This is a genomic window from Terrimesophilobacter mesophilus (genome assembly GCF_014200375.1).
Lineage (GTDB): Bacteria > Actinomycetota > Actinomycetes > Actinomycetales > Microbacteriaceae > Terrimesophilobacter > Terrimesophilobacter mesophilus.
On sequence record NZ_JACHBP010000001.1, the window covers coordinates 1,931,937 to 2,045,703 of the forward strand.

Sequence of the window (113,767 nt, forward strand, 5' to 3'; positions counted from 1 at the left end):
CGTCCGAGACAGGCGGCCTGAGATCGTTACTTGAGCAGCCGGGACAGCACCCGGTCGGCGAGCGGCCTGCCGCCGGTCTGGCAGGTCGGGCAGTACTGGAACGTCGAGTCGGTATAGATCACCTGGCGCACGGTGTCCCCGCACACCGGGCAGGGCTCGCCGGTGCGCCCATGCACGTGCAGGCCGGACTTCTTCTCGTGTTTGAGCTCGGATGCCGCGAGCCCGTCCGCGCGTTCGATCGCACCGCGCAGGGTCGCCTGCATCGCGTCGAACAGTCTGGCCGCGTCATCCGGGGACATGGCGGCCGGCTTGAACGGGGACATCTTCGCCGCGTGCAGGATCTCGTCGGAGTAGGCGTTGCCGATCCCGCCGATGACGCTCTGGTCGCGCAGGAGTCCCTTGATCTGCTTGCGTCCGCCGGCCTCGAGAATGCGCTGAAACTGATCGAGCGTGAAGCCTTGGTCGAGGGGATCCGGGCCGAGTCGCGCGATGCCGGGAATGTCGAGCGGGGAGTGCACGATGTGAATGGCGAGACTCTTCCTGGTCCCCGCCTCGGTGACGTCGAATCCTGAGCCCTTCGCCAGGGCCGTGCCGTCGTGGCCAGTGCCGTCGTCGAGCACGAGACGCGCGGCGAGTGGATTCCTGCCGGGGCGGCCGGAGCGCTGCGGGGCTGAGTCGCGCCAGCGGATCCACCCGGCCCTGGCGAGATGAAGGATGAGGTGAAGGTCACGCTCGTCCTCGCGCTCGAGTGTGAGATCGAGGAACTTGCCGCGCCTCGCCACGTCCCCGACCGTGCGGCCTGAGAGCGCCGAGACTGGAGGGTCGAACGTCTTGAGCGCCGCGAACGCGACGATCTCCAGACGATCGACGACCCGCCCGAGCAGGTGAGAGCGCAGATCCGTCACGAGGGCGTGCACCTCGGGCAGCTCCGGCATCCCACCAGTGTGCCCCGGTCACGGTCGTGCGTCCATCGCGCTGTGGACGCGCCCGCTCCGGTGGAAACCCGGCGTGGCCATCGCATCGCCGGAAAGCTGATAGTTTCTGGGGAATTCAATTGCATTCAGGGGGAAATCTTGACCACACGACGACTCGCGCCCGTTTTCGCCTTCGCAGCCTTCGCGCTTCTGCTCAGCGGATGCACATTCACCGCGAACCTCACCGTGCCGCCGGAGTCCGTGGCCACGGTGGCCGAGGATGCTCTCGAGGCCGAGGTCGGTTCCCGCCCGGCCATCGACTGCGGTGACGAGGATGTCGACCTCGTGAACGGAACCGAGGTCGCCTGCGTGCTGACCGATCCCGCAACATCGATCGAGTACGACGCCAAGGTCGTGATCGATGACGTGGAGGGGACCAAGTACCAGGTGAACGTCACCGTCGCCGACGAGCCGCGCGCCGGCTCCGTCCCGGCTCCCGACGTGGAAGAGCCGGCGGCCGAAGGAATCCGGCACTCGATCGCGGCCGCGTCCGTGAGCAAGCTCGCAGCGGATGCACTCTTCAAGGAGGCGCCGCCGTATTTCGAGGTCGACTGCGGTGACAGCGATCTCGACGTCTTCCTCGGCGCGGTGTTCGACTGCTCGGCGACTCACCCGGAGGGTGCGGTCTACGACGCCGCCATCACGGTGACCGATGTCACGGAGACGACGTACAAGATCGATGTGGTGCGCGCGGCGGCTCCTCGCAGTTAGAGCCGCTGATCCCCGGAGACGGCGAGAACCGGGCCGCCGAGGATCGCCCGCATGGGAAGCGCGACGTCGTCGTGTTCCTCACGAGCCAGACGATCTCCCTCTTGGGCGGCGCGCTGTACGCCATGGCATCCATCGTCTCGATCTTCTTCGTGGATGTCGTGACCGCCGCGATCGGGATCGTCCTGCTGGCGACGCTCGCCGTGCCCACCGTCAGGAGAGCCCGCGAGGAGCACCCCAGCTACTTCGTGGACCTCGTCGAGGGGGTGAAGTACGTCGCCCACCACGCCTTCGTGCGATGGCGGCGGCTGCCACTCCCGCACCGACCGCTCCCTGAGGAACTCGCGGATGCTGAGGGCCGGAAGGTCGCGGCACACCACGTCGAGCCCCTGGCGACCGTATGGTGGTGTCATGGCCCTGGAAGAGCACCCGAGGCATCCGACCGTCTCGAGTGTCGTCGTCCTGGTGCTCGTTGCGGTCGTCGGACTGCTGCTGGGTCTGTTCGGGTCGACCTTCGGGCCGCTGTACCCCGCGGGGGTCGGCTTCGTCGTGGCAGTGGTCGGAGCGATCGTTGCGGTGCGCGTTGCCCCGTGGGGCTGGGTGCTCGTCGCGCTCGGTGCTGCCGTCATGGTGGGCGCCGGGCTCTACGTCGCACTGGGGGTGCACGGCCCGCTCTAAACCGTTCAGTACGACGCTCGCCCACTGGACGCGCCACTACGGGGAGGATCCCACCGGCTGGAGCGAGGACACCCGGCTGTACCGGATCGAGCCGACCTGGCTCGTCGGCTACCGTGGCGACCAGGTGCGGCGCGCCTAGTTCTCGCTACGGCCGACTCGCCAATATCCCATGAAGGCGACGCTCGAGCGATCCAGCCCGGTGTCGCGCACCAGAAAGCGGCGCAACTCCTTGATGCACCCCGCCTCGCCGGCGAGCCAGGCGTAGAGCGTCTGGGCGGGCTCGGTCGTGGGAACCTCCCACAGCACCTCGCCATCGACATCCACTTCATCCAGTTGGGCGAGTAGTGATGCGCCGCCGCCCGGATTCAGCTCGCCCACCCACCGGCGTACGGCCGCATCGAGCAACTCCCCCTGGCGTGGCTGGGAGGCGGCATCCCGCGACAGCCACGTAACGGCGACCCCGGCCGGCCCGGGAACCGGCAGCACGTCGCCAGCAGTCGGAACCTCGATGAACGCCTGGCCGCGGGCCTCGGCGGGCAGCGACTCCAGGATGCTGCAGATCGCCGGTGCGGCCGTCTCGTCCCCTGCGAGCAGCACCAACGCGGCGGCGCCCGGATTCCATTCGACACCGCCGATCCGCGGATGGTCCGCCTCGACAAGTGTGCGGACGTCCGGGCCGATCACCAGCAGGTCGTCGCCGACCGCGGCCGAGGAGACCCAGCGGGTCGCCGGTCCGGTGTCGCCGTGCACGACGAAGTCGACATCGATCTCCCGCTGCTCGATGCGTGCCGCCCTCACGGTAAAGGTGCGAAGGATGCAGCGGTCCTCCTCCGGGCTCGCCCGCCACTGGTCGTACCAGCCGCTCGTGTCGCGGGGGAAGGTGCCGAGCCCCTTCCCGCCCGGGAAGACCAGCTTGATCCGCTGATCGAGCCCCGCGAACAGGAAGTTCTCGAGCTCATCGCCGCGGAACGTGACGCGGACGAACGACGGTCCGAGTCGGCGGATACCGGACACCGCCACCGCGAAGACTGCGTAGTCGACCATGGGCTAGCTCCGTTCGCCAAGACTGGACAGGAACCGGGAACGCCACAGCAGCCAGGCGAAGTACGGGGCGCCGACGATCGCCGTCACCAGGCCCGCCGGAAGCTGTCCCGGGGCGATCACGGTGCGCCCGATGGTGTCCGCCACGCTGACCAGGATGGCTCCGAGCAGCGCCGCCGCAGGGATCACGCGGGAATGCCTGCCGCCCACCAGAACGCGCGCCGCGTGCGGGGCGACCAGCCCGACGAAGGCGATGACGCCGACGGAGGACACTGCGGCGGCGGTCAGCGCCACGGCAATCGACAGCATGGCCAGTCGCGACCGGCCGAGGGGGACACCCAGCAGGCGCGGGGTGTCGTCGTCGAGCGCGAGCAGATCCAGGTTTCGTCGTCTCCAGACGAGGATGGGCAAAGCGATCGCCACCGCGACCAGCACCGGCAGCGCGGATTCGAACGACCGGCCGTAGGTGGAACCGGAGAGCCAGGTGAGCGCCTTCGTCTCGTTGTAGGGGTCGGTGAGCACGATCAGCAGGGTGATGACCGCGAGCGTTCCCGCGGCGACCCCGATGCCGATGAGCACCAGGCGGTTCTGCGAGAGGCCGCCCCGGGCCGCGAGCCCGAACACGAGCGTGGCGCTCAGAGCCGCCCCGGCGAGCGCCGCGCCGGTGACGAGCCACGCGCCGGCCAGTGGAACCGCCGTGATGACGGCGATCGCACCGAGTCCTGCGCCACCGACGACGCCCAGGATGCCTGGCTCGGCGAGCGCATTCCGCGACACCGCCTGCACGATCGCCCCGGCGAGCGCGAGTGCGGCGCCGGCGAGTAGGGCGACGAGCACCCGCGGCATCCGGGTATTGAGGATGAACGTCGTGGTGTCGCCAGCGCGCCCGGTGATCCAGTTCGCCACATCCCCGAGCAGCATCCGCGCGTCCCCGAGCAGCGTCGCCGCGATGACCGCGCCGATCGTCGCTGCGGCGATGATCCCGATCGTGAGGAGAAAGCGACGGCGGGTTCGCAGGCGGGCCAGGGCGATTCGCGTCGAGGTGATGCCGGAGTCCCCGACCCGGTACGCGAGCGCGATCAGGAACGCCGCCCCGAGCAGGGAGGTCACGACGCCCGTCGGCACCTCGACACCCGCCTGCGCGCCGAGGAGCCCGCGCAGCGCCACGTCGGCGCCGAGCACCACCACGATTCCCACCAGACCGGAGACCGGCACGAGCACGCGGTGCCGATACAGCCCCCGGATGCGTGGGGCCAGCAGTCGCACGATCGCCGGTGCGCACAACCCGACGAACCCGATCGGCCCGGCGATCGTCACGGTCGCGGCCGACAGCAGCACGGCGAGGGTCACCGCGATGATCCGCGTGCTGCGCGGGTCGACGCCGACGACGCGGGCGCTGTCATCGCCGAGGGAGAGGATGTCCAGACGGCGGGACAGCACGAGCAGGCCCGCAATGCCGATCAGGATCACCGGCGCCATCTGGGCGGCCGCCTGGATGCCGATCTGGCCGAGCGACCCGCTGCCCCACGCGAACAGGCCGATCGTCTCCTGGCTGAACAGCAGGAGAAGCACCGCGGTGATCGACGCCAGCCCCAGCGCGATGGCGGACCCGGCGAGGATCAGCCGCAGCGAGCCGCTGCCGCCGGAGGACAACGACAGCACGAGCGCCGCGGCCAGCAGCCCGCCGCCGAACGCGACCAGCCCGGCGGGCAGCACCGGAAGGGTCACCCCGAACGCGGCAACGGCGACGATCGCGAGGAACGCGCCGGCATTGACCGCCAGGGTGTCCGGCGAGGCGAGGATGTTGCGGGAGACCGATTGCATCGCCGCGCCGGCAGCGCCGAGCGCCAGCCCGACGAGGAGGCCGGCGACCAGTCGCGGCAGTCGTGACGCGATCACGACCGCGGCGGCATCATCGGTTCCCCTGCCGGTCACCAGGTCGAGCAGCTCGCCGGCACCGACCGCCGCCGTGCCCTGCGTGAGGTGCACGACGGCGAGCAGCAGGATGACCGCGCCGACGCCGCCGATGAGCGCGGGCAGCCCCCAGCCCACGCGGGCGATCGGCCGGGTCAAGGTCAGTCCGTGAGCGCTGCGACCAGCGCGTCGATGTACTGCTCCATCGACGACGGCCCGCCGAACATCCAGATCCCGTCAGGGAGCCGGTGCACGTTCCCAGCCGTCACGAACGGCAACGACTCCCAGATCGCGTTGCCGGCGAGACCCGTGGTGAACGGGTCGGTCTCTGCGGTGCCATTGGTGATGTAGACGAAGGTCACATCGCCCAGCGCCGTGAGCCCCTCGACATCGGTGCTGGCCAGCCCGTAGTCCGGGTCGCCCTCGAGGGTCCACGGCGTGGTGAGGCCGAGGGACTCGTTCACCGCCGCGATCAGCGAACCCGAGACGCAGGGGCGTATCGACACCTGGTTGGAGGCCACCCAGCCGTCGGCGAACGCGACCGGCTCGCCGGTGAGGCCTGCGGCGCTGAGAGCGGCAGCGCCTTCCGCAACATCCTTCTCGTACTCCGCGAGCAACGCCTTCGCTTCGGTCTCGGTTCCGGTAGCCCTGGCGATCAGGTTGACGTTGTCGTACATCTGCTCGATCGGGCGGCTCGCGTCGGCGGAGCGAACCACGAGGACGGGCACGAATTCCTCCAGTTGCGCGATCGCGGCCTCCGGCAGGTCGGTCGTCGCGACGACGAGGTCCGGCTTCAGCGAGGCAATGGTTTCGACACTGGGTTCGCCGCGCACGCCGATATCGGTGACGTCGTCCGAGAGCGACTCTGCGGAGACCCAGGCGGTGTAACCGTCGACATCGGCCGCGCCGACCGGCATCACGCCGAGGGAGACCAGGTGCTCGAGAACGTTCCACTCCGTCCCGACCACCCGGCTCGCCGGACCGTCGAGTTCGACGTCGACGCCGCGCGCATCCGTGATCGTGATGGTGTCGGCGGATGTCTGGGCACCGTCATCGGGTTCCTCGGTCACGCCGCAGCCGGAGAGGGCGAGTGCGGCGGCAATGGCCGTGGCGACCAGGGGGAGCAAGCGGGATCTCATGGTGCGGCGATCAGCCTTTCGGATCGTGAGTGATGGCGGCCGATCGCGCGGGTGCGCAATCCACCGGTGAAGGGGTCGGTGTCGACATCGATGCGGATGCCGTAGACAGCGGTCAGTCGGTCGGGGGTGAACACGTCGTCGGCGGGCCCACTGGCGACGACCCTGCCTTCCGAGAGCAGTACGACATCGTCGGCGACGGCTGCGGCCTGGTCGAGGTCGTGAAGCACGACGCCGATCGTGACGTCGTGATGGTCGGCGAGATCGCGGATGAGGTCGAGTGTCTCCACCTGATAACGCAGGTCGAGGAAGGTGGTCGGTTCATCCAGCAGCAGGATGCCGGTGTCCTGGGCGAGGCAGCTCGCGAGCCAGACCCGCTGGAGCTGGCCGCCGGACAGTTGCTCGACACTGCGATCGGCGAGATCGTCGACGCCGGTGACCGTCATCGCGCGAGCAACGGATGCCGCGCCGTCCGGGTCGTTGGACCTCCATCGCCCGCGATGGGGGTGACGCCCGAATTCGACGACGTCGCGCACGCTGATCCCGCTCGGCGCCGTTCTGCTCTGGGAGAGCAGGGTCAGTCGGCGGGCGAATTCGGAGCGGCGCAGCATGAGCGCATCGGCGCCGTCGTCGAGAATGATGGTGCCCGCCTGCGGTCGATGCAGGCCGGCGATGGCGCGCAGCAGAGTGGACTTGCCGCTGCCGTTCGGTCCGACGAGCGCCGTGACCTTGCGCGGTGTCAGCCGGAGATCGGCCGCATGAACGACCGCGGCCGACCCATAGGAGAGGGTAAGGCCGGCGGCGGTCAGGCCCTGCGGCGAACGGCTCTCCGGAAACGACATGAGGTAAGGCTAACCTAATCTCGCCGAGGGTGATGTCGCGCGACTCGTGGCACACCGCGTGCCGTACGCGAGCGACCTAGCTCCAGCCGAGTTCGGAGCCGATCGCCTTCACGTTCTCGAGCAGGTGTGCGTTGTAGGCGACACCCAGCTGGTTGGGGACTGTGACGAGCACGGTGTCGGCATCCTGCACCGCCGTGTCCTTCGCGAGCTCCTCGACGATCTGCTCCGGCTCGCCGACGTAGCTCTTGCCGAACCGGGCGAGGCCGCCGTCGAGGTGCCCCACCTGGTCGCTGCGCTCGCGGGAGCCCATGCCGCCGAAGTACTCGCGGTCGACGTCCGACACGATGGGCAGGATGCTGCGGCTCACGGACACGCGCGGCTCGCGCTTGTGGCCGGCCGCCTTCCAGGCCGCGCGATACTGGGCCAGCTGCTCCGCCTGCAGTTCATGGAACGGCACACCGGTGTCCTCGGTGAGAAGCGTCGAGCTCATGAGGTTCATGCCCTGCTCCGCGGTCCACACCGCGGTCGCCCGCGTTCCCGAACCCCACCAGATGCGGTCGGGCAGGCCCGGCGACTGCGGCTGGATCGCGAGCGAGCCCTCCGCTCCGGTCATCTTCGGGTCAGCATGCGCGGCCCCCGCACCGGCGATCGCCGCGCGGAACACCTCGGCGTGCGAGCGGGCCAGGTCGGCGTCCGTCTCCCCGTCCGCGGGCACATGCCCGAACGACTCGTAGCCGTGCAGTGCGGGCTCGGGTGAGCCACGACTGATCCCGAGCTGCAGCCGCCCGCCGCTGATGAGGTCGGCCGCGGCGGCATCCTCGGCCATGTACAAGGGGTTCTCGTAGCGCATGTCGATGACGGCCGTGCCGATCTCGATGCGCTTCGTGCGCGCACCGATCGCGGCCAGGAGCGGGAACGGTGAGGCGAGCTGCGGCGCGAAGTGGTGCACGCGAACGTACGCTCCGTCGATGCCGAGCTCCTCGGCCGCGACCGCGAGGTCGATCGACTGGAGCAGCGCCTCCTTCGCGGTTCTCGTCTTCGAGCCGGGGATGGGCTGCCAATGGCCGAAGGAGAGGAATCCGATGCGCTTCACTCCAGGAACAGCGCCCGGGGGCCGTGCGGTATTCCCGTTGGCAGGCGTTCGGGCCGCTCAGGTGAGGTGGTCGAAGTCTCCGCGAACCCAGCCGATGTAGCGGTCGGCAGAGCGCCGCACGGCCGCGCGAGCATCCGATGGCACGGTCTGCCCGAAGTTTCCATAGATACGGTCGTAGTCGAAATCGTTCACCGCGGCGACCACCCGCTCGACGACGGCGGCCGAGAGCGGAATGTCGTTCGGGTAGCTGCGGAGGAAGGTGACCCAACGTTCGCTCGGGCCGGGGAATATCGTGTCGCCGGAGAGCAGGACCCCCTTGCCATCTGCGCCCGTGAAGGAAAGGACGGCGCTTCCGGGGAAGTGGCCACCGACGGTACGGACAGTGACGCCGGGGAGTGGCTGGAGGTCTCCCGTCCAGCCCTGGATGACCGCGTCCTCCCGCCGGACCCACTCGCGATCCGCGTCGGCGACGAAGACGGGAGCATCGCCGAGGGCACGAGACCAGGACACCTGCGCGCCGAACATGTGCGGATGGCTTGCGACGATCGCCACGACTCCGCCGAGGCCGCGGATCCAGTCGGCGGCAGCGGCATCCACGAATCCCGGCGGATCCCACAGAATGTTGCCCGCACCCGTCTGCACGAAATGCCCGTGCTGGCCGATGCCCACCTTGGGCTCGGCCCACAGCGCGTCGAGTCCCGGTTCGGTGCTCGCGTGCACGATACGGGTTCCGTCGAGACCCAACTGCTCGAGCGACAACCACTCCTGGCCGGCGGGCGGAACATATTGTCGCTCGTCCTCGCAGATCGCGCAGCGCGCGGGTGGCGCATCCGACTCCGGGTGTTCGACGGCACACGCCTTACAGATCCACAGCGTCATCGACACACGATACCAAGCCGCTCAGACGGTCTGGCCCACGAGGAAATGCCATCCGAGCCACCACCAGAACAGCAGGATGCCGATCCGGGCCGAGCGCGTCGCCATGACGTGGTCGATCATCGACGTGAGGGAGGTGAGCCGCTCCGGATCGCGCCTGGCGATGACCTCGAGGACCCCGATCGCGACCAGGCACGCGAGGAATCCGGCAACGGTGATGAGTCGGATCGTCATCGCTGCTCCAGGTCCGAGCGGCGGCTGCGCCGCAGGAACCAGATCCCGGCGAGGAGCCACAGTCCGGTGAAGACGATGCGGCCCGCGAGCGTATCGACGTACGGGTCGAGGAGCAGGGAGATGCTCGGATGCTCGAACATGGCCTCCGGCGAGCGAAGCCCCAGGAGGTAGGAGGTCACCTCGATGAGGCATCCGATGACCCCCACCGCCGTGAACAGGATGATCGCGTTCCGCAACGGGCGGGTGTGCTCGCTCGGCCCGCCAGCGGCGTCCCACGACACCACGAGCACGAACACGCCGATCGCGCTCACGATGAGACCCTCGACGACGCCGTGGCGCGGCGCCAGAACAAGCAGGGTTCCCAGCACGACGGCGCATCCGGCAAGCGTGGCCAGGGAGGGCAGTCTCACGTCGGGAACGCGAAGGCGCACCCAGCCCATCCCATCGGCGAGGAGCAGGATGGCGATGATCAGGAAGAGCGCCCCATCGACGGGCGCGCCACGGAAGAAATGGAACAGTGCGGTCACGATCACGACGAGGGTCCACGGTTCGGCGATCCGCTGGAGCGTGCCGTGCCCCCGTGTCGACGATGCCGGATGCTCGGACATATCCTCAGGCTACGCCCGCCGCCGTGTCCCGGTGCAAGCCTCCGGGTCGATCGCGCATAATCGAAGGGTGACCAACGATCCGGATGCTGCGAGCGACCTTGAGGGCCTCGGGCGCGAGATCGAACTGCTCGCCGAGAGTTCGTCGAACCTGGCCGCGCGGGCACGCTCCGACACGTCGGCGGAGCTGTTCGACCGTGCCTCGGCGCTGCGCAACAACGCCATGGGCATCATCTATGACGGGGACGGGTCGAGCGACGAAGAGCGCATCGGCCGGCTTCTCGCGCTCGTGCCTGCGCTGCTCACTGTCGTCGACGAGGCGAGGGACACCATCGGGCGACTGCGCGAACTGGCAGGGGAGAGCGATCCGGAGAAGGCGCTTAGCCCGTATGACGCTGCCGGCCGGGGCGCACCGTCGCTCCCGGATTGGAACGCCTGATCCCTACGGCTGCGCAGCGTGCCGGCGCTTCGCGAGCTTCACCCAGGTGATGACGACGGCGGCGATGATCCCGCCGGCGATGAGCCAGGGAGCGAGGACCCCGAGCGCGACGAGCACCGCAGCCCAGAAGCCCACGAACGCGCCCCATCCTGCGACGAGGCCGGTCCAGAACGTGTCGGGCGTCGCAGCGGGCGTGTCCTTCTCCGAGATGAGGGACAACGCCACGGTCGAGAGCTGCACCTGGTCGTCGAGGTTCCGTTTCTGCGACTGAAGGCTCTCGAGGTCTGCCTGGCGCTGGGAGAGCGCGGACTCGATCGCGAGCAGGTTGTCGGTCGAGCTCGCCTTCTGCATGAGGGTGAGCAGGCGGTCGACGGATGTCTGCAGCGCCGTGATCCGCGCGTCGAGATCCTCGGACTGGGTCGTCACATCCGTCGAGTTGATCGAGGTGTTTCGTGCGATGCCGAGGGCCTTGAGGTCTTCCAGCGCCCGGGTGAGGCTCGCGGAGGGGATGCGAAGTGTGAGTCGTGCGCTTCCCGGTTCGCTCTGCGTGGGTGCCTGCTCGCTGCGGTCGGCGACCGTGCCGCCGAACCGGTCGGTGATGCGCGCAGCATCGTCCGCAGCGTCGACGGGTTTGTCGACGGTGACGGTGAGCTGCACGGTCGTGATGATCTGCGGGCCGTTTACCACGTCCTTCCCGCCCAGATCGGGCGCGCCGCCGCCGCTCGCATCCTCGCCGCTGAACTGCGGCTGGGCCACGGGGGCATCCGGTGCGCTCGAGGTCGAGCTGCCGGCCAGAGAACATCCGGAGAGCAGCACAGCGGAGAGTGCCAGGACCGTGGTGACCAGGATTCGCCTCATGGGGCCACCATATCCGCGAGGATCCGGCGGCCACCACCCAACGTTTCCGGCGACATGTTCGTCACCCCGGCCGCGCAGGAGATACTGGCGGTATGGGATTCCTCGACCGATTCCGTCGACGGCGCGCTCCGCTGCTGCACATCGCGGGCGATGAGGGGATCGGCTCTCCCGTCATCCTCGTGCACGGGATCGCGTCGTCGTCGGTGACGTTCGAACTGCTCGTCCCGCTGCTCGTCGCGCGTCACAGGGCGATCTCCATCGACCTGCTCGGGTTCGGAGAGTCCCCGGCGCCGGCGGATGCGAACTACACGATCGAGGAGCACGTCGCGGCCCTCGCGCGCACGATCGACTCGTTGCGGCTCAGGGAGAAGTTCGTCCTCGTCGGGCACTCGATGGGAAGCCTCATCTCAGCTCGGTACGCCGCAACCCACCCACGCGCACTGTCCAATCTCGTGCTCGTCAGCCCGCCGGTCTACGTGAATCCCGCCGCCATCGGCGATCCGCGCAGTCGTGCGGCGATGGACCTCTACCTGCGCGCGTACGAGTACCTGAGGTCGAACAAGAAGTTCACGATGCGCAACGCGGCGATGCTCGCCAGGCTCTCGCCCATCCGGAACGTCCTCGACGTCTCGGAGCGGAACTGGACGCCCTTCGTGCTCTCCCTGGAGAACCTCATCGAATCGCAGACGACCATCAGCGACCTCGCGGCCGTCAGGGTTCCCGTCGATGTCGTCTACGGGAGCCTCGACCCGTTCCTCACGCCGGGCGGGCTGCGCATCGTCGAGCAGCTGCGCAACGTCACGACGCACAGGGTCGAGGCCAACGACCACATCATCCGGCACCGGCTGGCGCGGGTCGTCGCCACGGCCATCGGATGAACGATCGACCTAGGCTTGGGGCATGGAAGAGAACGTGATGCCCCGTGCAGGGGTGGAGGTGTCCTCGATCGGACTGGGCACCTGGCAGCTCGGTGCCGACTGGGGCGAGGTCGGCGAAGACGAGGCCAGGGCGGTTCTGGATGCAGCGGTGCAGAGCGGCGTCACGTTCTTCGACACGGCCGACGTCTACGGCGACGGCCGCAGCGAATCCATCATCGGAGGCTACCTCGCCGACAACCCGGAGCTCGACGTGTTCGTGGCGACGAAGATGGGTCGGCGGATGGAGCAGGTCGCCTCGAACTACAGCATGGCGAACTTCCGGAGCTGGATCGACCGATCCCGTCGCAACCTCCGCGTGGACACGCTCGGACTCGTTCAACTGCACTGCCCTCCGACCGAGGTGTATTCGCTCGATCGGGTATTCGATGACCTCGACACTCTCGTCGAGGATGGCGCGATCGCCCGCTACGGCGTGAGCGTCGAGACCGTGGCGGAAGCGCTCGCGGCGATCGCGCGGCCCCGCGTTGCGAGTGTTCAGATCATCCTCAACGTCTTCCGCCTGAAGCCGCTCGACGAGGTGCTTCCCGCGGCGCTCGAGGCCGGAGTCGGCGTGATCGCGAGGGTGCCGCTCGCCTCGGGGCTCCTGAGCGGCAGGTATCGCGCGGATACGACGTTCGCCGCGAACGACCACCGCACGTTCAATCGGCACGGTGAGGCGTTCGATGTGGGGGAGACCTTCTCCGGTGTCGACTTCGAGAATGGTGTTGCTGCGGCTCAGGAGTTCACCTCGTTGGCTGCCGCGCACGGACTCGAGCCTGCCGCCGCAGCGCTCGCCTGGGTGGCGCAGCTCGACGGTGTCAGCACGGTGATCCCCGGCGCGAGGAACGCCGACCAGGCGAAGGCGAATGCTGCGGCGGGAGAGGTCGCGCCTCTGGGTGCCGACTTCAGTGCGCAGGTGGCGTCGCTCTACGACCGCTACTTCCGGGGGGCCGTTCACCCTCGGTGGTGAGCGGGGGTGCCGCGACGCGCCCGCCACAACTCGTGCTTGCATCCGCGTGAATCACGATATATCTTGATTCCTTGAACGCGATATAACGTGAATAGATCCTCGTGATGGGTGGCGCAGGTGGGGACCGGAACAACAAGGCACGGCGGGAAGGCCGACAGGCAGGCCGACTCTGGGCCGGCAGCCGCCGGGCGGGCGAAACTCGGACCCGCATTCGCGAACCTCTTCACCGCGAACATCGCCAGCAGCCTGGGGGACGGCATCGCTCGAACCGCCATCCCGCTCCTGGCGGTGCAGGTGACGCTCGATCCGCTCCTCATCTCCGGCATCTCCGCACTCGCAATGCTGCCGTGGTTGTTCTTCGCGATCCCCGCCGGCATCCTGATCGACCGCATCGACCGTCGCGCGGCGCTCGCTCTCGCGAACGGGGTGAGAACGATCCTCGCTGTCGCGCTCTTCGTCATCACCTCCACCGGGAACCTCACGATCTGGTGGCTCTACATCATCATCTTCATCTACGGGATGTTCGAAACGGTCTACGACGGAGCGATCAGGGCGGTCGCCCCCAGCATCCTCGCCAAGGCCCAACTGCCGCGCGCGAACTCGCTCATCGAGGCGGGGGAGCAGGTCATCCAGAACTTCGTGTCGGGACCGATCACCTCGCTGCTCTTCGCCGTCTCCGTGCTGATCCCGCTCGGCGCGAACGCGGCGGTGTATGCGCTCGCGGTGATTCTGGCCATCCTGCTCCCGAAGATCGCGTCGGGGCGTCAGTTCGCTGCAGCCCATGCCGCCAGGCACGGCGAGTCAGCGGTCTGGTACAAGCAGTTCGTCGACGGATACCGCTTCATCGTGTCGAACAAGCAGCTCAAGACGCTGTGGTTCCTCAGCACCTTCTCCGGCATGTGCACCTCGATCGCGACGGCGAGCCTGGTGCTCTACCTCGTGGATCGGCTTCAACTCCCCGAGGCGCTCTTCGGCGTGTACATGCTGACCGGCGCCGCTGGTGGCATCGGAGCGTCGATGATCGCCTCACGGATGAAGGCACGATGGGGGACCGGTCTCAGCGTCGCGATCGGAAATCTTGTCGCGTCGATCGGTATCGTCGCCGTCGGTGCCTTCCCGAACCTGTGGGCGGTCGGGATCGCCTGGGTGTTCATCTCCGCCGGGATCACGGTGTGGAACATCCTGATCATGTCGCTGCGGCAGAGCATCATCCCGGGACGACTGCTCGGACGCGTGCACGGAACCTGGCGCACCCTGCTGTGGGGAAGCATGCCGGTGGGATCGATCATCGGCGGACTCATCGGGCGCATCGATCTCGTCCTGCCGTTCATCATCGGCGGTGGGCTCTCTGCGCTCGCCGGCATCATCTGGTTCCAGTTCCTGATGACCCTGCCCAACCCCGAAGACGTCGACAACGGGGACGACGCGGCGATCGCGGGCGCAGCGGATGCCGGTGCGGCGGAGGCCGGCGTCACGGGGGCCGGCCCGACCGATCCCGTGGTCGAGAAGTGACCGGTGTCCCACTCGAGCAAGACCACAAGATGCCGCCGACCCCGCATCGCTGGGGTGGGGTTCGGTGGGGTGGGCGGGAGTGCGGACGGAAGCTACGGCCGCACGGTCTGGATGGGCTCCGTGTCGGGGATGGGGCTCGAATCGAGCCCGCGCAGGTCCGGATGCGCCCGGCGAAAGATCGTGGGAACGAGGAATCCGAGGAACGCGAGCAGAGCGGCGATCCAGAACGCACCGTGGGCGTCGAACGCGTCGATCATGAAGCCGGCTGCGGCAGACCCGAGCGCAGCGCCGATGAGCTGGCCGGTGCCCACCCATCCGTAGGCCTCCGCCGTCTCGCTGAACTTCACACTCGCCGAGACGATCGTGAACATCACGGCGAGCGCGGGCGCGATCCCGAGCCCTGCCAGTGCGAGCGTCGCCGACAGCCACCAGAAGTCGAGGAACGCGGCGGCGAGGGCGAGCCCGACGAACACACCGAACATCCGCACGGCGAGCGCCCACGGCCCGATCGGCCGATGCCCGAACGCGAGTCCTCCCACGAGGGATCCGAAGGCGAAGATTGCGAGCACGACCCCGGACTCGGGGCGCCCTTCGCCGAAGGTGGCGACGACTCCAGCCTCGACGGCCGCACACGCGCCGATCATGAGGAAGCCGGCGACCGTGGCCAGGAGCACCGGCGGCCGGGTCAGCACGGCACCGAGCTTGCGGCGTGAGCGCGGGATGCGCACGCGTCCGACCTCGGGCGATGAGATGAACCAGATGCCACCGACGACCATGAACAGAACCGCGACCATGATGGCGATGACGGGGGACACCTGGGTCGCCAGGAGTGTCGCGATGACCGGCCCGAGGATCCAGATGAGCTCCTGCGCAGAGGCGTCGAGCGAGTAGAGCGGGGTCAGTTGGCCCGAGTTGACGAGCTTCGGGTAGATCGTGCGCACGGCGGGCTGGATCGGCGGGTAGCTCAGCCCTGCGATCAGCCCGAGCGCCATGTACAGCGGCACGGGCAGCTTGGGCGCCAGGGCGATCGTGCCGACCGCCGTCGTGCACACGATGAGCGTGAGCACGAGTACGCGCCTCATCCCCCAGGTGCCCATCCACCGGCTCGTGAGCGGTCCGGCGATCGCCTGGCCTGCGCTCGTGGCGGCGAGCACGAGCCCCGCGGCGCCGTAGGAATGGTGGATCTGCTCGATGTGGATCAGAAATGCGAGGGAGAGCATCCCGCCCGGGAACCGCGCGACGAGTTGAGACCCCATCAACCGGGCGACGCCCCGGGTTTTCAGGAGGCTCAGATAACTGTTCACAAGGGCTCAAGTCTATCGGCGGGAGTGCCATCCGAAATGTCGGTGGCGGGGTGGAGAATCTCCTCACAGCCTGTGCAGAACTCGGCCAACTTATTCACAATTGTGGATGACACGCCCACTACATATTGGGTTAACCGAATGCTCGGTACCCGCTATATAGTGATGGGACTGCCGCGGGGCGTCAGTGGTCGGAATGCATCATTTCGACCGGATGACACCCTCGCGCAGGGTATTTTTCGGGCCCGCACGGGCCCTCACGGGGAGAGATCAGCGCCGATCGGAGCGTGGGTCTCTCGGGATTGGGAGAAACACATGAGCATCACCGTCGTCAAGCGCAACGGGCAGCGCGAGCCGTACGATGCGAACAAGATCAACCTCGCGATCGAGAAGGCCAGCGCCGGACTCGACGACAACATCACCTGGGTCACCCAGATCGCGAGCGAGCTCGAGTTGACGCTCTTCGACGGCATCACGACGCAGCAGCTCGACGAAGCGGTCATCCAGGTGGCGCTCCAGAACGTCAAGGACGACCCCGAGTTCGACACGGTGGCCGCCCGTCTCCTCCTCAAGACGATCTACAAGCGCGTGCTCGGCGATTACGAGTCGGATGAGGAACTTCGCGCGCTGCACGTCGAGCACTTCGCCATGAACATCCGTCGCGGTGTCGAAGAGGGCCTGCTCGACACGCGCCTCATCGAGATGTTCGACCTTGACCTGCTCGCGAGGACGCTCGAGCCCGCCCACGACGACCTGCTCAAGTACATCGGAGTCGTGACCCTCAACAACCGCTACGGCATCAAGGGTCGCAACGGCGACGCCCTCGAAGTACCGCAGTACTTCTGGATGCGCATCGCGATGGGCCTCTCCCTCAACGAGGCGGACCCCAACGGCCAGGCGATCAGGTTCTACGAGAAGATGTCGAAGCTCGAATACCTCGCGGCGGGATCCACCCTCGTGAACGCGGGAACGAGCTACCCGCAGCTCGCCAACTGCTTCGTCATGGAGATGCAGGATGACATCGAGCACATCGCGAAGACCACGCGCGACGTCATGTGGCTCACGAAGGGCACCGGCGGAATCGGGCTCTCGGTCACCAAGCTGCGCGCCCAGGGTTCGCCCATCCGGAGCAACAACACGACCTCGACGGGGCCGATCCCGTTCATGCACACGATCGACTCCGTGCTGCGGGCGGTCAGCCGTGGCGGCAAGAAGTTCGGCGCGCTGTGCTTCTACATGGAGAACTGGCACCTCGACTTCCCGGACTTCCTCGATCTGAGGCAGAACTCCGGCGACCCGTACCGCCGCACCCGCACGGCCAACACCGCGGTGTGGATCAGCGACGAGTTCATGAAGCGCGTGCAGAACGACGAGGACTGGTACCTCTTCGACCCGCTCGAGGTGGCCGACCTCAACGAGCTGTACGGCAAGGCGTTCTCCGAACGCTACGCGCACTACGCCGCGGAGGCTGAGGCCGGGAACCTGCGGATGTTCAAGAAGACGACCGCACGCGAGCAGTTCAAGGCGATCCTCATCTCCCTCTCCGCGTCGAGCCACCCGTGGCTCACCTGGAAGGACACGATCAACAACCGTGCCTTGAACAACAACACCGGCACGATCCACCTCTCGAACCTGTGCACCGAGATCTGCCTCCCGCAGGATGTCGACAACGTCTCGGTCTGCAACCTCGCCTCGATCAACCTGTCGCAGCACCTGCTGGCCAGTGGTGGGATGGACTTCGCGAAGATCGAGGAGTCGGCCCGCATCGCGGTGCGACAGCTCGACAACCTCATCGACATCACGAAGTCGAGCGTGCCGGAGGCCGACTTCTCCAACCAGCAGAACCGTGCGGTCGGCCTCGGCGTCATGGGCTTCACGGATGTCGTGGAGAAGCTGGGCTACAGCTACGAGAGCGAAGAGGCCTACGACCTCATCGACGAGATCATGGAGCACGTCTCCTACGCCGCGATCGATGAGTCGGCAGAGCTCGCGAAGGAGCGCGGCTCCTACCCGAACTTCGACGGCTCCGGCTGGTCGAAGGGCATGGTTCCGCTCGACAGCATCGCGAAGACCGAGGAGGACCGCGGGGTCCCGATCACGGTCAACCGCACGACTCGCCTCGACTGGGACACCATGCGCGTGAAGGTCAGGGGCGGGATGCGGAACGCGACGCTCATGGCGATCGCGCCCACGGCATCCATCGGCCTCGTCGCCGGCACGACGCCTGGCCTCGACCCGCAGTTCACGCAGATCTTCAGCCGGTCGACCTCCTCCGGCAAGTTCCTCGAGGTCAACCGCAACCTCGTGCGCGACCTGCAGGAGCTCGGGCTCTGGGGAAGCGTGCGCGAGTCGATCCTGCGCAGCCAGGGCGACATCCAGGTCATCGATGCGATTCCCGCGCACCTCAAGGAGGTGTACAAGACGAGCTTCCAGCTCTCGCCGTACGCGTTCCTCGAGGTCGCCGCGCGCGCCCAGAAGTGGATCGACCAGGCGATCAGCCGCAACATGTATCTCGAGACGCGCGATCTCGGCGAGATGATGGACATCTACTACGGGGCGTGGGAACGCGGCGTCAAGACGACGTACTACCTGCACATGAAGCCGCGCCACCAGGCCGAGCAGTCCACCGTCAAGGTCAACAAGGCGGAGGACATCGACGCGGGGGCCAAGCGCGGATTCGCCGCCGCGGGCGCTCCCGCCGAGCCGGCAGCGGCATCCGCACCCGCCCGCAAGGGCTTCGGTTTCGCCGGGCTCGCTCCGAAGGATGGTGAGTGATGAACGACGACGAATTCTACGTCCCCACCGACCCCATGGACGAGCTGCAGTGCGACAGCTGCCAGTAACAAGCAAGTAAGGAAGCGATTCATATGTCAGGGATTCTCGGTACGGGCGTGCAGGAAGGGCTGCTGCTCAAGCCGGTCAAGTACCAATGGGCCATGGACCTCTACGACCAGGCTGTCGCGAACACCTGGTTCCCGAACGAGATCCAGCTCGACCAGGACATCGCCGACTTCAAGAAGATGACGGATGAGGAACGCCACGCGATCACGTTCCTCATGAGTTATTTCAACCCGAACGAGCTGCTCGTCAACAAGGCGCTCGCCTTCGGCGTCTACCCCTACATCAACGCGGCGGAGTGTCACCTCTACCTCGCGAAGCAGATGTGGGAGGAGGCCAACCACTGCATGAGCTTCGAGTACGTGCTGGAGACCTTCCCGATCGACCGTGAGGCCGCGTACGGCTCCCACGTCGAGGTGCCGTCGATGGCGCGCAAGGAGGAGTTCCAGGTCAAGTTCATCCGGCGGATGACCGAGGAGACGCTCGACATCACGACGGTCGAGGGCAAGCAGGACTTCGTGCGCAACCTCGTGGCGTACAACATCATCCTCGAGGGGATCTGGTTCTACTCGGGCTTCATGGTCGCCTTGAGCTTCCGGCAGCGGAACCTCCTGCGCAACTTCGGCTCGCTCATGGACTGGGTCATCCGCGACGAGAGCCTTCACCTCAAGTTCGGCATCAACCTCATCCTCACGGTGCTCGAGGAGAACCCCGAGCTGCAGACGCCGGAGTTCGCCGCCGAGATCAAGCAGATGATCCTGGATGCCGTGGAGATGGAGGAGGCCTACAACCAGGACCTGCTCCCGAGCGGCATCCTCGGTCTGAACGCCACCTACATCAACCAGTACGTCAAGTACCTCGCCGACCGGCGCCTCGAGGAACTCGGCTTCGACCCCGAGTACAAGGTGTCGAACCCGGCCAAGTGGATGGCGACCGCGAACGACACCTACGAGCTCGTCAACTTCTTCGAGTCGACGAATACCTCCTACGAGGCGAACGCGAAGGCCGTGACCGGGGCGAAGAAGGAGTAGCCGCGCTCAGCTCAGCCCGGCCAGCACTTCATTGAGAGCCTCCGTGCTCGAGGGGTGCGTCCAGATCCCGTCACGCAGGGTGGTCGCGGTCACGCCCGCGCGCATCGCGAGGGCCAGCAGGTTGATGACCTCCTGTGCGTCGATCGAGAACACGGTCGCCCCGAGGATCAGGTCGGTGTCCGGGTCGACCAACACTTTGATCAGCCCGTGCGTCTCGCCGACGATCTTCGGCCGCGGCATCGCCGCGATGTCGGCGATGCGCTTCGAGGCGACCAGCACGGCCCGACCGCTCGCGCGAGCCTGCGTCTCGTTCATCCCGACCCTGGCCAGCGGCGGTGTGAGGAAGACGGTGCTCGGCACCGCGACGCGATCCGCCCTCGATCGCAGACCCTTTCCGACCAGCTGATCCAGCACGATTCGGTGGTCGTCGAGCGAGATGTAGGTGAATTGCGGCCCGCCGTTGATGTCGCCCACCGCGAAGACGCCGGGCACCGGGGTGCGCAGGTGATCGTCCACCACGATGTAGCCGCGGTCGTCGACCGCGATCCCGGCATTGTCCAGGTCGAGGCCGTCGGTGGTTGGCGTGCGCCCCGTCGCGACGAGCACGGCATCCGCGGTGAAATCGTTGATCGCTCCGCCGCTTGCCACGGTGACGGACAGCGCATCGGGCCTGTCCTCGATACGCTTCACGTCGGCGCCGAGCACGAACTCGACTCCGGACTCCTCGAGGAGCGCCCGCACGGCGTCCGCAACATCGCGGTCCTCGTGCGGCATCAGCTGCTCGCCGTGGTCGACGACCGTCACCCGCGACCCGAAGTGGGCGAACATGCCAGCGAATTCGAGCCCGACGTAGCCGCCGCCCACGATGAGGAGCCGCTCCGGCAGCGGCGAGACATGCTGGATGGTCGTCGAGTCGTACACGCGGGCGCTCTCGGATGCGCCCGCGATCGCCGGCACGGCGGGAACCGTTCCCGTGTTGATGACGATCGACTCGGCACGGATGCGCAGCAGCTCCGAGCCCGCCGAAACCTCCACCTCGTGCGGGCCGACGAACCGTGCGCGGCCGTCGATGAGGGTGACGGTGTCCACCTCGGCGAGCATGGCGTGGTTGCGGGCACGCAGCCTGGCGGTCAGGTCGTCCCGGCCGGCCACGGCATCCGTGAACCAGGTCTGTGGGTCGTCACCCGGCCGACGCTCGGCAGCGCTGTGCACGAGGTCCTTCGTCGGTACGCAGGCGATGTTGATGCAGCTTCCGCCGTACATCGCCTCCGACTGTTCGACCATGGCCACCGTTCGGCCATGACGGCCGAGTGCGCCGGCCAGAGTCTTGCCGCCCTTGCCCCAGCCGATGACCAGGACGTCGACCTCGATGTCTGCCACGAGCGCACCTCCGATGGTTCCAGCGTACGAGGTCGACGCGAGGAGGCGCGCGGCGGGAAGAGCGCCGGGCGCGCCGAAAATCGTCGAATCCCGACCTTTTCGACAGTCCGGAGGGAACAGTGCAACGAATTCTTGCCGAAAGTCAGGAGTAGGCTGCGAATGCCGACGTGACAATGGCGCGCGCGACACCCGTTCGCTTCGCCTCCTTGGCATCGGCCGCACCATTCACCAGGAGAAGAGTAAGGAAACATCATGCGTACGAAGTTCGCGCTGCCGGCCATTGTGGCCGTGGCGGCACTTATGCTCACCGGATGTGTGGACAACAGCACTCCGACTACGCCCGGCGGAAGCAGCGACAATCCGGCAGTCGGCGTCGACGCTGCGGCAGTCGCACTGCTCCCCGACAACATCAAGTCGGCAGGCAAGCTCATCATCGGCATCGACCCGACCTACCCGCCCAACGAGTCGAAGGATGACGCCGGCAACCCGGTCGGTTGGGACGTCGAACTCGCCGACGCGATGGCGGCCAAGCTCGGACTCAAGACCGATTACCAGATCTCCAGCTTCGACAAGATCATCCCGAGCATCAAGGGCGGCACCTACGACATCGGCGTCTCCTCGTTCACCGACAACGTCGAGCGTGAGGCCTCGGTCGACTTCGTGAATTACTTCGTCGCCGGTGTCCAGTGGGCGCAGCCGAAGGGCAGCAATGTCGACCCCGCCAACGCGTGCGGTCTGACAGTCTCCGTGCAGGCGACCACCTACGAAGAGACCGACGAACTGCCGGCCGCGTCGAAGAAGTGCACCGACGCGGGTAAGAAGCCCATCACCATCCTGAAGTTCGACAAGCAGGATGACGCCACCCTGGCCATCACCGATGGGCGCGCAGACGCGATGAGCGCCGACACCCCCATCACCCTGTACGCGATCTCGAAGCTGGCCGACAAGATCGAGCCGGCCGGCGCATCCTTCGAGGACGCCCCGTACGGAATCGCCGTCCAGAAGGGATCCCCGCTCGCGAAGGCCCTCCAGGCCGCGCTGCAGTCCATGGTCGATGACGGAAGCTACATGGCAATCCTCGACAAGTGGGGCGTCGGAGCCGGCGGCATCACCACCATCACGATCAACGCGGCCGCCAACGGCTGATCGTGAGTTCGTCACGAGACGACCGGCCGGTGACACGGGAGACCGTGTTGCCGGCCGGTGACGAGCCGGAGCCGATCAAGGCCATCCGGCTGAAGCATCCCGGCCGCATCGTCTTCGCCGTCATCCTCGTGGCGGCGCTGGCGATCTTCGTGATCGACGCCGCCCAGCGCCCAGCGTACGGCTGGGACAACTTCGCCAAGTTCGTCTTCGACAAGCGGATCTCGCAGGCCGCCGGATTCACCCTCCTGCTCACGATCTACTCGATGCTCATCGCGATCGTGCTCGGCATCACGCTCGCCGTCATGCGGCTCTCCGACAACCCCGTCGTGAAGAGCGTCGCGTGGCTGTACCTCTGGATCTTCCGCGGAACCCCGGTCTACGTGCAACTGGTGTTCTGGGGGCTCATCACCACCATCTACCAGACCATCGACATCGGCATCCCGTTCACACAGCCGTGGATCTCCATCGAGTCGAAGGGCTTCATCGACGTCTTCTGGCTCGCCGTCATCGGCCTCGCCCTCAACGAGGCGGCCTACATGGCCGAGATCGTGCGGGCCGGCATCCTCTCCGTCGATCAGGGACAGGAAGAGGCGTCGACCGCGCTCGGGATGTCGTGGATCCAGACCATGCGTCGCGTCATCATCCCGCAGGCCATGCGCATCATCATCCCGCCGACCGGCAACGAGGTCATCTCGATGCTCAAGACGACATCGCTCGTCACGGCCGTGCCGTTCAGCTTCGACCTGTACGGCCGCGCCCGGGACATCTCGGTGGAGATCTACGACCCGATCCCGCTCCTGCTCGTCGCCTCAGCCTGGTATCTCGCCTTCACCTCCGTACTCATGGTCGGCCAGTACTTCCTCGAGAAGCGCTTCTCGCGTGGGGTCGGCCAGGCCCGGCCGGAGAAGAAGGGCGGCACGCCGACCGAAACGGTGCCGATCGTCACAGCACCGGCGACCGTCGTCGACCGCGGCGAGGAGGAGAAACGGTGACTGCCGACACGACCGACACCCCCATGGTGCATGCCGACCGCGTCTCCAAGAGCTTCGGGTCCAACCGAGTGCTCAAGAGCATCTCGCTCACCGTCAAGCGGGGAGAAGTGCTGTGCCTCGTCGGGCCGAGCGGGTCGGGAAAATCCACGTTCCTGCGCTGCATCAACCATCTCGAACGGGTGGACGCCGGCAGGCTCACCGTCGACGGCGTCCTCGTCGGCTATGAGGAACGCGGCGACAAGCTCTACGAGCTGCACCCCAAGGAGGCTGCACGCCAGCGCCGCGACATCGGCATGGTGTTCCAGCGCTTCAACCTCTTCCCGCACATGACCGCGCTCGAGAACATCGTCGAGGCGCCCATCCGGGTCAAGGGAGTCAAGAAGGCGGATGCCGTGGCGCGGGCCAGGGAACTGCTCGCGCGCGTCGGGCTCGCCGAGAAGGCGGACGCCTATCCAGCTCACCTCTCCGGCGGCCAGCAGCAGCGGGTCGCGATCGCCAGGGCTCTCGCCATGGACCCCAAACTCATGCTCTTCGACGAGCCGACCTCGGCCCTCGACCCCGAACTCGTGGGCGAGGTGCTCGACGTCATGAAGACGCTCGCCGAGTCGGGCATGACGATGATCGTCGTCACCCACGAGATGGGGTTCGCACGGGAGGTCGCCGACTCGCTCGTGTTCATGGACGGCGGGGTCGTCGTCGAGTCCGGGGATCCGGTCGAGGTGCTGGGTAACCCGCAGCACAAGCGGACGCAGGCGTTTCTGTCGAAGGTGCTGTAGGGGCGGTCGCTCGGAGGTTGGCGAGCGGCGGGCTTCTGCGGGCCCTAGAGGTGCGCTCCGCAGCGGCGGGCTGCGAGGAGCGCGAGCGAGCGGGTTACCGAGATGAGCTCGTCGAGATTCATCTGCTCGCGCACGGCGTGCGCGAAGCGCACGTCGCCGGGGCCGAAGTGCAGGGTCGGGATGCCGCCGATCCCGGCGTACAGGCGCAGGTCGCTGCCGTATGGCGCTGCTGCGCGCTCGGGGGCGGTGCCGGTCAGGTCGGAGATGGATGCCGACACCTCATCGATGAACTCGTGCTGGGCGTCGATGCTTCCGCTCGCGAACTGGCCGCCCGGCCAGGTGACGATCGCCGGGTGGTCGGTCAGCCAGGGGTCGCGCGTGCTCGCGGCGGCGACGCGCTCCTCGAAGGCGGCCCTGGCCTCCGCCGGGTCCTCGCCGAGGATGACGCCCATCCTGCCCTCGGCGACGAGGCTCTCGGGAACGCTCGACGACCAGTTTCCGGCCTGCAGTTTGCCGATCGAGATGCCGAACGGCATCACGTAGTTGCGGAACAGTGGGTCCGGGTTGGCGTTGCGCTCGGCCTCGAACTGCTTGATGGCGGCGTCGATCCCGAGGAACACATCGAACGCGCTCACCCCGCTCAGACGGGTGCTTCCGTGCGCCGCTTTGCCGGCCACCTCGATGCGGAAGGTCAGCGCGCCGGCGCACGCGGTCACGATGCGGCCGGTGGTCGGCTCGGTGAGCACAGCTGCTTCCCCTCGGTGGCCGCGCAGCATCGTGGCGAAGGCGCCGAGCCCTCCGTCCTCCTCGCTCATGACGGAGTGCACCGCGAGCGGGCGCTCGAGGGTGACGCCCGCGTGGCGCAGCGCACGCACCACGGCGAGATTCGCGGCCACACCGGCCTTCATGTCGCAGGCCCCGCGTCCGTGCAGCACCCTGCCGACGATGTCGCCCGCGAAGGGGTCGCGGCCGTCCCACTTCTCGATCTCACCCTCCGGCACCACGTCGACGTGACCCTGCAGGACGAGGGCCGGATGGCCACCGCCCGGTGTCACGCCGACGACGCCGTAACCCTCCAGCCGATCGGTCTCCTCGCCGGGATAGAGCGGATGCGCGCGCAGCTCGTCGAGGTCGAACTTCCAGCTGTCGACCTCGAGACCCAGTTCGTCGAGCACGCGTGCCTGCGAGTTCTGCAGGTCGGATTCGGCGTCCGTCCCGGTCGTGCTCGGCACGCGGATGAGGTCGACCAGGTTGTCGATCAACGCTTCTTCGTCGATGGCGTCGAGCACGCGGCTCTCGACCGAGGTCAATTCTGTGGCAGGCATATGCCCACCTTATTGCTGCCAACCGCCCGCTCGTCAGAGCGAGGCGAGGAGCTTCGTGACGCGCTGGAGCGAGACCGGCTCGGCGGTTCCGAGGTGCTGCGCGAACAGTGAGAGGCGCAACTCCTCGAGGAGCCAGCGGGCGTGCGCGAGCGCCGGGGCGGCATCCGGATGCGGTGGCAGTTCGCCGCCCGCCGCGCGGTAGCGTTCGGTCGCCGACTGCACCTCCGACATCCAGACGCGGTCACGGCCAAGGTTCTCGGCGAGCTTGCCGACGCGGTGGGTGATGCCGGTGAGGTAGACCGGCAGACGTCGCAGTTGACCAAGTCCGGTGCGGGAGACGAAGCCCGGAAAGACGAGCGCGTCGAGCTGCTCGCGGGCGTCGGCGAGCGGTGCGATGAGTGCGAGGTTCGAGGCCGCAGCGATGGACTTCTCGGCGTCTCGAGCCGTAGCGAGCACTGAGCTCACAAGGCTCACGACGTCGAAGAGCGAATCGAGGACGGAGGCGGAGAACTCGTCGCGCACGGCCTCGAAGTCGGCGCGGGTTCGGATGTCCCGCTCGCCGAGCACGGCGTCGGCGCAGGCGAGCATGCAGTCCGCGACGAGCGCGCTCGTCGACGGGTACGGGCTGCGGGCGAGAGCGAGTTTCTCCGCGGAGGTGAGGTGCTCCTGCACGTAACCCGTCGGGGACGGGACGGCGAGTTGCAGCATCCGGAGAACGCCGAGGCGGTGTTCTCTGGCCTGGTCGGCCGGCGTGGCCATGAGCCGGATCGCGACGCTCGTCCCGGTGTCCGCGAGGGCAGGGTAGGCGCGGATCGTGTTGCCGGCCTGGCGGGTGTCGAGGATGCGAGGGAGTTCGTCGAAGTCCCAACTCGTGAGGCCGTCGCGCTCGATCGCGTTCGGCGTGCTCACGACGGCCTTGGCGACCGACTCCCGCGTGCGGGACTGGAGCTTGTGCTGCAGGGAGTCGAGGTCCTTGGAGGTTGCCACCCTTCGCCCGTGCTCGTCGATCACGGCGAAGGTGACCGCGAGGTGCGGCGGGATGCGGTCGAGGTCGAAATCGTCGGCGGTGACCGGGGTGTAGGTCGCGCGCTGGATCTGCGCGGCGAGGAACTCGCGCAGGCCCAGCTCGTCGGAGCCGTGTGCCGGTGCGTCCTTGAGCAGCCGGGTCGCCCAGTCGGCGGCCGGCACGACGTTGCGACGGATCGCCTTCGGCAGCGACTTGATGAGCGCCACCACGAGTTGCTCGCGAAGTCCCGGCACCTGCCAGTCGAAGCCGGCCGGCCGCAGCCGGGGCAGCAGGGCGATCGGGACGTGCACAGTCACACCGTCGTCCTCGGCGCCCGGCTCGAAGCGGTAACTGAGCTTGAGGCGCTGGTCGCTCTGGTGCCAGACATCCGGGTACCCGCCTTCGATCGCTTCGCTGCGATCTGCGCGGGCATGGTCGGGGCCCGCTTCGCTCCCGCTCGGTTCCGGGTCGCCGCCGAGCAGGTCTTCGCGGTGCATCGTCAGCAGGTCGGGGTTCTCGACGCGCATCTTCTTCCACCACGACTCGAAGGCGCGCTGGTCGGTGACCTCGGCCGGGATCACGCGATCGTAGAAGCCGAACACCGCCTCGTCGTCGAACAGGATGTCGCGCCGACGCGTGCGCTCTTCGACCTCGGCGAGTTCGCGGCGGAGGTGCCGATTGGCGCGGTCGAAGGCGGTCAGGCGCTTGTCGAGCCTGGAGCTGTCCCACTGCGACTCCACGAGCGCGCTGCGGATGAACAGCTCGCGCGCGAGCTCCGGATCGATCCGCCCGAGCTGCACGCGTCTCCGCGCCACGATCGGCACGCCGTAGAGGGTGACCCGTTCGTACACGACCGCGGATCCCTGGACCTTCTCCCAGTGCGGCTCACTGTAGTTGCGCTTGACGAGGTCGCCCGCGATCGGTTCGGCCCAGCTGAGGTCGATTGCGGCGTTGGTGCGTGCGAACAGCCGGCTCGTCTCGACGAGCTCTGCGCTCATGATCTCGGCGGGCTGCTTCCTCGCGAGCGCGGATCCTGGAAAGATCGCGAACCGCACCTGCCGGGCGCCGAGGTACTCCCCGCGCTGCTGCTTCTTCGCGTCGCCCTTCTGTTCGTCCCGGATGCCGACCTGGCTGAGCAGGCCGGCCAACAGTGCGCGGTGAATGCCCACGGCATCCGCCCCGGTCGGACCGTCGTCGGCCGGCCCGCCGCCGTGCTTGCCGACGGTCAGCCCGAGTTGCTTGGCGAGCCGCGTGAGCTGCCGGTAGACGTCGCCCCACTCACGAATTCGAAGGTAATTGAGGTACTCGGCCTTGCAGAGGCGCCGGAACGCGCTGCTGGAGAGCTCTTTCTCCTTCGTTTTCGTATAGTTCCAGAGGTTGAGGAGGGTGATGAAGTCGCTCGTCTTGTCGGTGAAGCGGGCGTGCGACTGGTCGGCCTGGGCGCGCTTCTCGAGGGGGCGCTCGCGCGGGTCCTGGATGCTGAGGGCCGCGACGATCGCCATGACCTCGCGCGTGACCCCGTACTTTCCGGACTCGATGACCATGCGTCCGAGGCGCGGGTCGATGGGGAGGCCGGCGAGCTGGCGGCCTACCTTCGTGATGGCGCCGGTGCTGTCAATGGCATTGAGCTCCCGCAACAGATCGAGCCCGTCCTTGATGCCGCGCGAGTCCGGTGGCTGCAGGAAGGGGAACTCGGCGATGTCCCCGAGACCGAGGGAGATCATCTGCAGGATGACGGCCGCGAGGTTCGTGCGCAGGATCTCCGGCTCGGTGAACTCCGGCCGGCCCTCGAAGTCCTCCTCGGAATAGAGGCGGATGGCGATGCCATCGCTCGTGCGCCCGCTGCGCCCTGAGCGCTGGTTCGCCGAAGCCTGAGAGATCGCCTCGATCGGCAGCCTCTGGATCTTCGACCGCACGCTGTAGCGGCTGATGCGCGCCGTGCCGGCGTCGATGACATACCGGATGCCGGGCACGGTCAGGCTCGTCTCGGCGACGTTCGTCGCGAGCACGATACGACGGCGGATGCCGGCCGGGCGCGACCCGAACACCCGGTGCTGGTCGGCCGCGCTGAGCCTGCCGTACAGGGGGAGTACCTCGGTTTGCGGGAGGTTGCGCCCCCTGATCGCCTCCTCGGCATCCCGAATCTCGTTCTCGCCGGAGAGGAAGACGAGCACGTCGCCGGGCGACTCGCGCGCGAGCTCGTCGAGCGCGGCGTTGATCCCGTCGAAGAGGTCCACCCCCTGTTCCTCAACCCCCGCTCTACTCCCGATGTGCAGGACATCCGCGGCCCCGCGCTTCGACCGTCCACGAGAGTCGCGCGACGACGGCCGGATGTCCTGCACAACAGGACCAGCAGGCGCGGCGGGGGAGGTGTCGGGGTCGTCGGCGGGGTCGTCGGAGACGGGATCGGGTGCGAGCGGCCGGTACCGGACCTCGACCGGGTAGCTGCGCCCGGAGACCTCGACGATGGGCGCGGGAGTGCCCGCCGCATCCGCGAAGTGCCTGGCGAAGCTCTCCGGGTCGATCGTGGCGCTCGTGATGATGACCTTGAGGTCCGGTCGTTGCGGCAGCAGCCGGCGCAGGTACCCGAGCAGGAAGTCGACCGTGAGACTGCGCTCGTGAGCCTCGTCGATGATGATCGTGTCGTATTTCTTGAGCATCCGGTCGCGGTGGATCTCGTTGAGCAGGATGCCGTCGGTCATGAGTTTGATGCGCGTGTTCTTCCCGACGCGGTCGGTGAAGCGCACCTGGTAGCCGACGAGGTCGCCCAGCGCGCTGCCGAGTTCCTCGGCGATCCGTTCGGCGATCGTGCGGGCGGCGATACGGCGGGGCTGGGTGTGCCCGATCGACTCGCGGCCGAGCTCGAGGCAGATCTTCGGCAACTGGGTGGTCTTGCCCGAGCCGGTCGCGCCCGCGACGATGACGACCTGGTTGTCCTGGATGGCGGCGGCGATGTCGTCGCGCCGCTGGCTGACCGGCAGGTCGGGAGGGTAGCTGATTGCGGGCATCATGAGCCCTCCAGCTTATGCCGCAGGGCGCAGGTTGAACGTGGTCGCGAATCGATCGAGCAGGTTCGCGTCTCCGGTCAGTACGGCCACCTCACGGCGCCGGAGGGCCTCTGCCGGTGTCAGGTCGCCCGAGATGAGCTTGTGGATCGACGGACCGGTCTCGAAGGCGAGACGCGGCCGGCCTGCCGGGCTCGATTCGGCATCCGAACCGTCCAGCCTGGTGACGTGCAGCGCCGCGCGGTCCACCTCGAGCCGCAGGCTGAAGTCCCGCAGGTGAGTGTCGTAGATCGTGGGGGGCAGCGTCTCGGCCGAGACCGGCCGGAACGCGGTGCGGAACGTCATGCTCATGGAGTCCGGCGTGATGACGTCGTCCTCGGCGGGTTCGCCCATGTCGTGGAAACCCCATCGGCCGAGCGCCAGGATGACATCCTCGAGCCCTTGCCCGAATTCGGTGAGCGTGTAGATGAGCCCGTGGGCGAACGGCACCCTGCGGACGATCCCTGCAGCCTGCAATTCTTTGAGACGTGCGCTCAGGATGTTGGTCGGGATGCGCGGCAGGCCCTCCTTGAGGTCGCTGTACCGGCGTGCACCGACGAGGAGATCCCGCACGATGAGGAGCGCCCAGCGTTCACCGACGAGGTCGACCGCGGTGGCCACCCCGCAGTACTGGCCGTAGCTGCGCGCTGACATCGGGTCAGGAGCCCTGGCCCCGCTGGGCCAGGAACGCCTCTGGCCCCATCTCGGCGGCGACCGGGTCCATCCAGAGCATGCCGAAGGTATTGCCGTCCGGGTCCTCGAAGTCGCGCGAGTACATGAAGCCGTAGTCCTGGGCTTCGCGCTGCTCGGCCCCGCCCACGGCGACGACCCTCTCGAGGAAGGCGTCGACGTCGTCGCGCGTGTCGGCGCTCAGGGAGATCTGCACCTGGGCGGATGTGCTCGGGTCGATGATCGTCTTGTCGGTGAAGGTGGCGAAGTAGTCGCGCGTGAGCACCATGAGGTAGATCGTGTCGGAGATGACGACGCAGATCGCATTCTCGTCACTGAAGTTGTCGTTGATGCTCCAGCCCACACCGGAGTAGAACGCGCGGGCGCGCTCCAGGTCGCTCGTGGGGATGTTGAGGAAGACGCTCGTTGCCATGATGGGTTCCTTGGTGACGCCGGTCGGTGGTCGCTTGCTGATTGCCCGTACTCGTTGATTGCCCGTACTCGCTGATTGCTCCGTGGCCACGATACTTGCAAAAAACAAGCACGCTTGTCAAGAGCAAGCAACCACAGCGCCAGAGTGTATACATATCTGTGGATATCCGACACATTCTGCGCTACAATCGCAACTTGACCGCAATTCTGTATACAGAATGAGGGGAGGGATGCCATGCGCGCGAGCGACACCGCCTATGCGGCGCTACGCGACGACATCCTGCAGTGGAGGTTTCCACCCGGCACGGCGTTCGCCGAAGTCGAACAGGCCAACCGTCTTTCCATCTCCCGCACACCCATCCGGGAGGCTTTCGCGCGGTTGACGGCGGAGGGACTCCTCGTCGCGCTCCCCGGTCGGGGCCTGGTCGTGAGCGAGCTCTCCCGCAGCACGATCGTCGAACTGTTCGAGTTGCGGATCGTCATCGAATCCGAAGCGGCGAGACTCGTCGCATTGCGACGCGACCGGGACGTGTTCGAGCAGTTGAGAGCCGAGTTCGCGGATGCCGCAGCCCTCCTCGACAACGGGGACGACCTGGGCGAATACTATGCGCTCGTCGCGCGGCTCGACGCTGCCATGGACGAGGCCACGAACAGCCGATTCCTGCTCGGGGCCATCCGGCAACTGCGCCCCCACCTCGTTCGCGCCCGGAGACTCGCCCGCGACAATCACGCGCGGCTCGTCGCCGCGGCCGGAGAGCACCTCACCATCGTCGAGGCGATCGTCGACGGCGACGACCAGCTCGCGGCCGATGCCACAGCCGTGCACCTCAGGAAAAGCCTCAAGAACATCCTCGACAGCGTCGACGGCGCCACCACCACAACCGCAATGAACAACAGTTAGGCAACTCATGGATCAGCACGAAGTACGCGTACACAAGAGCGAGGAGAACCTCGCCCGCAAAGACCAGCTCGCCTGGAAGATCGCCGAGGTCGCCACGGACTCCGTCGATGTCACGCCAGAGGTCACCGACATGGTCATCAACCGGATGATCGACAACGCGGCGGTCGCGACCGCCTCCCTCCTGCGGGCGCCCGTCATCGCAGCCCGCAGCCAGGCCTCGGCGCATCCGGTGTCGATCGGCGGATCGGGATCCACGATCTTCGGCAAGACCCTCGACCGGCGTTTCAGTCCGGAATGGGCCGCCTGGGCCAACGGCGTCGCCGTCAGGGAGCTCGACTACCACGACACGTTCCTCGCGGCCGACTACTCGCACCCCGGCGACAACATCCCGCCGATCCTCGCCGTTGCACAGCACGCGGGCCGCACCGGCGCCGACCTCGTGCGCGGCATCGCCACGGGGTACGAGATCCAGATCGACCTCGTGAAGGCGATCTGCCTGCACGCCCACAAGATCGACCACGTCGCACACCTCGGCCCGTCCGCAGCAGCCGGCATCGGCACCCTGCTCGGCCTCGACACCGCCACGATCTTCCAGGCCATCGGCCAGGCGCTGCACACCACGACGGCGACGAGGCAGTCGCGCAAGGGAGAGATCTCGAGCTGGAAGGCGTACGCGCCCGCGTTCGCGGGGAAGATGGCCGTCGAGGCCGTCGACCGCGCCATGCGCGGCGAGACGAGCCCCACCCCGATCTACGAGGGTGAGGACGGCGTCATCGCGTGGCTCCTGGACGGCCCGGATGCCCGCTACACGGTCCCGCTCCCCGCGCACGGGGAGGCCAAGACGGCCATTCTCGACAGTTACACGAAGGAGCACTCCGCCGAATACCAGGCGCAGGCGTGGATCGACCTCGCCCGCAAGCTGCACCACGAGCATCCGGAACTGAGCGATGCGAATGGCGTCGAGGCGATCGAGCGCATCGTCATCCACACGAGCCATCACACCCACTTCGTCATCGGCTCAGGTGCGAATGACCCCCAGAAGTACGACCCGAGCGCGAGCCGCGAAACCCTCGACCACTCGATCCCGTACATCTTCACCGTCGCGCTGCAGGACGGCGAGTGGCACCATGAGCGCTCATACTCTCCCGAGCGGGCGAACCGGCCGGACACCGTCGAGCTGTGGAAGAAGGTCACGACGGAGGAGGACGCCGAATGGACTCGTCGCTACCACTCCCTCGACCCCGCCGAGAAGGCATTCGGTGGTCGGGTCGAGATCACGATGAAGGACGGGAGCACGATCGTCGACGAGATCGCCGTCGCCGATGCGCATCCGCTCGGGGCACGGCCGTTCGCGAGGGAGCAGTACATCGCGAAGTTCCGGACCCTCGCAGAGCATGTGCTCGACGTGGAGGAGATCGAGAGATTCCTCGACCTCGTCCAGCGGCTGCCTGAACTCGACGCCGAGGAGCTCGTCGGGCTCACGGTCGTCGCGAAGCACGGCCTGCTCTCCTCTGTCGACAACCCGGAAGGACTGTTCTGATGTTGTATTCGACCGTCACCCCCGCCACCAAGCGGCAACTCCTGCGCGAGCGCCTCGCGAGTGGTGAGCTCCTCCGGTTCCCGGGTGCGTTCAACCCCTTGAGCGCGAAGCTCATCCAGGACAAGGGATTCGAGGGCGTCTACATCTCTGGGGCCGTGCTGTCCGCAGACCTCGGTCTTCCGGATATCGGGCTGACGACGCTCTCCGAGGTCGCCCACCGCGCCGGCCAGATCGCGCGGATGACCGACCTGCCGGCGATCGTCGATGCCGATACCGGATTCGGCGAACCGATGAACGTCGCCAGGACGGTGCAGGAGCTGGAGGATGCCGGCGTCGCAGGGCTCCACATCGAAGACCAGGTGAACCCGAAGCGCTGCGGTCACCTCGACGGCAAGGCCGTCGTGGACGCCGACACGGCTGTGAAGCGGATTCGTGCGGCCGCCACGGCCAGGCGCGACCCGAACCTGCTCATCATGGCGCGCACCGACATCCGGGCCGTTGACGGCCTGCAGGCAGCGGTCGACCGCGCGAAGGAACTGGTCGACGCCGGCGCGGATGCGATCTTCCCCGAGGCGATGAAGGACCTGACGGAGTTCGAGGTCATCCGCAAGGCTGTCGATGTTCCGGTGCTGGCGAACATGACCGAGTTCGGCAAGAGCGAACTCTTCACGACCGAGCAACTCGCCGGCGTCGGTATCAACATCGTCATCTATCCGGTGAGCCTGCTGCGCCTGGCGATGGGAGCGGCAGAGCGGGGTCTCGACACACTTCTGGCCGACGGTACGCTGAAACCAGTTGTCGGAGACATGCAGACGCGTGCGCGCCTGTACGAGCTGCTCGACTACGAGTCGTACAACACCTTCGACTCGGGTGTCTTCAACTTCACCCTCGAGACGAACAAGGATTGACATGACCGAGCCAGACATCCACAAGGGACTCGCCGGGGTCACCGTCGACACGACGGCCATCTCGAAGGTCAACCCGGATACCAACTCGCTGCTCTATCGCGGCTACCCCGTGCAGGAGCTCGCCGCGAACTGCCAATTCGAGGAGGTCGCGTACCTGCTGTGGAACGGCGAACTTCCGAACGCGCTGCAGCTCGACCAGTTCCAGAAGCTGGAGCGGTCGCTCCGCCCGCTCGAACCGCGCACCAAGCGCGTCATCGACGAGTTGCCGCTCTCGGCGCATCCGATGGATGTCGTGCGCACCGCGGTCAGCGTCGTAGGCGCGACAGACCTGACCCTGGCCGCGAAGGATGGTCTCACCGACCACAACCTCAACCTCGGCAGGGCCATCCACCTTCTCGCGCAGCTCCCGGCGATCGTCGCCTACGACCAGCGCCGCCGCCGCGGTCTCGAGCTCGTCGAACCGAGGGACGATCTCGCCTACTCGGCCAACTTCCTCCACATGACGTTCGGCGAGGTGCCGGACATCACCGTCGTGAACGCGTTCGACGTGTCGATGATCCTGTACGCGGAGCACTCGTTCAACGCCTCCACGTTCACCGCCCGCGTCATCACGAGCACTCTCTCCGACCTGTACTCGGCGGTGACGGGAGCGATCGGTGCGCTGAAGGGAGCCCTCCACGGCGGAGCCAACGAGGCGGTCATGCACATCTTCGACGAGATCGGCTCTGCCGACCGCGCGGAGGACTGGCTCGACCGCGCGCTCGCGGAGAAGCGCAAGATCATGGGATTCGGCCACCGCGTCTACAAGAACGGCGACTCCCGGGTCCCGACGATGAAGGCCGCGCTCGACACGCTCATCGCCGAATACCAGCGGCCGGATCTCGCGGCACTCTACGACACGCTCGAGAAGGCCATGAACGACCGGAAGGGGATCAAGCCCAACCTCGACTATCCGTCCGGTCCCGCATACCACCTCATCGGATTCGACACGGAGATGTTCACACCCCTCTTCGTCATGTCGCGGATCACCGGCTGGACGGCGCACATCATGGAGCAGCTGGCCTCGAACTCCCTCATCCGGCCGCTGTCGGCCTATGACGGCGTGGACGAACGGCACGTGCCCGCACAGTAATCTCGAAGGGTGCCAATGACCTCGGGCCGGATCACCCGACTTGCCTCCATCGGTCTCGTCGTCGGATTCTTCTCCGGACTGTTCGGGGTCGGCGGCGGCATCGTGCTCGTCCCGCTGCTCATCGTCGTGATCGGTTTCTCGCAGCGAAAGGCGAGCGGGACGTCCCTGGCCGCCGTGCTCCCCACGGCGATAGCAGGCATGATCGCCTACGCATCCCACGGATCGGTCGACTGGATCGCCGCTGCGCTCCTGGCCGCGGGGGCGGTCGTCGGCTCGCTCGTCGGGACCTGGCTTCTCCACCACACCCACCAAGGGGTGCTGCGGTGGATCTTCGTGGCCTTCCTGCTGGTCGTGGCAGGGCGGATGTTCTTCCTCGTGCCGGATCGCGCGATCACTCTCGAATTCACGCCGTGGGTCATCGCGGGGCTCGTCGTGCTGGGGCTCGTGACCGGCATCCTCTCGGGCCTGCTCGGGATAGGGGGAGGCGTGTTCATCGTGCCGGCGCTCATGCTCATCTTCGGCGTCGGCGACCTCATCGCGAAGGGAACATCCCTCCTCATGATGATCCCCACCGCGGTCACCGGCACGATCGCGAACGTGCGACGCGGCAACACCGACCTGGTTGCTGCGGCCGTCATCGGATGCCTCTCCGTTCCCGCGTCCATCGGCGGCGCTGCACTCGCCTGGGCGGTCCCGCCCCTGCTCGGCAGCATCCTCTTCGCCCTGCTGCTCGTGTACTGCGCGATTCAACTCGCGTGGAGTGCATTGCGTCGTCCGAGGCTCACCGACCCGACCTAGGCTGGGGTGATGGACCACATCACTCTCAACGACGGAACAACCATCCCCCAGCTCGGCTTCGGGGTCTTCAAAGTGGACCCGGCCGAGACAGAGCGCATCGTCACGGAGGCGCTCGAGGCCGGCTACCGCCACATCGACACGGCAGCGATCTACCGGAACGAGGAGGGAGTGGGACGCGCGATCGCCGCATCCGGCATCCCGCGCTCCGAGCTGTACGTCACGACGAAGCTGTGGAATGACCGCCACACGGACGCCCCGGCAGCACTCCACGAGAGCCTCGACAAGCTCGGCCTCGAGAAGGTCGACCTGTACCTCATCCACTGGCCATCGCCCGAGAACGACCACTACGTCGAAGCGTGGGAGTCCCTTGTCCGCCTGCGCGAGCAGGGTCTCACGACGAGCATCGGCGTCGCGAACTTCCTCGTCCCGCACCTCGAGCGTCTGATCGCATCGTCGGATGTCGTGCCGGCCATCGACCAGATCGAACTCCACCCCGCGCACCAGCAGCCGGAGACGACGGCGTTCGCGACGCGGCACGGCATCCACATCGAATCATGGGGACCGCTCGGCCAGGCCAAGTACCCGCTCCTGGAGAACCCGGCGGTCACCGGGGCCGCGACGGCGCACGGGAAGTCTCCGGCCCAGGCCGTCATCCGCTGGCACCTGCAGAACGGGTTCATCGTGTTCCCGAAGACGAACCATCGTGAGCGCATGGTGGAGAACTTCGACGTGTTCGACTTCGAGCTCACGGATGCCGAGGTTGCTGCCATCACAGCGCTCGAGGGCCATGGGGCAGGGCGGGTCGGTAGCCACCCGGACACCGTCAACTGAGCCTCATCGACACGCGCGTCCGCGGTGTGTATTGCGTCTACGGGTAGAGGCGCTCGTGGGTCCAGCCGGTTCCCGTGCGGTCGTAGCGCAGGCGGCGGTGCATGCGATCGGCGCCACCGTGCCAGAACTCGATCGTGTCCGGTCGCAGTCGGTACCCGTTCCAGTCGTCTGGGCGGGGTAGCGGCACTCCCGGCTCGGCCAGCCGGGCAGCCTGTGCGCGGTACTCCGCGTCATCCGGAAGCGGCTCGCTCTGAACGGATGCGGTGGCTGCGGCCTGCGACAGTATCGGACGGTCGACCCAGATCTCGTCGGATTCCGCCGACGTGAGAACCTCGACGGGGCCGGTCAGCCTGAGCTGCTGCCGGGTCTCCCGCCAGTAGATCACGGCACTCGCTCGCGGATGGGCGGCCAACTGGATGCCCTTGGCGCTGCTCGTGTTCGTGGCGAACGTCATGCCATCCCGATCGAACGCCTTCGCGAGGACGAAGCGGTTCGTGATGTCGCCTGCCCCGTCGCTCGTCGCGATCGCCACGTTGTACGGCTCGATCACGCCGAGCCGCTCAGCGGTCGCGACCCAGGCGAGCAGGAGTGGCAGGGGATCGGCGGGCGGAGCCTCGAACTCTGGGAGCTCGAGTTCGATCGAGCCCGTGACCGATGGCCGAGATCGCATGTCAGTCGGCCACGACGTCGATCGGCACCCGCGTCCCGCGAGGGAGGTCCAGAAGCAGTTCCGCGAGACCCGCGGCGGAGAACGCCTCCTCGAGCTGCGTCCTGCTCTCCGAAAAGTGCTCCCAATCCTCCGTGTGCACTCCGATGACGCACTGCGCCGTCATGGTGACGGCGGACTTGGCAGCGGCGCCGGAGCCGAAGGTGAGATCGGCGTCGATCTCCGCAACGCGAGCAGCGCCGGCGTTCACGATCATGACGGGCGCACCACCGAAGCGGTCGGCGACCTCGCGCGTGACCTCGAGGGACGCATTGTCGCCGCTCAGGTACACAGTCGGTTCACCCGGGGACTGCAGGACGAAGCCGATGACCGGCCCGAGCAGTTCGGCCACGGCATCCGGCCCGTGAAGGGATCGGGTAGCGGTGACCGTCACCGGGCCGACGGAGCTCGTGTCGCCCGGCGCCATCCCGACCGCCGTGCCGGCCAGGACCGAAGCGCCCTCGACGGTGGTCAGGGTCCTGGGCACCTGCGCGAGCACGGCGCGCCCGGAGACGTCGAGGTTGTCCTCGTGGTGGTGATGCGACAAGAGCACGAGGTCCAGCCGGCCGAGCTCTGCGGGCTGCAGCGCGGGGCCACGCGTCTTCACGAGTTCCTGGCCGCCATCCGGGTCGGGGTATCGCCGTGGTTCATCGAACGTCGGGTCGGTGAGGATGCGCAGGCCGGCATACTCGAGCAGGACGGTGGGTCCGCCGATGTAGGTGACGGCGATGTCGGACATGGTCACAGGTTATCGCCCTCCGCCTCACGCCGTCTGAGTGCGGCGTACGGTGGGATCATGCCGAACATGCTCGCCGAGGCGCTCAGCCCATACCTGCGACAGCACGCATCGAATCCGGTCGACTGGCAGCAGTGGGGTCGCGAACCGTTCGCCGAGGCGGCCCGGCGCGACGTCCCCGTCTTCGTCTCGATCGGATACGCGACCTGCCACTGGTGCCACGTGATGGCGCGGGAGAGTTTCAGCGACGCAGGCGTCGCCGCGCAGCTCAACGCGAACTTCGTGGCGATCAAGGTCGATCGGGAGGAGCATCCTGAGGTCGACGCCGGTTACCTCACCGCGGCGAGCGCGTTCACGCAGAACCTCGGCTGGCCGCTCAACGTGTTCGTCACCCCTCAGGGAAAGGCATTCTTCGCGGGAACGTACTGGCCGCCGGACGCCATGCCGGGGCACCCATCCTTCCGCCAGGTGCTCGACGGGGTCATGGATGCGTGGGCGAACCGGCGAAGAGAGGTCGAGTCGAACGCTGCGGATGTCGCGGCCGCCATCCGCGGCCACGGACAGCATCCGGCCGGGCCGCTTCCGGGCCGGGAGGACCTCGACGGCGTGGTGGAGCTTCTCACGCAGAATGAGGACACCCGGTACGGCGGATTCGGGACGGCGCCCAAATTCCCGGTGGCTCCCGTGCTCGACTTCCTGCTCGAGCACGCGTCGCCGGCGTCCATCGCGCTCGCGGACCGCACCCTCACGGCGATGGCGACCTCGGGCCTCCGCGACCAGGTCGAGGGCGGATTCTTCCGGTACGCCACCCGGCGGGACTGGACCGAACCGCACTACGAACGGATGCTGTACGACAACGCCCAACTTCTGCGGGCGTACGCGCTCCTGGCCGTGAGGGCGCCGGAGCACACGGACCTTGCTCGTGACATCGCGGATGGAATCGTCACGTTTCTCCTGCACACGTTGCGGATGCCGGACGGCTTCGCCTCCGCGCAGAACAGCGAGAGCATGGTCGATGGTCACCTCACGGAGGGCGACTACTACGCGTTGAGCGCGGCCGAACGCGCATCACAGCAGCCTCCAGCACTCGACGAGAAGGTGCTCGCCGGCTGGAACGGTCTCGCGATCGGCGCTCTCGCAACGGCCGGCCACCACTTCGGGCGCCGCGACTGGCTCGATGCCGCCCGTGCTGCAGCCGGAGACATCCTCGCGACCCACGTGCGGGAGTCCGGCGAGCTGGTGAGGGCGACGCTCGCTGGAGCGACATCGTCGGCGCGGGCGACACTCGAGGACTACGGTCTGCTCGCCAGGGGCCTCCTGAGCCTCGCCCAGGCGACCGGGGAGCTGCGGTGGGCACTCGAGGCCCGCCGCCTCGTGGATGCCTGCTCGACCGAAGACGGCTATGCGATCCCGGGTGGCGGAGACCCGGTGCTCGCCGAGTTCGACATCGACCCCGACGTCGATCCCACCGAGGGGGCGCTTCCGTCCGGGGCGAGCGCGCTCGCCGAGGCGAGCCGCCAGCTTTACCTGCTCACGGGCGAGCGCTCCTACGCGCGGCACAGTGCCGGCGCGATGGAGAAGCTCGCTGCGCTCGCGACCCGGCAGCCACTCGGATTCGGGTCCGCCCTCGCGGTCATGTCGGCCCTTGCCGCGCCGCCGGTCCAGCTCGTCATCGTGTCGGACGATCCGGATGCCGCGCTTCCCGTGGCCGCCCGCAGCTGGATCGAAACGGGTGGCGTCGCCGTGACGCTCACGGCATCCGACGCTGCCCAGTGGGCGGGAGCCGGATTCGACCTGCTGACCGGCAGGTCACTTCACGGGGGCTCGCCCACCGCCTACCTGTGCAGCGACTTCGTCTGTCGACTCCCCGTCACCGACCTCGCCGGCTTCCTCGCGCTCCGGGTGGGCGCGGAACCATAGGTAGACTCCCACGCACACGGCGGCGAACACGAACAGGACGGTTGCCCAGATCCAGAACGGGCCGTCGATCTGTCCCCACAACTGCCCGCTCGGCAGGACGATGAGGAAGAACGCGACGAGAGAGACCAGATAGGTCAATGCCCACTGCACCTTCGTGCGGCGGAACAGGCTCGCGCCGTCCAGGTAGCCGATCGGCAGCAGTCCGACCACGAGCCCGGAGATCCCCTCCACCGCGACCGCGACGAGCGAGTCGTCGAACAGGGCACCGGCGAACGTGTTCGGAGCAACGACACCGCTCATCAGGCTGTAGACGACCCAACTGGCCACTGAGATGCCGAGTACGATCGCCGCCCAGATCAGCACTTCGCGCGCCTCATCCCTGAGTGTCGCCGACGCGCTGAGCGAGAGTCCGAGGACGAGGCCGACGAGGAGCCCGGGCGTGAAGTCGAGCAGGCGGGAGAGGAGGACACCCACGAGCGCCACGACGAGGCCGAACGGCTCGAGCTGGATGATCGAGGTGATGTTCCAGCGCCTCTTGAGGATGGCACCGGTGATCGCGTTCGCCGCGTAACCGAGCACGAACATGCCGATGATGCAGGCGAGGAACAGTCGGAGCGAAGAGAGGTCGAAGCCGAAGTGGGGGTCGGCGAAGCTGAAGATGAGTGCCGCGAGGGTCGTGAGAGCGAGACCGCCGACGAGGCGCCGGTTGGCGAGCCAGCGGCGAATCCGGGTGAGCCAGGCAAGTTTCGGCTTCGGCAGTCTGCCGAACAACCGTCCGTAGTTCTCCTCGATCGTCGAATTGAGGAGCTCCGCCGGGAAGGCCACGAGGAACAGGAGGGCGAGGCTGCTCGCCAACGCGGCGCCGATGATCCGAGGATCGATGAAGAGATTCTGGGCGGTGGGCAGCACCCAACTGAGGACGTTGGGCGCGGCCGGTTCGTCTCGATGGTCCTGGGCTGCGGCCGGGGTCTTCAGCGGAGGCAGAACGATGGTCGGAACCGGTGCCGGTGCGGGAATCGCCGCGGGCGTGGCTGCGACGATCGTGACGGGAACTTCCACCGTCTGGGCCGACCCTTCGAGGGGCGCGACGGTGACGATGTAGTGGTGCTGGCCGGGAATGACCGTGTTCGGGATGACCGTGTTGAGCCGGAACGTTCCGTCGCCCTTCACGACGCTCGTGCCGAGCGAGATCGGGGTCGAATGCAGCTCCGCGGACACGATCGCGCCGATCGGCAGATCGCTGCCGACCAGAGTGATGTTCTGTCCGGGCGCGGGGTTGCCGCCGAGCGCTCGGAAGTTCAGGAACCAGGAGGCGGAGAGAGTCGGCAGTGAGCCGAGAAGGGGGTTGCGCGGGGGTGCTGGCGGGGTGGTCGGTTTCGCAGGAGGGCCGGCCGGGGCGAGGACCGTGAGTCGAAGCTTCAGGACCGGACTGCCGCTGGAGTTGCCGGCCGCATCCGTCTGGGAGAACGTGAAGTCGTGCACTCCGACGCCGAGCGCCGCACTCGGTGTGCAATGGAAGCCGCTCGCGCTGGAGACCTGCAGTCCCTCCCGGCAGGCAACCGGAATGGATCCGTCGCGATAGATGCGCAGGGTGGCGTTGAGTTCGCCCATCCCGGAAATGAGCGGATGCGTGCTCGTCGTCGTCGCCTCGATGACGCCGTCGGTCATGGTGCCGGTCGGTGTCCACAGCTCGAAGGCGTCGGGCGCCGTCGTGTCGACGGTCAGGTTCAGCTCCGGACTGGCCTGCTCCGAGGTGTTGCCGGCAGCGTCGGTCTGCGTGAAGGGCAGGAGGAAGACGCCGTCCGGGCTGAGGGGATTCTCGAGCGTGCAGCTCCAGTCCCCCTCGGCGCTCACGGTGACCGTCTCCGTGCAGGGTCCGGCCAGCGAGGTGATCGTGGCTCCGGGCTCCCCGGTTCCGCCGATCGTGGGGGTCGGGTCGTTCGTGATGGCCTCGATCGCGGTCCCCTGGATGGTGCCGGCCGGCGAGGTGACGATGGGGGGAGCCGGCGGGGTGCTGTCGCGGATGGTGAGCGGCACGGCCGGCGAGCTCAGGCCCGACGTGTTCCCGGCGAGGTCGGTCTGGGTGGCGGTGAGCTCGTGAAGGCCCTCCGACGGGCTTGCTGCGAGTGTGCACGACCAGGCGCCGGAGTCGTTCGCGACGATCGCCGCCGTGCAATCGGCGGGGATGCCGTCGAGGAGAAGCTGAACCGTTGCGCCGGGCTCGGAGAGGCCGCTGATCGTCGGAGCAGGAGAACTGTCGACCGATCCCTCGAAGCCGTTGATGGTCGGCGGAACCGGAGCGACGGTGTCGACGTGGATCGTCCGCGCATCCGATGAGAGATCATCGCTCGTCACACGATACGTGTACGTGCCGTCGAGCAGGGCGGGGTCCGCCGTGCAGGCCCAGGTCTGGTCGACCACGTTGCCGGAGCACAGCGTGACGCTCGTACCTGCCGTCACCTGGAAGGTCTGTCCGCTGGCGCTCCCCGAGAACGACGGCGTGTTGTCATTCGTATAGACGCCGTCGGCCGGGCTCGTGATGGTCGGCGGATCGTCGTTCGCCGGCGGTTCCCCGTCCTTCTTGTCGACGATGGTGAGCTTGATCGCCGCGCTCGGGAGCGACGTCCCCTCACCATTGGTGGCGGTCGCCCGGATGTAGTTGACACCCAGTTGCAGAGCACCGGTGAATGCGCCGCCCGCGCCGGAGCAGGACCATACCTGCTTCGAGTCCGGATTCGGATTCACCGCGGAGCAGAGTGGAGTGTAGGTGTTCCCGTCGCTCGACACGCTGACGTCGACCTCCACGACCCCGAGGTCCATCGAACCGTGGATCTCGGCCTGCTGGCCGGAGTTGGAGATCCATGGATCCTGGGGTTGGTCGATCACGGGCGGTGCCGGAACCGCGGCCCAGGCGGGCAGGGATCCGATCGAAACGGACAACAGGGTAAGGACGCTGATGGAAATGATCGCGCCAATTTTCCGCACGTTCACGGGAGCTTCTCTCGGTCGGGCACTGTTCCGCGGGGGACGGAACTCGGGTAAGCGCCGCGAACTGGAGAGAAGTTACGAGGCGGTGCCAACAATCTAGTACTGATGCACGGATTTGTCACGGTCGGATATATCGGAATCCGACTGGGTGGACTCCGCGTCGACCGCGGCGTCATCCTCACTCTCCGGGTGGGCCCGGAACCAGAGGTAGACGCCGATGCAGAGGGCGGCGAACGCAAGGAGTACGACGAGCCAGATCCAGAACGGCCCGCTGATGTCACCCCAGAGCGCCCCGCTCGGGACGACGATGACGAAGAACGCGACGAGAGTCAGCACATAGGTGCCGATCCACTGCCACCGTGAATTCCGGAAGACCGTGCGCCCGTCGAGGAATCCGATCGGGAGCAGTCCGATCACGAGCCCGGAGATCCCCTCTGTCGCGATGGCCACGATCGAGTCGTCCACGAGCGCACCCGCGAACGTTCCGGGTGCCACGACGCCCGAGAAGAAGCTGTAGCCGATCCAGCCGAGCACGGACAGTCCGAGAATGACGCCGAACCAGGTCAGGACCGCGCGCGACTCCTCTTTCAGGCTCGCGGATGCGCTCAGCGACAAACCGAGCACCAGACCGACGAGGAGCCCCGGAGCGAAGTCGAGAGCGCGGGACAGGATCACGCCGACGATCGCGACGACCAGTCCGAACGGTTGCAACTCGATCACGGAGGTGATGTTCCAGCGCCGTTTGAGGATGATCCCGGTGACGGCGTTCGCGATGAATCCGAGCACGAACATGCCGATGGCGCAGGCGAGGAAGAGCCGCAGCGACGCAAGGTCGAAACCGAACCGAGGATCCGCGAAGCTCAGGATGAGAGCCGCGAGCGTGGTCAGGGCGAGGCCGCCGACCGCTGGGGTGCGCTTCAACCGGTCGCGCAGCCTGGCGAGCCACGGCATCCGGACCCTGGGGATCCTGCCGAAGATCCGCTCGTAGTTCTCATCGAGTGTCGAGTTGAGGATCTCGGCGGGAAACGCGACCAGAAAGAGCAGGGCGAGGCTGCTCGCGGCCGCCGCTCCGATGACGAGCGGGTTGGAGATGATGTCCTGCAGTGTCGGGAGGGCATTGCTGAGCTGGTTCGGGGAGGACGGCGTATCCCTGCTCTCGGATCCCACCGGATCCCCGGTGCCGGTCGTCGTCGCCCCATCGGTCGGGGATGCTGGAACGACCGGCTGCGGGATCGCCGGCGGTGGCGCCGCGACGACGGTCACCGGCAGTTCGCTGGTCTGGGGTTCGCCCGTGAGCGGAGTCACGGTCACGACGTAGTGGTGAGCTCCCGGTTCGACGGTGCTCGGGATGACCGTATTGAGCGTGAAGGTGCCGTCGTCGCGCACCATCGCCGTTCCGAGGTCGACAGGGGTCGAGTGGAGCTCGGCGGACACCGTTGCCCCCGCCGGCAGGTCGGACCCCGTGAGCGTGACGTTCTGTCCGGGAGCGGGAGCATTGGAGTCGCTCGCGAACTGGAGGAACCAGTTCAGGCCGAGCGTGGGGAGGATCACGGGGGCCGGTGGCGGAGCCACGACGGTCAACTGGAGGCGCACCACCGGCGCGCCGCTCGAGTTTCCCGCCGCGTCGGTCTGCGAGAAGCCGAAGTAGTAGACGCCGGGGCTCAGCGTGTTCTTCACGGTGCAGGTGAATCCGCCTTCGCCGATGACGAGCGGGGATTCGTCGCACGCGACGGGAGCGGATCCGCCGACGTAGATGCGAGCGGTTGCCCCGTACTCTCCGGTTCCCGTGATGACCGGATGCGTCTCTTTCGTCGAGGCGCGCATCACGCCTCCTGAGGACGGGCCGGATGGCGTCGTCACGCTCGGCGCCCCCGGGGCGATCGTGTCCACGTCGAAGTGAATGTACGGGCTGGCGAGGGGGGAGGAGTTCAGGGCGGCATCCGTCTGCCCGAAGAAGACGTCGTAAGTGCCATCCGGAGTCATCGGGGTCGTCAGCTGGCACGTCCAGTTGCCGCTCGCGTCGACGATCGTCGGCGTGATCATGCACGCGTTCCCGACGATATCGAGCGTCGCCCCCGGCTCGCCGGTCCCGGTCACGGTCGCTCCCGTGCTGTTCGTGATCACGGTGTTCGTGCCGAGCGCGACGTTCCCGATCGGCGAGGTGACGACGGGCGGCATCGGCGGTGTGGTGTCCGTGTAGGTGAGCGCGAGCTGCTCGTCGGGGGACCCCATGTAGTTCGTATTGCCTGCGGGGTCGGTCTGCTGGCTTCCGAAGACGTAGACGCCGGATGTGGGGAGTGCCACCGCGAGCGTGCACGACCACGCACCGGTGTTGTCGGCGACGGGCGCCCCGCCCTGGCAGGCGACCTCCGAATAGTTCTGCCACAAGTAGATCGTGGAGCCCGGCTCTGCGATGCCGGAGATCGTCGGATTCGGGTCCGTCGATGCGGAGTGCAGTTCCCCAGAGCCGTCGACCGTCCCGGCAGGCCCGGTGATGTCGGTATTGGGCGGCGAGAGCACGGTGTCGATGTGCAGGGTGCGGGAGGAGGAGAAGATCGTGGTCGCACCGAACGTCGTCTGGACCAGGTAGGTGTAGTCGCCGTCCGGGACCGTAGCGGAGGTGCAATTCCAGGTCTGGTTGACGACTGTGCCCCCGCAGAAATGCGTGGTGAAGTCACTCGAATAAACGTCGAAGTATGTGCCGTCCGACGTTCCCTGGAATGTGGGCTGGTAGTCGTTCGTGTACAGGCCGTCGGCTGGGCCGGTGATCGTGGGTGCGTTGACGACGGTGATGGTGATCGCCGGTCCTGGCGCCGACGACGCGGGGACGGCATCCGTCGCGATCGCACGAATGTAGTTGGTGCCGAGCGCGAGCGTTCCGGTCGGCGAACTGCAGTACCACGCGGTGCCCGACAGGCTCTGGGGGATCGAACAGTACGGAGTGTAGTTCAGCCCATCCTGGGATGCCTCGACGTCGATCTGGGAGGTGCCGAGCTCATTGCTGCCCTGCACTGACGGCTGGTCGCTCGCGGTGATCCACGGGTCGGCGAACGTCTGGTCCACCAGGGGCGGAGCCGGTGCGGCGAACGCGGCCGTGCTTCCGGCAAGGATCGAAGCCAGTATGAGGGCGCTGACGGCAATGCCGGCACCCAGCTTGCGTCGAATCACGGCGGACTTCTCCTAGCGCAGGCGCCAGCAGGGGGCTGACTTTCGGGTATACCGGTATGCGAGACCGGCAGTCCATAAACATAGTACTGATTCGAGACTCTGTCAGCACTCGCCTCCGGGGTGGGGACGAGCCGGTCAGCGCCAGGTCGGAAGCCAGTAGTGCAACTGGATGAATTCCAGCGGCACCTGCATGCCCGTCCAGAGCGGGAAGAAGAACGCGCTCACGAGTACCATCGCGACGAGGATGACCGCGATGAGCCGGATGCCTCCCACCCGTCGCCAGGTCTCATCCGATCGTTTCCCGAGAAGCAGTCCCATGACGAACACGAGCCCCAGGATGAGGAACGGCTCGAACACGATCGTGTAGAACTGGAAGACCGTGCGGTTCAGGTACAGGAGCCAGGGCAGGTAGCCGACCGCGAGCCCGGTGAGGATGGCGCCGACCTGCCATTCGCGATACCGGACGACCCGGTACACGAGGTAGACGGCGGCCGCGACTGCTCCCCACCAGATGAACGGGTTCGCGATCCCGGTGATCGACTCGCCGCACCGGGTGACGGCGCATCCGTTCTGCCCGAAATCGCTGCCCTGGTAGAACATCGCGGTGGGCCGGATCATGAGCAGCCAGGTGAGCGGATTCGCCTGGTAGCCATGCGGCTGGTGTTCGCCGATGTGGTACGCGTACGCGCTCGCCTGGTAATGCCAGAAATTCTGGAAGTCGACGGGCACCCACGCGAGCAGGCCCTGCCACGTGCTGCCGGTCTGCTGCACCCAGTGCCGGTAGTAGCCGCCGTCCGTCACGAACCAGCCGGTCCAGGTCACGAGGTACGCGACGAGGGCGATGGGCACGGTGAGCAGGAAGCTCACCGGCGCCTGCTTGAATGCGACGCCACTGCCGAAGAAGGTGACCCCCGCCCTCCTGCGGGCGACCGCATCGACGACGAGTGTGTAGACCGCGAACCCGGCGAGGAAGTACAGTCCATTCCACTTCACCGCGCTCGCCAGCCCGAAGGCCAGGCCCGCGGCGACCAGCCACGGACGCCACCACAGGGCCGGCCCCCAGTCGATCGAGCGTCCCGCCTCCGCGCGTCGTCGTCGCCAGCGTTCGAGCCGTCTGGCGCTGTGCCCCCGGTCGAGCAGGATGGCGCCGAAACCGAGCATGACGAACAAGGTCAGGATGCCGTCCAGCAGGGCCACGCGAGACATCACAATCGCGTTGCCGTCGATCGCGAGGAGTCCTCCCGCGATGGTCGCCAGCAGGGTCGAGTGGAACAGCCCCCTCGCGATGACCGCGACGAGCGCGACGAGGAGGATGCCCGCGATGGCGGTGCTGATCCGCCAGCCGACGGCATCCTGGGCGCCGAAGATCGCAAGGCCCAGCGCGATGATCCACTTGCCGAGCGGGGGGTGGACGACGAACGAGCCGTCGGTCAGGTACTGGTCGACATCCCCCGCATTGAAGGACGCATCCGCTTCGGCCGGCCACCGTGCCTCGTAGCCGAGGTGCATGAGAGTCCAGGAGTCCTTGACGTAGTACGTCTCGTCGAAGACGAGGGAGTGCGGTGACCCGAGATTCCAGAGTCGAAGCACCGCTGCGAGCAGGGTGACGGCGATCGGTCCGCCCCAGGCCCAGACGCGCTGTCTCGCCGGCGTGGAGAGCATCCGACCCCACCATGCGTCGGGGCGGGAGCCGAGTGGTTCGACCCAGTGTGCTCCGGTCGAGCCGCCGGCCCCGGTCGGCCCCGTCGAGGCCCGGATCACGGCAGGCTCATGAGGGGAGGCTGCGGTCGAGACCGGCCCGGTCGCCGCGATGAGCTCATCGAAGTCGCGTTCACCGGTCACCTCGCAATGCTAACCAGCAACGCCCGGTGCCCGATGCCACAATGGGGTGTGATCATCCTCGCGGCGACGCCGATCGGGAATCTCGGCGACGCATCGCGGCGGCTCGTCGAGGCGCTCGAGAACGCCGAGATCATCGCTGCAGAGGACACCCGCACGACCATTCAGCTCCTCCGCGCCCTCGGCGTCGACAACCGGCCGCGCCTCATCGCCATGCACGAGCACAATGAGGTCGAGAAGGCGGCTGAGATCGTGGAGCTCGCCCGCGACACCGATGTGCTCGTGCTGACGGATGCCGGGATGCCGGCCATCAGCGATCCGGGCTTCCCGCTCGTGGCTGCCGCGGCCGCCGCGGGAGTGGCTGTGACGGTGATCCCCGGGCCGAGCGCGGTGCTCGCAGCGCTCGCCGTCTCCGGCCTCCCGACCGACCGCTTCACGTTCGAAGGGTTCGTGCCCAGGAGGTCGCGGGCCGCGTGGTTCGCCGCGCTCGCGCGCGAAGAGCGGACGATGGTGTTCTTCGAGTCGCCGCACCGGTTGGCGGAGTCGCTCGCGGACCTGGTGACGGCGCTCGGTCCGGATCGCCGGGTCGTCGTCGCGCGCGAGCTCACGAAGCTGTACGAGGAGGTGGTGCGCGGTACGGCCGCCGAACTCGTTGCGTGGGCGGGATCCGGGGTCAAGGGCGAGATCTGCATCGTCGTGGAAGGCGCGGTGCCGGCGTCCACCGGACTCGACGACGGCGTCGCACAGGTGCTCGCACTCGTCACCACGGGCACGAGTCTCAAGGATGCCGCGGCCGAGGTCGCCGAGGCCACGGGGCTCGGTCGCCGAGAGCTCTACCAGGGCGCGCTCGCACAGAAGTAATGGGCGAGCGCGCCCGATTAGGATTGAGCGCATGGCCGCCGACCATTCCTTTTTCATTGCGACACCGATCTTCTATGTGAACGACGTGCCGCACATCGGCCACGCCTACACCGAGGTCGCCGCGGACGTGCTCGCGCGCTGGCACCGGCAGGCCGGGGATGACACCTGGTTCCTCACCGGAACGGACGAGCACGGTGAGAAGATCCTGCGCACAGCGGTCGCGAACAACACGACACCGAAGGCCTGGGCGGACGACCTCGTCGAGCGGGCGTGGAAGCCGCTGCTCAACACGATCGACATCGCGAACGACGACTTCATCCGCACGACGGATGCCCGCCACGAGAACGGCGTCACGATCTTCCTGCAGAAGCTCTACGACGACGGCTACATCTACCTGGGCGAGTTCGAGGGTTACTACTGCGTCGGCTGCGAGGAGTACAAGCAGCAGAGCGAGCTCGTCCCAGGGACGGGCGAGTTCGAGGGCGTGCTCGTGTGCGCCATCCACTCGAAGCCGGTGGAGATCCTCAAGGAGACCAACTACTTCTTCCGGCTGAGCGATTTCGGCCAGAAGCTCCTCGACCTGTACGAGGCCGACCCGCACTTCGTGCAGCCGGAGAGCGTGCGCAACGAGATCATCCAGTTCGTCAAGCAGGGCCTTCGCGACCTGTCGATCTCCCGCTCGAGCTTCGACTGGGGCATCCCGATCCCCTGGGATTCGACCCATGTCGTCTATGTGTGGTTCGAGGCGCTTCTCAACTATGTGACGGCGATCGGATACGGGACCGACCAGGTGCAGTTCGATCGCCGCTGGCCCGCGGTTCAGCTCGTGGGCAAGGACATCGCGCGATTCCACGCCGTCATCTGGCCGGCCATGCTCATGGCGGCGGGGCTGGATGTCCCGAAGCAGGTGTTCGGGCACGGCTGGCTGCTCGTGGGCGGCGAGAAGATGTCCAAGTCGAAGCTCACCGGCATCGCGCCGACCGAGATCACCGACACGTTCGGCTCCGACGCGTTCCGGTTCTATTTCCTGAGCGCGATCAACTTCGGGCAGGATGGCTCGTTCAGCTGGGAGGATCTCTCCGCCCGGTATCATGCGGAATTGGCGAACGGATTCGGCAACCTCGCATCCCGCGCGATCGCGATGACGGTCAAGTACTTCGACGGGCTCGTGCCGGCGCCGAGCACCTACACCGAGGCCGACCTCGCCATCCAGCGCGCCGTGTCGACTGCGGCATCCGGCGCTGATGCCGCTATCGAACGCCTCGCGATCAACGAGGCCATCGATGCGATCTGGACGATCGTCGACGATCTGAACGGGTACATCACGGTGCAGGAGCCCTGGGTGCTCGCGAAATCGGATGCCGACCGCGAGCGGCTGGGAACGGTGCTGTACACGGTCGCTGAAGGACTGCGCGCCCTCGCCGTGCTGCTGTCGCCGGTCATGCCCCGCGCAACGGCGACGCTGTGGGACGCACTCGGTGCCGCCGGTGAGCTCACCGAGCAGCCGATTCGCGAGGCGGGAGCCTGGGGCCGCCTGTCGCCCGGGAGCAGAGTGTCGTCGATCGAACCCCTGTTCCCGCGCATCGAGACTGCACACGCCTCCTGATCAGCGAAGGCATCATGAGCGAATCGAACTACATCCGCCAGCGGGACACCACGACCGAGCACGGGCAGACGCGCGATCTCAGCTATCCACCGCTTCCGGAACCATTGCCTGTCGCCGTGTACGACAACCACGCCCACCTCGAGATCGAAGACGGCGATCTGTCGACCGGTTCGAGCCCGATGGACTACCGGGCGCATCTCGACAGGGCGGGCGCCGTCGGCATCAAGGGCGTCATCCAGGTCGGCGGCGATCTGGAGACCTCGCGCTGGTCCGCGGACGTATCCGAACTCGATCCGCGATTGCTCGCCGCTGTCGCCATCCACCCGAACGAGGCGCCGAACTACGAGGCGGCGGGGACGCTGGATTCCGCCATCGCAGAAATCGACGAACTCGCATCCCGCCCCAGAGTGAGAGCCATCGGCGAGACCGGGCTGGACTTCTTCCGCACCGGCGACGACGGCAGGGCCGCACAGTTCCGATCGTTCGAGGCGCACATCGCCATCGCGAAGAAGCATGACCTCGCGATGCAGATCCACGACCGTGACGCGCACGACGAGGTGATCGCCACCCTGCTGCGGGTCGGGGCTCCCGACCGCACGGTGTTCCACTGCTTCTCCGGCGATGCCGACATGGCGGGGCTCTGCGCGGACCACGGCTGGTACCTGTCCTTCGCCGGCACCGTCACGTTCAAGAACGCGTCGAACCTGCGGGAGGCGCTGTCCGTCATCCCGCGGGACCGCATCCTCGTCGAGACGGATGCCCCCTTCCTCACCCCAGTACCGTTCCGCGGTCGCCCGAATTCCCCGTACCTGATCCCGACCACGCTCCGCGCAATCGCCGTGCACCTCGGCGCCGACCTCGCGGAACTCGGAGCGCAGGTCGCCGCGAACACGGAGCGCGTCTACGGTTCGTGGGGCATCGAACCCGTCCCGCAGCGACCATGACGGGCCCCGGGGCGTACCTGGGGCCGGCAGAGATCCGCGATCTCGCCGCACTCCTCGACCTGTCCCCGACCAAGAAGCTCGGCCAGAACTTCGTCGTGGATGCCAATACCGTGCGGAAGATCGTGTCGGTGGCCGGCGTCCTGCCGGGTGAGACCGTGCTCGAAGTCGGACCCGGCCTCGGATCGCTCACGCTCGGCCTGCTGTCGGCGGGGGCATCCGTCGTCGCGGTGGAGATCGACCGTCGGCTCGCGGACCAGTTGCCGGCCACGGTGTTGGCCCTGCTTCCGGATGCGGAGCTGAGGGTGGTGCACGCCGACGCCATGGCTGTCGTCGAACTACCGTCCGTGCCCCGACGACTCGTCGCAAACCTCCCGTACAACATCTCGGTGCCGGTGTTGCTGCACCTGCTCGAATACTTCCCGTCACTGCAGTCCGGACTCGTCATGGTCCAGGCCGAGGTCGGCCAGCGGATCGCCGCGAGCCCCGGATCCAGGGTGTACGGGGGTCCGAGCGTCAAGGCCGCCTGGTACGGCCAGTGGCGCACGGCGGGCCAGGTGAGCCGCCAGGTGTTCTGGCCGGTACCGAACGTCGACTCGATCCTCGTCGGATTCGAGCGAAGGGCGACACCATTCGGGAGCGAGCAGGAGCGCAAGGCGACGTTCGCTCTCGTCGATGCGGCATTCGGGCAGCGCCGCAAGATGCTGCGGCAGTCGCTGGCCGGGGTGCTCGGCGCCGGTGCGGCATCCGTTCTCGAACGGGCGGGCATCGCCTCGACGCGACGTGCAGAGGAATTGAGCGTCGATGACTTTCTCGCGATTGCCCGCGTCGACTAGCGTTACGCCATGGCAGCTGTTTCAGCCCAGAAGATGAGCGATCCGAAACTGGCGGCGGCGACCGGGCGAAGGCGCACGGAGTGGCACGCACTGCTGGATGCCGCAGGCGCGTCGGTGTATTCGACCGCCCGCTGGAAGGCGGATGGCGGGACAACGGTGGCCGCGATCTCCGAGCCGAGGCCGGGAAAGACGATCGTGTCCCTCACTCGCTCCAGGATCATCGACGGCGATTCGCTCGAGGATGCAAAGGCTGAACTTCGGCGAGCCCTCGACGCCCTCGGCGCGTCAGGGGTCTCCAGACGAGTCGGCTAGGTTGAGTGAATGACCTCCGAGGTGGGCCGGATCGTGCACGCAAGGGCGCCGGGCAAGATCAACGTCTTCCTCGGCGTGGGTTCTCTCGGCGATGACGGGTTCCACGAGATCGCCACCGCGTACCAGGCGGTGTCCCTCTACGAGGATGTCCGTGCCACGGATGCGCCCGATTTCTCCGTGTCCTTCACCGGCAGCGTCGACACGAGTGCGCTCCGCACTGACGGATCGAACCTCGCCATCCGGGCTGCGGCTCTGCTCGCGCGCACGACGGGTTACCGCAGGGGGGTTCGCCTCGAGATCGAGAAGAACGTGCCGGTGGCAGGCGGAATGGGAGGTGGTTCAGCGGATGCCGCGGCGACCCTCCTCGCGTGCGATGCGCTGTGGGGTACTGAGCTCGGCCGCGAAGACCTGCTCGAACTCGCGGCGACCCTGGGCGCGGATGTGCCGTTCACGTTCATGGGGGGGACCGCAGTGGGCACCGGCCACGGAGACCAGTTGAGCCCCGCCCTGGCGAAGGGCCAGTTCCAGTGGGTGCTCGCGCTCGCGGATTTCGGACTGAGCACGCCGAAGGTGTACCGCGAGCTGGATCTTCATCGCGAACGTCATGCGCTCGACATCTTCCCAGCCGAAGACCTGCCGACGGTGGATGCCAACGTGCTGCAGGCGCTGCGTGCCGGGGACCCTCACATGCTCGCGGAGAGTCTGTTCAACGACCTGCAGGCTCCAGCCCTGCACCTCGAGCCTCGGCTCGCGAAGGTGATCGAGCTGGGCGAGGAGAATGGCGCGCTCGCGGGTGTCGTCTCCGGTTCCGGTCCGACGATCGCGTTCCTCGCCGCCGATCTCGACAGCGCGCTCGAGTTGCAGATCGCCCTGTCGGCTGCGCGCTACACCGTCGTGCGAGTGACCGGCCCCGTGCACGGAGCGCGCATCCTGTCCGACTAGCCTCCGGCGTCCGCGTCCGCGTCGGCGTCCGTGCCTGCCGCCGCGTCCGCATCTGCATCCGCGGGCCAGGCCGGGTGACCTCGCCGCCCGATCGCCCGGCTGCCTGCCGTCTTCCGTGACTCGGGTCATTCTGCGGGTGTTGGGCTCCGCCCACCCGCAGAATGACCCGAGTCACGGAGAGAGCGGCGGAGAGAGGGGCGGGGCTGTGGAGAGAATCTGCGAGGGTGCGGCGGGATGCAGCAGAATCCCCGCATGTCGAGGTCGACTCCTTTGCCGAGTGACCTGCAGGACGCACCCTTCGCGGTCAGTGTCGCCAGGCGGATGGGGGTGTCGGAGTCGCGCCTGCGCGCATCCGACCTCGAGGTGCCGTTCCACGGCATCCGTCGCTCCAGGCTCGCGCCCGTCGCCGAACCCGACACCGACGACGAAAGGGCGCAGCAGCGGTTCCATGCGCTCCTGCGCGACTGCGCATCCTTCCAACGCCGAGAGGGTCGGTCGGTCATCTTCAGTCATGTCACGGCAGCGCGGCTGTTCCGGATGCCGCTCCCGTGGCGCCTGGAGACGCGGCGATTTCTCGACGTGGCGGCCCTGACACCGGACCACGCACCGCAAGGTGCAGGGATCATCGGGCATCGGCTGACACGCGGGGCATACATCCTGTCGACATCTGCCGGGTTCGCGGTGCCGGCGCCGCTGCGGGTGTGGGCGCAACTCGCCCCACTCCTGTCCGTCGACGAGCTGGTCGTTGTCGGCGATCACCTCGTGAGACGGAAGCAGCCGTTCACAAGTTTCGACGAGCTGGTGGAGACCGTCGCGGGATGGCGCAGGCTGCGCGGCATCAGGAAACTACGCCTCGCCGCGCTTTCTGTTCGCTCGGGTACGGACTCGGCGGCGGAGTCCAGGATGCGGCTGGCCCTGACCCGCGCGGGACTGCCGGAGCCGGTCATCGGATTCACGGTGTATGACCGGGACGGATGCTTCGTCGGAACGCCCGACCTCGCTTACCTCGACGAGCGGGTCGCACTCGAGTATGAGGGCGAGATCCATCGGGTCGACTCGCGGACATTCCGAAGCGACATCGAGCGACGGGAGCGGTTTCAGGATGCCGACTGGCGACACATCCGCGTTACTCGCGACCACCTCACGCGGCCACACACGCTCGTGGACCGGGTCGGCTTCGCGCTCGCCCAACGCCGTCGCATCCCCCCGCCCATCCGTTGACTCGGGTCATTCTGCGGGTTCAGCTGGCGCACAACCCGCAGAATGACCCGAGTCAACGAGAGGGCAGGGACCGGGGGGAGGGACCGGGGCAGGGTCGGGGCAGGACCGGGGCACGCGCGCGGCACCCCGCGGGCACAGGGCGATCGGCCCGCCACCGCCATCACGGGTAGCCTTGAGGCATATGGCCCACCTTCTCGGCGCTGAGTCGCTGCACCTCGAGTACCCGACCCGCATCATCTTCGACTCCGTCACGGTCGGGCTGAACGACGGCGACCGGATCGGGGTCGTCGGCCGCAACGGCGACGGCAAGTCCACCCTGCTGCGGTTGCTGGCCGGCCGCCTCGAACCGGATGCCGGACGTGTCACGCGCCGGGGCGGCATCCGTCTCGGCATGCTCGACCAGGCCGACGAGCTGCACAGCGACCGCACGGTGCACGAGGTCGTCATCGGCGACATCGACGAGTACGTCTGGGCGGGCGACCCGAAGGTGCGGGACGTCATCGCCGGTCTCATCGCCGACATCCCGTGGGAGGCGCGCGTCGACGACCTCTCCGGTGGCCAGCGCCGCAGGGTCGCGCTCGCGGCGCTCCTCATCGGCGACTGGGACGTCATCTTCCTCGACGAGCCGACCAACCACCTCGACGTGGAGGGCATCGCCTGGCTGGCCAAGCACCTCAAGAATCGCTGGTCGCGGAACGTCGGTGCGCTCGTCACCGTGACCCACGACCGGTGGTTCCTCGACGAGATCTGCACCGCCACCTGGGAGGTTCACGACCGCCTCATCGAGCCGTTCGAGGGCGGATACGCGGCGTATGTCCTGCAACGGGTGGAGCGCGACCGGATGGCGGCGGCATCCGAGGCGAAGCGGCAGAACCTCATGCGCAAGGAGCTCGCCTGGCTGCGCAGGGGCGCCCCGGCGCGCACGAGCAAGCCGAAGTTCCGCATCGACGCGGCGAACGAACTCATCGAGAACGAGCCCCCGATCCGCGACAGCGTCTCGCTCGCGCAAATGGCGATGCAGCGGTTGGGCAAGGATGTCGTGGATCTCGAGAACGTGTCCGTCTCGTTCGGCGAGGTCGACGTCCTCCGCGATGTGACCTGGCGCATCGCACCGGGCGAGCGCACCGGCATCCTCGGGGTGAACGGCGCGGGCAAGTCGACGCTGCTGAACCTCGTCTCAGGCACCCTGCTGCCGACGAGCGGCCGGGTCAAACGCGGCAAGACCATCAAGGTCGCCCAGCTCACCCAGCAGCTCGCTGAGCTCGCGGATGTCTGGAACGACCGCGTGAACGACGTCATCTCCCGGCAGAAGAGTTCGTATCTCGCGGGAGGCAATGTGCTCACGCCGGGGCAGCTGCTCGAGCGGGTCGGATTCCAGAGCGCCCAGCTGAGCACGCCGGTCAAGGATCTCTCCGGCGGCCAGAAGCGCCGACTGCAGCTGCTGCTCATCCTCCTGTCGGAGCCGAACGTGCTCATCCTGGACGAGCCGACGAACGACCTCGACACCGACATGCTCGCCGCGATCGAGGACCTGCTCGATTCGTTCCCCGGCACGCTGCTCGTCGTCTCGCATGACCGGTACCTGATCGAGCGCGTGACGGACCAGCAGTACGCGGTCATGGACGGACACCTGCGCCACCTGCCGCGCGGGGTCGACCAGTATCTGGAACTTCGTGCGGGCACGAGCGCTGCATCCGGGCCAAAGCCTGAACCGGCGGTCGGGACGGCCGTCGGCGCCGGCACGGCTGCGCCCGCAGCGAAGGCCGGAGATGGCCTTCGCCCTGAGCTCCAGCGCGCTGGCGGCGCCGACCTCCGCAATGCGCAGAAGGAGTTCGCCGCGGCCGGGCGCAAGCTCGACAAGCTGTCGGCGCACATCCAGGATGTGCACGCGCGGATGGCCGCCCACGACCAGTCCGACTATGCGGGGCTGGGAACCCTCAGCCAGGAGCTCGCCGCGATCGAAGCGGAACGGGGGCGACTCGAGACGCGTTGGCTGGAGCTCGCCGACGTGCTCGGCGAGTAGGCGTCGAGCTGCCCGGCCGCATGACGGACGCGCGCTGGACCGAACGTCTGGTCAGGCGCCCCGGTACCGGCTGAGAAGTCAGGCGCCCAGCTCTGCCAGCTCGGACTGCACGTCCTCGGCATCCGGACGCTCGGCGGCAAGCTCACGCTGGATGTCCAGCGCCTCGTCGTTCCGCCCGAGCGAGCGAAGGCACCGTGCGACTGCCCAGCGCGAGGAGAAGCGGTGTTCGTCGTCGCCGAAACGGATGGCCGCCCCCTGAGCGAGTGCGAACTGGGTGAGCGCCTCATCGAAACGGCCGGCGTCGTGGAGGTGCCATCCGAGGTTGTTGTGGAGCGCGACGGCCCAGAGTCTCGTTCGTTCGTCTGCCGCGTCGTCGAGCATCGCGAGCCCCTGCTTCGTCCAGTCGTCGGCGTTCGCCGGATCGGCGATGGCGAGCATGTGGAGCGCGTCGACCTCCAGGTAGGAGAGACCCGCCCGCCCCGCGATCACGCGCGCCCGGGTGAAGAACGCGACCGCGGCATCCGGATGCCCCGAACTGTTGAGCAGCCGGCCCCGCTCCAGGAGCAGCCTCGTGGCCACGGGTGGCGAGTCGAAGACGATGCGGTCGAGCAGCGAACTCGCCTCGTCGAAACGGGATTGCAGGCCGAGGGCGCGGGCAACCTGCGTCTCGAGTTCTGCGCGCAGTTCGGGGCTGGATCCCGGCCGCCGCGCGGCATCCCTCAACCGTTGTTCGCTGCCGGCGGGGTCGTCGAAGTCCCACAGCAGGCCCAACTCGTGGTGCGTCAGCATTCTTGTGGCTTTCCCGGTTCAGTCGAAGTCGAGGCTCAATTTGCGAAGGAGCCCGGCGAGGCGTTCGCGATCCGGCTGGGCCAGCTTGCCGAGGAGGATCGTCTCGGCGGCGACGAGGCTGCTGATCGCGGAGTCGACGCTGTCGCGCCCCTTCGCGGTCATGACGACGAGGATGCCCCGGCCGTCGTTCGGGTCGGTGCGGCGGTGGACGAGCCTGCGCTCGACGAGCCGGTCGATGCGGTTCGTCATCGTGCCGGAGGAGACGAGGGTCTGCTGCAGGAGGGCCTTCGGACTCAGCTGGTACGGGTCTCCGGCCCGCCGCAGCGCCGAGAGCACATCGAACTCCCAGGACTCGAGTCCGGATGTCGAAAAGGACTCCTTGCGGGCCCGATCGAGGTGCCGTGCGAGCCTCCCGACGCGGGAGAAGACCTGGAGTGGCGCGAAGTCGAGGTCGGGCCGTTCCGTGGTCCAGGCATCGACGATCCGGTCGACTTCGTCGTGTGCTGGCATGATCCCATTATCCCGGCCGTCTGGCAGACTTGTCTTCGCGCATTCGCGCGATCCGCCTTGGTGTAACGGCAGCACGACAGCCTTTGGAGCTGTTAGGTCCAGGTTCGAATCCTGGGGGCGGAGCCCGGAGTCCGCTCCGGTCGGCTCCGAACCAGCCCAATCCAGTTGAGTCGGGTCATATTGTGGGTGTGAAGCGACCTGCACCCACGAATTGGCCCGAGTCAACGGAAGAGGAGAGCAGCACCATGACCGACCAGAACCTCGCGGTGATCATCCTCGCGGCAGGCGAGGGCACCCGGATGCGGTCAGCGACTCCGAAGATCCTCCACACGCTCGCCGGCATCCCGCTCGTCGGCCATGTGCTCGCGACCGCACGGGAGCTGCATCCGGCCCACATCGTCGCCGTCGTTCGGCACGAACGGGACGCGGTCGCCGCGGTCATCACGCAGAACCTCCCGGAGACCGTCATCGTCGACCAGGACGACATCCCGGGCACCGGCCGCGCCGTCGAGGTGGCGCTCGGGGCACTTCCGGCCGACTTCGCCGGCGACGTCGTCGTGGTGAGCGGAGACGTGCCGCTCCTGGATGCCGACACCCTCGGCCACCTGCTCGAGGCGCACCGCGCACACCACGCCGCGGCCACCGTCCTGTCCGCGGTGCTCGAGGATGCGACAGGGTACGGCCGCATCATCCGGGGTGCGGACGGCCTCGTCGACCGCATCGTCGAGCAGAAGGACGCCAACCAGTCCGAGCTCGAGGTCACCGAGATCAACTCCGGCAGCTACGTGTTCGGTGTCCGCCCGCTGCGCGACGAACTTCCGAAGGTCGGTACCGGCAATGCGCAGGGCGAGAAGTACCTCACGGATGTCGTGGGGCTGTTGCGGGCATCCGGCAACACGGTCGAGGCCATGCCCGTCGCCCAGAGCTGGATCGTCGGAGGAGTCAACGATCGCGTGCAGCTCGCCGAGGCATCCGCCAGGCTGAACGCGCTCATCGTACGCGGCTGGCAGCTGGCCGGCGTGACCGTGCAGGACCCGGCTACGACGTGGATCGACCTCAACGTCACGCTCGCCGAAGACGTCGAGATCCTCCCCGGAACGCAGATCAAGGGCGCGACGACGATCGCCCGCGGCGCGATCATCGGCCCGGACACGACGCTGGTCGATTGCGAGGTCGGAGAGAACGCGGTTGTGAAGCGCACCGACGCGACGCTCGCCGTCATCGGCAGGGGGGCATCCGTCGGCCCGTTCGCCTACCTGCGCCCGAACACGGTGCTCGGCGATGACGGCAAGATCGGCACCTTCGTGGAGACCAAGAACTCGACGATCGGCATCGGCAGCAAGGTGCCGCACCTCAGCTACATCGGCGACACGGAGATCGGCGTGCAGTCCAACATCGGCGCGGGCACGATCACCGCGAACTACGACGGGGTGAACAAGCACCGCACCACGGTCGGCTCGCACGTGAGAACCTCGTCGCACAACGTGTTCGTCGCTCCCGTTAGGATTGGTGACGGAGCCTACACCGGTGCAGGTACCGTCGTCCGAAAGGATGTTCCGGCCGGCGCTCTCGCCATCAGTGTGGCTCCCCAACGGAACATGATCGGTTGGGTCGAGGAGAAGCGCGCGGGCACGGCGGCGGCGGCAGCAGCTGCGGCAGCGGGCGAATCCGGCGACCAGCCTCAATCCAGGTAAGAACTGGCGTCGGTTAGCCGGCAGAGAGCGGGAGACGTGTCCGGCATCAAGATCACCGGCCAGAAAAGACTCGTCATCGTTTCCGGGCGCGGTTACCCGGAGCTCGCCCAGCAGATCGCCGACGAGCTCGGCAGCGAACTGGTGCCGACGGATGCGCGCACTTTCGCGAACGGCGAGATCTACGCGCGGTACGACGAGAGCGTCCGCGGATGCGATGCGTTCGTCATCCAGTCGCACACGACCCCGATCAACGAGTGGCTCATGGAGCAGCTCGTCATGGTGGATGCGCTCAAGCGCGCCTCTGCGAAGCGCATCACGGTCGTCGCACCGTTTTATCCGTATGCCCGCCAGGACAAGAAGGGTCGCGGCCGCGAGCCGATCTCGGCTCGACTCGTCGCGGACCTGTTCAAGGCCGCCGGCGCGGACCGGATCATGAGTGTCGACCTGCACGCCGCGCAGATCCAGGGCTTCTTCGACGGGCCGGTCGATCACCTGTTCGCGATGCCGGTGCTGCTCGAGCACTTCCGCACGACACTCGATACCTCGAACCTCACGGTCGTCTCGCCGGACATGGGGCGCGTGCGCGTCGCGGACATCTGGAGCGACAAGCTCGGCTCGCCGCTCGCGATCATCCACAAGCGGCGGGACCCGCTCGTGCCCAACAAGGTGACGGTGCACGACATCGTCGGTGATGTGAAGGGCAGGGTGTGCCTCATCGTCGACGACATGATCGACACCGGTGGCACCATCGTGAAGGCGTCGGAGGCGCTCAAGGCGGCCGGCGCGCTCAGCGTCGTCGTCGCGGCGACGCATGCGATCTTCTCGGAGCCTGCGTCGACGATCCTGCAGTCCGAGTTCATCGACTCCGTCGTGGTGACTGACACGCTCCCGGTGCCGGCGTCCAAGCGCTTCGAGTCCCTGACCGTGCTGTCGATCGCTCCGCTGCTCGCGCGCGCCATCCACGAGGTGTTCGATGACGGATCGGTGACCTCGATGTTCGACGGGGCCGCGTAGTCGTCGCCCCATTCCGCTGCACTCTTCCTACGGTGCTTATCAAGCGATAACATTTCCTGACGCTATCGGGAAGGTTGACTCATGGGCTTGTTCAGCGGTCTGAAGAAGATGTTCGACACGGGTGGGATCGGGCTCTCGATCGAGGCACCGAAGGAGTTCGACTGGGCGCAGGGTTCGATCCCGGTCACCGTGACCATCACGGGTCACGAGAGTGAACAGCGAACGGTGACCTCCCTCGACTTCGAGTTCGAGGATGAGGGGACCAGTCCCGGTTCGATCGGCAATCGGCCGAGCTCGACGAACGCGCGCGAGAGGAACGGCAGCAAGGTTCGTGTGCTCTGGAGCCGCGACGAGCCGATATCCCTCGAGCCGGGCGAGGTCAAGGTCATCGAGGTCGCCGTGCCGATAGTCGCGGCGACTCCGGATGCGGCCGATTCGGTTCTCAATGCTCTCGACGTGACCCTCACGGCACTCTCCGGCTCGCTCAGTTTCGGCGCGGCCTGGTACGTCTTGTCGGTCGCGGCCCCGGTGGAGGGCGCGAAGGCGCGTCGAACGGCATCCGACCGCCTGCGCGGTCGCGGCGAGGTGCGCGTGCGCTAGGTGTTCGTGCCCGCCGGGATGGAGACCTCGCCCGGGATGAGGCCGAGCGAGACGACGAACATGGTTCCGGTGAACCCGCCGACGGAGTAGCACTGCCAGCCGAGACCGCCCTGGCCGAAGAGTTGGAAGCGCGCGGCCGAACTCGTCGCATCCGGTACCGCGTAGGCGACGGCGCGCGCGCAGGCATCGGATGCTGTCGCCGCGCTCACGGTGACGAGGTTGGCGAGGATGGGCAGCACCATGGCCGCGACCGCGATGATGACGAACACGCGCAGCATCCGCCGCCGCCGGACGCTGTAATAGGGGCGGTCTTCGATATCGCTGTCGGCGGCATCCATCGGACCATCTTCCCACTGAACGAATTCGAAGGAGTTCCGCGAGCGAACGGCCCCGGCGAGTACTTTCCGCGCCGCTGAGGCTCGTTCTCCTTCGTTTTCGTTCACCACAGCCCACTAAGGTGTGCGCATGACCACACTGCAACGCCGCCTCGGGACCGGTGGGGCGGTCGTCATCGGCCTCGCGTCGATGATGGGCGCCGGTGTGTTCTTCGTGTGGGCGCCGGCGGCGCAGGCGGCCGGCAGCGGGCTGATCGTCGGCCTCGTGATCGCCGGTCTCGTCGCCACCCTGAATGCGCTTAGCTCCGCACAGCTCGCCATGGTGCATCCGGTGTCCGGAGGCACGTACGCCTACGCGCGCGCCACGGTCGGCCCGTGGACGGGGTTCGCCGCAGGATGGCTGTTCCTCGCGGGCAAGACCGCATCGGTCGGAGCCATCGCACTCGTGGCGGGCGGATACCTCTGGCCGGAGTATGCGCGGGCCGTCGCGATCGCCGCGGTGGTGGTGTTCGCCGTCATCAACATGACGGGGATCCGCTCTACCGCCGCCGTGAGCACCGTCATCGTCGCGATCGTCTTCGTCGGACTCGGTGCCATGGTCGTCGCCGCACTCGGGAAGTTCCCGGCGACTCCGCCCATCGGGGTGTTCAACGGCGGAGTATTCGGAATCCTCCAGTCGGCCGGGCTGCTCTTCTTCTGTTTCGCCGGGTATGCGCGGATGGCGACGCTGGGCGAGGAGGTGCGCGAACCCAACCGCACCATCCCGCGGGCCATTCTGGCCGCCCTCGCGATCGTGCTCGTCGTGTACGCGTTCGTCGGCGCGCTCTGCCTCCTGGTGCTCGGTCCGGATGCCCTGGCTGCTTCGGTCGCCCCCCTCGCCGACCTGGTCGGCGCCGCCTCTCCGCTCGGGGCCGTAGTCCGGGTGGTTGCGGGCATCGCGTGCCTCGGATCCCTCGTCGGCATCCTCGCGGGGCTCAGCCGCACCTCCCTCGCGATGGCGCGCGAGCGGGACCTGCCCCCGGCGCTTGCTTTCATCTCAGGCCGAACGCACGCGCCGATGATCGCGGAGGCGACCTTCGCGGTGCTCGCGATCGTGGGCATCCTGGTCCTCGATCCGGCCAGGCTCGTCGGTTTCTCCTCCTGCGCGGTGCTCGTCTATTACGGGATCGCGCACCTGTCGGCATTCCGCCAACCGGTGGGGGAGCGCTGGCTGCCTCGCGTCGTTCAGGTGGTGGGGATGGCGGGCTGCCTGCTGTTGGCCGTCACGCTGCCGTGGCAGGCGGTCGTCTATGCGGCCGGTGTGCTGGCGATCGGCATGGTCCTGCGGATGATGCGCCGCACTACTGGTGACCGTGACTCTCACCGGTCACAAGACTGAGCCTAGACATCCAGATGCCGGTGTCGAAGGGCACGTCGAAGCGCATCCGCAACTCCGGCGGTGTGAGGTTCGGCGCCAGCGGGTTCAACATCTCCGTGGGGTGACCTCCGTAACCACGGAAGCGCCGGGTCGCTACCTAGTCACCGGCTCCGTCGACCCCAGGAGCGCGAGCTCGGTGCGCCGGGGCGACCCCTCCCAATCACCGTCGACCGTACAGGCGTACGCACCAACCGCGACTGCGGTTGACAGGCGGGTCGGCACGCTCTCCCCGAGCAGGAAGTCGGCCAGGTAGCCGGCGACGAACGCATCGCCGGCGCCGACCGTGTCGACAACGGTCACGGGGATCGCCGCCCGTCGATGGCTGATCCCGTCGACGACCGCCACGGCACCCTTGTCGCCGAGTTTGATGATCGCCTGCCCGGCACCCAGCGCGACCAGCCGTTCGGCAAGGCGTATCGGGTCGTCGCTCTCTCCGACCAGGATGGCGGCCTCGTCGTCGCCTGCGAACACGATGTCGGCCAGGGGCACGATGCGACGGTAGGCGTCCGCGGCTTCGGCGCGCGACCAGAGCGAGCCACGGAAATTGAGGTCGAAGGAGACGGTGACTCCGGCATCTTTCGCGAGGCGGACCGCCTCGAAGATCGCCTCGGACATTCCATCCGACAGGGCGAGGGAGATCCCGGTGACGTGAAGCAGGGCGGCACTGCGAATGATGGCAGGATCGATGTCGCGCACGCCGAGCCCGGAACCCGCGTTGCCGCGTCGGTAGTACCAGACCCGGGTATCGGCGCTCGTGCGGCGTTCCTTGAGCATGAGTCCCGTCGGTGCTTCCGGGTCCCGGATGGCGGCCACGGTCACCCCCTCCGCGGTGATCTCGCGGGCGATCAGGTCGCCGAGCGGGTCCAACCCGATTCGGCCGACCCAGGTGGCGTCGGCTCCGAGCCTGCTCAGCGCGATCGCCACGTTGCTCTCCGAGCCGCCGATGCCGAGCGTCATGGTGTGACTGTGCTGGAGCGGACCGTAGCGGGTCGACCCGAGCAGCGCCATGGTCTCCCCGATCGTGACCACGCCGTGCCCGGTCATGCCTGGCTCCGTTGGGTGCGCGCGAGCGCGACGACCCTGGCCGCGCGTTCTGCGAGCGCTTCGAGGGATCCGCCAGAGAGCGCATCGCCGATCAGTGGCCCGCCGAGACTCACCGCGGTCGCCCCCGCGGACAGCCAGGCAGGGACGTCGTCGAGCAGGACCCCTCCGGACGGCACGAAGCGCAGCTCGGGAAACGGCCCTCTCAGGTGGTTTCCGTACTGAGGGCCGACCGTCTCCGCGGGAAAGATCTTCACCGCGGTCGCTCCGGCCTGCCAGGCGGACTGCAGCTCAGTGGGCGTGAGTCCGCCGGGGTAGACGGGCAACCCGTGCCGAAGGGCGAGTGCGATCACCTCCACGTTGACCACGGGAGTGACCAGGTAAGCCGCGCCCGCGTCGATGGCACGCTGAGCCTGGTCGAGATCGGTGATCGTTCCGACGCCGATCTCGATGCCCGGGCCGGCGTGGGCATCGAGCCTCGGCAGAAGCTCGATCGTGTTCGGCGTGCTCAGGGTCAGCTCGATTGACCGGATACCGTTCTCCGCGAGGGTGTCGACGACCGGACCGTAGTCGGCAGCATCCTTCGCGCGCAGCACCGCGATGATCGGGGTATCACGCAGTGTTGCGGATGGATCGGTCCTGGTGATCGGGCTGGTCATGCTCACTCCTTCATCGACGGCTGCCGTGCGTCTTCACGCCAATCCCTGCAGGGTAACAATTAGTGAGTTTCCACCGAGACCGTCGCCCGCATGGAATGACGCTCGCCCGGCGCGAGTGTGATTCGTGATTCGCCGATATTGGCAGTCTCGAAGCACACCATCTGGGGCCAGCCGTCGTCGCTGAAGTCCTCCATCGCCCGAGCCTTGTCCGGGCCCGGATTCCAGAGCACCGCACCATCCGACCCATCGGAGGCGACGGCGATCACGCGGTGGTTGTCCGAATCCTCGATCCGAGCTGTCGTCACTGTCGGGTAGCGGCGGTCGACGGCGGTTCCGAGCTGCACGGGAGCCTCCTCCCGCCCGGAGGCAGAACTGCTGAAGAACTGGTGCCCCTCAAGACCGTGGACCCGTGTCGAGAGGACGTTGCCGATCGCGTAGTAGTTGTGGAGTGCGGCCTCGAAGCTGAAATCGACGGTGTCGAGGTTCACGACCTCGAACTCGAGCCGCAACTCTGAGCCGATCGTGACCGTGTAGATCGCCTCGAATCGATGGGGCCACACGGATGCCCGCGTCTGCTCGGTATCACTGAGCCTGAACACGAGACTCGACGCAGGACCGTGCTCGCTCGCCTCGGTGAGCGCCCAGGTCGACAGGCGTGCAAAACCATGCTGTGGTGCCTCCGGGTGATCGGCGTGCAGGCCGAACCAGGGGAAGCAGATCGGGACTCCGCCACGGATCGGGCTGTTCTCGGCGAACCGGCTCGCGTCGCTCATCCACAGCACCGGGCTCTGCCCGGCCGGCGTCCATGACGTGAGGTGTGCGCCGTGGAGAAAGACCTCGCCGGTTCCCCCGGCGGCGCTCACACGCAAGAGGGGGAGTCCTCCCGGCCCGGTGAGCAACCGTACTGATGGAGGCAGAGCTGGTGTCGGCATCTGTACCTTTCAGTGAGTGTCGACTGCTTCGATTTCGCTGCGGTCGCCGCTCCACAGCGTGTGGAAAGCTCCCGGACCATCGATTCGCTTGTAGGTGTGCGCGCCGAAGAAGTCTCGCTGCCCCTGCACGAGCGCAGCGGGTAGGCGGTCGGCGCGCAGGCCGTCGTAGTAGGCGAGCGACGACGAGAACGCAGGGGAGGGGATGCCTGCCTGGGCTGCCGCCGTGACAACCCGACGCCAGGCGGCCTGGGCTTTCGTCACGGCGTCGCGGAAGTACGGCGCGGTGACGAGGGCGACGAGCCTAGGATCGGCGTCGTAGGCCTCGGTGATGCGGTTGAGGAACTGCGCCCGGATGATGCACCCGCCGCGCCAGATTTTCGCGATCGCGCCCTTCTTGATGTCCCAGTCGTACTCCTCAGCGCCGGCGACGATCTCGTCGAAGCCTTGCGAGTAGGCGATGATCTTGGAGGCGTAGAGCGCCAGGCGCACGTCTTCGATGAAGGCATCAGCATCCGTGACCTGCCACGACTCGCTCGGCCCGGGCAGGTCGGATGCCGCCTTGCGCTGGGCGGGCTTCGACGAGAGCGAGCGGGCGAAGACGGCCTCCGCTATGCCGGAGACAGGGATGCCTAGGTCGAGTGCGGTTTGCACCGTCCAGGCACCGGTGCCCTTAGCCCCCGCCTCGTCAACGATGACGTCGACGAGTGGCCTGCCGGTCTTCGCGTCGACCTGGCGCAACACCTCGGCGGTGATCTCGATGAGGTAGCTTTCGAGTTCACCCTTATTCCACGCGGCGAAGACCTCGGCGATCTCGGCGGGGCTCTTGCCGGTGCCGCGCCGGATCAGGTCGTAGGCCTCGGCGATGAGCTGCATGTCGGCGTACTCGATGCCGTTGTGGATCATTTTGACGAAGTGGCCTGCACCGTCGGTGCCGACGTGGGTGACGCACGGCTCACCCTCGGCGACCGCGGCGATTGAGCGGAGGATCGGCCCGAGCGTCTCCCACGATTCAGCGGAGCCGCCCGGCATGATCGACGGCCCGAGAAGTGCTCCCTCCTCGCCGCCGGAGATGCCCGCTCCGACGAAGTTGATCCCGGTCTCGCGAATCGCCTTCTCGCGGCGGATCGTGTCGGTGAACAGGGCGTTGCCGCCGTCGACGATGATGTCGCCCGGTTCGAACACGGCGACGAGTTGGTCGATCACTGCATCCGTGCCGGCGCCAGCCTTGACCATGATGAGTGCGGTGCGCGGCTTCGACAGCGACGCGGCGAAGTCCTCGATCGACTCACTAGCCACAAATCCGGCCTCGGGATGCTCGTCAACCAGATCGCGCGTCTTCTGCGGAGACCGGTTGTAGATCGCGACGGTATTGCCCTCGCGGCTCGCGAGGTTGCGCGCGAGGTTAGAGCCCATCACCGCGAGGCCCACTACGCCGATGTTGGCCTGTGTTCCGCCTTGATGGCTCATGTCTTCTCCCCGGCTCGTTTCCCAACCTCAGATTATCGGTCTCAGAGATCTGACGCTGTCGCGGCCGAGTGCAGGGCTTTCGTAATGCTCGCGACCATGAGCGCCGGTGTTTGGAGGATGTCGACCCGGAGTCCAGACTCATCGTCCTGCAGCGGTTCGAGGCTCAGGTACTGAGATGTGAGCAGCGTCGGAGGCATGAATTCGTGCTTTCGATCGTTGATTCGTTTGTGAACAATCGGCATCGGGCCTTCGAGAAACACGAAGTATGCGTCGTGAACGTGATCTCGCAGAACGTCGCGATACGAGCGTTTGAGCGCGGAACAAGCCATCACGATGCCGCGGTCCTGGGTGCGACTATCCTCGAGGCGGTGGCCGACGGCATCCAGCCATGGCCACCGGTCTTCGTCGTTGAGGGGCTGCCCAGCAGACATGAGTTCGACGTTCTGCTGAGGATGAAGCTCGTCTGCGTCGCAGAACTCGTATCCGAGAGTCTTCGCCAGCATTTGGCCGATAGTGCTTTTACCCGCGCCGGATACACCCATCACCACGATCGATCGAAGCGGATGGATTGACGCGGTGCCGTCACCATGTGTTTGGCGGATGTCGGTGATGGTGCAAACTCCTTAGCCGTGGTCGGAGGTTCCCCTAGCGTGCTGATACGGTCCTCAGATCGCGGGAAGGCAGGCCGTAGGCGAGCTACATGGCGACGCTTCAATGAGCTCGTTAAATAGCGACCATATTCGCATAAAGCATACTTATGCAACTCTTGGACGTCGTCCCGTATCATCTGAGGGTGAGCAATGACACGAAGGATCCTGAGGCCAGCCAATCTGGATGGGGGCCAGTGACGGTGGTGGGCAGCGGACTTCACGCTCAGGTGCTCGAGCATCTCGGTCTTGCGATCTGCGGGCAAGAGCTCGCAACCGGCACGATCATGAAGATCGAGGATGTCGAGCGACAGTACGGAGTGTCGCGGTCGGTGATCAGGGAGAGCATTCGTGTTCTCGAGTCCATGGGCCTGGTGTCCTCCAGGCGTCGTGTCGGCGTGCTTGTCCTGGCCCCGAGCGAGTGGAACCTCTACGACCCCCAGGTGATCCGCTGGCGACTTGCTTCCGGTGCCAGAATCACTCAGCTGCGCTCTCTCACCGAGCTTCGGGCCGCGATCGAACCTGAGGCGGCCCGGTTGGCCGCCATCCGATCGCCCCTCACCAACGCGAGCGACCTCATGGGTCTTGCGGGGCAACTCTGGGCTGCAGGGGAAGCGGGTGATCAGGAATTGTTCCTTTCGCTCGACATTCAGTTCCACGGGCTTGTGCTCGCGAGCTCCGGCAACGAAATGTTCGCCAAGTTGCAGAGTCTGGTCAGTGAGGTGCTTGCTGGTCGAACGAATTACGGACTGATGCCGCAACACCCTCACGAGGAAGCTTTACAACTGCACGTTGACGTCGCGTCGGCGATTCAGCGGGGCGCACCCGACGCGGCTCAGGGTGCCATGCTGCGGATCATGCAGCGCACGATGAGCGAGATGGGTTCGATCTGGGATTCGCCCCATCAGAACCAGGATTTCATTCGCCGCTGATTCGCGTCGTGGCAAAGATAATATTCGCTTACCTCCAAGACTTGTAAAAATATGCTCTTTTCGTTTAGAGTCGCAGATTAGGGAGCACAGCACCGGCGGAGGCCGGCGTACCCGTCTCGCCAGGACTTTAGCGAAATTCAAGGAGGAATCTCGTGCGCTTCACACCAGCATCATGGCCTGACGCATGCCAGGTCCTGTTGTCATGCAGTGGGGTTAAGTACTGATGGTCACCACGACGAGCTCCATCCGCACGGCGAAAGCCGTGCAGACTCCGGAGCCGGAGGGCCCCAGCGGGGGAGCCCGTCGCGGAAAGCGGAAATTCCCCGTCGGAGTGTTGTTCATCCTCCCGGCTTTCCTGTTCATTTTCGTCTTCATGCTTTACCCTCTGGTGTCCTCCGGGTACATGAGTCTCACCGAGTACAACTTCGTCTACGACGACACCCCGAAGTTCATCGGGCTCGACAACTACTTCGCGGCGTTCCAGGACACGCAGTTCATGACTGCCCTCAGCAACACCTTCGTGTTTGGGATCTTTTATTTCGTGATCGTGATGGTCGCGTCGCTCGCGATCGCCCTACTGCTGTTCCAGAAGGTGCGGTTCAACTCCTTCTACCGGAGTGCGATCTTTGTCCCCATCGTCGTCCCGCTGTCGCTCGCCGCGCTCGTGTTCCTCTGGATACTCCAGCCCAACTACGGATTGCTGAACTACTTCCTCGGCGATGTTCTCGGCCTGCACTTCCTCACGCAGCCGTGGCTCAGCAACGGCACGACGGCCATGGGGTCCATCATCGTGCTCTCTGCCTGGGCGAGCATTGGTTTTGTCACGATCCTCTTCCTCGCCGGGCTCCAGGGCATCTCGCCGGACACGCTGGAAGCCGCAGAGATGGATGGTGCCCGGGGGTTGAAGAAGATCTTCTTCATCGTTCTTCCGAGTCTTCGCGAGACGTACATTCTGACCGGGACCTGGACGATCATCCATGCCTTGAAGGTATTCGTGGAACCGATGGTGATGACCGACGGTGGGCCGGGCACGAGCACACTCGTGGTCTACCAACAGGTCTACCTGACCGCGTTCACGTACTTCGACATGGGGTACGCCTCCGCCATGGGCTACATTCTCGGGCTGATCATCCTCATCCTCGTGGTGTTGAACTTCTTCATCGGGAGAATCCGGGCAGGCAAGGATGCGTAGGGGGAGTGATGTGACATGGTAAGGGCTTCTCTGTTCTCGAGGGTGTGGATGAACGTGGTGCTGGTCGTTCTGGCCATCCTGTTCCTCGCGCCACTGATCTACATCCTGTTCAACTCGTTCAAGCCGGCCGGCGAGATCTTCCAGGTTCCGCAGAGCATCCTTCCGAAGGAGTGGACGTTCGAGAACTATCTCGCAGCGACCAGCAAAGGGTTCATCGACTACTTCAAGAACAGTGTCGTCATCACCGTCGGCGGGGTCGTCCTCACTGTGCTGCTGAGCTCGCTGGCCGGTTACGGGTTTGCGAAGCTCCCGTTCAAGGGCACGAACTTCGTGCTTCTGGTGATCGTTGCGACGCTCACGGTTCCGCTGGTGATCTTCCTCGTTCCGATGTTCCTCATGGAGAACGAGTTCGGGTTGCTCGATACCAACCTCGGGTTGATCCTGCCCAACGTTGCTGTCGAGCTACCGTTCGCAATCCTCATTATGCGGGCATCGTTTATGGCCATCCCCAAGGAGATCGAGGAGTCGGCCACGATGGATGGCGCCGGCGTATTCCGTCGCTGGTGGACCGTGATGCTGCCGATGGCGAGGAACGGCATGGTTCTCGTTGTGATCATGGCGAGCTACGCCATCTGGGGCGAGTACACCATGGCGAAGGCCCTCACCATGGACCCTTCGGCGATGCCGCTGTCCGTGGGACTCACCCTACTCAAGGGCGAGGTGTGGCAGTACGGCGTCCTCGCTGCGGTCATCGTGTTGGCGATGTTGCCACCGATCATCATCTTCATCATCTTCCAGAAGCACATTGTCTCGGGAGTCGCGCAGGGCGCAGTCAAGGGTTAATGCGCTTCCTACGCAGAACAGTCTCATACCGGAAAACCAAGCTCAACCAAGAAAGGTGCACCACATGAAAAGGCAACGCAATGTCATGTCGCTCATGGCGACAGCGTCCATAGCAGCAATGGCGCTGGCCGGCTGTTCGGCAACCGGAGGAGGTGACACAGGCGACGCGGCCCCGGAGTCCAACGAGATCACCGTCGCCGCTCAGGCCTGGATGGTCCAGAAGTTCCACATGGCGGACATGGTCAAGAAGTTCGAGGAAGCGAACCCCGGAAAGACCGTCACCGTCGTCGAATACCCGGACAACCAGGCACTTTCCAACTTCGCGCTGCAGTGGAGTCAAGGCAAGTCGAGCCAGGACCTCGTCGTCGTCGACGGAGCCTCAGTGGCCGTTCAGTTCCTCGCGAAGGATCTGATCGTGGACTTCAACAAGACAAAGTTCTTCGAAGGCCCGACGGCGAAGGACAAGTTCATCGGCGAGACCCTTGCGTTCGACTCGCTTGACGGCGTGCAGTTCGCGATCCCGATTGGACTCGAGACCTACAACATCAGCGCGAACAAGACCTACTTCGAGAAGGCTGGCCTGCTCGACGCGAACGGCGATATCCCGGCTCCCAAGGACTGGAACGAGCTCTACGACATGGCCAAGGCCATGACGGTGAAGAGTGGAAGCACGGTCACCATGCCGGGTATGACCATCCAGTGGGGCCCGAACGCGATGAGCACCATGATCGCCGTCGAGCAGGCGGTGCGCGGTAGCTTCTACAAGAGCGACAAGAAGACGCTGACCTTCGACACTCCGGAAATGCGCGAGGTGCTCAAGATCTGGAAGAAGGGCGTCGACGAGGGCGTGTTCTCGATCGATACCTTCGCCAACAAGGATGCCGGGCGGAGTAACTTCAACGCCGGAAACATCCCGATGGTGCTCGAGACCGCCGCACACGTTCCGGAGGCTGCACCGACCATCGGTGTGGACAACTCGGTTGTGCTCGCGATGCCCGGCTCCATGGAGAACGGCTCATACGGCTTCACTGCGGGGATCATCATGCCGACGGCGTCGAAGAACCAGAACCTGGCCATGAAGTTCATCCAGGAGGGCATGATGTCCGATGTTCAGGTCGCCGTGGGCCTCGAGTGGGGAAAGCTCCCAGTGATCCAGGAGCACTTCGACAAGATCGACGCACCGTGGAAGACCGCGATGTACGACCTCGTCAAGATCTCGCAGCCGGCCCCGATGTACCGGGATCTCCCAGAGATCCAGGTCACGGGTAAGCAGATGCTGCAGGACTACCTGACCGGGAAGGTCGACCTTGACAAGTTCATCGGAGACCTCGAGTCCCTGATCGACAAGGCGAACAAGGACGCGAAGTAACGCTCGGTTGACGTAGCGGAAACAGCTCTGGAAGGGCCCTGCGGCATGGTCGTCATGCCGGGTGTCGAACGACACGCAGGGTCCTTCCGGAGTTCGCGGCGCGAACCCGGAGAAGCCCGAAGAGAAGCGAGGAAAGCCCCCATGCCGCAGGAATGGATCGGAAAGCACTGGTCGACCGGTGAAACCGTTACCGTCACTACGGAAGACGGCATCGTCACCGCTATCGCCCCGACAGCAATCAGCACAGACCAGTGGATCGCCCCAGGGCTCATCGATGTCCAGGTCAATGGGATGGGCGGGTTCAACCTCAACGGGGGTATGCCATATCCCGAGAACGTCCACGGCACGCTTGCGGCATTGCATCGGGAGGGGGTCACGAGATTCTGTCCGACGATCGTGACGGCGCCCCACGAGAGCATCATCGCTAGCGTCAGCGCCATCGTCGAGGCCTGCGACGCGGATGACCTCGTCGACTACTCGATCATCGGCATCCACATCGAGGGGCCGTTCATCTCCCCCGAGGACGGACCGCGGGGCGCCCATAATGTCGCCTGGGTACGGCCGCCGGACTGGAACGAGTTCCTCGACTGGCAGGTTGCGGCGAAGGGCAGGATCAGGAAGGTCACCCTTGCCCCGGAGCGGCCAGGCGCCATCGACTTCATCGAGAAGCTGTGCGCCAGTGGAGTGGTCGCCGCGATCGGACACAGCGCGGCATCCGTTGAGGACGTCAAGGCGGCTGTCGACGCCGGGGCGACGATGGCAACCCACCTCGGCAACGGGGCGCATCCCCTTATCAAGCGCCACCCCAACTACATTTGGGCCCAGCTGGCGGAGGATAGGCAATGGGCCGGCCTCATCCCGGATGGCTTCCATCTGCCACCGACGACCCTCAAGGTGATGATCCGGGCGAAGGGGCGGAAGGCCATCCTCACGAGTGATGCTTCCTACCTCGCGCAAATGCCCGCGGGTCGTTACAGCACCCACCACGGGAAGGACGTCGTGCTCGAACCCAGTGGGATGCTGCACCTCGCGACCACGACCGACATCCTTGCCGGTTCGGCGCTGACGCTGCGCAGAGGGTTGCAGAACGTCGCGAATTTCGGCATCTTGCCGCTGGGTGAGGCCATCGACCTCGCAACTCTGCACCCCGCGGAACTGTTCGGGCTCGATGAGAGCGGGGTGGGAACACTTCGCGTCGGTGGACCGGCAGACCTAGTGACCTACCGTTGGGACGAGGATTCCGCAGTCGGCGAGCTGGCGATCACAAACACGGTGGCGCGCGGGGAGCTTGTCTACACCGCCGAGTAAGCGGTGATCGTGCCTCAATAAAAGATGGACGAATGTGAAGGAGCAGGTCAATGGCTGAAGTACGCGAGGCGCTTGTAGGACCCGACATCGTTGTGGATGACACGGTGCTGGTAGATCATTCCGTCCTGGTGCGAAATGGACGTATCGAAGCTGTCGTGCCGATCGCCGAGCTTCCCTCTGGCGTGATCCGGCGCGACCTGGGCGCTGGGCTCTTGACCGCGGGTCTGATCGATGTCCATACGCACGGTGCCGGCGGCCGTGGCTTCAATGAGGGGTCCGCCGAGGCGAATCGTGAAGCGCTCTCCGCCTATCTGCAAGCAGGAGTGACCACGTTGCTTCCGACACTCGCTTCGGCGCCGATCGACAGTTTGGTGCGGTCTCTTGAGTCCGTCGAATCGGTGCGCGGCGGCGATGGTCTTCCACGAATTCCAGGTGTCCACCTCGAGGGTCCGTATTTTTCGGGGGAGCAGCGTGGGGCGCAGGATCCCGCTGCACTGCGGTCCCCGGATGATGGTTCGATCGAGCAGCTTCTGGACCATTCGGATGTGATCCGCATGATCAGCTTCGCGCCGGAACTCCCGGGCGCGGTCGAACTGACGGAGCGGCTCGTCTCACTCGACATCGTCGCCGCTGCCGGCCACAGCGACGGGCGCGATGAGGATCTCCTGGCCTGCCAGCGTGCCGGGCTGAGCCATGTCATCCACATCTTCAGCGGTCAGTCGACCACGATCCGTGTCGGACCATGGCGCAAGCCCGGCATGCTGGAGGCCACGCTGGCCTCGGACGACCTCACGGTCGAGATGATCGGAGACGGCAAGCACCTGCCGGACACGCTCATGAAACTCGCGATCCGCTGCCTCGTCGGCCGGCTGTGCCTCGTCTCCGACTCGACGCCCGGTGCCGGGATGGCGGATGGCAGCCGTTACCGCATGGGTGATGCCGAGTACATTGTCGAGAACGGTGTAGGAGTGACCCTCGACCGGACAGCATTCGCCGGCAGCACGACCCTGATCTCCGAGATGCTGCCGATCGTCGGGGCACTCGGCGTCGGTGTCGCCGATCTAGTTGCCATGGCCACCTCGATTCCCGCGAAGGCGGCCCGTCTGGTGGATGTCGGACGCATTGCGCCGGGGTTCCATGCAGACTTCGCCCTTTTCGATGACCAGCTGAATCTGAGTGCGGTGGCTCTGGCCGGCCAATGGTGACCCTGCTCGACGGATTCATCATCGTTTCTGCAGGAGTCGCTGCCGGCATCATCAATGTTGTGGCGGGGGCAGGAACGCTCATCACGTTCCCAGTGCTTCTCGCGCTCGGCATCCCGCCGGTGACCGCGAACGTGTCGAACACGGTCGGACTTGTACCGGCCTCGATCTCCGGCGCTTATGGCTATCGCCGGGAGCTGCGTGGTCAGTGGCCCAGCGTGATCAGGATGGCGACGCTGTCGGGGGTCGGAGGTCTGGCCGGTGGCGCGGCGCTCTTGCTTCTCCCCGCTGACAACTTCTCGGTGATCGTTCCATTCCTCCTGCTGATCGCCGCCGTCCTCGCGGCGATCCAGCCTCGAGTCGCCGCCTTTGTTCGGCGTCGGTCCGCTGAGGAGGCCGTGCAGGCCACACGCCCGCTCACCTTCGGACTGATTCTCGGTGTCTTCCTCACGGGTATCTATGGCGGGTACTTCGGTGCAGCGCAGGGTGTCGTCCTGCTCGCGCTGCTCGGCATTCTGTGGTCGACGGACCTCAACCGGGCGAATGGTGCCAAGAACGTTCTCGCCGGAGTGGCCAATGTGATCTCGGCAGTACTCTTCATCGCGATGGGCATCGTCGACTGGCAGATCGCTATCCTCGTCGGGGTGGGGTCCGCAATCGGCGGCTGGATCGGCTCCCGGATTGGCCGTAAGTTGCCTGCGTCGATCCTGCGTGCGATTCTCGTTGTGGTCGCTGTAGTAGCCGCCATTGTTCTGTTCCTCACCTGACCTTCGGACCGCGCGCCGATATGGGGTTTTAGAATCATCATCCTTATGAGTAACACTTTTGTAGAAAAGATGTCTTTTTAGTCTCATTTCTTAGACAGCAAGGCTAATCTAGGTCAAAATCGCCGAACGCAGCTGGGAAAAGTTGTTTGTAAAAGTATGCTTTTTAGAGCTAGGCTTTCAATTAAAGAAACAGAAGCCCGGACCCGCGAAGGCGGCGACAGTACGCCGACACGGAAACCGGCTGAGGTTTCCGCATCCCGCAATCGCCGGATCATCTGTCTCGATGAGGAGAGCACAATGAAGTTGAACAGCACCAAATTGGTCGCCGGTGGGCTGGGTGCCCTCCTGGTGGTAAGTCTTGCCGGATGTATTGGTGGTGACGGTCCAGCCAAGGCTCCGGATGCCAGTGATCTCAAGCTGCCGAGCTCGCCAGTCACGCTCAACCTCGTTGACGTTTCCGGGGACGTTGTCATCGCACAGCCGATGATCGAGGCCTACATGAAGTCCCATCCAGATCGCCTGGCCAAGGTTAATTTCGACACCGGTGACGCCACGGAAATCGCAGGAAAGCTCCAGGCGCAGCAGGCAGCTGGTGTCTCGCAAATCGACATTGTCCTGACCGGCAATGACGCACTTGGTGCGGGGATTGCTCAGGGCTCGTGGTTGAAGCTGCTACCTGACTACAACAAGCAGCTTGGCGACAGCGTGGCCACTTATCTGCCGGACGCGAAGAAGATGCTGGACCTTGGCGAAGGCTATGCGATCGTCAACGACTTCGGCAATCCAGGCCCGTTGCTGGAGTTCCTGCCCAGCACCGTGACCGATGTTCCGACAACCGCGGCGGGACTGCTTGAGTGGGCGAAAGCTAACCCAGGACAGTTCATGTACGCCCGACCTGCGAACTCAGGTCCCGGGCGGGCATTCGTACAGGGACTGCCATACATTCTCGGTGATTCAGACCCGAGCGATCCGATCAATGGCTGGGATAAGACCTGGGCGTACCTCAAGGAACTCGGCCAATACATCGAGTATTACCCCTCAGGGACAACTGCCACGATGAAGGAGCTCGCAAACGGAACGCGCAGCATCATTGCGAGTTCGGCGGGATGGGACATCAACGCCCGGGCCATCGGGACAGTTCAGAAGGAGGCTGAGGTTTCTGCCCTGGAGAACACCTCCTGGATCATCGACTCGAACTACATCGTCATTCCGAAGGGGATCTCGAAGGACAAGCTCGCGGTAGTTCTGGACCTCATCCAGTGGATGCTGACCCCGGAGCAGCAGGCGAAGGCCTACGATACGGGCTATATGTACCCGGGACCGGCAGTCGAAGGTGTAACGCTTGATATGGCACCGCAGGAGAGCCAGAACGTCATCAATGAGTTCGGTCGCGAAAAGTATGCTGACCTGATCGACTCCTACCCCACCGTGCTGCCGCTGTCGAACACCGCGATGGGCGCCATGTTTGACAAGTGGGACCGTGAAATCGGTGCCGGGATGATCAAGGAGTAGTGACCAATCCGTTGAATTCGGATGATTTCTCCGAACTCAGGTTGGAGGGGGTGTCGCGGGCCTTTGGCAAGTCCGCGGCACTCGCCGACCTGACACTCACGGTGAAGCGTGGCGAGTTCGTCGCACTGCTGGGTCCATCTGGCAGTGGCAAGTCGACGGCTCTGAACTGCATCGCCGGACTGCTTCCGCTTACGGCGGGGACGATCAGCCTCGATGATCGCAGAGTGGATCACCTGGCCCCCGAGCAACGGGGTTTCGGAATGGTCTTTCAGAACTACGCACTATTCCCGCACCTGACCGTGCGTGGAAACATCGCCTTCGGCCTCAAGATGCGCAAGGTGCCCAGGGCGGAAATCACCCGCCGAGTAGATGCCGCCCTCGCACTAGTGCAACTTTCAGCGCACGCCGACAAACAACCGGGACAACTATCCGGTGGGCAACAGCAGCGCGTGGCCATCGCGAGGGCGGTGGTCGTTGAGCCGCCCGTCGTCCTCATGGATGAGCCATTGTCAAACCTGGACGCGAAGCTCAGGCATGAGATGCGCGCCGAGGTGCGACGACTCCATCAGGAGCTCGGACTGACTACCATCTACGTCACTCATGACCAGGAGGAGGCTCTCTCGCTTGCCGACCGACTCGTTGTGCTGAGCGACGGGCGGGTTCAACAAATCGGTACACCTGAGGAGGTATACCTGCGGCCGATCAACAGTTTCGTCGCGGACTTCATGGGGTATCGGAACCTGCTCTCGATGACCGCGCACGGTGTCGACGGCGCCGACCACCTCCTTCTGCGCGGAGACGGGATCGAGCTCACCGCGGTCCGGAACGACGAAAGCGTGCTGGACGGTCCCGTGACCGTTGCCATGCGCCCGGATGATCTGGTGGTTGGGCAAAGCGGGGGTAACCAGTTCTCCGCGGTAGTCACCTCGATTGAATATCAGGGGCGCGACTTCGAGGTGCAGGCTGTTGCGACATCAGGTGCGGCACTGTTCCTGCGAACTCCGGAGCGATTGATCGTGGATCAGTCGATCAGTATCGGTATCAGTCCAGAACGACTGATGGTGTACCCGGCAACAAAGAAGTCGACGCCAGCGGCGCCGGTACCGGAGCACGAGGCGGTATAAGTGCCTTCACTACCCACCGCGTCACGCGCCGCTGCCGAATCGGATCACGCACGAGCCCTCTCTCGGGTTTCGCTTCGGCACCGGCTAGCCGAACGGGGCCTGGACCGGATCATCTGGCTGGCCGTTCCGGGTTTCCTGTTTGTCGTAGCGCTGTTCATCTACCCCGCGATCTTCGGCGTTGTGCTGTCGTTCCAGCCGAATGATGACAGCGGGTTCTTTGGGAACTACATCGAGTTCTTCACCGATGCTTACCTGTTCGACACGATAGGCAACACCTTCCGGATCGCCTTGCCCGCTGCTTTGATCAATGTGCTCGCATCAATCCCACTCGCACTTGTCATGCGTGGGAAGGTGCGTGGGAAGCGCGCGATCAACACCATCCTGATCATCCCGATCAGCTTGGGTACCGTTCTTGTCGCCGAAGGGCTTCTGACCTACCTGGGCCCGCAAGGCTGGTTCAACAGGATATTGATGGGGATCGGACTGATTCAGGAGCCGGTACGGCTCACCCACAACATCTGGGGCGTCATCATCTCGCTCATTATCACCGGGTTCCCGTTCGCTTTCCTCCTGACCCTTTCTTATATCTCCGGCATCAACCCCAAAATGGAAGAGGCTGCGAGCACACTGGGCGCTGGCCGGTGGCAGCAGTTCTATCGGGTCACCCTCCCGCTTCTCGCTCCGGGTCTGGCCATCACGTTCTGCCTCACCTTTGTTCTCGCGTTCTCCGTTTTTCCGTCAGCAGTAATGTTGGGAAATCCTGCGGGGGATTCCCATGTTCTCTCCGTCGCCGCAGCCCAGACCGCATTTCAGAAGTACGACTTCCCGCTCGCCTCGACAATCTCGGTCATCACTGCGGTCGTTGAGTTGCTCGTCGTGGCACTTGTCCTCCTGTGGCGTTCACGGTTGTATCGCGGTAGTTCGGCCGGCGGAAAAGGGTAGAAGATGACACAGCTTGTCGTGCGCGAACGTCGCGCAGAGCGCCAGAAGGGCGAACGACGTAAGTCGCCGTTTCGCTGGCTCGTGTGGGTCGCCGCGATCTTCTTCTTCCTCAACCTCTTCGGTGTCATCGCGTCGGTACTGGCGAACTCGTTCGCCACCGAATGGTTCGATACCTGGCTGCCTTCCGGATGGACGACGAAGTATTACCAGACGGCGTGGCAGGACTTCCAGCTCGCTGACACGCTGATTGTCACCATGCAGGTCGCCGTCACGGTCGTCGTTGTCTCACTCATCATCGGTGCGCCAGCGGCCTACGTGCTCGCCCGGCGGGAGTTCCCCGGCAAGAAGGCCCTGATGCTTTCCTTCCTGCTGCCGATCATGGTGCCTCCGATCACCTACGGTATCCCGCTCGCAACACTCCTGTACAAGTTGCATCTTGGAGGAACGCTGAACGGTGTGATCCTGGCCAACCTGGTTCCCGCCGTTCCGTTCGTCGTGCTCGTGATGACGCCGTTCATCGAGCAGATCGATCCGAAGATCGAGGCGGCTGCGAGGATGTGCGGAGCGAAGACCTGGCAGATCTTCACGCGCATCCTCGGCCCGCTCGTGATTCCGGGCCTGCTGGCGGCGGCACTGCTCGTGCTCGTTCAGACGGTCGCCCTTTTCGAGTTGACATTCCTCACTGCGGGACCCGGCACCCAGACGCTCGTCGTCTCGTTGTACTACGCGGTGTTCGCCTCCGGCATCCGGCCATCACAGGCGATCAGCGCCATGGCGGTCATCTACATGCTCACAACCCTGGTGATCCTGGTGATCGCGCTGCGCTATGTGAGCCCGACCCAGATGGTTACCCAGATCAAGGACAACAGCGACGACTGATCTCACTCATCCCCAGAACTTCCCCTCTAATTGTTTCTCGAAAGGAACTCCACCATGGAAAACCTGAACTACGACAAGCTCGCGGTCACGATCGCCGACTCGAACGATGAGCTCGGCAGGGAGGTGGCCGAAGCCTTCGCGGTCGCGGCGCGCGCCGCACTGCGGGAGAAGCCGGAGATCGCTGTCATCCTCGCGACCGGGAACTCTCAGTTGAGTTTCGCCACAGCGGTTCGCGAGCGCGACGACATCGAGTGGTCGCGCATCACGATCCTGCACATGGACGAGTACCTCGGCATGTCGGAGGACCACCCGGCCAGCTTCCGTCGCTGGATGAAGGAGAACATCGTCGCCTACGTCTCACCGAAGGCGTTCGAGGGCGTCCGGGGAGACCACGAGCCCGTCGAGGAGGAACTCGAGCGGTACTCCGCGATTCTCCGGGACCTCGACCCGGCGATCACGGTCATGGGGATCGGCGAGAACGGCCATCTCGCCTTCAACGATCCGCCCGCCGATTTCGAGGCGACCGAGCTGATCAAGATCGTCGAGATGGATGAGGTGTCACGCAACCAACAGGTGGGGGAGGGTCACTTCGCCTCGCTCAGTGTCACGCCGAGCCATGCCCTGAGCCTCACGATCCCGACCCTGTTGCGTCCGGACGCGGTGCTCGTCGGATGCCCGGAGGCGCGCAAGGCGAAGGCCGTCAAGGCCACCCTCGAAGGCCCGGTGACGCCGGAGGTCCCCGCATCCATCCTGCGGACGCAGGCGCATGCACGCCTCTTCCTGGACCAGGAGTCTTCGTCGCTTCTCGATCGCGTGCGGTCATGACGGAAGGCAACCTCGAGCTCTCGATCGTCGGCATCGGCGACGCTCGGCGGCTGAGGGTGTCCGCACCGTCAGCGGCGGCGCTCGCCGATTTCGAAGGGACAGCCGCGGAGAGTGCGACCGGCTCTGTGCTCGATGGCCCTCTCTCGGCAGCGAACGCCGTCGCGGTGCGCACACACGTGCCATCACTACGACCCCAGCCGATCGGCCTGCGCACGTCGGCCGGAGTCGGAGATCGCCTCGGGCTCGCGGCTCCTGGTCAGGTGCGCGCGTTCCAGAAGTTCGGCGCCGGCATCGTGCCGATCTTCGCGCAGCAATCCGCGCGGGAGATGGATCGGCTTGGGCGCATGCCGCAGCAGGTCCTGGATGACGCGACCTTCGGCTGCCTTCAGGCGGGTTGGGACGGTCCCGTTGGGGCCGACGCCGATCACCTGAAATCGACCGCCGAGATTGACCGCTGCCTCGACGCGGGATTCACGCTGTTCACGCTCGACCCGGGCGAGTTCGTCCGGCACATCGAGGGCACGGTCACAGCGCAGCAGCTTGAGGACGTCCCCTGGGGAGACCTGGAAGACGACCTGGAGTCGATGACCAGGCGCTATGCGGACTTCACGATGGAGGTCGGCGACGGCATCCTTCGCCTGAGCGAAGTCGATGTCTTCCAGGCTGCCGCGAAGTACGGTGCGGCAGTCGCCTACACGGTGTCGATGTACCGTCATCTCATGGAGCGTGCGACCTATCCGGTCGAGGTCGAGGTCTCCGTCGACGAGACGGATGATGTGACGACGCTTGCCGAGCACGTCTATATGGCCACCGAACTGAAGCGACTCGGCGTGGAGTGGGTGAGCTTCGCGCCGCGCTATGTCGGATCGTTCGAGAAGGGCGTCGACTACATCGGTGACAAGCAGGTGTTGTACACGAGCCTCGCGAACCACACGCACATCGCACGCGCTTTCGGCCCATACAAGATCAGCCTGCACTCTGGGTCGGACAAGTTCAGCATCTATGAGGGCGCGGCCCAGGCTACCGGCCGGCTCGTGCATCTCAAGACGTCCGGCACGAACTACCTGGTCGCCGTCGATGTGGCGTCGCGCTTCGATCAGGAGTTGTTCCGGAACATCTACGCCGTCAGCCGCGATGCCTACCGGGGAACCCGTGCGAGCTATCAGGTCTCCGCCCGCCTCGATCGCACCCCGGAACCTCATGAGGTTCCGGATGAGAGACTGCACGACCTGGTCACGGCCTTCGACAGCCGCCAGATCCTGCACGTCGGATACGGCGCGGTCCTGAGGACGGAAGACGGACAGGGCGCTTCGCCCCTCGCCGCCTCCCTCCGCGAACTGCTTGCTGCTCACAACGATGCCTACGAGTCGGAACTCGAGGCGCACATCGGCCGCCACCTCACAACCTTCTCGGAGAAGTCATGACCGCCGTTTCAACGCCCGGAGAGCTCTTCGACCTGACCGGCAGCCGTGCCGCGGTGATCGGCGGGACGGGAGTGCTCGGTGGGCGATTCTCCGAGTGTCTCGCTGCGGCCGGCGCGGAGGTAGTCGTGCTCGGGCGCTCCGTCGAGCGCGGCGGCGCAGTGGTCGACGCGATCCTGAAGGCGGGCGGAAACGCATCGTTCCAGTCTCTCGACGTGACTGATCGCGCATCCTTCGATCGTGCCGCGGCAGTGCTTCAGGATGCCGGAGGCTTCGACATTCTCGTGAACGCGCCGGGTGTCAACAACACGACGCCATTCGCCGACCTGACTGATGAGGAGTGGAATCGGCTGCTCGACGTCAACCTGAGTTCGGTCTTCCGCGCCTGCCAGGTGTTCTCGCCGCTCATGCAGAATCGCCCGCTCGGCGCGTCGATCATCAACATCTCGTCGGCGTCATCCGGCCCGCCGCTCAGCCGCGTCCTCGGCTACGGGGTCGCGAAGGCGGGAGTCAACAACATCACCCAGTACCTCGCGCGCGAGTTCGCCCACGATCGGATCCGGGTGAACGCGATCATCCCGGGCTTCTTCCCAGCCGAGCAGAATCGTGCGGTACTCACCCGGGAGCGGGTCAACAGCATCATCGGCCACACACCGCTGCAGCGCCTCGGTGTCCCCGAGGAGCTCGATGGTGCACTGCTGTGGCTGGCGGCATCCAGAGCCTCCGGGTTCGTCACCGGCGCCCTCGTGACCGTCGACGGCGGGTTCTCCGCCATGACCATCTGACCGCTCTGCGGCAATCCAGTACAAAACAGAACTTGTCAACAGAAAGGCAGCCATGATCATCGCCAAAGCAGAGGTCATCGTCACGAGCCCCGACCGCAACTTCGTCACGCTCAAGCTGACGACGGATGACGGACTCACCGGCCTCGGCGACGCCACGGTGAATGGGCGCGAGCTCGCCGTAGTGAGCTACCTGCGCGACCACGTCGTCCAGCTCCTCATCGGGCGCGACGCCCACCGGATCGAGGACACCTGGCAGTTCCTGTACCGCAGCGCATACTGGCGCCGCGGCCCGATCACGATGGCCGCGATCGCCGCAGTGGACATGGCCCTGTGGGACATCAAAGGCAAAGCCGCCGGCATGCCGGTCTACCAGCTGCTGGGCGGCGCGAGCCGCACCGGCCTGCTCGCGTACGGCCACGCCTCCGGCAAGTCGCTGCCGGAGCTGTTCGACAGCGTGCGCAAGCACCAGGAGGAGGGTTACCGAGCCATCCGCATCCAGTCCGGCGTCCCGGGTCTGAGGGCGATCTATGGAATCGCCTCGAACGAGACGTTCGCGGCGAACCACGGCCAGCGGTACGACCACGAGCCCGCCCAGCGCGGGGCGTTCCCCGCCGAGGAGGACTGGGACACCCGGGCCTATCTGCGCCACATCCCGACGGTGTTCGAGGCGGTGCGCAACGAGTTCGGCCCCGAGATTCCGCTTCTTCACGACGGCCACCACCGGATGACGCCGATCCAGGCCGCCCAGCTCGGCAAGTCGCTCGAACCCTACGACCTGTTCTGGCTCGAGGACTGCACGCCGGCCGAGAACCAGGAGGCACTGCGTCTCGTGCGCCAGCACACGACGACGCCGCTCGCGATCGGCGAGATCTTCAACACCGTGTGGGACTACCAGCAGCTCATCCGCGAGCAGCTCATCGACTACGTGCGCAGCGCTGTGACCCACACCGGTGGTATCAGCCACCTCAAGAAGGTGCTCGAGTTCGCCGCGCAGTACCAGGTCAAGTCTGGAATGCACGGGCCGACCGACATCTCCCCGGTGGGAATGGCCGCGGCCATGCACCTGGGGCTCGCGATCCACAACTTCGGTATCCAGGAGTATATGAAGCACACCGAGCGCACCGACCAGGTGTTCGAGCAGTCTTACACCTGGCAGAACGGCCTTCTGCATCCGGGCGACAACCCGGGCCTCGGCGTCGAGTTGAACCAGGACGAGGCGGGCAAATACCCGTACGAGCAGGCCTACCTCCCTTATAACCGTCTTGCCGACGGCACCGTCCACGACTGGTAGACAGACATGAATCCTCTCGTCGTCCTCCTGGGCGTCAGCGGTTCGGGCAAGTCGACCGTGGGCGAAATTCTTGCGCGCGAACTCGGCGTCCCGTTCGAGGACGCCGACGACCTTCACCCGCGGACCAATCTCGTCAAGATGGCGGCCGGGCATCCGCTCGACGACAACGACCGCTGGCCGTGGCTGCGCACAGTGGGGCAGGTGCTCTCGAGAGCGGATGCCGACGGCACCGGCCTCGTGATCGCCTGTTCCGCGCTCAAGCGCTCCTACCGCTCGGCGATACTCGCCGAGGAGCCTCGCACACGCTTCGTGCTTCTGGACGGCCCGCGCGAGCTGCTCGAGGAGCGCCTGGCGCACCGGGAGGGCCACTTCATGCCGGCCTCACTGCTCGATTCGCAGCTGGCGACACTCGAGCCACTTGGAGCCGACGAGCCGGGGGTCACCGTCTCGATCGACCAGACACCCGAGGCGATTGCGCTTGACGCCTCCCGGGCGATCATCGATTCGGCTGGACTGACACCGTTGTAGGGTCGTGTCATGCGCCCGCTGCAGCAGCAGATCATCCGCGACCTGAACGTGTCGGCGACGATCGACCCACGCGAGGAGATCGACTCCCGCGTCGGCTTCCTGGTCGAGTACGCGAAGACGACACATGCGAAGGGCTTCGTGCTCGGCATCAGTGGGGGGCAGGACTCCTCGCTCGCCGGCCGCCTCTGCCAGCTCGCGGTCGAGCGGCTCGCCGCCGACGGCATCCCCGCGGAGTTCATCGCCGTGCGCCTCCCATACGCCGTGCAGCGCGACGAGGACGACGCCCAGCTCGCGCTGCGTTTCATCCAGCCGCAGCGCACGATCGACTACAACATCCAGCGTGCGGTCGACGGATTCGAGGCCGAATACCTCGACGCGATCGGCGACGAGATGACCGACTTCACGAAGGGCAACGTCAAGGCGCGCACACGCATGATCGTCCAGTACGCGATCGCCGGCCAGCGTTCGCTGCTGGTCGTCGGCACCGACCACGCCGCGGAGGCGGTCACCGGCTTCTTCACGAAATTCGGCGACGGCGCAGCCGACACCACACCGCTCTCTGGCCTCACCAAACGGCAGGGCCGCGCGCTGCTCGAGGAACTCGGCGCACCGGAGCGTCTCTACCTCAAGGAGCCCACCGCCGACCTGCTCGACGACACCCCCGGCCAGTCCGATGAGGCGAACCTGGGCCTCAGCTACCAGCACATCGACGACTACCTCGAGGGCCGTGAGGTTCCGGATGCCGTCGCAGACGCGATTGAGGCGAAGTACGTCACCACCCGCCACAAACGCGCCGTGCCGGTCACCCCCTTCGACGACTGGTGGCGCTGAGGGCGAGTCGGCGGCGTCCGAGGGCGATGCCGCATCCGGCACCCGCGCGCATGCGCTAAACTCGGGGATTGAACTTCGGCGAGGGATCGCTGGGGCCGGGCCGTTTCAGGATGGCTGGGCGCAGCATCCGTAATCGACGCGGTGAGCAGGCAGGGTCTTCGCAGGCCGCAGAGTCTTTCCTCACGCGCAGGCGTTCGAGTTGACAACCACGAGACACGCGGGCCGGAAAGCCTGCGAAGGAGACAGACATGACCGACAAGAAGGTTTCGACCGGCAAGAAGTCGCAGGCCGACAAGGACGCGAGCGCCGACAACCACATCAAGGCGGAACTGCGCGAGAACTTCGGCAAGGGCTACGCCCGCCGACTCCGCGCAGAGGGCCGCATTCCCGCGGTCCTCTATGGGCACGGCACCGCGCCGCAGCACGTGAGCGTTCCCGCACACGAGGTCGGTCTTCTCCTGCGCAAGGCGAACGCCATCCTCGACCTCAACATCGCGGGCAAGAAGCAGCTCGCGCTCGTCAAGGACGTGCAGAAGGACCCCGTGCGCCAGATCATCGAGCACCTCGACCTGGTCATCGTCAAGAAGGGCGAGAAGGTCCACGTCGAGGTCCCGATCCACCTCGAGGGCGAGTCGTTCAGCGGCACCATCGCGATGCTCGAGGTCAACACGATCCGCGTCGAAGCGGATGCCACGAACATCCCGGAGCGCATCGTCATCGACATCGAGGGCGCAGAGGACGGCACGAAGATTCACGCTGCGGATGCCGTGCTGCCGGAGGGTTCGACCCTCATGGATGAGCCCGACCTGCTGCTCGTGAACGTCATCGTTCCTGCCGCAGTGAGCCTGGGCGAGCCCACAGAGGGCGAAGCGGCCGAAGAGGTCGAGGGCGAGGCTGCTGCGGAGGCCGGCGAGGCCGCCGACGAGGCTCCTGCCGAAGCCGCCGCAGAGTAGCTTTCACGCATGACCACCGATTCGTGGCTTGTGGTCGGGCTCGGGAATCCCGGGCTCGGCTACGCCGCGAATCGCCACAACGTCGGCGAGATGGTCGTCGCCGAGCTGGGCATCCGGATGTCGGCGAAGTTCAAGCGCCACAAGGCGAACGCGATGGTCGCCGAGGTGCGCCTCGGGATCGGCGGGCCGAAGCTGATCCTCGCCGGCACGAACACGTTCATGAACGTCTCCGGCGGCCCGGTCGCGAACCTGCTCAAGTTCTATTCGCTCGACCCGTCGCGACTCATCGTCGTGCACGATGAGCTCGACATCCCGTTCGACACGGTGCGTCTCAAGTTCGGCGGTGGGCATGGCGGGCACAACGGCATCCGGGACATCGTGTCGGCGGTCGGCACCGGTGACTTCATCCGCGTGCGCGTCGGTATCGGTCGACCGCCCGGGCGGCAGGATGCGGCCGACTTCGTGCTCAAGGACTTCTCCTCGACCGAGCGCACGTCGCTTCCGTCGCTGATTTCGGATGCCGCGGATGCCGTGGAGGCTATCGCCGTCGACGGGCTCACCGCAGCCCAGCAGCGGTTCCACTCGCCCGATCCCGCATCCTGAAGTCACCGTTGCCTGAGTAGCGCGCGTCACAAAGGGAAGCTTCGCGGTGACCGCTCAACCACCGGAACGGTCGGGCGACGTATCGAAACCACGGCACACGTAGACTTGTCCGGTGATACTCGAGGGCTTAAGTGCCAGGCTTCTGCACGCCCGCGCGTTCTCCGAGGCCGCGCGAAACGCCCGCAACAGCACTGACTTCTCCCTCGTCGACGGCCTGCGCGCGCCTCTGCTCGCCACTCTCCTCGACGCCCGCACCGGCCCGCAGGCGCTCTTCGCGATCGTCGCCACCGGGCGCGACTCCGAGTCCCTGCGCGATGCCCTCGCCGCCGTCGTCCCGGATGCCGAGATCCTCGAGTTCCCGGCCTGGGAGACCCTCCCGCACGAGCGCCTGAGCCCGAGCGCGGAGACGGTCGGCAAGCGCATCCGGGCCCTGCGGCGGCTGCACGAGTGGCAGGCGGAACAGGCACAGGATGTCGGATCCGCGCAGGGCGCAACGTCGCCCGGTGATCCGCTGCGCGTGCGCACCGGGCATCCGATCATCGTGGTGGCGAGCGTGCGCGCCGCACTCCAGCCGCTTGCCCCCGGCCTCGCCGCGCTCGAGCCGATCACGCTCACGGTCGGCGGCCGAGGCTACAACCTGGCCGAACTCTCCGAACAACTCGTCGCCCTCGCCTACACCCGCGTCGACATGGTCACCCGGCGCGGCGAGTTCGCGGTGCGCGGCGGCATCCTCGACGTGTTCGCGCCGACCGACGAGCATCCGGCGCGGGCCGACTTCTTCGGCGACGAGCTGGAGCAGCTGCGGCCGTTCTCGGTCGCCGACCAGCGCTCCCTCGACGAAGAACTCGTCTCGATCGAGCTGCAGCCGAGCCGCGAGCTACTCCTCACGGATGCCGTGCGTCAGCGTGCGGCCGAGATGCAGCACGAGTTCCCGAGCCTCAGCACCCTGCTCGCGAAGGTCGCCGAGGGCATCCCGGTCGACGGCATGGAGTCGCTCGCGCCGGCGCTCGTCGACCGGCTCGTGCCGGTGACCGACTACCTGCCGCCGGATGCCGCGGTCGCCGTGATCTCGCCCGAGCGCGTCGCGAGCCGGGCCGTGAGCCTGGGGGAGACGAACCGCGAGTTCCTGGCGGCGGCGTGGAATGCGGCGACGGCGGGGGCGGAGGCGCCCATCGACCTGGATGCCGGGGACTTCCTGTCGATGAGCGAGCTGCGGACCGCGGCCGGCCGGCGCACCTGGTGGACGCTGAGCAGTTTCGACAGCGGCGCCGATCTGCCCGACCCAACGCCCGACCCGACACCCGAGACGGGCGTCGGCGCTGGGGGAGCGCGAAAGCCAGAAATGGCTTTCGCTTCGAGCTCCACCGCGCGCATCGACGCAGCTCCCGCCCCCAACTTCGCCGGCAACCCCGACGGCGCCGTCGACCACATCGCAGCCCTCCTCAAGGACGACTGGACCGTCGTCATCACCGCCCAGGGCGCCGGCCTCGTCGAGCGGGCGGCATCCGTGCTCGCCGAGCACAACCTCGCCGGCCGCATCGTCGACGCGTTCCCCGCGGACGCCGAACCCGGCGTCGCCTACCTGCTCAAGGCATCCGTGGAGGCCGGCTTCGAACTGGCCGAGACGAAGCTCGCCCTGTTCAGCGAGTCCGAGTTCTACGGTCGCTCCGCCGGCTACGATTCGCGCCAGGTGAAGAAGCTCGCGAGCCGGCGCCGTAACGTCGTCGACCCGCTGCAGCTCAAGGCCGGCGATTTCGTCGTGCACCAGACGCACGGCATCGGCAAGTTCGTCGAGCTCGTGCAGCGCGAGGTGAGCACGGGGGGCCGGAATCCGGTCAAGAACTCCCGCGAGTACCTGCTCATCGAGTACGCCCCGAGCAAGCGCGGCTACCCCGGTGACAAGCTCTACGTGCCGACCGACCAGCTCGACCTGCTCACCCGCTACGTCGGCGGGGAGGCGCCCGCGCTCAGCAAGATGGGCGGCAGCGACTGGTCCGCGGCCAAGGGCAGGGCGCGCCGTGCCGTGCGGGACATCGCGGTCGAGCTCGTCAAGCTCTACAGCGCCCGGATGGCGAGCCGCGGTCACGCGTTCGGTCCCGACACGCCCTGGCAGCGCGAGCTCGAGGAGGCGTTCCCGTTCGTCGAGACGCCCGATCAGTTGACGACGATCGATGAGGTCAAAGCCGACATGGAGCGCGCCATCCCCATGGACCGGCTCCTCTCCGGCGATGTCGGTTACGGCAAGACCGAGGTCGCGGTGCGGGCGGCGTTCAAGGCGATCCAGGACGGCAAGCAGGTTGCGATGCTCGTGCCGACGACGCTGCTCGTGCGGCAGCACCTGGAGACCTTCTCCGAGCGCTTCGCCGGTTTCCCCATCCACCTGCGGGCGCTCAGCCGGTTCCAGACCGACAAGGAGGCGAAGGAGACGATCGCCGGCCTCGCGGATGGCACGGTCGACCTCGTGATCGGCACGCACCGCCTGCTCACCAACGACATCCGGTTCAAGGATCTGGGTCTCGCCATCATCGACGAGGAGCAGCGCTTCGGCGTGGAGCACAAGGATGCGCTCAAGAAGCTCAAGACGAACGTCGACGTGCTCGCGATGAGCGCGACGCCCATCCCGCGCACGCTCGAGATGGCGGTGACCGGCATCCGCGAGATGTCGACGCTGGCGACGCCGCCGGAGGACCGGCATCCGATTCTCACCTTCGTCGGGCCGTACAGTGACAAGCAGGTGGCGGCGGCGATCCGGCGCGAACTGCTGCGCGAGGGTCAGGTGTTCTTCGTGCACAACCGGGTCAAGAGCATCAACCGGGTTGCCTCGCAGCTCGCCGAACTCGTGCCGGAAGCGCGCATCGCGGTCGCGCACGGGCAACTGCCGGAGGGCGTGCTCGAGCAGGTCATGGTCGACTTCTGGGAGCGCAAGTTCGACGTGCTCGTTTCGACGACGATCATCGAGACCGGCATCGACATCACGAACGCGAACACGCTCATCATCGACCGGGCGGACAAGTACGGGTTGAGCCAGCTGCACCAGATCCGCGGGCGGGTCGGGCGCGGGCGGGAGCGCGCGTACGCATACTTCCTGTACGACGAGAACAAGCCGCTCAGCGAGACCGCCCACGACCGGCTCGCGACGATCGCGGCGAACAACGAGCTCGGCGGCGGCATGCAGATCGCGCTGAAGGATCTCGAGATCCGGGGTGCGGGAAACCTGCTCGGCGGGGAGCAGTCCGGGCACATCGCCGGCGTCGGCTTCGACCTGTATCTGCGGATGATCGGCGAGGCGGTGAACGACTTCCGCGGCGAGGTCGCCGAGGGCCAGACCGAGTTGCGGCTGGAGCTGCCGGTGGATGCGCACATCCCGGAGGAGTACGTGGAGAGCGAGCGGCTGCGGCTCGAGGCGTACCAGAAGCTGTCGGCGGCGAGCGGGCCGGCCGCCGCTCCGGATGCGCTGGATGCGGTGCTCGAGGAGCTGGCCGACCGCTACGGCCCGCCGCCCGAGCAGGTGCAGAACCTGATCGCCGTGTCGCGGCTCAGGCGGATGGCGCAGAAGGCCGGCCTGTCGGAGCTCGTGAACGCCGCCGGCAAGGTGCGCCTGGTCGGACCGGAGCTGCCCGACTCGATCCAGGCGCGGCTGCAGCGGATGTATCCGGGATCGCGGTATCTCGCCGCGACACGCACGGTCATGCTGCCGTTGCCCGAGGCTGTGCCTTCTGAAACGCTCGATGACGCTGCGCTCATCGAATGGGCGACGACGCTGCTCGGGGCGATCTACCCTGCGCCTGCAGTCGCGCCCGCTCCGCTGGTTGAGTAGTCGCCGCAATAGACACCCGCTGGCCAACCCCGAGCCTTCTCACTAGGGTGACGGCATGAACCCAAATATTCCCGACAACTTCGCCGCCCTCGCGGGCCTCGGAATCGTCTTCGTCGTCATCTACCTCGTGGTGTCCGCCCTGCTCATCCTGCTCGCGATCTGGATCCAGTACTCGATCATCTGGCGTGCGGTGCGCCGCGGCATGCGCGAGTTCCACTACGGCGGCAAGGATGCGCCGCAGGCAATTCCGCCTGTCCAGTAGCTCTCTGACTCGCGCGGCCGGTGCTTCTGACTCGCCGGCCGCGCGTTGGCGTTCGCGTGTCAGAGCTATTTGACATCAAGTAAAAGATTCTTTACAGTGGCCATGTCAATAATCTTGTACAAGGAGTTCACATGGCATCCGAAGAACGCAACGCCTGGCAGTTCGGGGTCCTCGCGATCGTGGCCTACACGGTCTACGTCGCGGTCATCCTGGGTCGCGCCGTGGGCGCACCCCTCGTCGAGGTCGAGTTCGCCTGGCCGATGATCTGGACGATCCTCGGCTCGATCGTGGCATCCATCGTCCTCGCGATCATCCTGGGCATCCTCTTCCCGCGCACCGTCCAGAAGCCGGATGTCCGCGACAAGCAGATCGGCCGGTTCGGCGACCACGTGGGCCAGGGCTTCGTCATCGCGGGCGCGGTCGCGGCGATGCTCATGGCGATCGCCGATTGGGACCGCTTCTGGATCGCGAACGTCATCTATCTCGGTTTCGTGCTCTCGGCGGTGCTCTCGTCGGTCGCGAAGATCGTGGCGTACCGCAAGGGGTTCCAGCCGTGGTGAAGCCCACGATGGTGACCAACGACATCCGGGCCTTGCGGTTCGCGCACGGCGAGATGACGCAGGCCGAGCTGGCCGACCGGGTCGGGATGACGCGACAGACGATCATCGCGATCGAGCAGGGGCGGTACTCGCCGTCGCTCGAGGTCGCATTCCAGATCGCGGCGGTCTTCGGGGTGCCGCTCGATGAGGTTTTTCAGTATCCGGATGCCGACGCGGCTCCGCAGGGAAAGGCAGGCAAGTGAAGGCGATCATGCAGGATGCGTACGGCTCGGCCGATGTGCTCGAGCTGCGCGAGGTGGAGCGGCCGGTGCCGGCGGCGGATGAGGTGCTCATCCGGGTGAAGGCGGCCGGCGTCAACATGGCCGACTGGCATTCGATGACGGGGGAGCCGACGTTCGCCCGGCTGTTCCTCGGCGTCGGCGGCCCGAAGGAGAAGACGCGAGGGTCGGATGTGGCGGGCGTCGTCGAGGAGGTCGGCTCGGCTGTGACGCGATTCCGCGTGGGCGATGAGGTCTTCGGTTCGGCGCGCGGATCCTTCGCCGAGTTCGCGGTGACGCGCGAGCGGCGGGTGGTGCCGAAGCCGGAGAGCGTGCCGTTCGTGCAGGCGGCCGCGGTGTCGATGACGGGGTACACGGCCCTGCAGGCGCTGCGCGCTGCGGGCGTGGTCGAGGGTGTGGAGGCCGGCATCCGGGTGCTGGTGGTCGGCGCCGGGGGTGGGGTCGGCTCGTTCGCGGTGCAGCTCGCGAAGCATGTCGGGGCGCACGTCACGGGCGTGTGCAGCACGGGCAAGGTCGAGCTCGTGCGTTCGCTCGGTGCGGATGCGGTCATCGACTACACGGCCGAGCCGGTGACGGGGGAGTTCGACGTCGTGATCGACATCGCGGGCGGGCGGTCGCTGCGAGAGTCGCGCAGGCTGCTCACGCCGAAGGGCACTCTCGTCATCGTCGGCGGCGAGGGCGGCGGCAGGGTGTTCGGTCTGGCCGGCCGCAGCTTCGGGGCGCCGTTCCTGTCGATGTTCTCGAGCCAGAAGCTCGTCGGCCTGTTCGCGACCGAATCCGCGGATGACCTGGCCGCCCTGGCCGAGCTCCTCGCCTCCGGAGCGATCACCCCGGCCATCGACCGCACCTTCCCGCTCGCCGAGGCGCCGGATGCGATCCGGCACCTGGCGGCCGGCCGCGCGGCGGGCAAGGTGGTTGTGGCCGTGTCCGCTCCCTGAGTGTCCCTAGCGCCGGTCGGCGCCGCGCCCAAGCCGCGCTGATATGGAACGGTACACGGCAAGGTCCGCGCGCTCGCCGACACCAACGGCTTCGATGCTGACCGCGTTCACCTCGTCCGGTTGGTATCGGTAGACCAGTCGGTAACGAGGCTTGTGTGTCCCATCCGTGTCGAAGTACATCTTGAAGCAGTCGCTGAGGTCTCCAGTGGCAACACGACTGTCGAGTCGAACACCCTGCACTGTCCCGTTTCGAACCTCTACGAGCAGCCCCAGCGCCATCTTTTGCAGCTCGGCGGTGGGAAGGGTCAGGAGATCACTCTCAAATCCTGGCAACGCCGTCAGTGCGAGCCGGGTTCTCATTACTCGAACGAGTCCAGGTCGACTCCGATCCGGGCGGCGATGTCAGACAGTGGGATGGCTGGGCCAGCAGCGATGCGCTCTCGGGCGGCGCGAGCGATGAGGATGTCCTCAACGAGCGGCAGGACTTCCTCGTAGAGCTCGAAGGGGATTACCGCAGCTTCCGGCTTACGGTGGGAGCCGAAGATCACCGGTTCGGCGGAAACACCTTCGGCGCGGAATCGCTTGAGCGCCTTGGGTAGTTCGTCACGGGCATCCCGGCTTGGCAGTACGGGTAACGGGGCAGTGAAGCTCATGACTCAAGCATATCATTCGCGCCACAAACATGTACACATTCATCTCCACATGTCACAACCTTGTGGATGCGGTTCTCGATCACGTCTGAGGCGTCACCGCCGACCTTCGTCAGGTGCTGGTTGCGCAGGTTCTCATCCAGGGCGAGGACCCAGGTGCCATGCCGTCCCTTGGCGCGAGGTTTGGCGAAGATCTTGGGCGCGAAGAGTTCGAACAGGTCGTAGCCGGCTTCGATGATCATGGAGCGAGGGTACCGACGTGAGAATCGGATGAGTCCGCGTTCGCCTGGATCTGGGGAAAGCGTGCAGCTCGGCGTGGTTGTGAGGGAGAGGAGGTTCTGACCGCGCAACGACACGAGAACAACCAGTTAAGCGACTCCCACCCACAACCCGTCTCGCGCACGTGTCATCGCGACGTACAGTTCGCGCCGATCGAGTTCGCTGCGTTCACTGTCGCTGGTGACATCGTCGGCGGGCAGTGCTTGCAACAAACGTGATGGAGTCCGAACCACGAGCACCTGCTTGAACTCGAGTCCCTTCGCGCGTTTGATTGTCCCGATCTTGACGGCATCGGTTGGCGTGCCGTCGTAGTTCAGGAGGTCGACCCATTTGATTCCAGCGTTGGTCAGCCGGGCGCAGACATCCGTGACCGCGTACTTGGTGTGGGTCAGGATGCCGATGTCTCCCGGCCGCGTGCCGGAGGAGATAAGGCCCTTCACGTGTTCCACCAGAGAACTGTCGTGTCGCGCTCGTGACGGGAAGCGATCGACGACAGGGGCTGGGCCGTGCCGCATGACCTCGACCGGCTTGTCTCCCTGAGCGGCCGCTCCTTCGATGTCGTAGAACTCATCGCCTTCGACAAGTTGAGAGGCGAATTGCAGGATCTCAGCGGTGTTGCGGTAGTTCCGCGAGAGCACGACGCCTCGCCCCGCGATGGAAACGTTCGCTTCGGCGAGACTGTATCCGCCGGGGTAGATGGTTTGCTGACCGTCGCCGACCAGGTTGAGGCCGTCGGGTTCGTCCCCAACGATGGAGTGCAGCATCCGGATCATCGCGCAGGTCATATCCTGGGCCTCATCCACGATGACGGCGCTGTAGCCTTCGAGCGGCTTCTTCTTGAGGCTCTGTTCCGCGAGAAGGATGATGTCGGCGAAGTCGGTGATGCCTTGGGCGCGGAGTGCGGCATCGTAGGCGGTGTAGAGGCTCCACACCGCGATGCGGTTCTCCGCCGTGAGCCCGCGGCGGCGGCCCACCCGGGGGAGCATGGCGTACTGCTCGAAGTGCGTGAGGCCCCTGCCCTTGATGACGCTCAGCACCTCATCTTTCCAATAGGTGATGTCGCCATCGATTCGAGCGAGGGGATTCGCTTGACCCATACCCTTCCAGGCGCGGGTGAAGGCCTGATCCGCCTTTTCCGGTGCGAGTCGATGGGGGACCCCGCGAGCTTTGAGAAGGTCGAGAGCGAATCCAAAGATCCCCGTGAATTCGACTCTGTCGGCAATCCCGGGACTCATCCGTTGCATCAATGCGGAGAGGACGTTCGGCAGGGTGCGAACGTATGTGGTCACCAGGATCTTTCCGGGGCGGGTGCGGGCAATGTAGGCGGCGCGGTGAAGCGCAACCACGGTCTTGCCGGTGCCAGCAGCCCCGCGGATGCGCGACGGGCCGTTGAAGGAGCGTCGCGCGAGCCGCGCCTGATCGGGGTGCAGGTAGGACATCCACTCTTCGATGGGCTTGGCGAGGATGTTCGCCCACAGTGCGCCCTCGATTTCTTCGATGCTAATGAGCGCGTCCTGCTGTGTGATGGGGACGACCGGCGCCGGGAGGGTGAGTTCGGTCGGCTGGTCCCGCATAGCGTAGATCGGGAAGAGCTCTTCGACGGCGGCCAGTGCCCGTGCAACTGTGTCGGGCTCGAGTCGATCGCCGGGACTGATCAGGTGGGTGAGCGCCGCATCGCCCCCGACGACGTCCACCCCGTTGATGCGGGCCTTCAGTTCTCGTCGATTGGTGAACACGGCGACCACGTGGACTTCGCCGGGGGCAACGCCGACATCCGCGAGCACTTCCTCGGTCAACGTGCCCAGGCTCGCGATGTCGTCGAGGCGATCGGTGACATCGTCCTGTCCCTGGAAGATGCGTCCGGATTCGATCGTGACATCCGCCCATGATTTGGCGTCGACGATGTAGATCCCGCTGGGACCGACGAGCACGAAGTCGACCTGGGCTTTCCGTGAGTTCGGCCACTTCCGGTCCGCGAGGATCGTGTAGCCTCGCTCGGCGAGCGGCTCCAAGAGCCGGCCGAGCCACTTTTCGGATGCGGCAGCGGCGGCATAGTTGCTCGCCATCTGCCGCGCGGTGCGCGCGACGTAGTCGGCTTGTTCGGCCTGGGCTCGATACTTGGCGGCCTCGCTATCAGCGGAGTGTCCTGCCCTCACGTTGATCCCCCGACCCCCGCGGCCCCGGCTGGCCGCACTCTTCCCAGTGTGACTGAGTGAGCGACACTCTGCTATGGCCCTTTCGGGGGCATTCCGCGGTGGCGGCTACGCTCGCATCATGGCTCTTCCGGAGGTGTGCGTCTGCTATCTCGTGCGGGAGACCGCGCGCGGGCCGGAGGTGTTGCTCGGCCGGAAGAAAACCGGTCTCGGAAGAGGCAAGCTGGTCGGGCCGGGCGGGAAGCTCGAGGCCGACGAGTCGCCGACGGATGCCGTGGTGCGCGAGGTCGCCGAGGAAGTCGGCGTAGTCATCGACACCGATGCCCTCGAGCTCATCGGCGAGTTGACCTACCCATTTCCGCATGCGCCAAAGTGGAGCCAGAAGTCGTGGGCGTTCCTCTGCCGAGCCTGGGAAGGTAATCCAACAGAGTCAGAAGAACTTCGCCCCGAGTGGTACCCCATGAGCGCGCTGCCACTGGATCAAATGTGGGACGACGCCAAGTACTGGCTTCCGACTGCGCTCGCCGGTGACCGCGTTGTGGCCACCTTTTCCTTCGGTCGGGATGGCTCGACTGTCGAAAGCTCGGACTGGGAGGCTGTCTAAGCGGCTGTCCACTGCATCCGGTGATAGCGCACATTCGCCACATCGAGAACGTGGTCTTTTCGGAAGGACAGTTCGGCAATCACCTGGTCGCTCGTCGGACGCGCGACCGTGAAGTCATCCAAGATGACCATGCCCCCGATGTCGAGCTGCGTGTGGTGGTTTGGGCACAGGCAGAGGAGGTTGTTCATCGCATCCGCGCCGAGGTGGGGCCGACCCAGTGGTTTCACGTGGGCGCCCTCGGAGTAGTAGCGGTTGCCCGTGCCGGGGATTGCTGTCTGACAGATCTGGCAGTGGTGGTCATAGAGGAGCTTGATGCTGCGGGAAAGTGCGGTGTCACGGATGCGGCGTGAGACGACGCTCGTCGCGAAGGCGGGGTCGGGGACTGGATCCTCGGTGGTCCAGAGTTTTGCTTGTTCGGGGACGCGTTCTAACTTGAAGCGCACGACTTTATGACCGTCTTGACCAGTGACGGTGTCCCAGTCAGTTACAAGAAACAGTCCTGCGTACTGATAGCCCGTTGGTGGTGCATAGGGGTTCGATGGATGCGCGCCGCGAACAACGCGAACGGGAAGCCCCTCCACCATGCTGGTTATCAGTCCCGCATTCCCCGGCGCATCGACGGACTGATCATGGGTTTGTCGAGTTGCGCCGGGTTCGCGACCACCATGGCCCGTGTAGAAAAGGTAGTCCCCGAAATCAACGTCGTCTGTGTAGCCACCGGACACGACAATCGAATCGGCACCCTCTTGCCGTGTGCCAGAAATGCCCGCCTGGAGAGGCCGATGCACGTGAGCGTCATGAAGTTCGCGACGATCAATGAACAGATCGCCAACCTTCACTCCGTCGGGAGTGCCAAAGAATCTAGGCACGGTGCCTCCGAAGACCAGGATAGCGTCCTGGCTAGACGTCTAATATATAGGCGAACTGGCTCATGGTCACCGTCGGTTGGGGGATCATCCACTGCAACCTTCTCGGAGCCATATGTCACAGGTCCCTGAGATCCTTCTTGCCAAGAAGATCTGGTGCGGGCACATGTTTCCTGTCCTCGGCCCCGCCAGTTCCATACGACTCGGGATCGTTCGAGTGCAGAAATCGCGGCCGAACGGCCGATCCCCCCTCGATCGAGCCGACTGTATAGCGATTCGATCCAAGGAATCGCGATGGATCCACTTTGCTTTTGGATGCGAGTAGCTCAGCGCCACGTCCCAACATATTCGACGACTCCTCGGCGACGTTTCTCGTTCGGGTTGCCAGTATCCTAAACAAATCGTTGGTCGCGCGATCCTACGATGCGTTGTCCTACTGGGAGGTCGCCGTGGTTGAGGCAAAACTTGTCGCCAAACCAAACAAATTCGAGGGCGAGATCACCGTGTCATCGATGATTATCGACCAGTTATCAAGCGGCTTGTACGAGAACCCCGCCGCATGTCTCAAGGAACTTGTCAACAACTCTTTTGATGCCGATGCCACACGCGTCACCATGTCGGTCCGCCCCGATGCTGACCTAATCATCATTGAGGATGACGGTACAGGCTTTTCGGCAAATGATTTCAAACGTCATTTCGCGCGTATCGCCCGGTCGTATAAGAGAGAAGACGCGGACACCACGCCGTCCGGGCGGCCGAAGATCGGAAAGATCGGAATCGGATTTATCGCCGCGAATGAGATTTGTGAGCGGTTGGAGATCATATCCACTGTGGCGGGGAGCACCCAACTCATGAGTGTGACTCTCGACTTCGACAAAATGAGACTAAACGCTCAAGATCGAGCTAGAGAGAATGACGCCATTGCAAAGGGCGATTACTACGGGGAATTATCGGAAGACGCGGAGCTGTCGGATCATTTCACTCGCATCTACCTTCGCGACGTTCGGGAAACAACCCGCGATGTGCTGGACGGTGCCCGGCGCGGAAAAGGTTCGAGCAGCCTGTATGGACTCTCAGAGGAGTCGGTTCGCGATCGCTTAGCAAGACCATCGCTGACCAGCTGGTCAGAGTTCGATCTCTACTCGCAGACGGTTCTCGAGATTGCGCTCAACGTCCCCGTTGGGTACCACCAAGGCTGGGCCGCTGCCGGCTCAAACCCAACGATGCGCAAAATCCAGAGCGACGTCGACGCATTGAATTTCGAATTGGTTATCGACGGGACACCGCAAAAGAAGCCCACGGTCTTTCGCCCCGACGATGGTCGTATTCTCACTCGCGAGATAAGACTTGAGGGCGACGGTGTAAGTGCTCGAGGGTACCTATTCGCGTATGACCACAAGCTGCATCCGACAGACATCAACGGCCTTCTCGTCCGTATCCGAAATGCGGCAGTGGGAAAATACGACAGTACATACCTCGAATACCCCGGTTGGCAGGCTGCCCTGTTTCAGGACTGGGTGAGCGGAGAGGTCTATGTCGACGATCGTCTGGAAGATGCACTCAATATCGACCGTCGTACGTTTCGTACCACCCACCCCGCATATGTCGAACTGCAACGAATGCTCCACGAGGAGCTTCGATCATTCTTTGCAGAGGCCCGACGGGTGCTGTATGGCAAACGAAGTGAAGAAAAGAAGCTTGAGCGCGCTATCAAAGAGGCAACCGAGGTATCTTCTATCTCCAGCAGGTTGGGCAACACTCCAAGCCCGCCGCCAAGATCGACTCCCGAGATTCCACCTCTCGATACGGCGAAGCTGAGTCCTTCTCTGGTACCCAATCAAACGCTGGATTCTGCTGAAATCCGCAAGCTCACGGCGACCTACCGACCGTCTGAAGTAATCGCTCTTGTTGAGGCGGCGGCTACTAAAGTCGGCCTCACTCGAGCGCAGATTTCGTCGTTGGTTTCTGAGGTCGTTGAAAGTATGGGGCTTTGAGCCCGAGCGTGACTGCTGCGATGCGCAAAGAGCGACCCGCGAAGTCGACAATCCGAGCGAGATGGTTACAGATCATCAAGGAATATGAAAAACACTGGTCTTCGGATGAAGTTCTCTACACCACTTTGTGCGGTGCCGAAGCTTTGGACATCCGAATGATGGTGGCGGATGGACTAATCAAAGCCACAGAGGTCGGCGGAATCGCGGACAGCGATAAAGGGAAAGTTGTGGCCGTGGAGGCAGGACTCGATGCGTTGCTACAGCTGCGTCAATCGATTCCCGGACTCCGAGTCATTGATCAAAGAATTGACTACATTGTGGGCGGCGCTAGTGACCCAAACAAGTTTCCTGAGAAGAAGAAACGGGACGCAGCGCGTGCACGGGTTATCAACCTAGACTTTAACGGCCCTTTGAAACTTGACCATGACGCGCAGAATGGCTTTAAACATCCTGATTTGGAGACTGTCCGAAAACTCGCCGCGCTGCACGGCAAACCGGAAGTCCGGGCTCCGTGGTGTTTGTTGCTCACCTTTCAGTCGGAGATCACCTGGAGCGTGTCGACCCAGCAAGAAGTGTTCCGCTATCTCTCTGCTAACGCCAGCGAACATCATGGTTTTGGTAGACAACTCAAAGCTTTCTACGGCGACGAACTGTTCGATTTGATTACTGGCGATCAGTCGTTCGATATTTCTACGCACACGCGTCAATCGCAGCAGCTGCTATTGAGTGCTTTCGTTGCGAAGCGAGTCGCTCTTCTCGCGAGTACCTCCGGGTGGAAGGTCACGACGAGGGCAAACTGGCGTTATGGGGGAGAGGATTTGACAGCACCAATGTGCACGTGGATTTTTGACTTTAGTTGGGACCCCCGAGGGGACAGTAATTCGCATGCGGTCTACCAGGACTCGTTGAGTGACGTTCTCAGTGCCACAGCCGTGGTCAACTCCGGTGGGACGGTGATCTCGGATGCCTTCGCGTGATAACGAAAACCACAGCGGCGAGGCCACAAGGCTTTCGGGTCCGTCAGCGTCCCCCATTGCTGAAAGTCACGAAACCTGGACTGTGCATCAAGGGGACGCACGCAACACCGACGCATTCTTGGCGAAAATCGCGCAATCCACGAAAGGGGTGTCCGAACCGTTCTTGACGACCTCCATCACTTCGCCACCTTATGCGAACGTCGTTGACTATGGTGTCCCAGGGCAGATCGGCTTCTCGCAGAGCTACGACGACTATCTCGAGGAATGCCACCTGATCTTTGCCTCGCTCTACAAATGGACAAATGATGACGGCTCGATGTGGCTCGTTGCTGACTCGGTGACGCAGTCGCCCGGCCCAGGTCGGCCTAGTCGACTCCGACCTTTGCCGTTTGATCTTGGTCGTATGGCCGAAAGCGCCGGCTGGACGCTTCGTGACGTGATTGTATGGCGCAAAGATCGAACAAGGCCCTGGTCGAACCGTGGCAGGCTTCGAAATGGGTTTGAATATGTTCTCTACTTTGTGAAGTCGGACAAGTACAAATATCGCATCGATCGACTACGAGACTTCAGCGGGCTTAAGTCGTGGTGGGTTCGATACCCAGAACGCCACAACCCCTGGGGCCTGGCACCGGACAACGTGTGGGAAATCCCCATTCCCCTCCAAGGAAGCTGGGCGACCACGCAACTACGCCATGCCTGCCCGTTCCCGTCTGCCCTGGTCGAGCGCATCCTGCTATTGTCCACGGACGAAGGTGACGTGGTTTTTGATCCCTTTGCTGGAAGTGGGATGGTTGCGGCCGTTAGTGAGGCGTCAAAGCGGCTGGCGCTTGGTATAGAGCTCAACCCTACGTTCGTGAAGGCGTACCAGCAGCACATCCGCCCAGAGACACTGATCGACCGGGAGGTGGGTACCCCTGAGATTGCCACGATTACCACGGAACTGCTCCTTTCGCTCCGTGTGCTCAAATTTCCTCGAGAACTGCTACGTCAAATTCTCAGAGGTGGTATCCGTAGAAATGAGATAGCCGGGGTGGTGGTCTCAGCCGCCCCCTTTGACCTCACTCCGAGATCGTCTAGCTACGCATCGATTAGCTGTGAGTTATGGCTAGCGGATTCCGTAAGCGAAGTAAGAGGCGAAGAGATTCTTCGATTGGCAGAACTTGTTAGCGCGGTGCCGCCGCTCTCCAAATTCACCTTGGACTGCATCGTGAAAGTCACGTCGCTCGCGGATGGTTCTGCTCGCCACGCCGACGAGGTTTTTTCGGTCTATCGCAAGGGCAGGACTTGGTCCGAGTTCGACCGGCATGGCGGCGAGTGGGTTCCGTACTTGGAGAAGTTCTCAGCTGATTCGCTTCCACCAATTCTCTCCGCCTTGACTGTGCAACAAGCGCTAGAGATTGAATAGCGGTAGGACCAGCGTATTTCGGCCTGGCGAGTCGGAACAGCAACTCCTCTACGGACCGACATTGATCAATGGGGCGTTTGGCTGCACTCCAGTTCCGTGCAGTTACGATGAACAGCGCGTGGAGGCCTCCAATGTACGCATAGTCGCGCCGAACCGGAGAGCGCAGTTCGTCCCGCCCGCTTCTCCTCCGCGATCCGTCCCGCCACAAACCCGGCATCCCGCCCCACCCCACCGAGCAACTGCGACGTGAGCCCGTACTGAAATGGCATCCCGACGAGGTACAGGCCGGGCATGCTCGCCACGACGCCGCGCGGCGCGTCCGGCAGGCCGTGCTCGTCGAGCGGGAGGCCGGCGATCCAGTCGAGGCCGGGGCGGTATCCGGTCGCCCGGATCAGGGTCGCGGGCCGCGGCACGACCGCACCGGACGCATCCGGCAGGCCATCCGTCACCCCGGTGATGCGCGGCAGCAACGTCACGCCGGCATCCGTCACCTGTTTCATCGAGGTCCGGATTAGCGGCGCCCCGCGCGAGTGAAACCCTCGCGTAACCTTGCGCCCGATCGGGGTCGCGCGCGTGAGCACGCCGTTCACGAACGCCCAGTACAGGCCGCCCGCGAGCCGAAACACGGCATCCGGAATGTGCGGGGTCGGGCACCTAGCGAGGAAGACCGGATGCGTCTGCGCTAGGTCACGGGCCAGCTCGAGCGCGATCTCGGCGCCCGAGGTGCCGGCCCCCACGACGAGCATCGGACCGTCCGCGACCGAGGCGGGGTTGCGGTACTCGTCGCAATGCAGCTGCCGGATGCCCGCATCCAGCCCGGCGGCGAAACCCGGCACGGCGGGCACCCGCGCCGCACCTCTCGCGGTGCTGGGGTAGTGACTCCATTCCTGCACAATGGCGGGCGCTGCACTTCATCCACTTTTGGCGGAGGTTGCGATCTGGGCTCGAGGGCCTGCGCGATACTCGTCCGCATGACGACAACTACTTCCCGTCCAGAGCCCGAGCCGCTATGATTGCACATGCGTTGCATGCGCAGAACGAAGGGCAGCCGATGACAGCGAAGACCGTGGGATTCGCGATCGCCGATGAGGATCGCGAGCAACTCGACGCGCTCGTCGAGCACTACGGCAAGGGCAACCGATCCGAATTTCTTCGCGTGGCCATGAGACGCCTGCACCGCGACCTGGTGGCCGAACGGCTGCAGTCGCTCCAGGCTCGTGCTCGGGAGGAACTCGCCGGCCGTGCGGTCTCCCGCGAGGAAGTGACCGCCCTCGTCAAGCAGACCGCCCGTGGCCGCGAGTAGCTCCACCACATCCGTCGTCTTCGACATTCACGTTCTCGTCAACGCCCTCGTCGGGCCCGAGTCGGCGTTTCCGCTACTCGCTGCGGTACCTCCCTCGACGAGCAACGCCTCTGCAGACTGCCTGTCGATCGCGCTGGATGCGGACGAGTTCCGCCTGCACCTCTCACCCCACATCCTCACCAACACGGTGCGGGTACTGCGGCTTCTGGGGATCAGCGCGGAACTCGCGGAGGACTACATCGAGACGATCCTCGACATCGTGGCCGAGTCGGGAGGGCAGATCATCGACCCGCCGAGGACCGTCTTCGATGTCGACGACTACGAAGACAACCTGGTGCTCGATCTCGTCGTCGCCACCGACTCGCTCATCCTCGTGAGCGATGACACCGACCTCACCCAGCTGAATCCCTGGAATGGGCGCCTCATCCTGCGCCCGCGGGACTTCGTCAGCCGGGTGGTTCAATCACGGCGTGGGCGGTGACGGCACCTCGGACGCCGGCGGCGTCGCATCCGTCACCCGGTGCACCTTGTACACGACCATCGGGATCAGCACGAGCGAGCGCAGGTCGAAGACGGCGTGCGCGATGATCGGCCAGACGATGTTGCCGGTGAGGAGGAACAGCGCCATGAGCACCACGCCGATCAGGAAGCTTCCGACGATGCCCCACACGCCCTGGTAGGCATGCAGCAGCCCGAACACCACGAGGCTCACCACTACCGCGAGCAGGGCGTTGCCGAAGACGCCGAAAATGAGCGCGGGCATCGCGAGCCGGAACAGCAGCTCCTCCACAACCCCCGCGTTGACGGAGAGCGCCCAGCCGAACTTCAGCTCCGCGCGGTTTCGGGGCAGCAGCGCGTGGATGTCGCCGATCGTCGGCACCTCCTCGGCATTGCGCCCGAGGAATACCGTCCCGACGACGGCGAGCAGCAGGCCGATCCCGGCCCCGATGAGCAGACCGGATGCCAGCCCGCTCTCCGCGAGCAGGCCACGGAAGCCTGCCACCGGCGGCCACGTATCGACCTGCGCCAGCATCCGGGGCGCGAAACCCCACACGAACAGGAGCACCACGAGCGCCGACCCGCCGAACCAGCCGAGCGACTCGAGCACCCATTTGCGGAACATCGCCTGCCGCCGCGCCGTCGAGTGATACCGCTTGAAGCGTTGGTACTCGCGGCGGTCCTTCGTGCCCGCGCGCCAGGCCAGCAACCCGAGCAGCGCCACCAGAACGACTCCGAGCACCCACGGGGTGAAGGGGGCGTCGACGGGCAGCACCCCGCAATTCTGTCAGCTACGGCTGGTCAACTCGTGCCCCCCGCCATCATCGCCGGCCGCTTCCTCAGGCCTTGACCGCCCGGCCCGCCGCGAACGGGATCGTGAAGCCGAGCCCCGACGGCATCCGGTACTCGTGCAGTTCGTCGATCCGCAGGCCCGACCGGCGGATGCTGTCGACCGTCTCGCGGTCGAGGTGGCAACCGCGATCCAGCCGTCTCGTGAGCGGGGTGGCCAGGCGCTGCACACCGCGCAGCACAGTGCGGGGCGCGGCCGCCACATGCTCGACGAAGACGAACGCGCCGCCCGGGCGCAGCACCCGGATGATCTCCTCGAGCGCCTTCTGCTGGTCTTCGACCGAGCACAGCACGAGCGTGCTGAGCACCGCATCCACGCACTCGTCGGGCAGCGGGATGTCCTCGCAGGTGGCGACGAGCACCTCGCGACGGCGACCCCACCGGGCGGCGTTCGCACGCAGCGCCTCGGTGTCGCGCGGGTTCGGCTCGAGCCCGATCCAGTCCACGTCCTCGGCGAGGAAGCCGAAGTTGGCCCCGTCGCCGGCCCCGACCTCGAGCACCGTGCCGTGCAGGCCGCGGACGAGTGCGGCCTCGAGCTCGGTCGAGTCCTCGGATGCCATCACACCATCCTCCCCCCGCCGCGTCACTCCCCGCTAATGCGGCCGGACACCGCGCTGCGAACCAGCCCTGCACCGCGCCGTCGGCCGCCGTCCTGTCCGAAATGCAGGAGTTGAGCGCTCCCACGCCGACGGTGACCCAGCATTCGCGGGGGCGCCATCCAGCAACTCCTGCATTTCGGACAGCAAAAGCCGGGTGGGAGGATGGGACATGGCCGCTTCGCATCCGAAACTCGACGAACTCATCGCCGTACTCGCCCAGCTGCGGGCGCCCGGCGGATGCGCCTGGGACGCCGACCAGACCCACGAGAGCCTCGTGCGCTACCTCGTCGAGGAGACCTATGAGCTCATCGACGCGATCGAGACCGGCGACCGCGACGCCATGCTCGAGGAGCTCGGCGACGTGCTCTACCAGGTCGTCTTCCACGCCGACCTCGCCGCGCACACCCCCGGCGAGGACTTCACGATCGAGGATGTCGCCGCCCACATGACCGCCAAGATGGTCGGCCGCCACCCGCACGTCTTCGGCGACGCGGCCGCCCGCGAAGCCATGAACATCCAGTCGGCCGACGACGTCGTCGCCGTCTGGGACGAACTCAAGGCCCACGACAAGCCCGACCGCTCGAGCGTGCTCGACGGCATCCCGCAGGGCATGCCCGCCCTCGCGCTCGCCGACAAGCTCGCCGGCCGCGCCGAGAAAGTGGGGGTCGCGATCGCGGTTCCGGATGCCGTGGCCGCGTCCGCCACGGAAGCCGAGCTGGGTGCGCAGCTGCTCGGCATCGCGTCGACCGCGCGAGCCGCAGGGCTCGACCCGGAGCGCGCCCTCCGCACCGCCCTTCGCGGGCTGCAGGAGGAGATCCGCGCGGCGGAGGCTGCCGCATCGCCGGTCGAGTAGCGCGAAGGCAAGCCTTGCCTGTCTGGAAACTGTCGGCGGCGGCGCGTAGCGTCATCCCATGAAGAAGACAAGTTTCGACGCGCTCCTCACGACCCAGATCGGCAACGAGTTCGCCGCGAGCCAGCAGTACATCGCGATCGCGGTCTGGTTCGACAACCGCGACCTTCCGCAACTGGCCAAACACTTCTACCGGCAGTCGCTCGAAGAGCGCAACCACGCCATGATGCTCGTCCAATACCGGCTCGACCGCGACCTCGGCATCACGATTCCCGGCGTCGACGCGGTCGTCAACGACTTCCAGGACGAGCGCGCACCGATCGCCCTCGCCCTCGAACAGGAGAAGCGCGTCACGAAGCAGATCGAGGCGCTCTTCGCCGCGGCCCGCACCGAGAACGACGCGCTCGGTGAGCAGTTCATGCTCTGGTTCCTCAAGGAACAGGTCGAGGAGGTCGCCTCGATGTCCACCCTGCTCACGATCATGAACCGCGCCGAGAACCTGTTCGACGTGGAGAACTACCTCGTGCGGGAGGCCGTCGGCGACAACGGACTCGACGCGGATGCGCCGCAGGCGGCGGGCGGCGCGCTCTAGCAGCGGCATCCCTTAACGGGGTGGTGCCCACACCAACCCGAATGGTGTGGGCACCGAGTCCGACTCGCGGCACAGCTCGCACGCAGGCAGCACGGTCGGACAATGTGGCCAGCAGCGCGCAATTGCACCGCTGGTCAGGGCGGAGAAGACCTGATCCAGAACCTTCTCGTGTGATTTCGTTGCGTATCGCCCGTCTTGATCCCCCCGGATCCTCGTCGACGGGGCAGCGTCGCAACATGGCAACTGTAATTCATAACACCCGTTTGTGCAAACATCCGTTATGTTAAAGAAATGAGTCGTCGACCGGATCCGGGCCGCAAACCGGAATTGCTCGCGCAGATTCTCGAGTACCTCCTCGACAAGCCACTCGCGAGCCTCACGTTCCGCGCCGTCGCGACCGCGCTCGGCGTGAGCACCTACACGCTCGTCTACCAGTTCGGCACGCGCGCAGAGCTCGTGAGCGACATCGTGGGGGCGATCTCCGACCGCCAGTCCGACATCGAAGAGCGCCTCATCACGAGCCCCGGCACGCTCGACGCGTACTACGAGAACCTCGAGATCTCCTGGCGGTGGACGCTCGACCCGCGCAATCGCCAGCTGCAGCGACTCGAGTTCGAGGCATCCATGCTCGAGGCGCTCGACCCCGACCTCCACAACTTCAGTCGTGCGCTCTACGGCACCTGGCTGCGGGTCGGTCGCGATTCGCTCGAGTCGTTCGGACTCTCGTCCCACGATGCGGAGATCGAGGCGCGCATCATGGTGGACGCGTTCTACGGTCTGCAGTACGACCTCGTCGTGAACAATGACGCGGTCGCCGCGACGGCGGCGTTCGAGCGACTCGTCGAGCACCACCGCGAACGCGTCGAGGCGCTCGCGATTCAGCCCGCCTGAGGCGGCCCACCGGCCCGAGGTGCCAGAATCGAGGGATGGCGACCCAGGTGAACCCTCCCCGCGGGATGCGCGACTTCCTGCCCGAGGAGAAGGCGCGGCGCGAGCGCGTGCTCGCCGTCATCCGTGACACCTATCGCGCGCACGGCTTCGACGAGATCGAGACGCCCGTCGTCGAGGACAGCTCCCGCCTGCACGCCGGACTCGGCGGCGACAATGAGAAGCTCGCGTTCGGAATCCTGAAGCGCGGTCTGACCGCTGAGGACCTCGCCGCGGCATCCGACCCGCTCGACCTCGCCGACCTCGGCCTGCGCTTCGATCTGACCGTGCCGCTCACTCGTTTCTATGCGACGCACCGAGCCGCGCTGCCGAGCGTGTTTCGCGCGATCCAGCTCGGTTCGGTGTGGCGTGCAGAGCGCCCGCAGAAGGGCCGCTACCGGCAGTTCGTGCAGTGCGACATCGACATCATCGGGGATGCGACGGGCCTGGCCGAGGCCGAGCTTCTCGTCGCCTCGCTCGCCACCTTCGACGCGCTCGGACTCGACGGCGTCGTGATGCGCGTCAACGACCGGCGCATCCTCACCGGCCTGCTCGACCACCTCGGATTCCCGGCCGAGTCGCACGCCGGCGTGCTCGTGACCCTCGACAAGCTCGACAGGGTCGGTCCGGATGGCGTCGTCGCCGAGCTCGAGGCGAACGGCGCCGCCCCGGATGCCGTGGCCGCCGTGCGTGCGTACCTCACCCGTCCGCAGACCAGGGAATTCATCCCCTACGGCGAGCGGCAGATCCGCACGGCGCTGCCCGACGGGTTCGACTCGCCCGCGGTCGCCGACCTCGTGGCGCTCGGCGAGAATGTCGCGGGAGCGCTGGCGGCCGGCCCGGGCGGTGCCGCCTCGGCGAGAGACCTCCCGCTCCTGTTCGACCCCTTCCTCGTGCGCGGCATGGGCTACTACACCGGCGCGATCTTCGAGGCCATGCACCCGTCGGCCGGCTACTCGCTCGGCGGCGGCGGACGCTACGACGGAATGATCGGGCGGTTCCTCGGCACCGAGGTGCCTGCGACCGGGTTCTCGATCGGGTTCGAGCGCATCGTCGACCTCGTGACACTGCGCGACGACGAGGCATCGGACGCCGTGGTGCTGCTGTACGACTCCGACGCCGACTCCGCGCGGCTCGTCGCGCTCAAGGCCGAACTCATCGCGCAGGGCAGGCGCGTGCGGCTGGAGCGAGCACCGCGAAACGTCAAAGGGCTGCTCGACTCGCTCGCGGCATTCGGTTTCCGCCAGTTCGCCCACGTCGGCGACGCGGCCGCCGCGACCGACCTCACGTTCAAGCCGCTCGGATAAGCCCGCCCGGGCTACCCGAGTAGGCTTGTCGCGGACATTCCAAGCACGACGAAGGAGAACCCCCGTGGCATTGATCGAGGCTGTTGGCGCGCGCGAGATCCTGGACTCCCGGGGCAACCCGACGGTCGAGGTCGAGGTGCTTCTGGATGACGACACCGTCTCGCGGGCGGCCGTGCCGTCCGGTGCATCCACCGGTGCCTTCGAGGCCTACGAGCTGCGTGACGGCGACAAGAAGCGCTACGGCGGCAAGGGCGTTCTGAAGGCCGTCGACGCCGTCATCAACGTGCTCGGCCCCGCGCTCGAAGGCTACGACGCCGCCGACCAGCGCCTCGTCGACGCCGCCATGATCGAGCTCGACGGCACCGACAACAAGAAGAAGCTCGGCGCGAATGCGATCCTCGGCGTCTCGCTCGCCGTCGCCAAGGCTGCGGCCGACTCCGCCGACCTGCCGCTCTTCCGCTACCTCGGCGGTCCGAACGCCCACACGCTCCCGGTGCCGATGCTCAACGTCATCAACGGCGGGGCGCACGCCGACACGAACGTCGACATCCAGGAGTTCATGATCCTGCCGATCGGCGCATCCAGCTTCGCGGAGGCGCTGCGCTGGGGAGCAGAGACCTACCACGCACTCAAGGGGCTCCTGCATTCCAAGAAGCTCAGCACCGGCCTCGGCGACGAGGGCGGGTTCGCGCCCGACCTGAAGAGCAACCGCGCCGCCCTCGACCTCCTCGTCGAGGCGATCACCGCGGCCGGGTTCAAGCCCGGCAAGGACATCGCGCTCGGCCTGGACGTCGCCGCCACAGAGTTCTTCTCCGCCGGCAAGTACACCTTCGAAGGCAAGAAGGTCACCGCGAAGCACCTGCTCGACTACTACGCCGAGCTCGTCGCGAGCTACCCGCTCGTCACGATCGAGGACCCGCTCGCCGAAGACGACTGGAAGGGCTGGGCCGAACTCACCGCCGAACTCGGCTCGAAGGTGCAGATCGTCGGCGACGACCTCTTCGTCACCAACCCCGAGCGCCTCGCGACCGGCATCGAGAAAGGCGCCGCGAACTCGATCCTCGTCAAGGTCAACCAGATCGGCACGCTCACCGAGACGCTGGATGCCGTGGCCCTCGCCCAGCGCAGCGGCTATACGGCGGTCATGTCGCACCGCTCCGGCGAGACCGAGGACACCACGATCGCCGACCTCGCCGTCGCCACCGATTGCGGCCAGATCAAGACGGGTGCTCCGGCGCGCAGCGAGCGGGTCGCGAAGTACAACCAGTTACTGCGCATCGAGGAAGAGCTGTCGGATGCCGCGGTGTACGCGGGGCGGAGCGCGTTCCCGCGGTTCAAGGGGTAGTCATCGGCTGGCCCTTTTCGTGACAGCCGCTGCTCGGCGCGCTACCCAACCGCCGGTGACAGCGGAGCTTAGGCTTGACGCATGACCCGGAGGCAGAGGACCGAGCGCGTGCCCGTGCGCCTGCCCGAGCAGAGCGCGCGGGCGGGGTGGCTGCGCAGCATCCGCCTGTCCGGGTTCACGATCGCGACCCTCACCGTGCTCGTCCTCACCGTCGTGGTGCTCGCCCCGAGCCTGCGGATCTTCGTCCAGCAGCAGCAGCAGATCGCACAGCTGCGCGCGGATGTCGCCGCCCAGAAGGCCGGCGTCAAGAACCTGGGCGACGAGCGCGCGCGATGGGATGACCCGAGCTACATCGAGGCGCAGGCCCGCGAACGCCTCAACTATGTGTACCCGGGCGAGTACAGCTACCTGGTCATCGACGACGGCCAGACGGTGACAACCGACGACGGGCAGCCGATCAGCGACAAGGTGCAGGCGACCCAGGTCGACTGGATCCGGATGCTGCTCTCCTCCGTGCTCACCGCGGGACTCACCGAGGACAAGCCCGGCCAGATCGTCGCGCCGGTCATCAAGGACAAGAACGGATGACGAGGCCACCGTTCGCTCCGCCGACGGCCGAGGATATCCGGGCGGTCTCGCACCAGCTGGGGCGCCCGGCGAGGGGTGTCATCGGTATCGCCGCCCGCTGCGCCTGCGGTGCCCCCACGGTCGTCGCCACGGCGCCGCGACTCGACGACGGCACCCCGTTCCCGACGCTCTACTACCTGAGCCATCCTGCTGCGACGGCGGCCATGTCGACCCTCGAGGCGACGGGAGTCATGGCCGAGTTCGCAGAGCTCCTCACGGCCGATCCCGGGCTTGGCGGCGACTACCGGCGTGCCCACGAGTCCTACCTCTCCGACCGCGACGGGATCGACGCCGTCCCCGAACTGGAGGGCATCTCCGCGGGCGGCATGCCCGACCGGGTGAAGTGCCTGCACGCTCTCGCCGCCCACGCGCTCGCGGCCGGGCCCGGCGTGAACCCGATCGGTGACCTGACGCTCGCCCGCGCATCCTGGAGTCCGACCGTGTGCGAATGCGTGCCCGACGACCGTGCGGATGCCGGATGAGACGCCTCGTCGCCACCGTCGCCGCGCTGGCGATCGCCGCCTCCGTCGCCTTCGTCGGGGGAGGGGCATCCGCCGACTCCATCCGCGACCGCGAATACTGGCTCACGCAGTACGGGATCTCCGCCGCCTGGAACACGACGAAAGGCGCCGGGGTCACGATCGCCATCATCGACACGGGCGTCGACGGCAGCCACATCGACCTGAAGGGCGCGGTCAAGGGCGGAACAGACGTGTCGGGCGTCGGCGCGGCGAACGGCCAGAAGCCGATCGGCACGAGCAGCGAGCACGGCACGATGGTCGGTTCTCTCGCGGCCGGCAGGGGACACGACGGCACGGACGGCGTGATCGGCTCGGCCCCCGCGGCGAACCTCCTGTCCATCTCCATCGGGTTCGGCGCGGGGACGCGGAGCTCCGACGACCAGATCGCCGAAGCGGTGAGGTGGGCGGTCGACCACGGGGCGGATGTCATCAACATGTCCCTCACGCGCAACAGCCTCGAATGGCCGCAGAGCTGGGACGACGCCTTCCTCTACGCGTTCGAGCACGACGTCGTCGTGGTCGCCGCGGCCGGCAACCGGGGGAGTGGGACGACAGAGGTCGGTGCACCGGCCACGATTCCGGGAGTCCTCGTCGTCGGCGGCGTCGACCGCAACGGGAAAGCGAGTTTCGACGCGTCATCCCAGGGGATCACGATCGCGGTGTCCGCACCGAGTGAGGACCTCATCGGTGCCGCACCCGGCGGCGGATACTACGCCTGGGCGGGAACGAGCGGGGCGACGCCCATCGTGGCCGGCATCGTCGCGCTCGTGCGGGCCGCGCATCCGGGCCTCGACGCCGGCAACGTCATCAACCGCATCACCGCGACCGCGAAGTCGCCCGGAGTGAAGGTGCCGAGCCCGATCTACGGGTACGGGCTCGTGGATGCCGAAGCGGCCGTGAACGCGAAAGTCCCGAAGGTCACGACCGATCCGGCGGCGGAGCTCAAGGAGTGGATCCGCATCCACCGGCGAGCGGATTCGACCCCGTCGCCGACCCCGATCGCCTCCCCGCCCGCGACCTCGGCTCCGACACCCGCGCCGCACGCCGGTCCCGCGAATCCGCTCGGCACGCTTCTGCCGACCGTCGCCCTGCTGCGCGACGTGGGGGTTCCGCTGCTCGTGTTCGCGGTGTTCCTCGCACTTCTCGCTGCCTGGACCGTGAGCCTCGTCCGGCGTGTCAGGCGGTCTCGGCGCACGTAGTAGATTGGTCTGGTGCCAAAAATCCTGATTGTCGGCGGCGGGTACGCCGGTTTCTACACCGCATGGAAGCTCGAGAAGTGGCTGCGCTCCGGCGAAGCCGAGGTCACCATGGTCGACCCGCTCCCCTACATGACGTACCAGCCGTTCCTCCCGGAGGTCGCAGCCGGCTCCGTCGAACCGCGCCACGCGGTCGTCAGCCAGCGCCGCCACCTGAAGAAGACGGAGGTCATCACGGCGACCGTCACGAAGATCGACCACGCCGCGAAGACAGCGACCATCCAGCCCGCCATCGGCGACGCGTGGGAGCTGAGCTACGACATCGTCGTCGTGACCGCTGGAGCGGTGTCCCGCACGTTCCCGATCCCCGGCGTCGCGGATCTGGCGATCGGCATGAAGAACATCGAAGAGGCGGTTGCTGTGCGTGACCGCGTCCTCACCAACTTCGACCGGGCGGCGAACCTTCCGGCCGGCCCGGAGCGCCAGCGCCTCCTCACCTTCACGGTGGTCGGCGGCGGATTCGCCGGCATCGAGATCTTCGGCGAGCTCCGCAGCCTCGCGAGCGAGCTGATCAAGTACTACCCGACGATCTCGTTCGAAGACACGCACTTCCACCTCATCGAGGCCATGAACCGCATCATGCCGGAGGTGTCGCTCAAGACGAGCCACTGGGTGATCAAGCACCTCGCGGAGCGCGGCGCCGAGATCCACCTCGAGACGCAGCTGACCTCCGCCGTCGACGGCAAGATCGAGATGTCGAACGGCGAGTCGTTCCACTCCGACGTCATCGTGTGGACGGCCGGGGTCATGGCGAACCCCGTCCTCAAGAACACCGACCTGCCACTCGACGAGCGAGGCCGGCTTCACGTCGGTGCCGACCTTCGGGTGCGCAACGGCGATGACGTCGTTCCGGATGCCTGGGGCGCGGGCGACGTATCGGCTGTACCGGATCTCACCGGCGGCGGCGTGGGCGGATTCTGCGTGCCCAACGCCCAGCACGCCGTGCGCCAGG

General features: G+C 66.0%; 107 protein-coding genes and 1 tRNA gene (1 of these 108 running past the window's edge). 70 read left to right on the forward strand and 38 right to left on the reverse strand.

What is annotated here, in order from left to right; all coding sequences use genetic code 11:
• Positions 1-26: 26 nt before the first annotated feature.
• Positions 27-935 carry an Fpg/Nei family DNA glycosylase gene (locus BKA04_RS09550; RefSeq protein ID WP_104096198.1) on the reverse strand — a complete coding sequence of 303 codons (909 nt, stop codon included), beginning with the start codon at positions 933-935 and terminating at the stop codon, positions 27-29.
• Positions 936-1,073: 138 nt separating this feature from the next.
• Here BKA04_RS09550 and BKA04_RS09555 point away from each other — a divergent pair, with 138 nt between their 5' ends.
• A complete protein-coding gene (locus tag BKA04_RS09555) occupies positions 1,074-1,685 on the forward strand; it encodes a hypothetical protein (RefSeq protein WP_174719825.1) in 612 nt (203 codons plus the stop codon).
• Here BKA04_RS09555 and BKA04_RS09560 read toward each other — a convergent pair.
• On the reverse strand, positions 1,682-2,095 hold the full coding sequence (locus tag BKA04_RS09560) for a hypothetical protein (protein ID WP_104096199.1): 414 nt from the start codon (positions 2,093-2,095) through the stop codon (positions 1,682-1,684). The genes BKA04_RS09555 and BKA04_RS09560 overlap by 4 nt on opposite strands.
• Here BKA04_RS09560 and BKA04_RS09565 point away from each other — a divergent pair.
• Positions 2,094-2,360 carry a hypothetical protein gene (locus BKA04_RS09565; RefSeq protein ID WP_104096200.1) on the forward strand — a complete coding sequence of 89 codons (267 nt, stop codon included), beginning with the start codon at positions 2,094-2,096 and terminating at the stop codon, positions 2,358-2,360. The two genes, BKA04_RS09560 and BKA04_RS09565, sit on opposite strands and share 2 nt — an antisense overlap.
• A 135-nt stretch (positions 2,361-2,495) precedes the next feature.
• On the opposite strand, the gene BKA04_RS09570 is transcribed toward BKA04_RS09565, so the two are convergent.
• The 8 genes from BKA04_RS09570 to BKA04_RS09605 all read right to left on the reverse strand — a co-directional run bounded on the left by BKA04_RS09570 (position 2,496) and on the right by BKA04_RS09605 (position 10,104).
• The gene (locus tag BKA04_RS09570; protein WP_104096201.1) at positions 2,496-3,404 is read right to left on the reverse strand and encodes a siderophore-interacting protein; all 909 of its coding nucleotides are present in this window, start codon (positions 3,402-3,404) and stop codon (positions 2,496-2,498) included.
• 3 nt (positions 3,405-3,407) lie between these two features.
• The gene (locus tag BKA04_RS09575) at positions 3,408-5,480 is read right to left on the reverse strand and encodes an iron ABC transporter permease (protein WP_104096202.1); all 2,073 of its coding nucleotides are present in this window, start codon (positions 5,478-5,480) and stop codon (positions 3,408-3,410) included.
• The gene (locus BKA04_RS09580; RefSeq protein ID WP_104096203.1) at positions 5,477-6,454 is read right to left on the reverse strand and encodes an ABC transporter substrate-binding protein; all 978 of its coding nucleotides are present in this window, start codon (positions 6,452-6,454) and stop codon (positions 5,477-5,479) included. Before BKA04_RS09580 ends, BKA04_RS09575 begins: the two co-directional genes overlap by 4 nt.
• Entirely contained in the window at positions 6,451-7,293 is an 843-nt protein-coding gene (locus BKA04_RS09585; RefSeq protein ID WP_104096204.1) for an ABC transporter ATP-binding protein, read from the reverse strand. The genes BKA04_RS09580 and BKA04_RS09585 overlap by 4 nt, the downstream gene beginning before the upstream one ends.
• 76 nt (positions 7,294-7,369) lie before the next feature.
• Complete coding sequence (locus BKA04_RS09590) at positions 7,370-8,386, reverse strand: LLM class flavin-dependent oxidoreductase (protein WP_104096205.1); 1,017 nt, start codon at positions 8,384-8,386, stop codon at positions 7,370-7,372.
• Between the two features lie 57 nt (positions 8,387-8,443).
• Complete coding sequence (locus tag BKA04_RS09595) at positions 8,444-9,265, reverse strand: MBL fold metallo-hydrolase (protein ID WP_104096206.1); 822 nt, start codon at positions 9,263-9,265, stop codon at positions 8,444-8,446.
• A gap of 21 nt (positions 9,266-9,286) precedes the next feature.
• On the reverse strand, positions 9,287-9,496 hold the full coding sequence (locus BKA04_RS09600; RefSeq protein WP_104096207.1) for a DUF6186 family protein: 210 nt from the start codon (positions 9,494-9,496) through the stop codon (positions 9,287-9,289).
• Positions 9,493-10,104: a hypothetical protein gene (locus BKA04_RS09605; RefSeq protein ID WP_104096208.1), complete on the reverse strand. Its 612-nt coding sequence runs from the start codon at positions 10,102-10,104 to the stop codon at positions 9,493-9,495. Before BKA04_RS09605 ends, BKA04_RS09600 begins: the two co-directional genes overlap by 4 nt.
• Before the next feature lie 67 nt (positions 10,105-10,171).
• Between BKA04_RS09605 and BKA04_RS09610 the strand changes: the two genes are divergently transcribed.
• Entirely contained in the window at positions 10,172-10,540 is a 369-nt protein-coding gene (locus BKA04_RS09610) for a hypothetical protein (RefSeq protein WP_104096209.1), read from the forward strand.
• A 3-nt stretch (positions 10,541-10,543) separates the two neighbouring features.
• Here the strand turns inward: BKA04_RS09610 and BKA04_RS09615 are convergent, their stop codons facing one another.
• Positions 10,544-11,398, reverse strand: coding sequence for a DUF4349 domain-containing protein (locus BKA04_RS09615; protein ID WP_104096210.1), 855 nt, complete (start codon positions 11,396-11,398; stop codon positions 10,544-10,546).
• 92 nt (positions 11,399-11,490) lie between these two features.
• Between BKA04_RS09615 and BKA04_RS09620 the strand changes: the two genes are divergently transcribed.
• The 3 genes from BKA04_RS09620 to BKA04_RS09630 all read left to right on the forward strand — a co-directional run bounded on the left by BKA04_RS09620 (position 11,491) and on the right by BKA04_RS09630 (position 14,797).
• Positions 11,491-12,276, forward strand: a complete 786-nt coding sequence (locus tag BKA04_RS09620; RefSeq protein WP_104096211.1) for an alpha/beta fold hydrolase — start codon at positions 11,491-11,493, stop codon at positions 12,274-12,276.
• 22 nt (positions 12,277-12,298) lie between these two features.
• Entirely contained in the window at positions 12,299-13,285 is a 987-nt protein-coding gene (locus tag BKA04_RS09625) for an aldo/keto reductase (protein WP_104096212.1), read from the forward strand.
• Between the two features lie 117 nt (positions 13,286-13,402).
• Positions 13,403-14,797, forward strand: a complete 1,395-nt coding sequence (locus BKA04_RS09630; RefSeq protein ID WP_167309724.1) for an MFS transporter — start codon at positions 13,403-13,405, stop codon at positions 14,795-14,797.
• Between the two features lie 92 nt (positions 14,798-14,889).
• Here the strand turns inward: BKA04_RS09630 and BKA04_RS09635 are convergent, their stop codons facing one another.
• Positions 14,890-16,101 carry an MFS transporter gene (locus BKA04_RS09635; protein WP_104096214.1) on the reverse strand — a complete coding sequence of 404 codons (1,212 nt, stop codon included), beginning with the start codon at positions 16,099-16,101 and terminating at the stop codon, positions 14,890-14,892.
• A gap of 312 nt (positions 16,102-16,413) precedes the next feature.
• Here BKA04_RS09635 and BKA04_RS09640 point away from each other — a divergent pair, with 312 nt between their 5' ends.
• Together BKA04_RS09640 and BKA04_RS09645 are read left to right on the forward strand one after the other, a co-directional pair.
• The gene (locus BKA04_RS09640) at positions 16,414-18,873 is read left to right on the forward strand and encodes a ribonucleoside-diphosphate reductase subunit alpha (RefSeq protein WP_104096215.1); all 2,460 of its coding nucleotides are present in this window, start codon (positions 16,414-16,416) and stop codon (positions 18,871-18,873) included.
• Between the two features lie 92 nt (positions 18,874-18,965).
• Positions 18,966-19,967, forward strand: a complete 1,002-nt coding sequence (locus BKA04_RS09645; RefSeq protein ID WP_104096216.1) for a ribonucleotide-diphosphate reductase subunit beta — start codon at positions 18,966-18,968, stop codon at positions 19,965-19,967.
• Positions 19,968-19,973: 6 nt separating this feature from the next.
• Here the strand turns inward: BKA04_RS09645 and BKA04_RS09650 are convergent, their stop codons facing one another.
• Positions 19,974-21,347, reverse strand: a complete 1,374-nt coding sequence (locus BKA04_RS09650; protein ID WP_232842025.1) for an FAD-dependent oxidoreductase — start codon at positions 21,345-21,347, stop codon at positions 19,974-19,976.
• Positions 21,348-21,599: 252 nt separating this feature from the next.
• On the opposite strand from BKA04_RS09650, the gene BKA04_RS09655 reads away from it, so the two are divergent.
• Genes BKA04_RS09655 through BKA04_RS09665 form a run of 3 tightly spaced genes read left to right on the forward strand, consistent with a single transcriptional unit; the run spans position 21,600 to position 24,261 of the window.
• The gene (locus BKA04_RS09655) at positions 21,600-22,493 is read left to right on the forward strand and encodes an ABC transporter substrate-binding protein (protein WP_104096217.1); all 894 of its coding nucleotides are present in this window, start codon (positions 21,600-21,602) and stop codon (positions 22,491-22,493) included.
• 2 nt (positions 22,494-22,495) lie between these two features.
• Positions 22,496-23,485: an amino acid ABC transporter permease gene (locus tag BKA04_RS09660; protein WP_104096218.1), complete on the forward strand. Its 990-nt coding sequence runs from the start codon at positions 22,496-22,498 to the stop codon at positions 23,483-23,485.
• A 23-nt stretch (positions 23,486-23,508) separates the two neighbouring features.
• Positions 23,509-24,261 (forward strand): amino acid ABC transporter ATP-binding protein, encoded by a 753-nt coding sequence (locus BKA04_RS09665; RefSeq protein WP_104096738.1) that lies wholly within the window; start codon positions 23,509-23,511, stop codon positions 24,259-24,261.
• A 44-nt stretch (positions 24,262-24,305) separates the two neighbouring features.
• Here BKA04_RS09665 and BKA04_RS09670 read toward each other — a convergent pair whose 3' ends face one another.
• The 4 genes from BKA04_RS09670 to BKA04_RS09685 are packed head-to-tail and all read right to left on the reverse strand — an operon-like array spanning position 24,306 to position 30,738.
• A complete protein-coding gene (locus BKA04_RS09670; RefSeq protein ID WP_104096219.1) occupies positions 24,306-25,586 on the reverse strand; it encodes an ArgE/DapE family deacylase in 1,281 nt (426 codons plus the stop codon).
• Between the two features lie 33 nt (positions 25,587-25,619).
• Entirely contained in the window at positions 25,620-29,603 is a 3,984-nt protein-coding gene (hrpA, locus tag BKA04_RS09675; protein WP_104096220.1) for an ATP-dependent RNA helicase HrpA, read from the reverse strand.
• A gap of 12 nt (positions 29,604-29,615) precedes the next feature.
• The gene (locus tag BKA04_RS09680) at positions 29,616-30,290 is read right to left on the reverse strand and encodes a winged helix-turn-helix transcriptional regulator (RefSeq protein WP_104096221.1); all 675 of its coding nucleotides are present in this window, start codon (positions 30,288-30,290) and stop codon (positions 29,616-29,618) included.
• 4 nt (positions 30,291-30,294) lie between these two features.
• The gene (locus BKA04_RS09685) at positions 30,295-30,738 is read right to left on the reverse strand and encodes a VOC family protein (protein WP_104096222.1); all 444 of its coding nucleotides are present in this window, start codon (positions 30,736-30,738) and stop codon (positions 30,295-30,297) included.
• A 234-nt stretch (positions 30,739-30,972) separates the two neighbouring features.
• Between BKA04_RS09685 and BKA04_RS09690 the strand changes: the two genes are divergently transcribed.
• The 6 genes from BKA04_RS09690 to BKA04_RS09715 are packed head-to-tail and all read left to right on the forward strand — an operon-like array spanning position 30,973 to position 36,847.
• Positions 30,973-31,638, forward strand: a complete 666-nt coding sequence (locus BKA04_RS09690; protein WP_104096223.1) for a GntR family transcriptional regulator — start codon at positions 30,973-30,975, stop codon at positions 31,636-31,638.
• A 7-nt stretch (positions 31,639-31,645) separates the two neighbouring features.
• Positions 31,646-33,178 (forward strand): MmgE/PrpD family protein, encoded by a 1,533-nt coding sequence (locus BKA04_RS09695; protein ID WP_104096224.1) that lies wholly within the window; start codon positions 31,646-31,648, stop codon positions 33,176-33,178.
• On the forward strand, positions 33,178-34,086 hold the full coding sequence (gene prpB / locus BKA04_RS09700) for a methylisocitrate lyase (RefSeq protein ID WP_104096225.1): 909 nt from the start codon (positions 33,178-33,180) through the stop codon (positions 34,084-34,086). The genes BKA04_RS09695 and prpB overlap by 1 nt, the downstream gene beginning before the upstream one ends.
• A 1-nt stretch (position 34,087) precedes the next feature.
• Positions 34,088-35,218 carry a bifunctional 2-methylcitrate synthase/citrate synthase gene (locus BKA04_RS09705; protein WP_104096226.1) on the forward strand — a complete coding sequence of 377 codons (1,131 nt, stop codon included), beginning with the start codon at positions 34,088-34,090 and terminating at the stop codon, positions 35,216-35,218.
• Positions 35,219-35,233: 15 nt separating this feature from the next.
• The gene (locus BKA04_RS09710) at positions 35,234-36,016 is read left to right on the forward strand and encodes a sulfite exporter TauE/SafE family protein (RefSeq protein ID WP_104096227.1); all 783 of its coding nucleotides are present in this window, start codon (positions 35,234-35,236) and stop codon (positions 36,014-36,016) included.
• A gap of 9 nt (positions 36,017-36,025) precedes the next feature.
• Complete coding sequence (locus BKA04_RS09715; RefSeq protein ID WP_104096228.1) at positions 36,026-36,847, forward strand: aldo/keto reductase; 822 nt, start codon at positions 36,026-36,028, stop codon at positions 36,845-36,847.
• A gap of 37 nt (positions 36,848-36,884) precedes the next feature.
• Here the strand turns inward: BKA04_RS09715 and BKA04_RS09720 are convergent, their stop codons facing one another.
• Positions 36,885-37,517 (reverse strand): pyridoxal 5'-phosphate synthase, encoded by a 633-nt coding sequence (locus BKA04_RS09720; protein ID WP_104096229.1) that lies wholly within the window; start codon positions 37,515-37,517, stop codon positions 36,885-36,887.
• Between the two features lies 1 nt (position 37,518).
• Complete coding sequence (locus BKA04_RS09725; RefSeq protein ID WP_104096739.1) at positions 37,519-38,292, reverse strand: MBL fold metallo-hydrolase; 774 nt, start codon at positions 38,290-38,292, stop codon at positions 37,519-37,521.
• A 57-nt stretch (positions 38,293-38,349) separates the two neighbouring features.
• Here BKA04_RS09725 and BKA04_RS09730 point away from each other — a divergent pair, with 57 nt between their 5' ends.
• Entirely contained in the window at positions 38,350-40,209 is a 1,860-nt protein-coding gene (locus BKA04_RS09730; RefSeq protein ID WP_104096230.1) for a thioredoxin domain-containing protein, read from the forward strand.
• Here the strand turns inward: BKA04_RS09730 and BKA04_RS09735 are convergent.
• The 3 genes from BKA04_RS09735 to BKA04_RS09745 all read right to left on the reverse strand — a co-directional run bounded on the left by BKA04_RS09735 (position 40,099) and on the right by BKA04_RS09745 (position 48,207).
• A complete protein-coding gene (locus BKA04_RS09735; protein WP_104096231.1) occupies positions 40,099-43,200 on the reverse strand; it encodes an FGLLP motif-containing membrane protein in 3,102 nt (1,033 codons plus the stop codon). The two genes, BKA04_RS09730 and BKA04_RS09735, sit on opposite strands and share 111 nt — an antisense overlap.
• Before the next feature lie 93 nt (positions 43,201-43,293).
• The gene (locus BKA04_RS09740; RefSeq protein WP_104096232.1) at positions 43,294-46,365 is read right to left on the reverse strand and encodes an Ig-like domain-containing protein; all 3,072 of its coding nucleotides are present in this window, start codon (positions 46,363-46,365) and stop codon (positions 43,294-43,296) included.
• Between the two features lie 135 nt (positions 46,366-46,500).
• Positions 46,501-48,207, reverse strand: coding sequence for a dolichyl-phosphate-mannose--protein mannosyltransferase (locus BKA04_RS09745; RefSeq protein ID WP_232842026.1), 1,707 nt, complete (start codon positions 48,205-48,207; stop codon positions 46,501-46,503).
• 48 nt (positions 48,208-48,255) lie between these two features.
• Here BKA04_RS09745 and rsmI point away from each other — a divergent pair, with 48 nt between their 5' ends.
• The 8 genes from rsmI to BKA04_RS09785 all read left to right on the forward strand — a co-directional run bounded on the left by rsmI (position 48,256) and on the right by BKA04_RS09785 (position 56,946).
• Positions 48,256-49,065, forward strand: coding sequence for a 16S rRNA (cytidine(1402)-2'-O)-methyltransferase (gene rsmI, locus BKA04_RS09750; protein ID WP_104096233.1), 810 nt, complete (start codon positions 48,256-48,258; stop codon positions 49,063-49,065).
• Between the two features lie 31 nt (positions 49,066-49,096).
• On the forward strand, positions 49,097-50,671 hold the full coding sequence (gene metG / locus BKA04_RS09755) for a methionine--tRNA ligase (protein ID WP_104096234.1): 1,575 nt from the start codon (positions 49,097-49,099) through the stop codon (positions 50,669-50,671).
• Between the two features lie 14 nt (positions 50,672-50,685).
• On the forward strand, positions 50,686-51,615 hold the full coding sequence (locus tag BKA04_RS09760) for a TatD family hydrolase (protein ID WP_104096235.1): 930 nt from the start codon (positions 50,686-50,688) through the stop codon (positions 51,613-51,615).
• Entirely contained in the window at positions 51,612-52,448 is an 837-nt protein-coding gene (gene rsmA / locus BKA04_RS09765) for a 16S rRNA (adenine(1518)-N(6)/adenine(1519)-N(6))-dimethyltransferase RsmA (protein ID WP_104096236.1), read from the forward strand. The genes BKA04_RS09760 and rsmA overlap by 4 nt, the downstream gene beginning before the upstream one ends.
• A gap of 9 nt (positions 52,449-52,457) precedes the next feature.
• Positions 52,458-52,760 carry a hypothetical protein gene (locus BKA04_RS09770; protein ID WP_134542287.1) on the forward strand — a complete coding sequence of 101 codons (303 nt, stop codon included), beginning with the start codon at positions 52,458-52,460 and terminating at the stop codon, positions 52,758-52,760.
• A gap of 9 nt (positions 52,761-52,769) precedes the next feature.
• Positions 52,770-53,702: a 4-(cytidine 5'-diphospho)-2-C-methyl-D-erythritol kinase gene (locus BKA04_RS09775; RefSeq protein ID WP_104096238.1), complete on the forward strand. Its 933-nt coding sequence runs from the start codon at positions 52,770-52,772 to the stop codon at positions 53,700-53,702.
• A 252-nt stretch (positions 53,703-53,954) separates the two neighbouring features.
• The gene (locus BKA04_RS09780; protein ID WP_104096239.1) at positions 53,955-54,923 is read left to right on the forward strand and encodes a hypothetical protein; all 969 of its coding nucleotides are present in this window, start codon (positions 53,955-53,957) and stop codon (positions 54,921-54,923) included.
• A 181-nt stretch (positions 54,924-55,104) separates the two neighbouring features.
• Entirely contained in the window at positions 55,105-56,946 is a 1,842-nt protein-coding gene (locus BKA04_RS09785) for an ABC-F family ATP-binding cassette domain-containing protein (RefSeq protein ID WP_104096240.1), read from the forward strand.
• Positions 56,947-57,024: 78 nt separating this feature from the next.
• Here BKA04_RS09785 and BKA04_RS09790 read toward each other — a convergent pair whose 3' ends face one another.
• Together BKA04_RS09790 and BKA04_RS09795 are read right to left on the reverse strand one after the other, a co-directional pair.
• A complete protein-coding gene (locus tag BKA04_RS09790; RefSeq protein ID WP_104096241.1) occupies positions 57,025-57,735 on the reverse strand; it encodes a tetratricopeptide repeat protein in 711 nt (236 codons plus the stop codon).
• An 18-nt stretch (positions 57,736-57,753) separates the two neighbouring features.
• Positions 57,754-58,245, reverse strand: coding sequence for a MarR family winged helix-turn-helix transcriptional regulator (locus BKA04_RS09795; RefSeq protein WP_104096242.1), 492 nt, complete (start codon positions 58,243-58,245; stop codon positions 57,754-57,756).
• A 51-nt stretch (positions 58,246-58,296) separates the two neighbouring features.
• Here BKA04_RS09795 and BKA04_RS09800 point away from each other — a divergent pair.
• The 4 genes from BKA04_RS09800 (at position 58,297) to BKA04_RS09815 (ending at position 61,553) form a co-directional block, all read left to right on the forward strand.
• Positions 58,297-58,368, forward strand: a tRNA-Gln gene (locus BKA04_RS09800).
• A gap of 122 nt (positions 58,369-58,490) precedes the next feature.
• Positions 58,491-59,939 (forward strand): bifunctional UDP-N-acetylglucosamine diphosphorylase/glucosamine-1-phosphate N-acetyltransferase GlmU, encoded by a 1,449-nt coding sequence (gene glmU, locus BKA04_RS09805; RefSeq protein ID WP_104096243.1) that lies wholly within the window; start codon positions 58,491-58,493, stop codon positions 59,937-59,939.
• Positions 59,940-59,975: 36 nt separating this feature from the next.
• The gene (locus BKA04_RS09810) at positions 59,976-60,953 is read left to right on the forward strand and encodes a ribose-phosphate diphosphokinase (RefSeq protein WP_104096244.1); all 978 of its coding nucleotides are present in this window, start codon (positions 59,976-59,978) and stop codon (positions 60,951-60,953) included.
• Between the two features lie 81 nt (positions 60,954-61,034).
• On the forward strand, positions 61,035-61,553 hold the full coding sequence (locus tag BKA04_RS09815; protein WP_104096245.1) for a hypothetical protein: 519 nt from the start codon (positions 61,035-61,037) through the stop codon (positions 61,551-61,553).
• On the opposite strand, the gene BKA04_RS09820 is transcribed toward BKA04_RS09815, so the two are convergent.
• On the reverse strand, positions 61,550-61,891 hold the full coding sequence (locus tag BKA04_RS09820) for a hypothetical protein (protein ID WP_104096246.1): 342 nt from the start codon (positions 61,889-61,891) through the stop codon (positions 61,550-61,552). The two genes, BKA04_RS09815 and BKA04_RS09820, sit on opposite strands and share 4 nt — an antisense overlap.
• Before the next feature lie 127 nt (positions 61,892-62,018).
• Between BKA04_RS09820 and BKA04_RS09825 the strand changes: the two genes are divergently transcribed.
• Complete coding sequence (locus tag BKA04_RS09825; protein WP_104096247.1) at positions 62,019-63,266, forward strand: APC family permease; 1,248 nt, start codon at positions 62,019-62,021, stop codon at positions 63,264-63,266.
• 132 nt (positions 63,267-63,398) lie between these two features.
• Here the strand turns inward: BKA04_RS09825 and BKA04_RS09830 are convergent, their stop codons facing one another.
• Genes BKA04_RS09830 through BKA04_RS09850 form a run of 5 tightly spaced genes read right to left on the reverse strand, consistent with a single transcriptional unit; the run spans position 63,399 to position 67,946 of the window.
• Complete coding sequence (locus BKA04_RS09830) at positions 63,399-64,349, reverse strand: sugar kinase (RefSeq protein WP_104096248.1); 951 nt, start codon at positions 64,347-64,349, stop codon at positions 63,399-63,401.
• Positions 64,346-65,005: a bifunctional 4-hydroxy-2-oxoglutarate aldolase/2-dehydro-3-deoxy-phosphogluconate aldolase gene (locus BKA04_RS09835; RefSeq protein WP_104096249.1), complete on the reverse strand. Its 660-nt coding sequence runs from the start codon at positions 65,003-65,005 to the stop codon at positions 64,346-64,348. The genes BKA04_RS09830 and BKA04_RS09835 overlap by 4 nt, the downstream gene beginning before the upstream one ends.
• Before the next feature lie 59 nt (positions 65,006-65,064).
• Positions 65,065-65,937 carry a D-hexose-6-phosphate mutarotase gene (locus BKA04_RS09840; RefSeq protein ID WP_104096250.1) on the reverse strand — a complete coding sequence of 291 codons (873 nt, stop codon included), beginning with the start codon at positions 65,935-65,937 and terminating at the stop codon, positions 65,065-65,067.
• Positions 65,938-65,946: 9 nt separating this feature from the next.
• The gene (gene gndA / locus BKA04_RS09845) at positions 65,947-67,404 is read right to left on the reverse strand and encodes an NADP-dependent phosphogluconate dehydrogenase (protein ID WP_104096251.1); all 1,458 of its coding nucleotides are present in this window, start codon (positions 67,402-67,404) and stop codon (positions 65,947-65,949) included.
• Positions 67,405-67,445: 41 nt separating this feature from the next.
• Positions 67,446-67,946 (reverse strand): gluconokinase, encoded by a 501-nt coding sequence (locus BKA04_RS09850; protein ID WP_221234061.1) that lies wholly within the window; start codon positions 67,944-67,946, stop codon positions 67,446-67,448.
• A 251-nt stretch (positions 67,947-68,197) separates the two neighbouring features.
• Here BKA04_RS09850 and BKA04_RS09855 point away from each other — a divergent pair, with 251 nt between their 5' ends.
• The 24 genes from BKA04_RS09855 (at position 68,198) to BKA04_RS09970 (ending at position 93,213) form a co-directional block, all read left to right on the forward strand.
• Positions 68,198-68,983 carry a FadR/GntR family transcriptional regulator gene (locus BKA04_RS09855; RefSeq protein WP_325052435.1) on the forward strand — a complete coding sequence of 262 codons (786 nt, stop codon included), beginning with the start codon at positions 68,198-68,200 and terminating at the stop codon, positions 68,981-68,983.
• A 223-nt stretch (positions 68,984-69,206) separates the two neighbouring features.
• Entirely contained in the window at positions 69,207-70,175 is a 969-nt protein-coding gene (locus tag BKA04_RS09860; protein ID WP_104096254.1) for a carbohydrate ABC transporter permease, read from the forward strand.
• A 48-nt stretch (positions 70,176-70,223) separates the two neighbouring features.
• On the forward strand, positions 70,224-71,018 hold the full coding sequence (locus BKA04_RS09865) for a carbohydrate ABC transporter permease (protein WP_104096255.1): 795 nt from the start codon (positions 70,224-70,226) through the stop codon (positions 71,016-71,018).
• Positions 71,019-71,082: 64 nt separating this feature from the next.
• On the forward strand, positions 71,083-72,387 hold the full coding sequence (locus tag BKA04_RS09870; protein ID WP_104096256.1) for an ABC transporter substrate-binding protein: 1,305 nt from the start codon (positions 71,083-71,085) through the stop codon (positions 72,385-72,387).
• A 141-nt stretch (positions 72,388-72,528) separates the two neighbouring features.
• Entirely contained in the window at positions 72,529-73,695 is a 1,167-nt protein-coding gene (locus BKA04_RS09875; RefSeq protein WP_167309725.1) for an N-acetylglucosamine-6-phosphate deacetylase, read from the forward strand.
• 50 nt (positions 73,696-73,745) lie between these two features.
• Complete coding sequence (locus BKA04_RS09880) at positions 73,746-74,900, forward strand: N-acetylglucosamine-6-phosphate deacetylase (protein ID WP_104096258.1); 1,155 nt, start codon at positions 73,746-73,748, stop codon at positions 74,898-74,900.
• Complete coding sequence (locus BKA04_RS09885) at positions 74,897-75,664, forward strand: sulfite exporter TauE/SafE family protein (protein ID WP_104096741.1); 768 nt, start codon at positions 74,897-74,899, stop codon at positions 75,662-75,664. Before BKA04_RS09880 ends, BKA04_RS09885 begins: the two co-directional genes overlap by 4 nt.
• A 297-nt stretch (positions 75,665-75,961) precedes the next feature.
• A complete protein-coding gene (locus BKA04_RS09890; protein ID WP_198413321.1) occupies positions 75,962-77,176 on the forward strand; it encodes an ABC transporter substrate-binding protein in 1,215 nt (404 codons plus the stop codon).
• Complete coding sequence (locus tag BKA04_RS09895) at positions 77,176-78,300, forward strand: ABC transporter ATP-binding protein (protein ID WP_232842027.1); 1,125 nt, start codon at positions 77,176-77,178, stop codon at positions 78,298-78,300. The genes BKA04_RS09890 and BKA04_RS09895 overlap by 1 nt, the downstream gene beginning before the upstream one ends.
• Positions 78,301-79,242, forward strand: coding sequence for an ABC transporter permease (locus BKA04_RS09900; RefSeq protein ID WP_104096259.1), 942 nt, complete (start codon positions 78,301-78,303; stop codon positions 79,240-79,242).
• A 3-nt stretch (positions 79,243-79,245) separates the two neighbouring features.
• Positions 79,246-80,121 carry an ABC transporter permease gene (locus BKA04_RS09905; protein ID WP_104096260.1) on the forward strand — a complete coding sequence of 292 codons (876 nt, stop codon included), beginning with the start codon at positions 79,246-79,248 and terminating at the stop codon, positions 80,119-80,121.
• 54 nt (positions 80,122-80,175) lie between these two features.
• Positions 80,176-80,946: a 6-phosphogluconolactonase gene (locus BKA04_RS09910; protein ID WP_104096261.1), complete on the forward strand. Its 771-nt coding sequence runs from the start codon at positions 80,176-80,178 to the stop codon at positions 80,944-80,946.
• Entirely contained in the window at positions 80,943-82,370 is a 1,428-nt protein-coding gene (locus tag BKA04_RS09915) for a tagaturonate epimerase family protein (RefSeq protein WP_104096262.1), read from the forward strand. Before BKA04_RS09910 ends, BKA04_RS09915 begins: the two co-directional genes overlap by 4 nt.
• Entirely contained in the window at positions 82,367-83,152 is a 786-nt protein-coding gene (locus tag BKA04_RS09920; protein ID WP_104096263.1) for an SDR family oxidoreductase, read from the forward strand. The genes BKA04_RS09915 and BKA04_RS09920 overlap by 4 nt, the downstream gene beginning before the upstream one ends.
• 52 nt (positions 83,153-83,204) lie before the next feature.
• Entirely contained in the window at positions 83,205-84,443 is a 1,239-nt protein-coding gene (manD, locus tag BKA04_RS09925) for a D-mannonate dehydratase ManD (protein ID WP_104096264.1), read from the forward strand.
• A gap of 6 nt (positions 84,444-84,449) precedes the next feature.
• Complete coding sequence (locus BKA04_RS09930; protein WP_104096265.1) at positions 84,450-84,971, forward strand: gluconokinase; 522 nt, start codon at positions 84,450-84,452, stop codon at positions 84,969-84,971.
• A gap of 9 nt (positions 84,972-84,980) precedes the next feature.
• Positions 84,981-85,802 carry an ammonia-dependent NAD(+) synthetase gene (gene nadE, locus BKA04_RS09935; RefSeq protein WP_104096266.1) on the forward strand — a complete coding sequence of 274 codons (822 nt, stop codon included), beginning with the start codon at positions 84,981-84,983 and terminating at the stop codon, positions 85,800-85,802.
• A gap of 248 nt (positions 85,803-86,050) precedes the next feature.
• Positions 86,051-86,755, forward strand: a complete 705-nt coding sequence (locus BKA04_RS09940) for a 50S ribosomal protein L25/general stress protein Ctc (RefSeq protein WP_104096267.1) — start codon at positions 86,051-86,053, stop codon at positions 86,753-86,755.
• A 9-nt stretch (positions 86,756-86,764) separates the two neighbouring features.
• The gene (gene pth, locus BKA04_RS09945) at positions 86,765-87,358 is read left to right on the forward strand and encodes an aminoacyl-tRNA hydrolase (protein WP_104096268.1); all 594 of its coding nucleotides are present in this window, start codon (positions 86,765-86,767) and stop codon (positions 87,356-87,358) included.
• A 112-nt stretch (positions 87,359-87,470) separates the two neighbouring features.
• On the forward strand, positions 87,471-91,175 hold the full coding sequence (mfd, locus tag BKA04_RS09950) for a transcription-repair coupling factor (protein ID WP_104096269.1): 3,705 nt from the start codon (positions 87,471-87,473) through the stop codon (positions 91,173-91,175).
• A gap of 55 nt (positions 91,176-91,230) precedes the next feature.
• The gene (locus BKA04_RS09955) at positions 91,231-91,437 is read left to right on the forward strand and encodes a hypothetical protein (RefSeq protein ID WP_104096270.1); all 207 of its coding nucleotides are present in this window, start codon (positions 91,231-91,233) and stop codon (positions 91,435-91,437) included.
• A 131-nt stretch (positions 91,438-91,568) separates the two neighbouring features.
• A complete protein-coding gene (locus BKA04_RS09960; protein ID WP_104096271.1) occupies positions 91,569-91,997 on the forward strand; it encodes a hypothetical protein in 429 nt (142 codons plus the stop codon).
• Positions 91,991-92,239, forward strand: coding sequence for a helix-turn-helix transcriptional regulator (locus BKA04_RS09965; RefSeq protein ID WP_104096272.1), 249 nt, complete (start codon positions 91,991-91,993; stop codon positions 92,237-92,239). The genes BKA04_RS09960 and BKA04_RS09965 overlap by 7 nt, the downstream gene beginning before the upstream one ends.
• Positions 92,236-93,213 carry an NAD(P)-dependent alcohol dehydrogenase gene (locus BKA04_RS09970; protein ID WP_104096273.1) on the forward strand — a complete coding sequence of 326 codons (978 nt, stop codon included), beginning with the start codon at positions 92,236-92,238 and terminating at the stop codon, positions 93,211-93,213. Before BKA04_RS09965 ends, BKA04_RS09970 begins: the two co-directional genes overlap by 4 nt.
• A 6-nt stretch (positions 93,214-93,219) precedes the next feature.
• Here BKA04_RS09970 and BKA04_RS09975 read toward each other — a convergent pair whose 3' ends face one another.
• The 4 genes from BKA04_RS09975 to BKA04_RS09990 all read right to left on the reverse strand — a co-directional run bounded on the left by BKA04_RS09975 (position 93,220) and on the right by BKA04_RS09990 (position 96,298).
• The gene (locus BKA04_RS09975) at positions 93,220-93,573 is read right to left on the reverse strand and encodes a hypothetical protein (RefSeq protein WP_232842028.1); all 354 of its coding nucleotides are present in this window, start codon (positions 93,571-93,573) and stop codon (positions 93,220-93,222) included.
• Complete coding sequence (locus BKA04_RS09980) at positions 93,573-93,866, reverse strand: hypothetical protein (protein ID WP_104096274.1); 294 nt, start codon at positions 93,864-93,866, stop codon at positions 93,573-93,575. The genes BKA04_RS09975 and BKA04_RS09980 overlap by 1 nt, the downstream gene beginning before the upstream one ends.
• Positions 93,863-94,105, reverse strand: a complete 243-nt coding sequence (locus BKA04_RS09985; RefSeq protein WP_104096275.1) for a hypothetical protein — start codon at positions 94,103-94,105, stop codon at positions 93,863-93,865. The genes BKA04_RS09980 and BKA04_RS09985 overlap by 4 nt, the downstream gene beginning before the upstream one ends.
• 126 nt (positions 94,106-94,231) lie before the next feature.
• On the reverse strand, positions 94,232-96,298 hold the full coding sequence (locus BKA04_RS09990) for a nuclease-related domain-containing DEAD/DEAH box helicase (protein WP_104096276.1): 2,067 nt from the start codon (positions 96,296-96,298) through the stop codon (positions 94,232-94,234).
• 118 nt (positions 96,299-96,416) lie between these two features.
• On the opposite strand from BKA04_RS09990, the gene BKA04_RS09995 reads away from it, so the two are divergent.
• Positions 96,417-96,899: an 8-oxo-dGTP diphosphatase gene (locus tag BKA04_RS09995; RefSeq protein WP_167309726.1), complete on the forward strand. Its 483-nt coding sequence runs from the start codon at positions 96,417-96,419 to the stop codon at positions 96,897-96,899.
• Here BKA04_RS09995 and BKA04_RS10000 read toward each other — a convergent pair.
• The gene (locus tag BKA04_RS10000; protein WP_104096278.1) at positions 96,896-97,768 is read right to left on the reverse strand and encodes a YDG/SRA domain-containing protein; all 873 of its coding nucleotides are present in this window, start codon (positions 97,766-97,768) and stop codon (positions 96,896-96,898) included. The genes BKA04_RS09995 and BKA04_RS10000 overlap by 4 nt on opposite strands.
• A gap of 446 nt (positions 97,769-98,214) precedes the next feature.
• Here BKA04_RS10000 and BKA04_RS10005 point away from each other — a divergent pair, with 446 nt between their 5' ends.
• From BKA04_RS10005 to BKA04_RS10015, 3 genes are read left to right on the forward strand one after another with little or no spacing between them, the layout of a single operon-like run.
• On the forward strand, positions 98,215-99,759 hold the full coding sequence (locus BKA04_RS10005; protein ID WP_134542288.1) for an ATP-binding protein: 1,545 nt from the start codon (positions 98,215-98,217) through the stop codon (positions 99,757-99,759).
• Positions 99,756-100,736, forward strand: a complete 981-nt coding sequence (locus BKA04_RS10010) for a hypothetical protein (protein WP_134542289.1) — start codon at positions 99,756-99,758, stop codon at positions 100,734-100,736. Before BKA04_RS10005 ends, BKA04_RS10010 begins: the two co-directional genes overlap by 4 nt.
• On the forward strand, positions 100,723-102,141 hold the full coding sequence (locus BKA04_RS10015) for a DNA-methyltransferase (RefSeq protein WP_104096281.1): 1,419 nt from the start codon (positions 100,723-100,725) through the stop codon (positions 102,139-102,141). Before BKA04_RS10010 ends, BKA04_RS10015 begins: the two co-directional genes overlap by 14 nt.
• Before the next feature lie 65 nt (positions 102,142-102,206).
• Here BKA04_RS10015 and BKA04_RS10020 read toward each other — a convergent pair whose 3' ends face one another.
• Positions 102,207-102,986 (reverse strand): NAD(P)/FAD-dependent oxidoreductase, encoded by a 780-nt coding sequence (locus BKA04_RS10020; RefSeq protein WP_134542290.1) that lies wholly within the window; start codon positions 102,984-102,986, stop codon positions 102,207-102,209.
• A gap of 206 nt (positions 102,987-103,192) precedes the next feature.
• Between BKA04_RS10020 and BKA04_RS10025 the strand changes: the two genes are divergently transcribed.
• Complete coding sequence (locus BKA04_RS10025) at positions 103,193-103,444, forward strand: ribbon-helix-helix domain-containing protein (protein ID WP_104096283.1); 252 nt, start codon at positions 103,193-103,195, stop codon at positions 103,442-103,444.
• Positions 103,431-103,925, forward strand: a complete 495-nt coding sequence (locus BKA04_RS10030; protein WP_104096284.1) for a PIN domain-containing protein — start codon at positions 103,431-103,433, stop codon at positions 103,923-103,925. The genes BKA04_RS10025 and BKA04_RS10030 overlap by 14 nt, the downstream gene beginning before the upstream one ends.
• On the opposite strand, the gene BKA04_RS10035 is transcribed toward BKA04_RS10030, so the two are convergent.
• Together BKA04_RS10035 and BKA04_RS10040 are read right to left on the reverse strand one after the other, a co-directional pair.
• Positions 103,908-104,717, reverse strand: coding sequence for a CPBP family intramembrane glutamic endopeptidase (locus tag BKA04_RS10035; RefSeq protein ID WP_104096285.1), 810 nt, complete (start codon positions 104,715-104,717; stop codon positions 103,908-103,910). The two genes, BKA04_RS10030 and BKA04_RS10035, sit on opposite strands and share 18 nt — an antisense overlap.
• A 64-nt stretch (positions 104,718-104,781) precedes the next feature.
• A complete protein-coding gene (locus BKA04_RS10040; RefSeq protein WP_104096286.1) occupies positions 104,782-105,351 on the reverse strand; it encodes a class I SAM-dependent methyltransferase in 570 nt (189 codons plus the stop codon).
• Positions 105,352-105,559: 208 nt separating this feature from the next.
• Between BKA04_RS10040 and BKA04_RS10045 the strand changes: the two genes are divergently transcribed.
• The 9 genes from BKA04_RS10045 to BKA04_RS10085 all read left to right on the forward strand — a co-directional run.
• A complete protein-coding gene (locus BKA04_RS10045; RefSeq protein ID WP_104096287.1) occupies positions 105,560-106,243 on the forward strand; it encodes a nucleoside triphosphate pyrophosphohydrolase in 684 nt (227 codons plus the stop codon).
• A 58-nt stretch (positions 106,244-106,301) separates the two neighbouring features.
• Positions 106,302-106,832: a ferritin gene (locus BKA04_RS10050; RefSeq protein WP_104096288.1), complete on the forward strand. Its 531-nt coding sequence runs from the start codon at positions 106,302-106,304 to the stop codon at positions 106,830-106,832.
• A 291-nt stretch (positions 106,833-107,123) separates the two neighbouring features.
• A complete protein-coding gene (locus BKA04_RS10055) occupies positions 107,124-107,723 on the forward strand; it encodes a TetR/AcrR family transcriptional regulator (RefSeq protein WP_134542291.1) in 600 nt (199 codons plus the stop codon).
• A gap of 35 nt (positions 107,724-107,758) precedes the next feature.
• Positions 107,759-109,066: a histidine--tRNA ligase gene (locus BKA04_RS10060; protein ID WP_104096290.1), complete on the forward strand. Its 1,308-nt coding sequence runs from the start codon at positions 107,759-107,761 to the stop codon at positions 109,064-109,066.
• Between the two features lie 64 nt (positions 109,067-109,130).
• Positions 109,131-110,411 (forward strand): phosphopyruvate hydratase, encoded by a 1,281-nt coding sequence (gene eno / locus BKA04_RS10065; RefSeq protein ID WP_104096291.1) that lies wholly within the window; start codon positions 109,131-109,133, stop codon positions 110,409-110,411.
• A gap of 81 nt (positions 110,412-110,492) precedes the next feature.
• Entirely contained in the window at positions 110,493-110,999 is a 507-nt protein-coding gene (locus tag BKA04_RS10070) for an FtsB family cell division protein (protein ID WP_104096292.1), read from the forward strand.
• Entirely contained in the window at positions 110,996-111,520 is a 525-nt protein-coding gene (locus tag BKA04_RS10075; protein ID WP_104096293.1) for a DUF501 domain-containing protein, read from the forward strand. Before BKA04_RS10070 ends, BKA04_RS10075 begins: the two co-directional genes overlap by 4 nt.
• Positions 111,517-112,758: a S8 family serine peptidase gene (locus BKA04_RS10080; protein ID WP_104096294.1), complete on the forward strand. Its 1,242-nt coding sequence runs from the start codon at positions 111,517-111,519 to the stop codon at positions 112,756-112,758. The genes BKA04_RS10075 and BKA04_RS10080 overlap by 4 nt, the downstream gene beginning before the upstream one ends.
• Positions 112,759-112,770: 12 nt before the next feature.
• Positions 112,771-113,767 carry the 5' portion of an NAD(P)/FAD-dependent oxidoreductase gene (locus BKA04_RS10085; RefSeq protein ID WP_104096295.1) on the forward strand. 323 nt of this gene lie beyond the right edge of the window, so the window shows 997 of its 1,320 coding nt (coding positions 1-997); it begins with the start codon at positions 112,771-112,773; its stop codon lies beyond the right edge, outside the window.

What these genes read in the sequence shown, in the direction of transcription:
- BKA04_RS09930 (WP_104096265.1), top strand. Translation starts at nt 84,450, where the DNA reads ATGAATCCTCTCGTCGTCCTCCTGGGCGTCAGCGGTTCGGGCAAGTCG.
- rsmA (WP_104096236.1), top strand. Translation starts at nt 51,612, where the DNA reads ATGACGGGCCCCGGGGCGTACCTGGGGCCGGCAGAGATCCGCGATCTC.
- BKA04_RS09915 (WP_104096262.1), top strand. Translation starts at nt 80,943, where the DNA reads ATGACGGAAGGCAACCTCGAGCTCTCGATCGTCGGCATCGGCGACGCT.
- hrpA (WP_104096220.1), bottom strand. Translation starts at nt 29,603, where the DNA reads ATGATGCCCGCAATCAGCTACCCTCCCGACCTGCCGGTCAGCCAGCGG.
- prpB (WP_104096225.1), top strand. Translation starts at nt 33,178, where the DNA reads ATGTTGTATTCGACCGTCACCCCCGCCACCAAGCGGCAACTCCTGCGC.
- BKA04_RS10050 (WP_104096288.1), top strand. Translation starts at nt 106,302, where the DNA reads ATGAAGAAGACAAGTTTCGACGCGCTCCTCACGACCCAGATCGGCAAC.
- BKA04_RS10060 (WP_104096290.1), top strand. Translation starts at nt 107,759, where the DNA reads ATGGCGACCCAGGTGAACCCTCCCCGCGGGATGCGCGACTTCCTGCCC.
- BKA04_RS09565 (WP_104096200.1), top strand. Translation starts at nt 2,094, where the DNA reads ATGGCCCTGGAAGAGCACCCGAGGCATCCGACCGTCTCGAGTGTCGTC.
- BKA04_RS09570 (WP_104096201.1), bottom strand. Translation starts at nt 3,404, where the DNA reads ATGGTCGACTACGCAGTCTTCGCGGTGGCGGTGTCCGGTATCCGCCGA.
- BKA04_RS09860 (WP_104096254.1), top strand. Translation starts at nt 69,207, where the DNA reads ATGGTCACCACGACGAGCTCCATCCGCACGGCGAAAGCCGTGCAGACT.
- BKA04_RS09980 (WP_104096274.1), bottom strand. Translation starts at nt 93,866, where the DNA reads ATGAGCTTCACTGCCCCGTTACCCGTACTGCCAAGCCGGGATGCCCGT.
- BKA04_RS09905 (WP_104096260.1), top strand. Translation starts at nt 79,246, where the DNA reads ATGACACAGCTTGTCGTGCGCGAACGTCGCGCAGAGCGCCAGAAGGGC.
- BKA04_RS09665 (WP_104096738.1), top strand. Translation starts at nt 23,509, where the DNA reads ATGGTGCATGCCGACCGCGTCTCCAAGAGCTTCGGGTCCAACCGAGTG.
- BKA04_RS09920 (WP_104096263.1), top strand. Translation starts at nt 82,367, where the DNA reads ATGACCGCCGTTTCAACGCCCGGAGAGCTCTTCGACCTGACCGGCAGC.
- BKA04_RS09985 (WP_104096275.1), bottom strand. Translation starts at nt 94,105, where the DNA reads ATGATCATCGAAGCCGGCTACGACCTGTTCGAACTCTTCGCGCCCAAG.
- BKA04_RS09960 (WP_104096271.1), top strand. Translation starts at nt 91,569, where the DNA reads ATGGCATCCGAAGAACGCAACGCCTGGCAGTTCGGGGTCCTCGCGATC.
- BKA04_RS09760 (WP_104096235.1), top strand. Translation starts at nt 50,686, where the DNA reads ATGAGCGAATCGAACTACATCCGCCAGCGGGACACCACGACCGAGCAC.
- BKA04_RS09690 (WP_104096223.1), top strand. Translation starts at nt 30,973, where the DNA reads ATGCGCGCGAGCGACACCGCCTATGCGGCGCTACGCGACGACATCCTG.
- BKA04_RS09940 (WP_104096267.1), top strand. Translation starts at nt 86,051, where the DNA reads ATGACCGACAAGAAGGTTTCGACCGGCAAGAAGTCGCAGGCCGACAAG.
- BKA04_RS09815 (WP_104096245.1), top strand. Translation starts at nt 61,035, where the DNA reads ATGGGCTTGTTCAGCGGTCTGAAGAAGATGTTCGACACGGGTGGGATC.
- BKA04_RS09995 (WP_167309726.1), top strand. Translation starts at nt 96,417, where the DNA reads ATGGCTCTTCCGGAGGTGTGCGTCTGCTATCTCGTGCGGGAGACCGCG.
- pth (WP_104096268.1), top strand. Translation starts at nt 86,765, where the DNA reads ATGACCACCGATTCGTGGCTTGTGGTCGGGCTCGGGAATCCCGGGCTC.
- BKA04_RS09875 (WP_167309725.1), top strand. Translation starts at nt 72,529, where the DNA reads ATGCCGCAGGAATGGATCGGAAAGCACTGGTCGACCGGTGAAACCGTT.
- BKA04_RS09580 (WP_104096203.1), bottom strand. Translation starts at nt 6,454, where the DNA reads ATGAGATCCCGCTTGCTCCCCCTGGTCGCCACGGCCATTGCCGCCGCA.
- metG (WP_104096234.1), top strand. Translation starts at nt 49,097, where the DNA reads ATGGCCGCCGACCATTCCTTTTTCATTGCGACACCGATCTTCTATGTG.
- BKA04_RS10015 (WP_104096281.1), top strand. Translation starts at nt 100,723, where the DNA reads ATGCCTTCGCGTGATAACGAAAACCACAGCGGCGAGGCCACAAGGCTT.
- BKA04_RS09670 (WP_104096219.1), bottom strand. Translation starts at nt 25,586, where the DNA reads ATGCCTGCCACAGAATTGACCTCGGTCGAGAGCCGCGTGCTCGACGCC.
- BKA04_RS09785 (WP_104096240.1), top strand. Translation starts at nt 55,105, where the DNA reads ATGGCCCACCTTCTCGGCGCTGAGTCGCTGCACCTCGAGTACCCGACC.
- BKA04_RS09585 (WP_104096204.1), bottom strand. Translation starts at nt 7,293, where the DNA reads ATGTCGTTTCCGGAGAGCCGTTCGCCGCAGGGCCTGACCGCCGCCGGC.
- BKA04_RS10055 (WP_134542291.1), top strand. Translation starts at nt 107,124, where the DNA reads ATGAGTCGTCGACCGGATCCGGGCCGCAAACCGGAATTGCTCGCGCAG.
- BKA04_RS09685 (WP_104096222.1), bottom strand. Translation starts at nt 30,738, where the DNA reads ATGGCAACGAGCGTCTTCCTCAACATCCCCACGAGCGACCTGGAGCGC.
- BKA04_RS09620 (WP_104096211.1), top strand. Translation starts at nt 11,491, where the DNA reads ATGGGATTCCTCGACCGATTCCGTCGACGGCGCGCTCCGCTGCTGCAC.
- BKA04_RS09840 (WP_104096250.1), bottom strand. Translation starts at nt 65,937, where the DNA reads ATGCCGACACCAGCTCTGCCTCCATCAGTACGGTTGCTCACCGGGCCG.
- BKA04_RS09910 (WP_104096261.1), top strand. Translation starts at nt 80,176, where the DNA reads ATGGAAAACCTGAACTACGACAAGCTCGCGGTCACGATCGCCGACTCG.
- BKA04_RS09975 (WP_232842028.1), bottom strand. Translation starts at nt 93,573, where the DNA reads ATGAGAACCCGGCTCGCACTGACGGCGTTGCCAGGATTTGAGAGTGAT.
- BKA04_RS09595 (WP_104096206.1), bottom strand. Translation starts at nt 9,265, where the DNA reads ATGACGCTGTGGATCTGTAAGGCGTGTGCCGTCGAACACCCGGAGTCG.
- gndA (WP_104096251.1), bottom strand. Translation starts at nt 67,404, where the DNA reads ATGAGCCATCAAGGCGGAACACAGGCCAACATCGGCGTAGTGGGCCTC.
- BKA04_RS10070 (WP_104096292.1), top strand. Translation starts at nt 110,493, where the DNA reads ATGACCCGGAGGCAGAGGACCGAGCGCGTGCCCGTGCGCCTGCCCGAG.
- BKA04_RS09680 (WP_104096221.1), bottom strand. Translation starts at nt 30,290, where the DNA reads ATGTCAGCGCGCAGCTACGGCCAGTACTGCGGGGTGGCCACCGCGGTC.
- BKA04_RS09560 (WP_104096199.1), bottom strand. Translation starts at nt 2,095, where the DNA reads ATGACACCACCATACGGTCGCCAGGGGCTCGACGTGGTGTGCCGCGAC.
- BKA04_RS09865 (WP_104096255.1), top strand. Translation starts at nt 70,224, where the DNA reads ATGAACGTGGTGCTGGTCGTTCTGGCCATCCTGTTCCTCGCGCCACTG.
- BKA04_RS09835 (WP_104096249.1), bottom strand. Translation starts at nt 65,005, where the DNA reads ATGACCAGCCCGATCACCAGGACCGATCCATCCGCAACACTGCGTGAT.
- BKA04_RS09655 (WP_104096217.1), top strand. Translation starts at nt 21,600, where the DNA reads ATGCGTACGAAGTTCGCGCTGCCGGCCATTGTGGCCGTGGCGGCACTT.
- BKA04_RS09710 (WP_104096227.1), top strand. Translation starts at nt 35,234, where the DNA reads ATGACCTCGGGCCGGATCACCCGACTTGCCTCCATCGGTCTCGTCGTC.
- nadE (WP_104096266.1), top strand. Translation starts at nt 84,981, where the DNA reads ATGCGCCCGCTGCAGCAGCAGATCATCCGCGACCTGAACGTGTCGGCG.
- BKA04_RS09645 (WP_104096216.1), top strand. Translation starts at nt 18,966, where the DNA reads ATGTCAGGGATTCTCGGTACGGGCGTGCAGGAAGGGCTGCTGCTCAAG.
- BKA04_RS09870 (WP_104096256.1), top strand. Translation starts at nt 71,083, where the DNA reads ATGAAAAGGCAACGCAATGTCATGTCGCTCATGGCGACAGCGTCCATA.
- BKA04_RS10075 (WP_104096293.1), top strand. Translation starts at nt 110,996, where the DNA reads ATGACGAGGCCACCGTTCGCTCCGCCGACGGCCGAGGATATCCGGGCG.
- BKA04_RS09625 (WP_104096212.1), top strand. Translation starts at nt 12,299, where the DNA reads ATGGAAGAGAACGTGATGCCCCGTGCAGGGGTGGAGGTGTCCTCGATC.
- BKA04_RS09890 (WP_198413321.1), top strand. Translation starts at nt 75,962, where the DNA reads ATGAAGTTGAACAGCACCAAATTGGTCGCCGGTGGGCTGGGTGCCCTC.
- BKA04_RS10045 (WP_104096287.1), top strand. Translation starts at nt 105,560, where the DNA reads ATGGCCGCTTCGCATCCGAAACTCGACGAACTCATCGCCGTACTCGCC.
- glmU (WP_104096243.1), top strand. Translation starts at nt 58,491, where the DNA reads ATGACCGACCAGAACCTCGCGGTGATCATCCTCGCGGCAGGCGAGGGC.
- BKA04_RS09640 (WP_104096215.1), top strand. Translation starts at nt 16,414, where the DNA reads ATGAGCATCACCGTCGTCAAGCGCAACGGGCAGCGCGAGCCGTACGAT.
- BKA04_RS09780 (WP_104096239.1), top strand. Translation starts at nt 53,955, where the DNA reads ATGTCGAGGTCGACTCCTTTGCCGAGTGACCTGCAGGACGCACCCTTC.
- BKA04_RS09825 (WP_104096247.1), top strand. Translation starts at nt 62,019, where the DNA reads ATGACCACACTGCAACGCCGCCTCGGGACCGGTGGGGCGGTCGTCATC.
- BKA04_RS09880 (WP_104096258.1), top strand. Translation starts at nt 73,746, where the DNA reads ATGGCTGAAGTACGCGAGGCGCTTGTAGGACCCGACATCGTTGTGGAT.
- BKA04_RS09820 (WP_104096246.1), bottom strand. Translation starts at nt 61,891, where the DNA reads ATGGATGCCGCCGACAGCGATATCGAAGACCGCCCCTATTACAGCGTC.
- manD (WP_104096264.1), top strand. Translation starts at nt 83,205, where the DNA reads ATGATCATCGCCAAAGCAGAGGTCATCGTCACGAGCCCCGACCGCAAC.
- BKA04_RS09830 (WP_104096248.1), bottom strand. Translation starts at nt 64,349, where the DNA reads ATGACCGGGCACGGCGTGGTCACGATCGGGGAGACCATGGCGCTGCTC.
- BKA04_RS09715 (WP_104096228.1), top strand. Translation starts at nt 36,026, where the DNA reads ATGGACCACATCACTCTCAACGACGGAACAACCATCCCCCAGCTCGGC.
- BKA04_RS10080 (WP_104096294.1), top strand. Translation starts at nt 111,517, where the DNA reads ATGAGACGCCTCGTCGCCACCGTCGCCGCGCTGGCGATCGCCGCCTCC.
- BKA04_RS09850 (WP_221234061.1), bottom strand. Translation starts at nt 67,946, where the DNA reads ATGGGTGTATCCGGCGCGGGTAAAAGCACTATCGGCCAAATGCTGGCG.
- BKA04_RS09775 (WP_104096238.1), top strand. Translation starts at nt 52,770, where the DNA reads ATGACCTCCGAGGTGGGCCGGATCGTGCACGCAAGGGCGCCGGGCAAG.
- BKA04_RS09605 (WP_104096208.1), bottom strand. Translation starts at nt 10,104, where the DNA reads ATGTCCGAGCATCCGGCATCGTCGACACGGGGGCACGGCACGCTCCAG.
- BKA04_RS09955 (WP_104096270.1), top strand. Translation starts at nt 91,231, where the DNA reads ATGAACCCAAATATTCCCGACAACTTCGCCGCCCTCGCGGGCCTCGGA.
- BKA04_RS09615 (WP_104096210.1), bottom strand. Translation starts at nt 11,398, where the DNA reads ATGAGGCGAATCCTGGTCACCACGGTCCTGGCACTCTCCGCTGTGCTG.
- BKA04_RS09790 (WP_104096241.1), bottom strand. Translation starts at nt 57,735, where the DNA reads ATGCTGACGCACCACGAGTTGGGCCTGCTGTGGGACTTCGACGACCCC.
- BKA04_RS09550 (WP_104096198.1), bottom strand. Translation starts at nt 935, where the DNA reads ATGCCGGAGCTGCCCGAGGTGCACGCCCTCGTGACGGATCTGCGCTCT.
- BKA04_RS09795 (WP_104096242.1), bottom strand. Translation starts at nt 58,245, where the DNA reads ATGCCAGCACACGACGAAGTCGACCGGATCGTCGATGCCTGGACCACG.
- BKA04_RS10025 (WP_104096283.1), top strand. Translation starts at nt 103,193, where the DNA reads ATGACAGCGAAGACCGTGGGATTCGCGATCGCCGATGAGGATCGCGAG.
- BKA04_RS10040 (WP_104096286.1), bottom strand. Translation starts at nt 105,351, where the DNA reads ATGGCATCCGAGGACTCGACCGAGCTCGAGGCCGCACTCGTCCGCGGC.
- BKA04_RS09730 (WP_104096230.1), top strand. Translation starts at nt 38,350, where the DNA reads ATGCCGAACATGCTCGCCGAGGCGCTCAGCCCATACCTGCGACAGCAC.
- BKA04_RS09720 (WP_104096229.1), bottom strand. Translation starts at nt 37,517, where the DNA reads ATGCGATCTCGGCCATCGGTCACGGGCTCGATCGAACTCGAGCTCCCA.
- BKA04_RS09600 (WP_104096207.1), bottom strand. Translation starts at nt 9,496, where the DNA reads ATGACGATCCGACTCATCACCGTTGCCGGATTCCTCGCGTGCCTGGTC.
- BKA04_RS09725 (WP_104096739.1), bottom strand. Translation starts at nt 38,292, where the DNA reads ATGTCCGACATCGCCGTCACCTACATCGGCGGACCCACCGTCCTGCTC.
- BKA04_RS09770 (WP_134542287.1), top strand. Translation starts at nt 52,458, where the DNA reads ATGGCAGCTGTTTCAGCCCAGAAGATGAGCGATCCGAAACTGGCGGCG.
- BKA04_RS09695 (WP_104096224.1), top strand. Translation starts at nt 31,646, where the DNA reads ATGGATCAGCACGAAGTACGCGTACACAAGAGCGAGGAGAACCTCGCC.
- BKA04_RS09705 (WP_104096226.1), top strand. Translation starts at nt 34,088, where the DNA reads ATGACCGAGCCAGACATCCACAAGGGACTCGCCGGGGTCACCGTCGAC.